101 protein-coding genes and 7 tRNA genes (1 of these 108 running past the window's edge) are annotated in these 111923 nt (G+C 72.1%); 39 read left to right on the top strand and 69 right to left on the bottom strand.

The window, feature by feature from the left end:
* Nucleotides 1–458 precede the first annotated feature (458 nt).
* Genes ACIPJI_RS29525 through pgsA form a run of 3 tightly spaced genes read right to left on the bottom strand, consistent with a single transcriptional unit; the run spans nucleotide 459 to nucleotide 3180 of the window.
* Complete coding sequence (locus tag ACIPJI_RS29525) at nucleotides 459–1622, bottom strand: glycosyltransferase family 4 protein (RefSeq protein WP_356621233.1); 1164 nt, start codon at nucleotides 1620–1622, stop codon at nucleotides 459–461.
* Nucleotides 1619–2515 (bottom strand): phosphatidylinositol mannoside acyltransferase, encoded by an 897-nt coding sequence (locus ACIPJI_RS29530; protein WP_307710293.1) that lies wholly within the window; start codon nucleotides 2513–2515, stop codon nucleotides 1619–1621. The genes ACIPJI_RS29525 and ACIPJI_RS29530 overlap by 4 nt, the downstream gene beginning before the upstream one ends.
* Complete coding sequence (gene pgsA / locus ACIPJI_RS29535) at nucleotides 2515–3180, bottom strand: phosphatidylinositol phosphate synthase (protein ID WP_307705418.1); 666 nt, start codon at nucleotides 3178–3180, stop codon at nucleotides 2515–2517. The genes ACIPJI_RS29530 and pgsA overlap by 1 nt, the downstream gene beginning before the upstream one ends.
* Before the next feature lie 277 nt (nucleotides 3181–3457).
* Between pgsA and ACIPJI_RS29540 the strand changes: the two genes are divergently transcribed.
* Both ACIPJI_RS29540 and ACIPJI_RS29545 read left to right on the top strand, forming a co-directional pair.
* A complete protein-coding gene (locus tag ACIPJI_RS29540) occupies nucleotides 3458–5665 on the top strand; it encodes an elongation factor G-like protein EF-G2 (protein ID WP_356621232.1) in 2208 nt (735 codons plus the stop codon).
* Between the two features lie 202 nt (nucleotides 5666–5867).
* Nucleotides 5868–7523, top strand: a complete 1656-nt coding sequence (locus ACIPJI_RS29545; RefSeq protein ID WP_356621231.1) for a hypothetical protein — start codon at nucleotides 5868–5870, stop codon at nucleotides 7521–7523.
* A gap of 3 nt (nucleotides 7524–7526) precedes the next feature.
* Here ACIPJI_RS29545 and ACIPJI_RS29550 read toward each other — a convergent pair whose 3' ends face one another.
* From ACIPJI_RS29550 to ACIPJI_RS29565, 4 genes are all read right to left on the bottom strand, one after another.
* Entirely contained in the window at nucleotides 7527–8090 is a 564-nt protein-coding gene (locus ACIPJI_RS29550; RefSeq protein WP_307705421.1) for an HIT domain-containing protein, read from the bottom strand.
* Nucleotides 8091–8157: 67 nt separating this feature from the next.
* The gene (gene thrS / locus ACIPJI_RS29555) at nucleotides 8158–10131 is read right to left on the bottom strand and encodes a threonine--tRNA ligase (RefSeq protein ID WP_307705422.1); all 1974 of its coding nucleotides are present in this window, start codon (nucleotides 10129–10131) and stop codon (nucleotides 8158–8160) included.
* A 93-nt stretch (nucleotides 10132–10224) separates the two neighbouring features.
* Nucleotides 10225–11469 (bottom strand): hypothetical protein, encoded by a 1245-nt coding sequence (locus tag ACIPJI_RS29560; protein WP_402249831.1) that lies wholly within the window; start codon nucleotides 11467–11469, stop codon nucleotides 10225–10227.
* A complete protein-coding gene (locus tag ACIPJI_RS29565; RefSeq protein WP_307705424.1) occupies nucleotides 11469–12056 on the bottom strand; it encodes a DUF4365 domain-containing protein in 588 nt (195 codons plus the stop codon). The genes ACIPJI_RS29560 and ACIPJI_RS29565 overlap by 1 nt, the downstream gene beginning before the upstream one ends.
* A gap of 121 nt (nucleotides 12057–12177) precedes the next feature.
* On the opposite strand from ACIPJI_RS29565, the gene ACIPJI_RS29570 reads away from it, so the two are divergent.
* Nucleotides 12178–12903 (top strand): 3'-5' exonuclease, encoded by a 726-nt coding sequence (locus ACIPJI_RS29570; protein WP_402249833.1) that lies wholly within the window; start codon nucleotides 12178–12180, stop codon nucleotides 12901–12903.
* Nucleotides 12904–12953: 50 nt separating this feature from the next.
* Here ACIPJI_RS29570 and ACIPJI_RS29575 read toward each other — a convergent pair.
* A tRNA-Val gene (locus ACIPJI_RS29575) sits at nucleotides 12954–13025 on the bottom strand.
* Between the two features lie 39 nt (nucleotides 13026–13064).
* Nucleotides 13065–13511: an SRPBCC family protein gene (locus ACIPJI_RS29580; RefSeq protein ID WP_402250106.1), complete on the bottom strand. Its 447-nt coding sequence runs from the start codon at nucleotides 13509–13511 to the stop codon at nucleotides 13065–13067.
* Nucleotides 13512–13604: 93 nt separating this feature from the next.
* Between ACIPJI_RS29580 and ACIPJI_RS29585 the strand changes: the two genes are divergently transcribed.
* Nucleotides 13605–16115, top strand: coding sequence for an SCO7613 C-terminal domain-containing membrane protein (locus tag ACIPJI_RS29585; RefSeq protein ID WP_402249835.1), 2511 nt, complete (start codon nucleotides 13605–13607; stop codon nucleotides 16113–16115).
* A gap of 60 nt (nucleotides 16116–16175) precedes the next feature.
* Here ACIPJI_RS29585 and ACIPJI_RS29590 read toward each other — a convergent pair.
* A tRNA-Val gene (locus ACIPJI_RS29590) sits at nucleotides 16176–16247 on the bottom strand.
* 54 nt (nucleotides 16248–16301) lie between these two features.
* The gene (locus ACIPJI_RS29595; protein WP_356621228.1) at nucleotides 16302–16790 is read right to left on the bottom strand and encodes a TIGR02611 family protein; all 489 of its coding nucleotides are present in this window, start codon (nucleotides 16788–16790) and stop codon (nucleotides 16302–16304) included.
* Nucleotides 16791–16980: 190 nt separating this feature from the next.
* Between ACIPJI_RS29595 and ACIPJI_RS29600 the strand changes: the two genes are divergently transcribed.
* Nucleotides 16981–17394 (top strand): SsgA family sporulation/cell division regulator, encoded by a 414-nt coding sequence (locus ACIPJI_RS29600; protein ID WP_003959770.1) that lies wholly within the window; start codon nucleotides 16981–16983, stop codon nucleotides 17392–17394.
* Nucleotides 17395–17596: 202 nt separating this feature from the next.
* Nucleotides 17597–18154 carry a CGNR zinc finger domain-containing protein gene (locus tag ACIPJI_RS29605; protein ID WP_307705426.1) on the top strand — a complete coding sequence of 186 codons (558 nt, stop codon included), beginning with the start codon at nucleotides 17597–17599 and terminating at the stop codon, nucleotides 18152–18154.
* 27 nt (nucleotides 18155–18181) lie between these two features.
* Here the strand turns inward: ACIPJI_RS29605 and ACIPJI_RS29610 are convergent, their stop codons facing one another.
* Nucleotides 18182–18334, bottom strand: coding sequence for a hypothetical protein (locus ACIPJI_RS29610; RefSeq protein WP_005319706.1), 153 nt, complete (start codon nucleotides 18332–18334; stop codon nucleotides 18182–18184).
* Nucleotides 18335–18513: 179 nt separating this feature from the next.
* Entirely contained in the window at nucleotides 18514–18963 is a 450-nt protein-coding gene (locus ACIPJI_RS29615; RefSeq protein WP_356621225.1) for a hypothetical protein, read from the bottom strand.
* A gap of 176 nt (nucleotides 18964–19139) precedes the next feature.
* Here ACIPJI_RS29615 and ACIPJI_RS29620 point away from each other — a divergent pair, with 176 nt between their 5' ends.
* On the top strand, nucleotides 19140–19652 hold the full coding sequence (locus ACIPJI_RS29620; protein ID WP_402249839.1) for a DsbA family protein: 513 nt from the start codon (nucleotides 19140–19142) through the stop codon (nucleotides 19650–19652).
* Nucleotides 19653–19667: 15 nt separating this feature from the next.
* On the opposite strand, the gene ACIPJI_RS29625 is transcribed toward ACIPJI_RS29620, so the two are convergent.
* The 3 genes from ACIPJI_RS29625 to ACIPJI_RS29635 all read right to left on the bottom strand — a co-directional run bounded on the left by ACIPJI_RS29625 (nucleotide 19668) and on the right by ACIPJI_RS29635 (nucleotide 22447).
* Nucleotides 19668–20507: a GNAT family N-acetyltransferase gene (locus ACIPJI_RS29625; RefSeq protein WP_402249841.1), complete on the bottom strand. Its 840-nt coding sequence runs from the start codon at nucleotides 20505–20507 to the stop codon at nucleotides 19668–19670.
* A gap of 63 nt (nucleotides 20508–20570) precedes the next feature.
* Nucleotides 20571–21401: an aminotransferase class IV gene (locus tag ACIPJI_RS29630; protein ID WP_307705430.1), complete on the bottom strand. Its 831-nt coding sequence runs from the start codon at nucleotides 21399–21401 to the stop codon at nucleotides 20571–20573.
* Entirely contained in the window at nucleotides 21398–22447 is a 1050-nt protein-coding gene (locus ACIPJI_RS29635) for a chorismate-binding protein (RefSeq protein ID WP_402249843.1), read from the bottom strand. Before ACIPJI_RS29635 ends, ACIPJI_RS29630 begins: the two co-directional genes overlap by 4 nt.
* A gap of 234 nt (nucleotides 22448–22681) precedes the next feature.
* Between ACIPJI_RS29635 and ACIPJI_RS29640 the strand changes: the two genes are divergently transcribed.
* The 5 genes from ACIPJI_RS29640 (at nucleotide 22682) to ACIPJI_RS29660 (ending at nucleotide 23185) form a co-directional block, all read left to right on the top strand.
* Nucleotides 22682–22754: transfer RNA gene (locus ACIPJI_RS29640), tRNA-Gly, on the top strand.
* Between the two features lie 39 nt (nucleotides 22755–22793).
* A tRNA-Cys gene (locus ACIPJI_RS29645) sits at nucleotides 22794–22867 on the top strand.
* 1 nt (nucleotide 22868) lies between these two features.
* Nucleotides 22869–22940, top strand: a tRNA-Val gene (locus tag ACIPJI_RS29650).
* A gap of 20 nt (nucleotides 22941–22960) precedes the next feature.
* Nucleotides 22961–23032 (top strand) — tRNA-Val (locus ACIPJI_RS29655).
* A gap of 78 nt (nucleotides 23033–23110) precedes the next feature.
* Nucleotides 23111–23185 (top strand) — tRNA-Val (locus ACIPJI_RS29660).
* A 187-nt stretch (nucleotides 23186–23372) separates the two neighbouring features.
* Here the strand turns inward: ACIPJI_RS29660 and ACIPJI_RS29665 are convergent.
* The 4 genes from ACIPJI_RS29665 to ACIPJI_RS29680 all read right to left on the bottom strand — a co-directional run bounded on the left by ACIPJI_RS29665 (nucleotide 23373) and on the right by ACIPJI_RS29680 (nucleotide 25863).
* Nucleotides 23373–23663 (bottom strand): zf-TFIIB domain-containing protein, encoded by a 291-nt coding sequence (locus tag ACIPJI_RS29665; protein ID WP_307705432.1) that lies wholly within the window; start codon nucleotides 23661–23663, stop codon nucleotides 23373–23375.
* Nucleotides 23664–23761: 98 nt separating this feature from the next.
* Nucleotides 23762–24796, bottom strand: coding sequence for a phosphotransferase family protein (locus tag ACIPJI_RS29670; protein ID WP_402249845.1), 1035 nt, complete (start codon nucleotides 24794–24796; stop codon nucleotides 23762–23764).
* 406 nt (nucleotides 24797–25202) lie between these two features.
* Entirely contained in the window at nucleotides 25203–25409 is a 207-nt protein-coding gene (locus tag ACIPJI_RS29675; protein ID WP_307705433.1) for a hypothetical protein, read from the bottom strand.
* A gap of 223 nt (nucleotides 25410–25632) precedes the next feature.
* The gene (locus ACIPJI_RS29680; protein ID WP_307705434.1) at nucleotides 25633–25863 is read right to left on the bottom strand and encodes a hypothetical protein; all 231 of its coding nucleotides are present in this window, start codon (nucleotides 25861–25863) and stop codon (nucleotides 25633–25635) included.
* Nucleotides 25864–26095: 232 nt separating this feature from the next.
* On the opposite strand from ACIPJI_RS29680, the gene ACIPJI_RS29685 reads away from it, so the two are divergent.
* Nucleotides 26096–27265, top strand: a complete 1170-nt coding sequence (locus ACIPJI_RS29685) for a serine/threonine-protein kinase (RefSeq protein WP_307705435.1) — start codon at nucleotides 26096–26098, stop codon at nucleotides 27263–27265.
* Nucleotides 27266–27269: 4 nt separating this feature from the next.
* Here the strand turns inward: ACIPJI_RS29685 and ACIPJI_RS29690 are convergent, their stop codons facing one another.
* The 8 genes from ACIPJI_RS29690 to ACIPJI_RS29725 all read right to left on the bottom strand — a co-directional run bounded on the left by ACIPJI_RS29690 (nucleotide 27270) and on the right by ACIPJI_RS29725 (nucleotide 38541).
* Complete coding sequence (locus ACIPJI_RS29690; RefSeq protein ID WP_402249848.1) at nucleotides 27270–28088, bottom strand: TrmH family RNA methyltransferase; 819 nt, start codon at nucleotides 28086–28088, stop codon at nucleotides 27270–27272.
* Between the two features lie 64 nt (nucleotides 28089–28152).
* Nucleotides 28153–29385, bottom strand: a complete 1233-nt coding sequence (gene cobA, locus ACIPJI_RS29695) for a uroporphyrinogen-III C-methyltransferase (protein WP_307705437.1) — start codon at nucleotides 29383–29385, stop codon at nucleotides 28153–28155.
* 232 nt (nucleotides 29386–29617) lie between these two features.
* Nucleotides 29618–33352: a nicotinate-nucleotide--dimethylbenzimidazole phosphoribosyltransferase gene (gene cobT, locus ACIPJI_RS29700; protein ID WP_402249850.1), complete on the bottom strand. Its 3735-nt coding sequence runs from the start codon at nucleotides 33350–33352 to the stop codon at nucleotides 29618–29620.
* A gap of 308 nt (nucleotides 33353–33660) precedes the next feature.
* Nucleotides 33661–34911, bottom strand: a complete 1251-nt coding sequence (gene cbiE / locus ACIPJI_RS29705; RefSeq protein WP_356621220.1) for a precorrin-6y C5,15-methyltransferase (decarboxylating) subunit CbiE — start codon at nucleotides 34909–34911, stop codon at nucleotides 33661–33663.
* Nucleotides 34912–35034: 123 nt separating this feature from the next.
* On the bottom strand, nucleotides 35035–35742 hold the full coding sequence (locus tag ACIPJI_RS29710) for a GNAT family N-acetyltransferase (RefSeq protein WP_373465258.1): 708 nt from the start codon (nucleotides 35740–35742) through the stop codon (nucleotides 35035–35037).
* A gap of 125 nt (nucleotides 35743–35867) precedes the next feature.
* On the bottom strand, nucleotides 35868–36728 hold the full coding sequence (locus ACIPJI_RS29715; RefSeq protein ID WP_356621219.1) for a MetQ/NlpA family ABC transporter substrate-binding protein: 861 nt from the start codon (nucleotides 36726–36728) through the stop codon (nucleotides 35868–35870).
* A 77-nt stretch (nucleotides 36729–36805) separates the two neighbouring features.
* Nucleotides 36806–37477, bottom strand: a complete 672-nt coding sequence (locus tag ACIPJI_RS29720; RefSeq protein WP_307705442.1) for a methionine ABC transporter permease — start codon at nucleotides 37475–37477, stop codon at nucleotides 36806–36808.
* Nucleotides 37474–38541 (bottom strand): methionine ABC transporter ATP-binding protein, encoded by a 1068-nt coding sequence (locus ACIPJI_RS29725; protein ID WP_402249853.1) that lies wholly within the window; start codon nucleotides 38539–38541, stop codon nucleotides 37474–37476. Before ACIPJI_RS29725 ends, ACIPJI_RS29720 begins: the two co-directional genes overlap by 4 nt.
* Nucleotides 38542–39174: 633 nt before the next feature.
* Here ACIPJI_RS29725 and ACIPJI_RS29730 point away from each other — a divergent pair.
* Both ACIPJI_RS29730 and ACIPJI_RS29735 read left to right on the top strand, forming a co-directional pair.
* A complete protein-coding gene (locus ACIPJI_RS29730) occupies nucleotides 39175–39534 on the top strand; it encodes a hypothetical protein (RefSeq protein WP_307705444.1) in 360 nt (119 codons plus the stop codon).
* A gap of 2 nt (nucleotides 39535–39536) precedes the next feature.
* Nucleotides 39537–39953 (top strand): hypothetical protein, encoded by a 417-nt coding sequence (locus tag ACIPJI_RS29735; protein ID WP_356621217.1) that lies wholly within the window; start codon nucleotides 39537–39539, stop codon nucleotides 39951–39953.
* A 31-nt stretch (nucleotides 39954–39984) separates the two neighbouring features.
* On the opposite strand, the gene ACIPJI_RS29740 is transcribed toward ACIPJI_RS29735, so the two are convergent.
* The 3 genes from ACIPJI_RS29740 to ACIPJI_RS29750 all read right to left on the bottom strand — a co-directional run bounded on the left by ACIPJI_RS29740 (nucleotide 39985) and on the right by ACIPJI_RS29750 (nucleotide 42388).
* Nucleotides 39985–40488 carry a GNAT family N-acetyltransferase gene (locus ACIPJI_RS29740; RefSeq protein ID WP_307705446.1) on the bottom strand — a complete coding sequence of 168 codons (504 nt, stop codon included), beginning with the start codon at nucleotides 40486–40488 and terminating at the stop codon, nucleotides 39985–39987.
* 38 nt (nucleotides 40489–40526) lie between these two features.
* Nucleotides 40527–41066, bottom strand: a complete 540-nt coding sequence (locus tag ACIPJI_RS29745; protein ID WP_356621215.1) for a sigma-70 family RNA polymerase sigma factor — start codon at nucleotides 41064–41066, stop codon at nucleotides 40527–40529.
* Nucleotides 41067–41230: 164 nt separating this feature from the next.
* A complete protein-coding gene (locus ACIPJI_RS29750) occupies nucleotides 41231–42388 on the bottom strand; it encodes a glycerophosphodiester phosphodiesterase (RefSeq protein ID WP_402249856.1) in 1158 nt (385 codons plus the stop codon).
* A gap of 250 nt (nucleotides 42389–42638) precedes the next feature.
* Here ACIPJI_RS29750 and ACIPJI_RS29755 point away from each other — a divergent pair, with 250 nt between their 5' ends.
* On the top strand, nucleotides 42639–43301 hold the full coding sequence (locus ACIPJI_RS29755; RefSeq protein WP_402249858.1) for a lysophospholipid acyltransferase family protein: 663 nt from the start codon (nucleotides 42639–42641) through the stop codon (nucleotides 43299–43301).
* Nucleotides 43302–43405: 104 nt separating this feature from the next.
* Here the strand turns inward: ACIPJI_RS29755 and ACIPJI_RS29760 are convergent, their stop codons facing one another.
* The 3 genes from ACIPJI_RS29760 to ACIPJI_RS29770 are packed head-to-tail and all read right to left on the bottom strand — an operon-like array spanning nucleotide 43406 to nucleotide 46874.
* Nucleotides 43406–44950: an MFS transporter gene (locus tag ACIPJI_RS29760; protein ID WP_307705450.1), complete on the bottom strand. Its 1545-nt coding sequence runs from the start codon at nucleotides 44948–44950 to the stop codon at nucleotides 43406–43408.
* Nucleotides 44947–45498, bottom strand: coding sequence for a TetR/AcrR family transcriptional regulator (locus tag ACIPJI_RS29765; protein ID WP_307705451.1), 552 nt, complete (start codon nucleotides 45496–45498; stop codon nucleotides 44947–44949). Before ACIPJI_RS29765 ends, ACIPJI_RS29760 begins: the two co-directional genes overlap by 4 nt.
* Before the next feature lie 38 nt (nucleotides 45499–45536).
* Nucleotides 45537–46874, bottom strand: a complete 1338-nt coding sequence (locus ACIPJI_RS29770; RefSeq protein WP_402249861.1) for a BTAD domain-containing putative transcriptional regulator — start codon at nucleotides 46872–46874, stop codon at nucleotides 45537–45539.
* 159 nt (nucleotides 46875–47033) lie between these two features.
* Between ACIPJI_RS29770 and ACIPJI_RS29775 the strand changes: the two genes are divergently transcribed.
* The 3 genes from ACIPJI_RS29775 to helR all read left to right on the top strand — a co-directional run bounded on the left by ACIPJI_RS29775 (nucleotide 47034) and on the right by helR (nucleotide 51353).
* Nucleotides 47034–47567: a hypothetical protein gene (locus ACIPJI_RS29775; RefSeq protein WP_402249863.1), complete on the top strand. Its 534-nt coding sequence runs from the start codon at nucleotides 47034–47036 to the stop codon at nucleotides 47565–47567.
* A 199-nt stretch (nucleotides 47568–47766) separates the two neighbouring features.
* Complete coding sequence (locus ACIPJI_RS29780) at nucleotides 47767–49002, top strand: glycosyltransferase (RefSeq protein WP_402249865.1); 1236 nt, start codon at nucleotides 47767–47769, stop codon at nucleotides 49000–49002.
* A 155-nt stretch (nucleotides 49003–49157) separates the two neighbouring features.
* Nucleotides 49158–51353 carry an RNA polymerase recycling motor ATPase HelR gene (helR, locus tag ACIPJI_RS29785; RefSeq protein ID WP_402249866.1) on the top strand — a complete coding sequence of 732 codons (2196 nt, stop codon included), beginning with the start codon at nucleotides 49158–49160 and terminating at the stop codon, nucleotides 51351–51353.
* 95 nt (nucleotides 51354–51448) lie between these two features.
* Here the strand turns inward: helR and argH are convergent, their stop codons facing one another.
* Nucleotides 51449–52876 (bottom strand): argininosuccinate lyase, encoded by a 1428-nt coding sequence (gene argH / locus ACIPJI_RS29790; RefSeq protein ID WP_307705456.1) that lies wholly within the window; start codon nucleotides 52874–52876, stop codon nucleotides 51449–51451.
* 77 nt (nucleotides 52877–52953) lie between these two features.
* Complete coding sequence (locus ACIPJI_RS29795) at nucleotides 52954–54147, bottom strand: argininosuccinate synthase (RefSeq protein ID WP_037775206.1); 1194 nt, start codon at nucleotides 54145–54147, stop codon at nucleotides 52954–52956.
* Between the two features lie 148 nt (nucleotides 54148–54295).
* Between ACIPJI_RS29795 and ACIPJI_RS29800 the strand changes: the two genes are divergently transcribed.
* Both ACIPJI_RS29800 and ACIPJI_RS29805 read left to right on the top strand, forming a co-directional pair.
* A complete protein-coding gene (locus tag ACIPJI_RS29800) occupies nucleotides 54296–55684 on the top strand; it encodes a hypothetical protein (RefSeq protein ID WP_402249868.1) in 1389 nt (462 codons plus the stop codon).
* Between the two features lie 74 nt (nucleotides 55685–55758).
* Nucleotides 55759–56346 carry a pyridoxamine 5'-phosphate oxidase family protein gene (locus ACIPJI_RS29805; protein WP_307705458.1) on the top strand — a complete coding sequence of 196 codons (588 nt, stop codon included), beginning with the start codon at nucleotides 55759–55761 and terminating at the stop codon, nucleotides 56344–56346.
* An 865-nt stretch (nucleotides 56347–57211) separates the two neighbouring features.
* On the opposite strand, the gene ACIPJI_RS29810 is transcribed toward ACIPJI_RS29805, so the two are convergent.
* Genes ACIPJI_RS29810 through argC form a run of 5 tightly spaced genes read right to left on the bottom strand, consistent with a single transcriptional unit; the run spans nucleotide 57212 to nucleotide 62054 of the window.
* On the bottom strand, nucleotides 57212–57748 hold the full coding sequence (locus tag ACIPJI_RS29810) for an arginine repressor (RefSeq protein ID WP_307705459.1): 537 nt from the start codon (nucleotides 57746–57748) through the stop codon (nucleotides 57212–57214).
* Between the two features lie 7 nt (nucleotides 57749–57755).
* Complete coding sequence (locus ACIPJI_RS29815; protein ID WP_402249870.1) at nucleotides 57756–58979, bottom strand: acetylornithine transaminase; 1224 nt, start codon at nucleotides 58977–58979, stop codon at nucleotides 57756–57758.
* The gene (gene argB, locus ACIPJI_RS29820) at nucleotides 58976–59881 is read right to left on the bottom strand and encodes an acetylglutamate kinase (protein ID WP_356621205.1); all 906 of its coding nucleotides are present in this window, start codon (nucleotides 59879–59881) and stop codon (nucleotides 58976–58978) included. The genes ACIPJI_RS29815 and argB overlap by 4 nt, the downstream gene beginning before the upstream one ends.
* On the bottom strand, nucleotides 59878–61029 hold the full coding sequence (gene argJ / locus ACIPJI_RS29825) for a bifunctional glutamate N-acetyltransferase/amino-acid acetyltransferase ArgJ (protein WP_402249872.1): 1152 nt from the start codon (nucleotides 61027–61029) through the stop codon (nucleotides 59878–59880). Before argJ ends, argB begins: the two co-directional genes overlap by 4 nt.
* Complete coding sequence (argC, locus tag ACIPJI_RS29830) at nucleotides 61026–62054, bottom strand: N-acetyl-gamma-glutamyl-phosphate reductase (protein WP_356621203.1); 1029 nt, start codon at nucleotides 62052–62054, stop codon at nucleotides 61026–61028. Before argC ends, argJ begins: the two co-directional genes overlap by 4 nt.
* A gap of 258 nt (nucleotides 62055–62312) precedes the next feature.
* Between argC and ACIPJI_RS29835 the strand changes: the two genes are divergently transcribed.
* From ACIPJI_RS29835 to ACIPJI_RS29845, 3 genes are all read left to right on the top strand, one after another.
* A complete protein-coding gene (locus ACIPJI_RS29835; protein ID WP_402249874.1) occupies nucleotides 62313–63194 on the top strand; it encodes a helix-turn-helix domain-containing protein in 882 nt (293 codons plus the stop codon).
* A gap of 120 nt (nucleotides 63195–63314) precedes the next feature.
* On the top strand, nucleotides 63315–64727 hold the full coding sequence (locus ACIPJI_RS29840) for an alpha/beta fold hydrolase (protein ID WP_402249876.1): 1413 nt from the start codon (nucleotides 63315–63317) through the stop codon (nucleotides 64725–64727).
* A 198-nt stretch (nucleotides 64728–64925) separates the two neighbouring features.
* Nucleotides 64926–65489 carry an SMI1/KNR4 family protein gene (locus ACIPJI_RS29845; protein WP_402249877.1) on the top strand — a complete coding sequence of 188 codons (564 nt, stop codon included), beginning with the start codon at nucleotides 64926–64928 and terminating at the stop codon, nucleotides 65487–65489.
* 87 nt (nucleotides 65490–65576) lie between these two features.
* Here the strand turns inward: ACIPJI_RS29845 and ACIPJI_RS29850 are convergent, their stop codons facing one another.
* Together ACIPJI_RS29850 and ACIPJI_RS29855 are read right to left on the bottom strand one after the other, a co-directional pair.
* A complete protein-coding gene (locus ACIPJI_RS29850; protein WP_402249879.1) occupies nucleotides 65577–66674 on the bottom strand; it encodes a barstar family protein in 1098 nt (365 codons plus the stop codon).
* Nucleotides 66675–66718: 44 nt separating this feature from the next.
* On the bottom strand, nucleotides 66719–67645 hold the full coding sequence (locus ACIPJI_RS29855) for an EamA family transporter (protein ID WP_402249881.1): 927 nt from the start codon (nucleotides 67643–67645) through the stop codon (nucleotides 66719–66721).
* 79 nt (nucleotides 67646–67724) lie between these two features.
* On the opposite strand from ACIPJI_RS29855, the gene ACIPJI_RS29860 reads away from it, so the two are divergent.
* Nucleotides 67725–68612, top strand: a complete 888-nt coding sequence (locus ACIPJI_RS29860) for a LysR family transcriptional regulator (protein ID WP_307705468.1) — start codon at nucleotides 67725–67727, stop codon at nucleotides 68610–68612.
* A 19-nt stretch (nucleotides 68613–68631) separates the two neighbouring features.
* Here the strand turns inward: ACIPJI_RS29860 and ACIPJI_RS29865 are convergent, their stop codons facing one another.
* On the bottom strand, nucleotides 68632–70143 hold the full coding sequence (locus tag ACIPJI_RS29865; RefSeq protein WP_402249883.1) for a hypothetical protein: 1512 nt from the start codon (nucleotides 70141–70143) through the stop codon (nucleotides 68632–68634).
* A gap of 201 nt (nucleotides 70144–70344) precedes the next feature.
* On the bottom strand, nucleotides 70345–70749 hold the full coding sequence (locus tag ACIPJI_RS29870; RefSeq protein ID WP_402249885.1) for a DUF5997 family protein: 405 nt from the start codon (nucleotides 70747–70749) through the stop codon (nucleotides 70345–70347).
* A 59-nt stretch (nucleotides 70750–70808) separates the two neighbouring features.
* Here ACIPJI_RS29870 and ACIPJI_RS29875 point away from each other — a divergent pair, with 59 nt between their 5' ends.
* Together ACIPJI_RS29875 and ACIPJI_RS29880 are read left to right on the top strand one after the other, a co-directional pair.
* Nucleotides 70809–71648 carry a LysR substrate-binding domain-containing protein gene (locus ACIPJI_RS29875; protein WP_402249887.1) on the top strand — a complete coding sequence of 280 codons (840 nt, stop codon included), beginning with the start codon at nucleotides 70809–70811 and terminating at the stop codon, nucleotides 71646–71648.
* A gap of 113 nt (nucleotides 71649–71761) precedes the next feature.
* Complete coding sequence (locus ACIPJI_RS29880; protein WP_356621195.1) at nucleotides 71762–71890, top strand: hypothetical protein; 129 nt, start codon at nucleotides 71762–71764, stop codon at nucleotides 71888–71890.
* A 45-nt stretch (nucleotides 71891–71935) separates the two neighbouring features.
* Here ACIPJI_RS29880 and ACIPJI_RS29885 read toward each other — a convergent pair whose 3' ends face one another.
* A complete protein-coding gene (locus tag ACIPJI_RS29885) occupies nucleotides 71936–72511 on the bottom strand; it encodes a histidine phosphatase family protein (protein WP_402249889.1) in 576 nt (191 codons plus the stop codon).
* A 256-nt stretch (nucleotides 72512–72767) separates the two neighbouring features.
* Nucleotides 72768–74204, bottom strand: coding sequence for a PLP-dependent aminotransferase family protein (locus ACIPJI_RS29890; RefSeq protein WP_402249891.1), 1437 nt, complete (start codon nucleotides 74202–74204; stop codon nucleotides 72768–72770).
* On the opposite strand from ACIPJI_RS29890, the gene ACIPJI_RS29895 reads away from it, so the two are divergent.
* Both ACIPJI_RS29895 and ACIPJI_RS29900 read left to right on the top strand, forming a co-directional pair.
* Nucleotides 74203–75099, top strand: a complete 897-nt coding sequence (locus ACIPJI_RS29895) for a DMT family transporter (protein WP_402249892.1) — start codon at nucleotides 74203–74205, stop codon at nucleotides 75097–75099. The two genes, ACIPJI_RS29890 and ACIPJI_RS29895, sit on opposite strands and share 2 nt — an antisense overlap.
* A gap of 103 nt (nucleotides 75100–75202) precedes the next feature.
* Nucleotides 75203–75394, top strand: coding sequence for a DUF1918 domain-containing protein (locus tag ACIPJI_RS29900; RefSeq protein ID WP_159693722.1), 192 nt, complete (start codon nucleotides 75203–75205; stop codon nucleotides 75392–75394).
* A gap of 14 nt (nucleotides 75395–75408) precedes the next feature.
* On the opposite strand, the gene ACIPJI_RS29905 is transcribed toward ACIPJI_RS29900, so the two are convergent.
* A complete protein-coding gene (locus tag ACIPJI_RS29905) occupies nucleotides 75409–76671 on the bottom strand; it encodes a glycoside hydrolase family 10 protein (RefSeq protein WP_402249894.1) in 1263 nt (420 codons plus the stop codon).
* A gap of 173 nt (nucleotides 76672–76844) precedes the next feature.
* Between ACIPJI_RS29905 and ACIPJI_RS29910 the strand changes: the two genes are divergently transcribed.
* Nucleotides 76845–77702: a 3-hydroxybutyryl-CoA dehydrogenase gene (locus tag ACIPJI_RS29910; RefSeq protein ID WP_307705475.1), complete on the top strand. Its 858-nt coding sequence runs from the start codon at nucleotides 76845–76847 to the stop codon at nucleotides 77700–77702.
* A gap of 25 nt (nucleotides 77703–77727) precedes the next feature.
* Here the strand turns inward: ACIPJI_RS29910 and ACIPJI_RS29915 are convergent, their stop codons facing one another.
* Together ACIPJI_RS29915 and ACIPJI_RS29920 are read right to left on the bottom strand one after the other, a co-directional pair.
* Nucleotides 77728–78258, bottom strand: a complete 531-nt coding sequence (locus tag ACIPJI_RS29915; protein ID WP_307705476.1) for an NUDIX domain-containing protein — start codon at nucleotides 78256–78258, stop codon at nucleotides 77728–77730.
* Between the two features lie 52 nt (nucleotides 78259–78310).
* Nucleotides 78311–79651 carry a transcriptional regulator gene (locus tag ACIPJI_RS29920; protein ID WP_402249896.1) on the bottom strand — a complete coding sequence of 447 codons (1341 nt, stop codon included), beginning with the start codon at nucleotides 79649–79651 and terminating at the stop codon, nucleotides 78311–78313.
* 542 nt (nucleotides 79652–80193) lie between these two features.
* Between ACIPJI_RS29920 and ACIPJI_RS29925 the strand changes: the two genes are divergently transcribed.
* Entirely contained in the window at nucleotides 80194–81000 is an 807-nt protein-coding gene (locus tag ACIPJI_RS29925) for a DUF2182 domain-containing protein (protein WP_402249897.1), read from the top strand.
* 129 nt (nucleotides 81001–81129) lie between these two features.
* Nucleotides 81130–81798 (top strand): DUF1326 domain-containing protein, encoded by a 669-nt coding sequence (locus tag ACIPJI_RS29930; RefSeq protein ID WP_402249899.1) that lies wholly within the window; start codon nucleotides 81130–81132, stop codon nucleotides 81796–81798.
* A 252-nt stretch (nucleotides 81799–82050) separates the two neighbouring features.
* Here the strand turns inward: ACIPJI_RS29930 and pheT are convergent, their stop codons facing one another.
* The 7 genes from pheT to infC all read right to left on the bottom strand — a co-directional run bounded on the left by pheT (nucleotide 82051) and on the right by infC (nucleotide 89553).
* Complete coding sequence (pheT, locus tag ACIPJI_RS29935) at nucleotides 82051–84579, bottom strand: phenylalanine--tRNA ligase subunit beta (RefSeq protein WP_356621188.1); 2529 nt, start codon at nucleotides 84577–84579, stop codon at nucleotides 82051–82053.
* On the bottom strand, nucleotides 84579–85700 hold the full coding sequence (gene pheS / locus ACIPJI_RS29940; protein WP_307705479.1) for a phenylalanine--tRNA ligase subunit alpha: 1122 nt from the start codon (nucleotides 85698–85700) through the stop codon (nucleotides 84579–84581). Before pheS ends, pheT begins: the two co-directional genes overlap by 1 nt.
* 159 nt (nucleotides 85701–85859) lie before the next feature.
* A complete protein-coding gene (locus tag ACIPJI_RS29945) occupies nucleotides 85860–86987 on the bottom strand; it encodes an ATP-binding protein (protein WP_356621187.1) in 1128 nt (375 codons plus the stop codon).
* Nucleotides 86988–87085: 98 nt separating this feature from the next.
* A complete protein-coding gene (locus ACIPJI_RS29950) occupies nucleotides 87086–87937 on the bottom strand; it encodes an RNA methyltransferase (RefSeq protein ID WP_356621186.1) in 852 nt (283 codons plus the stop codon).
* 167 nt (nucleotides 87938–88104) lie between these two features.
* Nucleotides 88105–88488, bottom strand: a complete 384-nt coding sequence (gene rplT, locus ACIPJI_RS29955; RefSeq protein ID WP_005319596.1) for a 50S ribosomal protein L20 — start codon at nucleotides 88486–88488, stop codon at nucleotides 88105–88107.
* A 99-nt stretch (nucleotides 88489–88587) separates the two neighbouring features.
* Nucleotides 88588–88782: a 50S ribosomal protein L35 gene (gene rpmI / locus ACIPJI_RS29960; RefSeq protein WP_005319593.1), complete on the bottom strand. Its 195-nt coding sequence runs from the start codon at nucleotides 88780–88782 to the stop codon at nucleotides 88588–88590.
* A 120-nt stretch (nucleotides 88783–88902) separates the two neighbouring features.
* A complete protein-coding gene (infC, locus tag ACIPJI_RS29965; RefSeq protein WP_005319591.1) occupies nucleotides 88903–89553 on the bottom strand; it encodes a translation initiation factor IF-3 in 651 nt (216 codons plus the stop codon).
* Between the two features lie 352 nt (nucleotides 89554–89905).
* Between infC and ACIPJI_RS29970 the strand changes: the two genes are divergently transcribed.
* Nucleotides 89906–90277 (top strand): DUF1844 domain-containing protein, encoded by a 372-nt coding sequence (locus ACIPJI_RS29970; RefSeq protein WP_005319589.1) that lies wholly within the window; start codon nucleotides 89906–89908, stop codon nucleotides 90275–90277.
* 9 nt (nucleotides 90278–90286) lie between these two features.
* Here the strand turns inward: ACIPJI_RS29970 and ACIPJI_RS29975 are convergent, their stop codons facing one another.
* From ACIPJI_RS29975 to ACIPJI_RS29985, 3 genes are read right to left on the bottom strand one after another with little or no spacing between them, the layout of a single operon-like run.
* The gene (locus tag ACIPJI_RS29975; RefSeq protein ID WP_307705482.1) at nucleotides 90287–91024 is read right to left on the bottom strand and encodes an SseB family protein; all 738 of its coding nucleotides are present in this window, start codon (nucleotides 91022–91024) and stop codon (nucleotides 90287–90289) included.
* A gap of 56 nt (nucleotides 91025–91080) precedes the next feature.
* Nucleotides 91081–92256, bottom strand: coding sequence for a type VII secretion-associated serine protease mycosin (mycP, locus tag ACIPJI_RS29980; protein WP_402249904.1), 1176 nt, complete (start codon nucleotides 92254–92256; stop codon nucleotides 91081–91083).
* Nucleotides 92253–93107 carry a hypothetical protein gene (locus ACIPJI_RS29985; protein ID WP_307710298.1) on the bottom strand — a complete coding sequence of 285 codons (855 nt, stop codon included), beginning with the start codon at nucleotides 93105–93107 and terminating at the stop codon, nucleotides 92253–92255. The genes mycP and ACIPJI_RS29985 overlap by 4 nt, the downstream gene beginning before the upstream one ends.
* Before the next feature lie 917 nt (nucleotides 93108–94024).
* Here ACIPJI_RS29985 and ACIPJI_RS29990 point away from each other — a divergent pair.
* A complete protein-coding gene (locus tag ACIPJI_RS29990; protein ID WP_402249906.1) occupies nucleotides 94025–95227 on the top strand; it encodes an amino acid deaminase/aldolase in 1203 nt (400 codons plus the stop codon).
* A 36-nt stretch (nucleotides 95228–95263) separates the two neighbouring features.
* Here the strand turns inward: ACIPJI_RS29990 and ACIPJI_RS29995 are convergent, their stop codons facing one another.
* The 4 genes from ACIPJI_RS29995 to ACIPJI_RS30010 are packed head-to-tail and all read right to left on the bottom strand — an operon-like array spanning nucleotide 95264 to nucleotide 99820.
* Complete coding sequence (locus tag ACIPJI_RS29995) at nucleotides 95264–96241, bottom strand: DUF2510 domain-containing protein (RefSeq protein WP_402249907.1); 978 nt, start codon at nucleotides 96239–96241, stop codon at nucleotides 95264–95266.
* Between the two features lie 31 nt (nucleotides 96242–96272).
* The gene (locus tag ACIPJI_RS30000; protein ID WP_356621181.1) at nucleotides 96273–97055 is read right to left on the bottom strand and encodes a 3-oxoacyl-ACP reductase; all 783 of its coding nucleotides are present in this window, start codon (nucleotides 97053–97055) and stop codon (nucleotides 96273–96275) included.
* A gap of 6 nt (nucleotides 97056–97061) precedes the next feature.
* Nucleotides 97062–98447: an aldehyde dehydrogenase family protein gene (locus ACIPJI_RS30005; RefSeq protein ID WP_402249909.1), complete on the bottom strand. Its 1386-nt coding sequence runs from the start codon at nucleotides 98445–98447 to the stop codon at nucleotides 97062–97064.
* Nucleotides 98448–98455: 8 nt separating this feature from the next.
* Nucleotides 98456–99820 (bottom strand): glutamine synthetase family protein, encoded by a 1365-nt coding sequence (locus ACIPJI_RS30010; RefSeq protein ID WP_307705488.1) that lies wholly within the window; start codon nucleotides 99818–99820, stop codon nucleotides 98456–98458.
* A gap of 57 nt (nucleotides 99821–99877) precedes the next feature.
* Here ACIPJI_RS30010 and ACIPJI_RS30015 point away from each other — a divergent pair, with 57 nt between their 5' ends.
* From ACIPJI_RS30015 to ACIPJI_RS30025, 3 genes are all read left to right on the top strand, one after another.
* Nucleotides 99878–100639 carry a FadR/GntR family transcriptional regulator gene (locus ACIPJI_RS30015; protein ID WP_373465260.1) on the top strand — a complete coding sequence of 254 codons (762 nt, stop codon included), beginning with the start codon at nucleotides 99878–99880 and terminating at the stop codon, nucleotides 100637–100639.
* A gap of 207 nt (nucleotides 100640–100846) precedes the next feature.
* Nucleotides 100847–102313 (top strand): ethanolamine permease, encoded by a 1467-nt coding sequence (gene eat / locus ACIPJI_RS30020; protein WP_356621179.1) that lies wholly within the window; start codon nucleotides 100847–100849, stop codon nucleotides 102311–102313.
* A 7-nt stretch (nucleotides 102314–102320) separates the two neighbouring features.
* On the top strand, nucleotides 102321–103013 hold the full coding sequence (locus ACIPJI_RS30025) for a gamma-glutamyl-gamma-aminobutyrate hydrolase family protein (RefSeq protein ID WP_402249911.1): 693 nt from the start codon (nucleotides 102321–102323) through the stop codon (nucleotides 103011–103013).
* A gap of 395 nt (nucleotides 103014–103408) precedes the next feature.
* On the opposite strand, the gene ACIPJI_RS30030 is transcribed toward ACIPJI_RS30025, so the two are convergent.
* Nucleotides 103409–104329 (bottom strand): LysR family transcriptional regulator, encoded by a 921-nt coding sequence (locus ACIPJI_RS30030; protein ID WP_356621177.1) that lies wholly within the window; start codon nucleotides 104327–104329, stop codon nucleotides 103409–103411.
* 70 nt (nucleotides 104330–104399) lie between these two features.
* Here ACIPJI_RS30030 and ACIPJI_RS30035 point away from each other — a divergent pair, with 70 nt between their 5' ends.
* Nucleotides 104400–105524, top strand: coding sequence for a TDT family transporter (locus tag ACIPJI_RS30035; protein ID WP_402249913.1), 1125 nt, complete (start codon nucleotides 104400–104402; stop codon nucleotides 105522–105524).
* On the opposite strand, the gene ACIPJI_RS30040 is transcribed toward ACIPJI_RS30035, so the two are convergent.
* From ACIPJI_RS30040 to ACIPJI_RS30055, 4 genes are all read right to left on the bottom strand, one after another.
* Nucleotides 105475–106209 (bottom strand): helical backbone metal receptor, encoded by a 735-nt coding sequence (locus tag ACIPJI_RS30040; protein ID WP_402249915.1) that lies wholly within the window; start codon nucleotides 106207–106209, stop codon nucleotides 105475–105477. The genes ACIPJI_RS30035 and ACIPJI_RS30040 overlap by 50 nt on opposite strands.
* Nucleotides 106210–106218: 9 nt before the next feature.
* Complete coding sequence (locus ACIPJI_RS30045; RefSeq protein ID WP_307705495.1) at nucleotides 106219–106812, bottom strand: helix-turn-helix domain-containing protein; 594 nt, start codon at nucleotides 106810–106812, stop codon at nucleotides 106219–106221.
* Between the two features lie 192 nt (nucleotides 106813–107004).
* Entirely contained in the window at nucleotides 107005–109629 is a 2625-nt protein-coding gene (locus tag ACIPJI_RS30050; RefSeq protein WP_402249917.1) for an ABC transporter permease/substrate binding protein, read from the bottom strand.
* Nucleotides 109622–110779 carry a glycine betaine/L-proline ABC transporter ATP-binding protein gene (locus ACIPJI_RS30055; protein ID WP_307705497.1) on the bottom strand — a complete coding sequence of 386 codons (1158 nt, stop codon included), beginning with the start codon at nucleotides 110777–110779 and terminating at the stop codon, nucleotides 109622–109624. Before ACIPJI_RS30055 ends, ACIPJI_RS30050 begins: the two co-directional genes overlap by 8 nt.
* A 261-nt stretch (nucleotides 110780–111040) precedes the next feature.
* Here ACIPJI_RS30055 and ACIPJI_RS30060 point away from each other — a divergent pair, with 261 nt between their 5' ends.
* Nucleotides 111041–111923 carry the 5' portion of a 5'-3' exonuclease gene (locus ACIPJI_RS30060; RefSeq protein WP_356621283.1) on the top strand. The gene runs 23 nt beyond the window's last position, so only the first 883 of its 906 coding nucleotides appear in the window; its start codon is at nucleotides 111041–111043; its stop codon lies beyond the right edge, outside the window.

Raw genomic sequence — 111923 nt, forward strand, 5'->3', positions numbered from 1 at the left:
GGAGGGGGGTGTCCGGAAGTAAAGCGTCGCAACTCGCGCGAAGCGCGGTGAGGACAGCCATTCCGGACACCCCCCTCCGGAGGCCCCGACACCCGCACCACCCGCAAGCCGGCGGCCCCGCCCCGCAGGGGCAACACGCACCAGGACCAGGCCCGCCCCGCCAGGGGCACAACGCCCCCGGGTCAGCCACCGCCCCGCCAGGGGCGACACGCACGCGACCGGGCCAGCCGCCGCTCCGCCAGGGGCGACCCGCACCCGACCGGGCAGCCGCCGCCCCGCCAGGGGGCGACTCGCACCCGACCGGGCCACGCCCACCGGATCGGCGACACGCGCCCGTACCAGGCCGCGCCCGCAGGGGCGCTCGTACCAGGACCGGGCCACGCCCCGCCAGGGGCGACACGCACCCGAAGGGCCATGCCCGCAGGGGCGACGACACCAGGCCGACGCCCCAGGGTCACTCAGTCACGTGCCGCCAGCCCGAACCGCGCCCGGAGTCCCGTGCGTTCGTCCGCCGCCACCGACGCCGCCCCGTCCGTCACGGTCTCGTACACCGCGAGGATGTCCGCGCCGACCGTCGACCAGTCGAACCGCCGCACGTGCGCGCTGCCCCGCGCACGGAGTTCCGCCCGCCGCTCCGGGTCACGCAGCAGCGAGACCGCCGCGGCCGCCAGCGCGTCCGCGTCCTCGTTGGCGAAGAGCCGGCCGGCGGCGCCCTGGTCGAGTACCTGCGCGAACGCGTCGAGGTCGGCGGCGAGCACCGGCGCGCCCGCCGACATCGCCTCGACGAGGATGATGCCGAAGCTCTCGCCGCCGGTGTTGGGCGCCACATACACGTCGACGCTGCGCAGCAGCCGCGCCTTGTCCTCGTCGCTGACCATGCCGAGGAACTCGACCTGGGAGCGCATGGCGGCCGGCAGGGTCGCGACGGCCTCTTCCTCGTCGCCGCGTCCGGCGACCAACAGCCGGGTGCCGGGGCACTGTTCGAGGATGATGGGGAGGGCCTTCATCAGGACCGGCAGCCCCTTACGGGGTTCGTCGATGCGGCCGATGAAGCCGATCGTGTTCCCCTGCCATTCCTTCTTCGGCTCGGCCTTCTCGAAGAAGCCGACGTCGACGCCGTTCGGGATGACGACGGCGTCGCCGCCGAGGTGCTCGACGAGCGTCCGCCGCGCGTACTCGCTGACGGCGATGCGCGCGCTGATCTTCTCCAGCGCGGGCTGGAGGATCGGGTACGCGGCGATCATGGCGCGGGACCGCGGGTTCGAGGTGTGGAACGTGGCCACGATGGGTCCTTGGGCCGCCCAGCACGAGAGCAGCCCCAGCGAGGGCGACGCCGGCTCGTGGATGTGGATCACGTCGAAGGTGCCGTCGTGCAGCCAGCGCCGTACCCGGGCCGCGGAGAGGAAGCCGAAGTTCAGCCGCGCCACGGAGCCGTTGTACGGGACGGGCACGGCCCGTCCGGCCGAGACGACGTACGGCGGCAGCGGGGTCTCGTCGTCGGCGGGGGCGAGCACGGACACGTCGTGGCCGAGCCGGATCAGATGCTCGGCGAGGTCGCGGATGTGGAACTGAACACCGCCGGGTACGTCCCACGAGTACGGGCAGACGATACCGATCTTCACGCCCGGCGCTCCTCGAGGTCCGCGAGCCACAGCCGTTGCAACATGTGCCAGTCCTCCGGGTGTTCGGCGATGCCGGTGGCGTAGGCGTCGGCCAGCGCCTGTGTCATGGAGGACGTCTTCTCGGCGCGCGTACCTGTCTCCGGTACGTCGACGGGAGCGTGGACCCGCCCGTGCATGAAGGGCTCCTCGCCGTACCAGAGTGTCGCGGGCAGCAGCAGCGCCCCGGTCTGCTGCGCGAGCAGCGCCGGTCCGGCCGGCATGCGTGCCGTCTCGCCGAAGTACTTGACCTCGACGCCGGACGCCGACAGGTCGCGGTCGGCGACCAGGCACACCAGGCCGCCGGCGCGCAGCCGGCGCGCGAGGATGCCGAAGGCGGCGCCGCCCGAATGCGGAAGGACCTCCATGCCGAGGCTCTCGCGGTAGGCGACGAACCGGTCGTACAGCGACTCGGGCCGCAGGCGTTCGGCGACCGTGGTGAAGGGCACGCCGAGGCTCCTGGTCACCCACACTCCGGCGAGGTCCCAGTTGGCCAGGTGCGGCAGCGCCAGGATGACGCCCCGGCCGGAGGCGAGGCCGTCGGTCAGGTGGTGCAGGTCCTGGATCGCGACATTGCGTGCGACGCGTTCCTTGCTCCACGTCGGCAGACGGAACGATTCCATCCAGTAGCGCATGTAGGAGCGCATGCCTGCCTTGGACAGCTCCATGAGCCGCTCGGGGGTGGCGTCGGGCACGACCCTCGCGAGGTTGGCCTCGAGCCGCAGCACGCCCTTGCCGCGCCGCTTCCACGCGGTGTCCGCGATGGTGCGGCCGAGGCGGGCGGCCATCGGTTCCGGCATCTTCTTGACGGCGCTCCAGCCGAGCCCGTAGAGGGCGTCCGTCAGCCTGTCCCGCATCATGACGCCTCCGCCCCGCTTCCCTGCGCCGCCGCCGCGTCGGCCTCTGCCGACTCACGCCGCACGGTCACGACCCGCTGCCCGAGTGTCACGAGGCTGCCCACGGCGACGATCCACAGCGCGATCGGCAGCAGGATGTCGATGCCGGGGACGCCGAAGCCGTGCAGTCCCGCGAGGCCCGCCGCGACCAGCGAGATCACCAGCCGCTCCGCGCGCTCCACGAGCCCGTTGACGGCCACCGGGAGGCCGATCGATTCTCCGCGTGCCTTGGTGTACGAGACCACCTGACCGCTGGCGAGGCAGAAGATGGCCACCGCGCACAGCACGTTGTCGTCGCCGAGGCCGGCGTACCAGAGCGCGAAGCCGCCGAAGATCGCCCCGTCGGCGACCCGGTCCAGCGTCGAGTCGAGGAAGGCGCCCCACCGGCTCGAAATCCCGGCCTGGCGCGCCATGTTGCCGTCGACCAGGTCGGAGAAGACGAACAGTGTGATGACGATCGTGCCCCAGAAGAACTCCCCGCGGGGGAAGAAGACCAGTGCTCCCGCCATCACTCCGGCCGTGCCGATGAGAGTCACCGCGTCGGGGCTGACCCCGCGGCGGAGCAGAAACGCGGCGAACGGTGTGAGGACACGCGTGAAGAATGCACGCGCGTACTTGTTCAGCATGGCCTTCCCGAGGGTTCGGTGGGCCGCGTGGCCCCTACGGCCACCGGCTGGCCCATCGTAGCCACGACCGTACGGGCGCAGCGCCGCGCACCCGTCCCGGGAGGCGGCGTCCGACGTATGGACGCACAGTGACGGGAGTGGAAAGCTCGAAAGACCACCGCGGGCAACGCCGGAGCTGCCCCGGACGCCCTTCGGGACGCCTTCATGGCTCCCCCGCCGCCCGCGGCTTCCTTCCCTCGCCGTGCAATCGAGCGTCAATCGATCGGGAGGCAAGATCATGGGCGACAAGGCGCACGCACACCACCCCGGGGCCGCCGGCAGAGCAGTAACGGCCGACCGCCCCGCATCCGTACGGAATGTGGTGCTGGTCGGCCACAGCGGATCAGGCAAGACGACCCTCGTGGAGGCGCTGGCGCAGACCGCGGGAGCGGTCAACCGGGCCGGCCGGGTCGAGGACGGTACGACCGTCTCCGACCACGACGAGATCGAACACCGTCAGCAACGCTCCGTACAGCTCTCGCTCGTTCCCCTCGAATGGGGCGGGTGCAAGATCAACCTGCTGGACACCCCCGGATACGCCGACTTCGTCGGCGAGCTGCGGGCCGGGCTGCGGGCCGCGGACGCGGCCCTCTTCGTCGTCTCGGCCGCACAGGAGGCGGACGCCGTGGCCGGCGCGACCCGCATGGTCTGGGAGGAGTGCGCCGCGGTCGGCATGCCACGCGCGATCGTCGTGACACACCTGGAGACCGCACGCACGGGCTTCGACGAGCTCACCGCCGTCTGCGCCGGCATCTTCGGCGGCGACGACCCCGACGCCGTACTGCCGCTGTACCTGCCGCAGTACGGACCCCAGCACGCGGACGGGCACGCGCCCGTCACCGGCCTGGTCGGCCTGCTCACCCAGAGGATCTTCGACTACTCGTCCGGTGAGCGGAAGGAGAACCCGCCGGACGCCGAGCAGACACCGTTGATCGAGGAGGCCCGCGGCCGCCTGATCGAGGGGATCATCGCCGAGAGCGAGGACGAGACCCTCATGGACCGCTATCTCGGCGGCGAGGAGATCGACCTCAAGACGCTCATCGACGACCTGGAGAAGGCCGTCGCGCGCGGCACCTTCCATCCGGTCCTCGCCGCCGCACCCGCGGTGAACGGCGCCAAGCAGGGCCTCGGCACCGTCGAACTGCTGGACCTGATCACCGGCGGCTTCCCCACGCCCCTCGAACCCGAGCCGCCGACGGTCACCACCCCCGACGGCGCACCGGGCCCGCAGATCACCTGCGATCCGAACGGCCCGCTCGTCGCCGAGGTCGTCAAGACCGCGTCCGACCCCTACGTGGGACGGATATCGCTCGTCCGCGTCTTCTCCGGCACGCTGCGGCCCGACGACACGGTCCACGTGTCGGGGCACGGACTCGCCGACCGCGGCCATGAGGACCACGACGTCGACGAACGCGTCGGCGCCCTGTCCGCCCCCTTCGGCAAACAACAGCGCCCCCTCCCCCACGCCATCGCCGGGGACATGGCCTGCGTCGCGAAGCTGTCCCGCGCGGAGACGGGCGACACACTCTCCGCCAAGGACCGGCCGCTCCTGATGGAGCCGTGGGCCATGCCCGACCCGCTGCTCCCACTGGCCATCCAGGCCCACAGCAAGGCGGACGAGGACAAACTCTCCCAGGGGCTCTCCCGCCTGGTCGCGGAGGATCCGACGATGCGGCTCGAGCAGAACCAGGACACCCACCAGGTCGTCCTGTGGTGCCTCGGCGAGGCGCACGCCGACGTCGCCCTGGAGCGGCTCCGCAACCGCTACGGCGTGCAGGTCGACACCGTCCCGTACAAGGTGTCGCTCCGGGAGACGTTCAGCGACAGCTCCGCGGGCCGGGGCCGCCACGTCAAGCAGTCGGGCGGACACGGCCAGTACGCGATCTGCGAGATCGACGTCGACCCGCTGCCCCCGGGCTCCGGGATCGAGTTCGTCGACAAGGTCGTCGGCGGCGCGGTGCCGCGCCAGTTCATCCCCTCCGTGGAGAAGGGCGTACGCGCCCAGGCCGCCCGCGGCGTCGCCGCCGGCTACCCCCTGGTCGACGTGCGGATCACCCTGCGCGACGGCAAGGCGCACTCTGTCGACTCCTCCGACGCCGCCTTCCAGACGGCTGGAGCCCTCGCCCTGCGTGAGGCCGCCGCGGACACCCGTATCAACCTGCTCGAACCGGTGGCCGAACTGCAGGTCCTCGTCTCCGACGAATACGTCGGACCGGTCATGAGCGACCTGTCCGGCCGCCGCGGCAGGGTCATCGGCACGGAACAGACCCCCGGCTCCCGCACCCTCGTACGCGCGGAGGTGCCGGAACTCGAGATCGGCAGATACGCCGTGGACCTCCGCTCCATCTCCCACGGCACCGGCCGGTTCAGCCGCCGCTACGCCCGCCACGAACCGATGCCCCAACAGGTCGCCGACAAGGTGCGCGAACAGACGAACGGCGCCTGACGCCCCGCCTCTTCGCCCCGTCCGCCCGCCCACGGCCGGCCTCGGCCGCCGGGGCGGGCGGACGGCCGAACGCCCCCTTAACCGAGGGCCGCACCCTCGATAGGCTGACCGCACCGACTGGGCTGCCCAGCTCAGAAGGTGTGCGGGGCACGGTAGTTGGGAACAGGCCGCAGTGCGGAAGCACGCGGCGATGGGGGCGGTAGTGGCCAACGACGTATTCGATTTCACGCCCGGGGCACAGGTCCCGCTCATGGGGGCGGCCGGACAGACCGCGGCGACGCACGCCCTCGCATCGGCCGCCTACCGGGACACAGAGCTCAAGGAGATCCTCAAAGCCAACAGCGAGTGGCACAAGTCCGAGGTGAAACCAGGAAGGATCTCGCTCTTCGAGCCCAACCTCGGAGAAGCCTTCTCCCGGGCCGTCCAGGTCCGGATGCTCGGCGGCGCCCGCAAGGCCCTCATCCAGTCCTTCGGTACCGAACCCCAGTCCGTCGTCGAACACTGCCTGGCCGCCAACCGGCTGCGCCGCGAACGCGACAGCAGGCTCACCGCCGTGACGGCCGTGTGCGGACTGCTCTTCCTGCCCGGTCTCCTCCTGTGGCTGGGCGTCTTCCAGCTCCGCCGCACCCTCGCCGGCTCACAGAACAAGGGCGCCGGCGCCCTCGGCAGCCTGCTGCTGGCGGCGATCGGCATCCTCGCCGTGATCTTTCTCGTCCGGCTCCCCTTCGGCGGCTTCTGGGCGTACTACATCCGCGCGATGCTCGTCGCACCGGTCCTCGGCTGGTTCCTCGCCAAACGCATCTGCGAGTCCTCCGCCAGGGACATGCGCGCCCGCTGGGACGCCCTCCTCTCCGGCGGCGGCATCGGTGCCAAGGTGCCCGAAGCCGTACCGGGGAACCCCGGCGACGCCGCCCGCGAGCAGCTCCGCCAGGGGCTGGAGAAGCTCACCGCCGAGCAGCAGTCCAACGTGGTCTTCTACGCCGGCCCCAAGGGGATACTCGGCATGGGGACCCGCTGGGGCAGCTGGCAGATGGCGGAGGAGCTCGTCTCCCAGGACCCCGCCAAGGAGATCAACCAGTTCCGCAGCTGGGACGTCATACGGGCCATCCACGACAAGCTCAAGCTCCTGGAGCGCGGCCCGCTGAACTCGGGCGGCTTCCCGCCCCCCTCGGTCAAGCACTGGATCGTCTCCCCCGTCGGCGAGAACGCCGCGGCCGTAGCCCGGCCGGAGGGCCAGGAGGTCGAGACCTTCCAGATCAAGGGCCACGAGATACAGCGCATCTGCAACCACCAGCAGTTCGGCAGCGGCAACCGCCACTACCTGGGCGTGCAGTTCACCCTCTGGGACGGCCAGCTGGTCATCACCATGATGATCACCGTCACCGTGCTCCACGAGACGCTGCGCGTCGAGGTCACCGGCCACGCACTCGGCCCCGTGCACTCGCTGTTCACCACGAAGCCGGAGCCCAAGACGGTCACCGTCAGCAAGACCGTCCGGTTCTGGGAGACCGTCGACCGGGTCCTGCCCCTGGTGGACGCCAAGGAGGTCGTCCGCCTCGCCGTGCGGGCCCCCTTCACCTGGTACCCGCCGCTGCTCGACTTCCTCGGCGGCAAGCTGGTGCTCCCCGAGCCCTTCGGCCTGCGGCACGCCTGGGCCGAGAAGCCGTGGCGCCACCGGTTCATGGCCGACGACGCGATGCGCGCCGCCGCGCCCGTGCTGCGTGTGGCGCACACGGCCGCGCTGAAGGTCCTCGAGGACAACGGCGTCGACACCTCGAAGTTCGGCAACCGCGCCACCGTGGTCAGCGGCTTCGTCCAGGACCCGACACCCGGCAAGGCGGACGTCTACGACGCGTGAGCGTCAGCCCTTCGGCCAGTGCTCGGCGAGCATCCTGCGGGTGTCGCCGAGCAGCTGGGGCAGCACCTTGGTGTTGCCGATGACCGGCATGAAGTTGGTGTCGCCGCCCCAGCGGGGCACGATGTGCTGATGCAGATGGGCGGCGATACCGGCGCCCGCCGCGGAGCCCTGGTTCAGGCCGATGTTGAACCCGTGCGCGCCGGACGCCGCGCGCAGCGCGGCCATCGCCTGCTTGGTCAGCTTGGCGAGCTCGGCGGTCTCGGCGTCGTCCAGGTCCGTGTAGTCGGCGACATGACGGAACGGGACGATCATCAGGTGCCCGCCGTTGTACGGGTAGAGGTTGAGCACGGCGTAGACGCGCTCCCCCCGGGCGATGACCAGGCCGTCCTCGTCGCTCTTGGCGGGGATCGAGCAGAACGGGCAGCCGTCCCCGGAACCGGGACCCGTGGGCTTGTTCTCGCCCTGGATGTACGCCATCCGATGGGGCGTCCACAGTCGCTGGAACGCGTCAGGCGTCCCGACTCCGATCTGCTGCTCCGGCTGCTCTGTCGTCATGCGGGCCAGCATATTCGGCGCTGCTCGCGGCATGCGGCGAGGGGCGGCCCCGTGAAGGGACCGCCCCTCGCCGCCGGACTCAGACCTGGACGCGGCGCTCCACCACGTCGGCGATCTTCGCCAGGGCGTCCTCGCGCGGGATGCCGTTCTCCTGCGAGCCGTCGCGGTAGCGGAAGGAGACCGTGCCGGCGTTCATGTCGTCGTCACCGACGATGATCATGAACGGGACCTTCAGCTTCTGGTGGTTACGGATCTTCTTCTGCATCCGGTCCGAGGATGAGTCCACCTCGACCCGCAGGCCCTTCTTCTTGGCGTCCGCCGCGAACGCCTGCAAGTACTCGACGTGCGCGTCGCCGATCGGGATGCCGACCGCCTGCACCGGGGCCAGCCACGGCGGCATCGCGCCCGCGTAGTGCTCCAGCAGCACGGCGAAGAACCGCTCGATAGAACCGAACAGCGCGCGGTGGATCATCACCGGACGCTGCTTGGTGCCGTCCGGGCCGGTGTACTCCAGGTCGAAGCGCTCCGGCAGGTTGAAGTCGAGCTGCACCGTCGACATCTGCCAGGTGCGACCGATGGCGTCCTTCGCCTGGACGGAGATCTTCGGCCCGTAGAACGCGGCGCCGCCCGGGTCCGGGACCAGCGGGAGGCCCTGCTTCTCGGCCACCTGCCGCAGCGTCTCGGTGGCCTCCTCCCAGATCTCGTCGGAGCCGACGAACTTCTCGGGGTCCTTGGTGGACAGCTCCAGGTAGAAGTCGGTCAGACCGTAGTCGCGCAGCAGGTTCAGCACGAAGGTCAGCGTCGAGTCGAGCTCGTCCGCCATCTGCTCCTTGGTGCAGTAGATGTGCGCGTCGTCCTGCGTGAAACCGCGGGCGCGGGTGAGGCCGTGCACGACGCCCGACTTCTCGTACCGGTACACGGTCCCGAACTCGAAGAGGCGCAGCGGCAGTTCACGGTACGAACGCCCGCGCGCATCGAAGATCAGGTTGTGCATCGGGCAGTTCATGGGCTTGAGGTAGTAGTCCACACCCTCGTCGAGCTGCATGGGCGGGTACATGCCGTCGGCGTACCAGTCCAGGTGGCCCGAGGTCTCGAAGAGCTTCCCCTTGGTGGCGTGGGGGGTGTAGACGAACTCGTAGCCCTCCTCCTCGTGCCGCTTGCGGCTGTAGTCCTCCATGACCCGGCGGATGATGCCGCCCTTGGGGTGGAAGACCGCGAGACCGGAACCGATCTGCTCCGGGATGGAGAAGAGGTCGAGCTCGTTGCCCAGCTTGCGGTGGTCGCGCTTCTCCGCCTCCGCGAGGAACTCGAGGTGCGCCTTGAGCTCTTCCTTCGACGGCCAGGCGGTGCCGTAGATGCGCTGGAGCATCGGGTTCTTCTCGCTGCCGCGCCAGTACGCGGCGGCGTTGCGCATCAGCTTGAACGCCGGGATGTTCCGGGTCGTGGGCAGGTGCGGACCGCGGCAGAGGTCCTTCCAGCACAGCTCGCCGGTCTTGGCGTCCAGGTTGTCGTAGATGGTCAGCTCGCCCGCGCCGACCTCCACGTCCGCGCCGTCGTCCGAGGACGCCGAGCCCTTGAGGCCGATGAGCTCCAGCTTGTACGGCTCGTCGGCGAGCTCCTCGCGTGCCGCCTCGTCGGTGACGACGCGGCGCGAGAAGCGCTGGCCGCGCTTCTGGATCTCCTGCATCTTCTTCTCGATGGCCTTGAGGTCATCGGGGTGGAAGGGCTTCTCGACGTCGAAGTCGTAGTAGAAGCCGTCCTTGACCGGCGGGCCGATGCCGAGCTTCGCCTCGGGGAAGAGCTCCTGCACGGCCTGGGCCATGACGTGCGCGGTGGAGTGGCGCAGAATGTTGAGGCCGTCCTCCGAGGAGATCTCGACGGGCTCGACCTCCTCGCCGTCCTGCGGCTCGTACGCGAGGTCCTTCAGCTCCCCGCCCACGCGGGCGGCGACGACGGTGCGCTCGGGAAAGAGGTCGGCGGCCGTAGTGCCCGTCGTCACCACGCGCTCTTCCCGCTCGGAATCGCGTTGGATGATCACACGGACGTCTGACACCGGTCTCTCCTGACTGAAGGCGGGCGCGTACCCGATTCGTGGTGCGTACGCACTCGGAATCGTACCGAGCCGGAGGGACCACTCGCGAAACGGTTACGGCGGCGTCCCCTCACCCTCCTGCTCGCCCGCCTCCTCGAAGAAGTCCGGCTTCTCCTGGAGCGACTTCATCAGCCGGTCGCGCTCCGCATCGTCGACCGGCACGGGCGCCACCCCGGACGCGTCGCTCAGCCGGCGGAAACCGCCCCGGCTCTCCAGCCGTCCCGCCACCCGGATCGGCAGGCCCACCAGGTGGGCCTCGCCGGCTGTGCGGTAGGCGTCCTCGTCGAGCGCCACGCGCACGTGCGGGACGTCGGCGCCCGACAGCACCCGCAGTCGCACGGTGCCTGCGCCACGCGGTCCCGATCGCCGCATCCGCACCACCGTGCCGGTGATCCGTACCGGCACGGACGGCTCGTCCTGGAGGTAGCGGGCACCGGCCGCGCGCAGCACGGGCAGGTCGCCCGGGGAGAACTCGACCGGTTCCATCCGGGCGGCGCAGCCCTGAGGCACCCCGGCGGCCGGTGACCATTCGACGGCGACGCGGGCCCCTTCGGAGCCGCGCACGAGCGAGATGACCGCATCGGTGAGCTCGCGGCTCACCCCGGCCCTGACCGCCGCGTCGAACGCCTCGGTGCCGCCCGTCGCCCGCTGGTAGTCGATGGCCTCCCTGGTGGCCTGCAGCGCGTGGCTGAGCCGTACGGCCAGTGCCCGTCCGGAGTCGACGGGCACGAAGGCGGTCAGGGAACGGCCGCCCGGCGCCGGTCCGACGAGGACGCCGTCGAGAAGTGCCTGCGCCTGCCTGCGGTGGCGCCCGCCGTAGTAGCCGGCGCGTTCGCGGGCGGCGAGCGCGCCGGCGAGCAGCATCTGCCGGGCGGCGGAGCGGAGCTGTTCCTGGACGGTCCATGAGGCGGTGCCCGAGGGGCCGCCCGCGGGGGTGTCGCGCCACCAGCGGATCTCGTCGCTGGGGACGGTGAGTCCGACGAGGACGTCCTTGGCGGACGGCGCGGCGCTGCGGACGAGCGCGGTGATGGCCTCGCCGAGCAGGTCCTCGCAGTCGGGGAAGGCCTTGCTCTCCGGCACGAGCAGGCTGGTGCCGCCGGTCAGGTGTCCGGGCGGGGTCCAGCGGGTGTAGCGGCCCGCGGCGCCGCCGCGGCGGCGCCAGCCGTGCCGGTCCAGGAGCGCGCCGAGGACAACGGGGTCGACCTCCGCCGGATCGGGTTCCGCCGCCCCGCGCCAGGGGCCCGGGGGCTCCGCGGCGCTCGGGTGCGCACGCACATGGTCGTCGAAAGGCCGGTGCATCAGGGTCTCCCTCCCGCCCCGACGCGCGTCATGATCTCGCAGAGCGCCCGGTCGTCGAAGATCCGCGAGGTCGGGATGCGCACGGTGGTCCGGTGCCTGCCGGTCACCGCTTGGCCGGCCAGGTTGGTCCAGTAGCAGCAGTGCCTCAGGTCGAGCCGGTCGTGGCTGGCCCGCAGCCATTCGTCCTGGGTCCTCGGGACGAGCATCACGACCAGGATCTTGTGCACCGAGACGGGGGTGCGGGCCAGCTTCACCAGGTGGTCGTTGTCGAGGGTGAAGGAGAACGCGGGCCCCGGCGGGTGCGGTGGGATCTGGTAGGTGCATTTGAGCTGCACCTTGATGGTCACTTCGTCGTCGACCGTGTGCCCGGCCGAGCTGTGGCTGAGGTGCCAGTCGATTCCGTTGTCAGGGAACGGCTGGGAGAGCGAGCACCCCGCCGCGGCCGCGACGGCGTGCAGATAGCCCACCTGGAGCGTCTCCATGCAGGCGGTGGTGGCGAGTGCTCCGCGCAGCGGGGGCGTCCGCTGCTGGGGGCACCTCCCGCTTGCGGGGGACAGCCCTCCCGGCTCGGGCTGGGCGAGCGCCATGGCAATTTCCTTCCCCGTCACCTGTGTTGTCACCGGCCTGAGTACGGTGCAAACAGCCCGGGTATCACCGATTCGGGCAGGGGTTGTCGCCATCTGCCGGGTACGTGCGAGGAGTTCGCGGATGACGCACTGGTATGACGGCCCCCTGGCCGCATTTGACACAGAGACAACCGGAGTGGACGTCGAGGAGGACCGCATCGTGTCCGCGGCGGTCGTGGTCCAGGATTCGCCCGGCGGGCGGCCGAGGATCACGCGCTGGCTGGTGAATCCGGGGGTGCCCGTGCCGCCGGGTGCCATCGAGGTGCACGGGCTCACCGACGACCACCTTCAGCGCAACGGCCGTTGGCCCGCGCCGGTGATGGAGGAGATAGCCAGGTCGCTGGCCGAGCAGTGCGCGGCGGGCCGGCCGCTGGTGGTGATGAACGCGCCGTTCGATCTGACGCTGCTGGACCGGGAGTTGAGGCGGCACCGGGCGTCGTCGCTGAGCCGCTACCTGGACCGTTCACCGCTGTGCGTGCTGGACCCGCGGGTGCTGGACAAACATCTGGACCGCTACCGCAAGGGGCGGCGGACGCTCACGGACCTGTGCGCGCAGTACGAGGTGGTGCTCGACGGGGCGCACGACGCGGCGGCCGACGCGCTGGCGGCGCTGGAGGTCGTACGGGCGGTGGGGCGGCGTTTCAACGCCCGGCTGGAGCGGCTGTCGCCGGCGGAACTGCACACGCTCCAGGCGGTGTGGCACGCGGGTCAGGCACGCGGGCTCCAGGCGTGGTTCGCCCGCAGCGGTACGCCGGAGACGGTCGATCCCGCGTGGCCACTGCGGCCTGGACTGGCGGCCGCGGCCTGACGGTGGGACAAGTGAGGCCGGTCCGTCGACGACGGACCGGCCTCTCCCGGTGGGCGATACTGGGTTCGAACCAGTGACCTCTTCGGTGTGAACGAAGCGCTCTCCCACTGAGCTAATCGCCCGGGAACGGACTGAACAATACAGGGCACCGCGGGCTGGGTTCAAACTCCTTCCAGGTAGGCCGCAAGGCCCCGCCTCCCGCTGCGCATCATGAACGCGTGATTGGCCCGGAACACCGGGCGGCACGGGATGGAGAGCCGTCTCATCAGGGGCCTTCGCACGACGACCTCCTGCTCGTACAGCGCGCGGGTGCCCCTGCCGCCGGGGCGCACGGTCCATCGCGACCAGCCGTCGAGGTCTCCCGCCATCCGCACCTCCAGCACCCCGTCCACCGGATCGCTGCGCTGTGTGCGGCCGGTGACGCGCAGGTCGTACGGAAGGAACGAGCGGAACCGGGCGGTGCCGACCCCTTCCTCGACCTCCGTCACCTCACGCACCTGTGGCCACCACCGGGGATAGTCCTCCACCCGTGACAGCGCCTCGTAGACGTCGCCGGGCGCGGCGGGCAGGTCCCAGAGGCTGCGGAAGCGGTAGCGGCACCAGTCCATGGGCCCAGTCTGCGCCACCTGCCGGTCGGTACTCACCGGAAATTGAGTATCCGCGCCCATGCCGCCGGCTGTGGCCGGGGCCACACTTCGGCCATGGAGAACGTGCCACCACCGGCCGAGGAACTGGCGACACTCGACCGTGAGCTGCGCCAACTGGAGGCGCGTCGCGCGCAGTTGCTGGCCCGCAGGGCCTGGCTGCTCGCCGCGCTGCGGCCCGTCGCCCCCGCCGCCCCGCCGCCCGCCGGTTTCGGCCGGTCCTTCGCCGCGCCCGCTGCGGCCGAGACGTCGCCGCCCGGCGTGCAGAACCTGCTGCTGACACTCGGCGGACTGCTGCTGGCGATCGCGGCGATCGCGTTCACCCTCGTCAGCTGGGGCGAGATGGGCATCGGCGGCCGTTCCGCGGTGCTCGGCGCCGTGACGGTCGCCGCCCTCGGCACACCGGTGGTCCTGCTGCGCAGGGGTCTCTTCGCGACCGCCGAGTCCGTGGCCGTGCTCGGACTGGTGCTGACGGTCCTCGACGCGTACGCGCTGCACCGGGTGGGGCTGCCGGACACGGACGGGCTCGGATACTCGGCCCTGGCGTCCGCGGCGCTCGCCGCACTGTGGTCCTCGTACGGCGTCGCGCTGCCCCGGCTGCGGACCCCGTTGCCGGCCGCCGTCGTGGCCGCACAGCTCCCGCTGCCGCTCTGGGCGCTGACCGCGGACGCTGCCGCGCCGCCGATCGAGTGGGCGCTGCTGCTGACCGCCGCACTGGACGTCGCCGTCGTGCTGTGGACGCGGCCGGCCGCCGTGAAGGTGGTCGCCTGGACGGCGGCCGCGACGACCGGCGGCGGGGCGCTGCTGACCGGCGTGCTCAGGTCGCTGACGGCGGACGACGCCGCGACCGCCGCCGGCCCGGCGGTGCTGCTGACCGTGGCGGCGGCCGTCGCCCTGTCCGCCGCGTGGCGCACCTCCGCCGCCTGGGTCTCCGCCGTCGCGGGCCTGGCCGTGGTGGCGGGCGTCGGCGGCGTGATCCGCGCCGCGGTCCCGGGCGGCTGGGCGGTGCTCGGGTACCTGTTGTGCGCGGTGGTTCTGGTGGGCGCCGTACGGACCCCGCTGCCGCGGCGGCTGCTTCCCGGCCTCGCCGGCGCGGCGGCGGCCGTGCACGCGGGGGCGCTCCTCGCGGTGCTTCCGCTGACGGCGCTGGCGCTGGCGGGTCCGGCGACGACGCTGACCGACATCTGGTCCGGTGGGTCCGGCCTGCCGGACCTGGACGCCACGACGACGTCCTTGCTCCCGGCCCCGCTGACGCTCCTGACCGTCGCGGCGGTCCTGGCGGCCGTGGCCCGCTACCGGGACGACACCCCGGACCAGGTCCCGGACGAGGCCGACCAGGACACCCCCGTCCCGCCCGCTGCCGCCGACCCCGGCACGCCTCCCGGCGCCGCGGCCTGGCTGCCCAGGGCTCCGTGGTCTCCGGCTGCGGTCCGGCGCGCGCATCGCGACCGGATACGGGCGGCCGCCCGGTGCGGCGCGGTCGCGGCAACCTGGGCCGCCGCCGTCACGGTGCCGGTCGTGTTCGGCTTCGGTCACTCCGCGGCCGTCGCCTGGCAGCTGGTCCTCACCCTCGGGATCCTCGCCCTCGCCACCGCCGTGCGGCTCCGGGACGTCTCGATCACCGCGCTGGTGTGCGGGCTCGGCGGTTCGGTGAGCGTGGCGCTGCTGTCGCTCGCGACGCGGCCTGCGACCTTCGTCGTCCTCGGCGTGCTCGTCGGGGCCCTCGCCCTCGCGGCCCTGCGGACCAAGGGCCCGGTACAGGCGCTGCTCGCCTGCACCTCCACGGTCCACGCCGCCGTCCTCGCCGGAGCGGGCGCCGCGGCGCTCGACCTCCCGGCACACCACGCCGCTCTGGTACTGCTGGCCGTGCCGACGCTCACAGCGGTGCTCGGCGCCGTGCTGCGCCGCCACCCCGCCGCACTGCCCGTGGAGATCACGGGCGCCGCTGCCGGCCTGGTCGCCCTGCCGCTCGCGGCGGGCGACGCGCCGACGCTGGCCCTGGTCCTGGCGCTGTGCGGCGTCCTCGCCGCCGGTACGGCCGTCCGGGAGGAGCGACGCCCGGTGGCGGGCCACCTGGCGGCGGTGTGCTTCGTGGCGGCCACCTGGGTCCGGCTGGCGGCCTCCGACGTGACGTCCCCGGAGGCCTACACCCTGCCCGTCACCGCCGCTGCGCTGACCCTCGGGGTGCTCCGCCGCCGGAAGGACCCGCAGGCCTCTTCCTGGACGGCGTACGGTCCCGGCTTGGCCGCGACCCTGGTGCCGAGCCTCGTCGCCGCCTGGGGCGACGAGCACTGGCTGCGCCCGCTGCTGCTGGGGCTCGCGGCCCTTGCGGTGACCCTGGCCGGCGCCCGGCTGAAGCTGCAGGCGCTGCTCGTCCTCGGCGGCGCGGTGCTGGCCCTGGACGCGCTGCACGAGCTCGCCCCGTACGTGGCGCAGGTCGTCGGAGCGCTGCCCCGCTGGCTGCCGCCCGCGCTCGTGGGCCTGCTGCTGCTCGGGGTGGGCGCGACGTACGAGCAGCGGCTCCGGGACGCCCGCAGGCTGCGGGAGAGCCTGGGCCGCATGCGGTGACGGCAGGGGAAACGACGGATGCCCCGGAGACCGTCAAGTCTCCGGGGCATCCGTTCCCGGTGGGCGATACTGGGTTCGAACCAGTGACCTCTTCGGTGTGAACGAAGCGCTCTCCCACTGAGCTAATCGCCCGGGCGCAGGGCAAACATTACCCCATGTCAGCCGGTGCCCCGGACCACTTGGCGGTCACTCGTCGATGTTCCACGGCAGGGCGAGCCCGAACTTCCAGAGGTAGACACCGCAGAGCGCCGCGACGATCACGAGACCGATCGTCGTGAGAATGATGTTGCGCCGCCGGACCTTCGGGTCGAGCGCCCGCTGGGCCGCTTCCGTGACCTTGCGCTTGGTCCAGCGCAGCACGAGCTGGGCCCAGACGAACTCGGTCGCCCAGATCGCCATGCCACCGAAGATCACGACCCAGCCGGGTCCGGGCAGCACCAGCATGGACACACCGGCACCGACGACGGCCAGGCCGACGATGAAGACGCCGACCTGCCAGCTCACATGCAGTGGTCTGGATCGCTTGATGAAGTGTGGCGCCCTCGAGCCGAGCGCCGGTTCCTCCTTCGCAGCCTCCGGGAGCGGCTGTGCCGCACCGCCCGTCACGTCCCCCGTGGCGGGGTCGGCGGTCGTCGCCACGACGGCCTCGTCCCGCTCGTCACTCTGCGCGTTCATGAATCCAAACCTACCGGATCGAACTCCGTCACCGGAATGGCCGTATAACGCAAAGTAATGCACCGCCGTACGAGCGACCTGAAGGATCCCAAAACGGTCAGAGGGGTTTACAACGGCACCGTAGGTGGCATGTCGATTTCGCCGACGTGCGAATCCCCGAGCGCACACTGAGCGAAAGGCCCTGGCGCTTATGAACACCACGGTCAGCTGCGAGCTGCACCTGCGCCTCGTTGTATCGAGCGAGTCCTCACTGCCTGTACCCGCGGGCCTGCGGTATGACACGGCCGATCCTTATGCCGTGCACGCCACCTTCCACACCGGAGCCGAAGAGACGGTCGAATGGGTCTTCGCCCGCGACCTTCTCGCCGAGGGCCTGCACCGGCCCACCGGCACGGGCGACGTACGGGTCTGGCCCTCACGCAGCCATGGCCAGGGCGTCGTCTGCATCGCGCTGAGCTCCCCGGAGGGCGAAGCCCTGCTGGAGGCCCCGGCGCGGGCCCTGGAATCGTTCCTCAAGCGGACGGACGCAGCGGTGCCGCCAGGCACCGAGCACCGGCACTTCGATCTCGACACGGAGCTGTCGCACATTCTGGCCGAGAGCTGAGCCCAGTCCGGCCGGCGGAAAACCGCACGGCGCCGTCCGTCTCGGGGAGACGGCGCCGCGCGGACAACCTCATACGGAACAACACCGGCGCCGTCGTCGCGGAATCCACCGCGGCGACGGCGCCGGTGCGCTCTCGGCACGAACCGCTAGAGTCAGCGCAATTCGGCGGGCACCGGCCCGCATCCGGCCAGGGAGCGAATTCGTGCTGATCCCCCACGACACCCGTATCGCCCTCGACACCGTCGTCGATCTGGTGAACACAGCACCGGAGAGCGGGCAGGACGACAGGCTGACGGACGTCGCGGCGCTGTACGACTTCGTACGCAGCCACAAGGTCAGCGGGGTGGGGGAGCTGACCCAGCGGGACATCAAGGCCGTGCAGGCGATCCGGACGCTGTTCGCCCAGGTGTTCGCCGCGCCGGACAGCAGGACCGCCGCGGAGGTCATCAACCGTCTGGTGGCGGCGGCGGGCACGACTCCGCAGCTGACGGACCACGACGGCTACGACTGGCATGTGCACTACTTCGCACCGGGCGCGTCGGTCGCCGACCATCTCGCGGCCGACTGCGGGATGGCGCTGGCGTTCATCGTCGTCGCGGGCGAGCAGGAACGGCTGCGGCGCTGTGAGGCGCCGGACTGCGGGCGCGCGTTCGTGGACCTGTCACGCAACCGGTCGCGCCGCTACTGCGACAGCCGCACATGCGGCAACCGACTGCATGTCGCCGCCTACCGGGCGCGCCGCAAGGAGGCAGCGGGCTGAGCGGACCATGGTGTCCCACCGCGTCCCTCACAGCCAGAAGAGGTCGTGCACGGCCGCCATCAGCAGCAGGACGCCGATCACCCCGAGGAAGATCATCAGGGGCGGCTGGGAGAGCGCGAAAAGGCATCCGCGCGGCTCCTGGGTCGGTACGGGGGCCTGGCCCCGCGAGGTATCGAGCATCTCGGGGTGATCATGGCGTAGCCCGGGCGGGGATGATCGACCAACACGCCCTGCGGCAACGGTGGTTCATCACATCCCGTGGCCCGGCCCCGTCACCCGCGGAAGGCACCGGCCGCGGCGGCGTCGGCCACGGAGCGATGGGGTGGTGGCCCCGCCCGGCGGGCCGGCCTCGGGGACGGTCAGATGCCGTGCTTCTTCAGGATCGCCTCGATGTCGCTGAAGTCGTCGTCCGCGCGGGACGCCTTCGGTTCGGCCTGCGCGGCCTGGTCGGCCGCCGGGGCGGACCGGCCGAGCGAGGGCCGGGAGGCGGCCGGTTCGGCGGCCTCGCGGCGGGCGGCCGCGGCGGCTGCCTTGCGCTCCTTGCGGGTGCCGCCCGTCCGGCGCTCCACCGCCCTGGTTGTCAGGAAGAGCAGCCAGGCGGCGCCGAGGAGGCCGAAGCCGACCCAGGCGGTCAGGCTGAACGCCGTGCCGACCGCCCATTCGACCGCCCCGGTGAGGACGAGGCCGAGCGGCAGCAGCGAGTAGGCCGCGATACGCGCCGCGGACAGGAAACGCCTGCGGTACGCCGTGATCGCGGCGATGCCCAGGCCCGCCGCGGACACCGCGGAACAAATGGTCTCGGCAAGCATCCGGTCCTCCAGGCGTTGGCGGCTTGAGCGGTTGCGTCCCCTCCATCCTGCACCGCTCCGGCCGCTCCGGGCCACGGTGCGAGGCGGGCGTGCGCATATCTGGGGGAGATCTCCGGGACGCTCTCCTCCCCAGGTCCCGGTTGGGGCGAGCGACGCCGGGCTGGAAGACTGGCCGCATGAGTGACTCCCCGACCGGCTCCCCCGCCGTCCTCGACGTGTGGTGCGAGCTCCAGTGCACCGACTGCCGCACCGCGCTGGAGGACCTGCGGGCCCTTCGCGACCGCTACGGTGACCGGCTCGAGCTGCGGCTGCGGCACTTCCCCCTCGACAAGCACAAGCACGCGTTCGCCGCCGCGCAGGCCGCCGAGGAGGCCGCGGCACAGGGCAAGGCCTGGCCGTACGCGGAGGCCGTGCTGGCGCGCGCCGAGGAGCTGGCGGCCAAGGGCGAGCCGTTCCTCCTGGAGGTCGCCGGCGAACTGGGCCTGGAGGTGGAGGAGTTCGACACCGCGCTCATCGACGGCCGGCACATCCTGATCGTCGACGCCGACCAGGCCGAGGGCAAGGCGATCGGGGTGACCGGCACGCCCACGTACGTCATCGGCGGCGAGCGGCTCGACGGCGGCAAGAGCCAGGACGGGCTGCGGGCTCGTATCGAGGAGATCGCCGACCGGCTCCTGGCCGGGCAGTGACCCGGCCGGGCCCGGTCACAGGAGCCGCTTGACGAAGTTGCGGTGGGTCGTGCGGTAGCCGAGGGACTCGTAGAGCGCGAGCGCGGGGCGGTTGCCCTCGAAGACGTGCAGGGCGATCAGCGGCCGGCCGGCCTCGCCCGCGATGCGCTCCGCGAGCAGCATCAGGGCCCTTCCGTGGCCCCTGCCCCGGTAGGCCTTGGCCACCTCGACGTCGAAGACGTATGCCCCGTCCTCGCCGGGGCGTACCTCGCACTCCGAGACCCAGACGTGCCCCACGGCGGCGCCCTCGGCGAGCAGGCAGTGGACGTGGACGCCGGGGGTCGCGCGACCCTCGGGGAGCAGACGGGCGTGGACGGCCTCGGAACGGGCGAGTGCCTCGTCCTTCGGCACGCCGCGCGAGACCCAGTCCTGGGCGAAGTGACGTACGGCGTGCGACAGCCAGCGGCCGAACTCGTCCTCGTCCATCGGGCGGCTCTCGACGCCTTCGGGAAGCGCCGGCAGCGGCCGGGACGTCTCCTTGATCATGTTGCGGCCGCGTTCGGTGTAGCCGAGCGCCGTGACCAGGCGCAGGGCGGGGCCGGCATCGGCCGGGACGGCCACGCGGACCTCGGTGCAGTTCCAGCCGCGCAGCACCTCCTCCGCGGCGAGGGCCGCGACGGTGCCGCGGCCCCGTCTGCGGTCGGCCTCGTCGATGTGCAGCGACCTTATGGAGCCGACCGGACGGCCGCCGCCGGTGTCCGTGGCGAGCTCGACCGTCCCGACGGGCCGGCCGTTCACGCAGACGTCGTAGCCGCGGGAGGCGGCGCCGTCGGCGTCGTACTGGATCGGCCCCGTGGGCCGCAGGGTTGTGGTCATCGAGGAGTTTCTACCTGCCCCGCGACCCTCCGACACCAGGTTTTCCCCCGGCTCCGGGGCCGGTTACTCGGACTTCGGGTCGGGATCGGCCGCCGCGCGCTCCTCGAAGACGCGCATCGCCTTCGTCGTCACGGGTCCCGGGGCGGCGCTGACGTCGCGGCCGTCGACGCGTGCGACCGACTGGACGTCGCGGAGGGTGGAGGTCAGGAAGATCTCCTCCGCGGAGTCGAGGACGTCCATGGGCAGGTCCGTCTCCTTGGCGCCCGTCCACTCGACGGTCAGGGCGCGGGTGATGCCCGCGAGGCAGCCGGAGGAGACGGGCGGGGTGTGCAGTTCACCGTCGAGGACCACGAAGACGTTCGATCCGGTGCCCTCGCAGAGCCGCCCGACGGTGTTCGCGAACAGGGCCTCGGAGGCGCCCTGCTGGTGCGCCCTGGCGAGCGCGATGACGTTCTCGGCGTACGAGGTGGTCTTCAGCCCGGTCAGCGCGCCGCGTTCGTTGCGGGTCCAGGGGACGGTGATCACCGATGTGGTGTCGGGGCGACGGGTGGTCGAGCCGAGCGCGACGACCAGCGTCGGACCGTCGGTCCCCCGGTCGGAGCCGAGCGGGGAGAGTCCGCCGGTGTAGGTGATGCGCAGCCGGCCGAGCGGCATGGGATTCGCGGCCAGTACGGCGGTGCAGGCGTGCCGGACCTCGTCGAGATCGGGTTCCGGCAGTCCGAGGCCGTCGGCGGAGCGGGCCAGCCGTTCCAGGTGGCGGGTGAGCGCGAAGGGCTGACCGTGGACCGCCTTGACGGTCTCGAAGACGCCGTCGCCGACGGTCATTCCGTGGTCGAGCACGGACACCCGGGCGTCCTCGATCTCCGAGAGCGCGCCGTTGACCCAAACCTTCATCGAGCTGTCCTTCCGATTGCCGCGTACGCGCCCGACGCTACCGCCAGCAGTCGCGATGCCTTCAGTTCCGTCTCCGCCCATTCACGTTCCGGGTCGGAGCCCCAGGTGATGCCGGCGCCGGTGCCGAACCGCAGGACGTTCGCCTCGCGGTCGATCCAGAAGGTCCGTATGCCGACGGCGAGCTGCGCGGTGCGCCGGTCGGCGTCGACCCAGCCGACACCGCCGCAGTACGGGCCGCGCGGCACGGTCTCCAGCGCGTCGATGATCTTCAGCGCGCTGGACTTGGGGGCGCCGGTGACCGAGCCCGGCGGGAAGGTCGCCGCGAGCAGATCGCCCCAGCCCGCTTCGGGGGCGAGCTCACCGCGGACGGTGGAGACCAGGTGCACGAGGCCGGGGTGAGGCTCGACCGCGCAGAGCTCGGGCACGGTGACGCTGCCGGTGGTGCAGACCCGGCCCAGGTCGTTGCGGACCAGGTCCACGATCATGACGTTCTCCGCGTGGTCCTTCTCGAGAAGATCGTCCGCCGTCCTGCCCGTGCCCTTGATGGGGCCGGACTCGACGGTGCGTCCGTCGCGGCTCAGGTACAGCTCGGGGGACGCGGTCGCGATCTCCACGCCGTGCGCGGGCAGGCGGATCGTTCCTGCGTACGGAGCCGGGTTGCCCCGCGCCAGCAGCGCGGTCAGCTCGTCGACATCGGCCGCGGCCGGGTCGGGCAACGGCGCCGACAGCACCCGGCACAGATTGGCCTGGTAGACCTCGCCGGCCGCGATGTGCTCGCGGACGCGCCGCACGCCGGCGGTGTAGGCGGCCCGGTCCAAGGAGGACGTCCACTCCTCCGCGGCCGGCCCCCGCCAGCGGCCCGGGACGGGCTCGGGAACCGGTTCACTGCGGACATCGCCGAAGCGGGCGCAGGTCAGACCGCCCTCGAAGTCGGCGGCGACGGCCCAGAAGCCGGTGGAGTCCAGGGCCGCGGGGTCGCTTGTGACGTCCCGGAGGTCGGTGGCGACGAGGGGGCCGAAGCGGGCCAGAGGAGCGAGGTCGTGCACGTCTGTGAGTGTATGACCGGCGAGGACGGGGTGCGGATGGCCCGGGCCGGGGGCCGCTCACGAGCCGCCGATCAGCTGCCGCTGAGCCGGCGGCGAGCTGCCGTTGAGTCGCCGTTGAGCTGCTGCGACGTGAACACACGGCGGCAAGCTGCACAAACGCGTTTTTGTACTGGCCCGGGAATCCGCTAGAGTTCAACACGTCGCCGGGACGCGCAAGCGGAACGGAAACGACAAGCGGACGTGGCTCAGTTGGTAGAGCATCACCTTGCCAAGGTGAGGGTCGCGAGTTCGAATCTCGTCGTCCGCTCGAGAAAGTGGGGGATCTTCCCGAACCCCCTGCACTCCGGGTGGAGTGGCCGAGAGGCGAGGCAACGGCCTGCAAAGCCGTCTACACGGGTTCAAATCCCGTCTCCACCTCCAAGGACGATTAGCTCAGCGGGAGAGCGCTTCCCTGACACGGAAGAGGTCACTGGTTCAATCCCAGTATCGTCCACTGGATCCGCGAGGATCCGAGCGCGATTAGCTCAGCGGGAGAGCGCTTCCCTGACACGGAAGAGGTCACTGGTTCAATCCCAGTATCGCGCACGCAGTACGCAGTGATCATGCAGCTCTCAGTGAGGGATGCTGATCGGCAGTACGCAGTGCAGTAACGCAGGTCACCCCGCGCGATTAGCTCAGCGGGAGAGCGCTTCCCTGACACGGAAGAGGTCACTGGTTCAATCCCAGTATCGCGCACCATCACCGGAGCCCCTGGCCGTCTCGACGGCCGGGGGCTTCGTCGTGCGCCGGCGGGCGCACGACGGGACCGGCAGCGGCCGGCCGGGCCAGTGGCCCGGCCGACGCATCCGCGGGCACTCAATGAGTGACGCCCGGGCGCTCAGGTGCTCAGGTGCTCAGGCGCTCAGGCGCTCAGGCGCTCAGGCGCTCAGGAGGAGAACAGCATCCGGCCGAAGCTCCGCTGACGGTGATGCCCCTGGTGACCACCATGGTGCGGCGCGCCCCACGCCGGAGCCGGAGGCGCGGCCGGGTAGGCCTGCGGTGCATGCGGGGCCGGCGGCGCGGGCGGGACCTGCTGGGTCCACTGCGACTCCAGTCGGGTCAGCGACTCCAGCTCGCCGTAGTCGAGAAATATGCCCCGGCAGCCGCTGCACTGCTCGATCTGAACACCATTGCGGTTGTACGTGTGCATCGCTGCATGGCACTTGGGACACTGCATCGTCTGGTCAGCTCCTCGCCGTTCGGTCGACGTCGCCCGGATGCATGCCCGGCGACGAGGACTTCACCCTACGACGGAGCATCGAACTCCAACTCGGGTCACACTGTCCCGATTCGGGTACAGGCGTCCAGCACCGCCCGCTCGACGTCGTCCGGTTGACGCCCCTCCACAGCCGACTTCGCCAGCGCGGTCGCCGCGGTCTGCACCGTCAGCGCCCGCGCGGGCACATCGAGTTGAGGCCACGGATCACCGGCGGAAGGAACGGCGCCGCCCTCCGCGGCGGTGTACGCGCCGAGGAACCGCTGCCAGATCTCCGGCGCCAGCAGGCCCGTCGCGAACCAGGCAGCGGGACGGGCCAGGTCCCAGGCCGGGTCGCCCAGCCCCATGTCGTCCACGTCGATCAGCAACCACGGGCCGTCCGGGGCGGGGTGGCGCACGAGCTGGCCGAGGTGCAGGTCGCCGTGGCACACAGCGTCCCGGCGCGGGGACGGCGCCTCGCCCCGCGCCCAGGCCGGCAGGCGCTCCCAGGCGCGTCGGACGTCCGGCGCGGCCGGGTGGTCCGGTGCCGCCGCCTCCATGCGGGCCACGGCGGCGCGGGCCTTGGCGGGGCCGCGCATGGGTGGGAGCGGGGCTGCGCCGGTGGCGGTGACTGGGTCCGCTCCTGTGGCTGGGTCGGCTGCTGTGGCCCTGGCCGTGTGTGTGCCCGACAGCTCGGCCGGCGGGACGCGGTGCAGTCGCGCCAGCAGGACCGCGGCCTCCTCCCAGGGCGCGGCGTCCGGGTCCGCGGGGTCCACGGGGACGCCGTAGGGCCACGTCGTGACGGGGCGGGGGTCGTTCGGCAGCGGGGCTGCTCCCGTGCGGGGGCCGGCCGGGAGGGGAGGCAGCAGGATCCCCGCCAGCGCGGGGTGGGCCGCGAGGGCGACACGTACGTCGTGCGCCGCCCGGTCGGTGTCGGGAGCGTGGGCCTTCGCGACGGCCGCGCCGTGGCGCACGACGATGCCGTCAGGACGGTCGGCGAGCGTCTGCGTCCCGGCGTCGTGGGCGCCGCAGGCGCGGCAGGAGCCGCGTGGTGTGGCCAGGTGAGCGGCGTCGCGGGCGACGGTGGCGAGGGCGCGTACGACTGAGGCGGTCACGCGTGGAGCGTATCGGGGGGCGTGGTCTCGGGCGCTGGCCGGTGCGGTGCCGCCCCAGGGCCGGGCCCGGTCCCGGTGCGTGTCACCCCTGCGGGGCGTGGCCCTGGGCCGGGTGGGTGGTGCGGGTGGGTGGTGCGGGTGTCGGGAACCCCTCCCGCCCGTAGGGCCCGTTCCGGGCCGTGGGTCAGTCCCCCGGTCGGCAATCGCTCTCCGCCGGGTGGGGGTACCAGTGAGTGCGCGGCAAGGACGCAGGGTCCGGTGCGCGCTATCAGGTGCGGGCATGCGCGATGGCCGGTCAGCTCCCCAGCTGACCGGCCATCGCTGCCGTCCGCCGCACCCCCGTCCCCACGGGGTTGTTGGCCGGATGTCCCCGGCCCGGACCGCTCTTCCGGGCCCGGGGCGCCGTTCAGCGCCCCAGCATCACGCCTACGGACGACGCCTGTGTGACCACTGCGTCCCAGCCGCCGAAGACGACCACCAGCAGTGCCGCGAGGGGAAGGACCATGGCCGTCGCCACCAATGGGTGGCGCGTGCCGGACTGGCGGCCGCCGAACGCGGCGGATGCCTTGCGTCCCTGCGTGCGGATCAGTGTCCGCGTTACCGTGTCCGCCATCGTCCTTCTCCTGTCGTGGGTTGGCAGCGGCGGGTGTCTGACCTCGGGGGACGAGTGCTGCACCCGCCGCTTGACATCAACATTAGGGAAACCGAGGGCCCCGGACGTCATGCCCTCGTACCGATTGCCGGGCCTCCCGGAGGATGAGCCGTCACCCCCCGGCGTACTCCCCTGGGTGGAGACGAGGGGTGAGGAGTTGGGGTCTTCCCGGAGGGGTCGTGCGTCACTCCGCGGAGTCGGCCCGCGGGACGGGCTGCTCCACCAGGGCAAGCACCCGAGTGGCCATGAATCGGGCCGTCCGGACGACGGACCCGGAACGGGTGACTTCGCTCACTTCGACCACCCCCCTGCGCACCGCCGTCTCAACCCTGCGGCCCGCCCGGCTTGCCACCACTTCATACGTACGGGTCGTGTCTCCCGCGTCCACCACTATCTCCACGCGGTCACCCTTCATCGATCCAATCCCCCTTCTGCGACTGACCGTTGAGATCACGCACGGGTCAGGGGAGATGGATCCGCCCTCCGCTGACCACTGGTCAATTCTCCCACCTGGCACTGACAAACGATCCGGACGGGAGGGCGCGGCCTATGAGCACACCGGCGCGGGGGTACGTAAGCTGTGCCACGTCAAAAGCGGACGACCGGGCAGCGGGGTGGGGCCTCCCCACCGTAGGTAGGGGACGGACATGGCGATGATGCGGCTCCGGCGCGAGGACCCGCGTGTCGTCGGCTCGTTCAGGCTGCACCGGCGGCTGGGCGCGGGCGGTATGGGCGTCGTCTATCTGGGGTCCGACCGCAGAGGGCAGCGCGTCGCGCTGAAGGTGATCAGGCCGGATCTCGCCGAGGACCAGGAGTTCCGTTCGCGTTTCGCGCGCGAGGTGTCGGCGGCGCGGCGTATCCGCGGGGGCTGCACGGCCCGGCTGGTCGCGGCGGACCTGGAGGCGGACCGGCCGTGGTTCGCCACCCAGTACGTGCCGGGGCCGTCGCTGCACGACAAGGTGGTCGAGGAGGGGCCGCTGCGGGCCGCCGACGTGGCCGCGGTGGGCGCCGCGCTCTCCGAGGGCCTGGTGGCGGTCCACGAGGCCGGTGTGGTGCACCGTGACCTGAAGCCGTCCAACATTCTGCTGTCGCCCAAGGGGCCGCGGATCATCGACTTCGGTATCGCCTGGGCCACCGGCGCGAGCACCCTGACGCACGTGGGCACGGCCGTGGGGTCGCCCGGTTTCCTCGCGCCCGAGCAGGTGCGCGGTGCGGCGGTGACGCCCGCGACCGACGTGTTCGCGCTCGGGGCGACCCTCGCGTACGCGGCGATGGGCGACTCACCCTTCGGGCACGGCAGTTCCGAGGTGATGCTGTACCGGGTGGTGCACGAGGAGCCGCAGCTGCACGGGGTGCACGACGCGCTGGCGCCGCTGGTCTCCGCGTGCCTCGCCAAGGACCCGGAGGAGCGGCCGAGCACGCTGCAACTGTCCATGCGGCTCAAGGAGATCGCGGCCAGGGAGGCCCAGGGGCTGCACGACGCCCGGCCGCCCGTGCAGCGGGAGCGGGTCGAGCTCAACCGGCCGACGGCGCGTTATCCGGAGCGCACGGACCGTACCGAGCGCATGGAGCGGCGTACGGGTGGGTCGTCGGTGCCCAGGCCGCAGACGCCGTCCCGTACCGGTGGCGGGTCCCGGCCCCAGCAGTCGCGCGGCACCGCCCGTACGAACGGCCGGCCGGGCACCAGGCCCGGGGTGCGGACCACCTCGACGGGCCGACGGCCGGCCAATCCGCGGCTGCTGCGTCAGCGGATCACCGTCTTCTTCGTGGTGACGCTGATCGTGGCGCTGGGCATCGCGGCCGCCCAGAAGCTGTGACGGGTCAGGTTCCGGGACGGCCTGTGGCGACCGCGTAGAAGGCGACCGCGGCCGCCGCGCCCACGTTGAGCGAGTCGACACCGCGGGACATGGGGATACGCACCCACTCGTCGGCTGACATGAGGGCCTTGGTGGACAGTCCGTCCCCTTCGGCGCCCAGCATCAGCGCCACCCGCTCCAGGCGGTGCGGGGCCGCCTCGTCGATCGAGGTGGCTTTCTCGTCCGGGGTGAGGGCGAGCAGCCGGAAGCCCGCTTCGCGGACCGCCTCGAGGCCCTTCGGCCAGGCGTCGAGGCGTGCGTAGGGCACGGAGAAGACCGCTCCCATGGAGACCTTCACGGAACGGCGGTACAGCGGGTCGGCGCAGTCCGGTGAGAGCAGCACGGCGTCCATGCCGAGGGCGGCCGCACTGCGGAAGATGGCGCCGATGTTGGTGTGGTCGTTGACGGACTCCATGACGACCACCCGGCGGGCCGTGCCGAGCAGTTCGGCCGCGTCCGGCAGCGGCTTGCGCTGCATGGAGGCGAGCGCGCCGCGGTGGACGTGGTAGCCGGTGACGCGTTCGGCGAGGGCCGGGTCGACCGCGTAGACGGGCGCGGGGACCTCGTCGATGACGTCGCGCATCACGTCGATCCACTTGGCGGAGAGCAGCATGGAGCGCATCTCGTAGCCGGTCTGTCCGGCGCGGCGGATGACCTTCTCGCCCTCCGCGATGAACAGGCCCTCTTCCGGTTCGCGTCGGCGGCGCAGTTCGACGTCGGTCAGGCCCGTGTAGTCCCGCAGGCGGGGGTCGTCGGGGTCGTCGATGGTGATGAGATCGGCCACAGGGTGATACTGCCTTCTTGGATGTGCGGTGCCAACGGTTTCCGCAAGGTCGGGTTACCGGTGGTTACTTGCGCGGGCCGACGGCGACGACGTCCCCGATGACGATGACGGCCGGCGGGCGCACGTCCTCGGCCCTGACGGTCTCGGCGACGGTGGCGAGGGTGGCGTCCACCCGGCGCTGCGCAGCGGTCGTGCCCTCCTGGACGAGGGCGAGCGGCGTCTCGGGGGCCTTGCCGTGCGCGATGAGGGCCTCGGCGATGGCGCCGATCTTGTCGACGCCCATGAGGATCACCAGCGTGCCGCGCAGGCGGGCGAGGGACTTCCAGTCGACGAGCGAACGCGGGTCGTCGGGCGCCACATGGCCGCTGACGACGGTGAACTCGTGGGCGACCCCCCGGTGGGTCACCGGGATGCCGGCGGCGGAGGGAACGGAGATGGAGCTGGAGATGCCGGGCACGACCGTGTACGGGATGCCGGCCTCAGCGAGCGCCTGCGCCTCCTCCATGCCGCGGCCGAAGACGTACGGGTCGCCGCCCTTGAGCCGGACGACGGCCTTGCCGGCCTTCGCGTGCTCGATGAGCGCGTTGTTGATGGCCTCCTGGGCCATGAACCGCCCGTACGGGATCTTGGCGGCGTCGATGACCTCCACGTGCGGCGGGAGTTCGTCGAGGAGGTCGCGCGGGCCGAGCCGGTCGGCGATGACGACGTCCGCCTCCGCGAGCAGCCGGCGGCCGCGGACGGTGATCAGGTCCGGGTCGCCGGGGCCGCCGCCGACGAGGGCGACGAACGGGGCGCGGCTGCGGTGGTGGGGTGCGGCGAGGGTGCCGTCGCGCAGGCCCTCGACGATCGCGTCGCGTACCGCGGCCGAGCGTCGCGGGTCGCGGCCGGTGAGGACGGCGACGGTCACACCGTCGCTGCGGCCCGTCGCCGGGGTCCAGGCGGTGGCCGCGTCGGCGTCGTCGCTGCGGACGCACCACGTCTTGGTGCGCTCGGCCTCCGCGGAGGCGCGGGCGTTGGCGTCGGCGTCGCTGGTGGCCACCAGGGCGTACCAGGCGTCGGCGATGTCGCCGTCCTCGTAGCGGCGGCGGGTCCAGGTGATCTCGCCGGACTCGGCCATGGCCTCGACCGACGGCGTCGCGGAAGGGGAGATCAGGGTGACGTCGGCACCGGCCGCGACCAGGGCGGGGAGCCTTCGCTGGGCGACCTGCCCACCGCCGATGACGACGACGCGGCGCCCGGCGAGTCGGAGGCCGACGGGGTAGGCGGGGTGCTCGGCGTGCGGGACGTGCTCGGCCATGGCGGTGCGGCTCCTCGGGCGATGCGGTGCGGGAGTGAGGCCGCTGCGACGGTGAAGCGGCTGGTGGGAACGGGTGAGGGTCCTGGCGAACACGATACGGCCCCGGTGCGGGGAGCGGCCCGGACCGTTGCGGAACGGTTGCCTCCGGCGCCTGCGCCCCCGCGCATCCGGTCCGCTGCGGACCGGACGCGCGGGGCCCGGACGCGCGGGGCCCGGACGCGCGGGGCCCGGACTACTTCTCCGTGACGCCTGCCGAGTCGAAGGTCGCCACCTCGTGCATCGCGCGGGCGGCGCTCTGGACCACCGGGAGCGCCAGCAGGGCGCCGGTGCCCTCGCCGAGGCGGAGGTCCAGGTCGACCAGGGGGCGCAGACCCAGCTTGTTGAGGGCCGCCACATGGCCGGGCTCCGCACTGCGGTGGCCGGCGATGCAGGCGGCCAGCGCCTCCGGCGCGACGGCGCGGGCGACCAGGGCCGCCGCGCCCGTGCTGACGCCGTCGAGGATGACCGGGGTCCGCAGGGAGGCGCCGCCGAGGATCAGCCCGACGAGCGCGCAGTGCTCGAGGCCACCGACGGCCGCCAGGACGCCGATCGGGTCCGCCGGGTCGGGCTGGTGGAGCTCGAGGGCACGGCGGACGACGTCGACCTTGCGGGCGTGCATCTCGTCGTTGATGCCGGTGCCGCGCCCGGTGATCTCCGACGGGTCGGCGCCCGTGTAGACGGAGATGAGGGCCGCGGACGTGGTGGTGTTGGCGATGCCCATCTCCCCGGTCAGCAGCGCCTTGTTGCCGGCGGCCACCAGGTCGCGGGCGGTCTCGATGCCGACCTCGATCGCGGAGAGGACCTCCTCGCGGGTCAGGGCGGGACCGGTGGTGAAGTCGGCGGTGCCGGGCCGCACCTTGCGGGGCAGCAGACCGGGGGTGGCCGGCAGGTCGGAGGCCACGCCGACGTCGATGACGCAGACCTCGGCGCCGACCTGGTTCGCGAAGGCGTTGCAGACCGCCCCGCCGCCGAGGAAGTTGGCCACCATCTGGCCCGTGACCTCCTGCGGCCAGGCGGTGACGCCCTGGGCGTGCACCCCGTGGTCGCCGGCGAAGATGGCGACGGCCGCGGGCTCGGGGATCGGCGGCGGGCACATCCGGGAGAGGCCGGAGAGCTGCGCGGAGATGATCTCCAGCATGCCGAGGGCACCGGAGGGCTTGGTCATCCGCTTCTGGCGTTCCCAGGCCTCGCCGAGCGCCTTGGCGTCGAGCGGGCGGATGTTGGTGACGGTCTCCTGCAGCAGGTCGTGCGGCTCCTCCCCGGGCAGCGCACGGCGTCCGTAGGTCTCCTCGTGCACGACCCAGGACAGGGGGCGGCGCTTGGACCAGCCCGCCTGCATCAGCTCGGGCTCCTCCGGGAACTCGTCGACGTACCCCACGCAGAGGTAGGCGACGACCTCGAGGTGCTCGGGCAGGCCGAGCGTGCGCACCATCTCACGCTCGTCGAAGAAGGAGACCCAGCCGACGCCGAGGCCCTCGGCCCGGGCCGCGAGCCACAGGTTCTCCACGGCCAGGGCGGACGAGTAGGGCGCCATCTGCGGCTGGGTGTGCCGGCCGAGGGTGTGGCGGCCGCCGCGGGTGGGGTCGGCGGTGACGACGATGTTCACCGGGGTGTCGAGGATGGCCTCGATCTTCAGTTCCTTGAACTGCTTGGCCCGGCCCTTGGGCAGTGACTTGGCGTACGCCTCACGCTGACGCTGCGCCAGTTCGTGCATGGTGCGGCGGGTCTCCGCGGAGCGGATGACGACGAAGTCCCAGGGCTGGGAGTGGCCGACGCTTGGGGCGGTGTGCGCCGCTTCGAGGACCCGGAGGAGGACCTCGTGCGGGATGGGGTCGCTGCGGAAGCCGTTGCGGATGTCGCGGCGTTCGCGCATCACGCGCAGCACGGCCTCGCGCTCGGCGTCGTCGTAGCCGGGTGCGGGGGCCGTCGCGGCGGGCTGCGGCTCGGGCGACTCGCCCTCCTCGGGAGCGTCCGCGCCGGCCGGGGCGGCGTCGTCCGCGACGGACTGCGCCGACGGGGTGGCCTCCGCCGGGGCGGGGGCCTGGCTCATGTCGTCCTGCGGCGCTTCCTCCTGCGGAGCTTCGGCCTCAGGGGCTTCGGCCGGCGGAGCTTGCTCCTGCGGGACTTCGGTCTGAAGGGCTTCCGCCTGAGGGGCTTCGGCGGCCGGTGCGGTGGCGGCTTCCTCGGACGGGACGGCCGGGGCCGACCCCTCGCCGGCCTCCGGTGCCTCCACGGGCGCCGTTGCGGCCTCCGCCGACGGCTCACCCGTCTGCACGGGCGCTGCCTGCACGGCGGCTTCGGCGGCCTCGCCTGCGTCGGGCGCGACGGCCACCGGCTCGGGCTCGGACACGACTGCGGGAGCCGGGGCCTGCGGGGCCTCCGGCGCGTCGCCCGCCGCCTCCGGAGCCACGGCCTGTGCCTGCGGGGCGACCGCGGGCTCGACGGCAGGCTCCTCGGCGACCGGTTCGGTCACGGCTTCCTGCACGGCTGCCTCGGGCGCGGCGGGCTCGGGCACGGCTACCTCGGGCGCGGCGGGCTCGGGGACGGCTACCTCGGGCGCGGCGGGCTCGACGGTTTCGGGTGCGGGCTCCTGCACGACGACCTGGTTCGGGGCGTCGGCCTCGGCGTGCTGCTGCGGCGCGGCGGGCTCGGGCGCCACGGTCGGCTCCGCCTCCGCGGCGGGCTGCTGCTCGAAGTCACCGGTCCGGGGCGCGGGCACGGTGGCTTCCGCGTTCGCCGGTTCGGCCGGCGCGTCCGACGGGACGACCGTTTCTGCGGGCGCCGCCGGCGCTGCGACGGGAGCCTGGTTCTGCTGCGGTTGCGGGTCCCACGGGGCCCCGGCCTGCGGAGGGATGTCACCGAGCTGCGGTCCGGGCAGCTCGGCGGCGGGCTCCTCACGCGGCACGTCCAGGTACTCCACGCCGGTGGCGGCGGACTGCGCCGCAGCCGAGCGGACGACCATCGGGTGCGGCGGCGTACCGGCCGGGCCGCGGTCGGCCAGCGAACGGACCACGCCGCTCGAGGTGTCCGGCACGGGCGGACCCATGTGGAGCGGCCGGCGCGCGGGCGTCGGCATGGCGGAGGTGGCGGCGGCCGGAGTCCGTACGGCGCTGAGGTCGACGGCCCCGGAATCACGGCCGCCCGCCTCGTGGGCACCGCTCTCCTGCGCCGCGGGGGTCTGTTCCTGCTGTGCCGGCGCCTCCTGCGCGACCGGGGCCGCGTGGGCGGCGGCGGGGACCGCCTCGGCCGCGACGGCCTCCGGACCTGCCGGAGCCACGCCGGGGACGACGGACATGGTGCCCTGCACCTGCGCCAACGGCTCCTGCGCGGCAGCTTCCTGCGCCTGGGCCTCGGCCTGTGCCTGGGCCGGCTGGGGGGCGTGCGGCTGGAAGCCCTGTTCCTGCGGCTCCGCTGAGCGGACCTCGTGGAACTGCGGCTCCTGCGGCGGGGTGGCGTCGGCCGCCTGGGCCGCCGGGGTGACTTCGACGAGCGCCGGCGCGGGCGCCGCGGCGTTCTGCGCCGCCTGCTGCTCCGCGTACGCCGTGTCGGCCGGGGCGGGCGCGGCCTGCTCGACTCCGTGCACGGCCGGGGCGGCCGCGTAGTCCTGTGCCGGGTAACCGGCGGCGGCGTAGTCCACCTGGTACTCGCCGCTGTGGTGCTGCGTCGCCGCGTCCTGGTGCGCCGTCGCCGGTGCGGGCGCGGCCGCGTACTGGTCGGCGACCGGCGCCGCCTGGGCGGCGGGCGCGTGCTGGTGGGAATCGCTCCACGCACCCTGTGCGCCGGGCATCAGCAGGAGGTCGTCCTCTTCCGGGCTGTTCTCGGAGGGTTCGAGGAAGGTGTACGTGCCGGGAGCGGGGACGCCCGGCTGCTCCACCATGCCTGCGTCCTCCGGCAGCCCCTCGCCCGGGATCTGGCCGGTGTCAGTCATGCGCGTACCCCTCGCCCATCGGTTGCTCCTTCGCCCTTCGCCCGGGGCGTCCGACAGCGGCACACCTGACGCCCTTGAACAAGAACGAGCGTGTGCGCCGCGCGGCACGATCGACCCACGGACCAAAGCATTGTCGCGGTCGTTCGCCACTACGGCAGCAAGATCCGCCGCGGTTCGCTGTGGGCTGCGCCACGTCGCGCGACCCCCCGGTATCGACGTACCACATACGGGAACCAAAGCGGCTCCCTTTTCCGGACATTGACGAACGAAGCGACGAACGCCCGGCTGCGGTACAACAATCGGCCAGCCTACCCCGGACCGTCCGTCGAGGGGGGCCGGGGGCGAGGGTCGGGCTGTCTTCCGCACAGCAGGAAGACCACACAGCGTTCCCGCTCCGACCAGTCGGACGTGTCCAGCTCGACGGACTGGAGGAGGGCGCATTCGACGCTGTATCCGCCGGCGGCGAGCGCCGCGCCGATGGCTTCGGCCTCGTCCCGCGTGGAGGCGTGGGTGACGATGCGCTGCGGCCTGCGGTCGGCGACGGCGGTGACGACCGGCACTCCCCCGCCGCCGATCCGTACGACATCGGGCTCGGGCAGCCGTTCGAGAACGTGCGGGGCCCGCCCGTGCACCACCTGGAGCTGGACGCCGAGGCGCCGGGCCGCCGCCTCGGTGCGACGGCAGGCATCCGGGTCGTTGTCGACGGCGATCACCGCGGCGCCGAACCGCCCCGCCTCAGCGGCGAGTGCGCCGCTGCCGGAGCCGATGTCCCATACGAGGTCACCGATGCGGGGTCCGAGCCGGGCCAGCTGGGCGGCCCGCAGTCCGGCGAACTCGCCCTCGCCGCGTGTGGGCGCCTCGGCGGGCGGCAGGGCCCAGCCGCGTACGGCCGGGGGGTAGCCGGGATCCCGTCCGGCGATCCAGCCGCCGGTGGCGGTGAGGGGAGCGGGGCCGGCGGTGCCGCCGATGACGATGACGACATTGGGGTCGCGCCACATGTGGTCGGCGACCTTGTCGGAGGTGAGGACGGTGACCTGTTCGCGGTCGGTGCCCAGTTCCTCGCAGATGACGAAGGTGCGATGGATGCCCTCGAGCAGCAGGGCGAGTTCGGCGGGGCCGGCGCCCGGGGATGTGAGGACGGCGACCTTGCTGTGCGCGCGGCACACATTGACGGCCTGGCGCAGCGTGCGGCGGTGTGCGACGACGATCTGGGCGTCGTCCCACGGCATGCCCGCCCTGGCGAAGGCGGCCGCCACGGAGGACACGGCGGGGACGACTTCCACCTCCAGGCCGTACTCGGGCGCGCGCAGGGTGCGTACGACGCCGAAGAGGCCGGGGTCGCCGTCGGCGAGGACGACGGCGCTGCCACGGTGTCCGGCGATGCGCCGGGCGGCGAGGCCGACGCTGCCGAGGCGGATGCGCTCGGCCCCGGGCGGGACTTCGGGCAGCGCCAGATGATGGGCGGCGCCGGCGACCAGGGTGGCCGCGGAGAGGGCGGACCTGGCCGCTCGGGTGAGTGGCGAACCGTCCCAGCCGATCACCGTGACCCGGTCGGCCATCGTCGTCAGTCTCCTGGGGTTGTCGCAGGTCGGAGCAGTTCCGCGGGTACGCGTCGCACGTGAGGGTACCTGGCGGACCTGTCGGGCGGCCCTCGGGAGGGGCGTCGTTCCCGCCCGGGAGGGTCAGTTCCAGTCGGTGTAGGAGGCGTAGCCCGCCTCCGCGAGGCGGTCGGCCTCGAGGTCCTCCGGGAGGAGGCTCCAGACGATGAGGTCGGTGCGGATGTCCACCCAGGCGCCGGAGCCGTCGTCGGGCCGGGTGCGGGCTATCCACGCGTTGCGCAGGACGCCTTCGCTGATGCAGCCGATCTTCTGCGCCACCTGCTGTGAGGCGGTGTTGTCGGCGGCGGTGCGCAGTTCCATGCGCTCGAACTTCTGGTTGCGGAACAGCCACCGGGCCACGGCGAGCACGGACTCGGTCGCGTAGCCCTCGCCGCGCGCCCAGGGGGCCGTGACGTAGGAGACCTCGGTGGAGAGGGTGCGCCAGTTGGTGTTCTGCAGGTGCACGACGCCGACGAGCCGCTGGGTGAGGAACTCGGTGACGGCGAGCACGATGCCGCGGCCTTCCGTGCGCTCCGCAGGAGCGATCCTGCGCACCCAGTCCTCGGAGTCGGCCGCCGTGTAGGGGTGGGGCACGGAGGTCCAGGCGGTGACCATCTCGTCGTTCATCATCTCGGTGTGGGCCGCGATGTCGGCTTCCTCGTAGGGGCGCAGCACCAACCGCTCCGTGCTGATGGACACGTCCGGGAAGGTGGTAGTCATGCGCAGCTCCATGCCGAAGACTGTCGTGTACGGGTCGAACCTGACGGCGTATTGGCCGTAAAGGCACAGCATGCAACATCGGGTGCGGGCCGTGCAGGGCCGGGTGTCGGTACGAGGCGGCCCCGCGCACCTTGGTAGGTACACGGGGCCGGAGTCAAGTGGCTTCTCTCGAGCGTCACTTGACGGTGCGCGGGATTTCAGCCCGCGGCGCCGAAGGCGGCGACGACGGAACCGTCGTACTTGTCCTCGATGTACTTCTTCACCTCGGGCGAGCCCAGGAGCTTCGCGAGCTTCTGCACGCGCGCGTCGTCCTCGTTGCCCTCCTTGACGGCGAGGAAGTTGGCGTACGGGTTGCCTTCGGCCTTCTCGAGGGCCAGCGAGTCCTGGGCGGGCTTGAGGTCGGCCTCGATGGCGTAGTTGCCGTTGATGACGGCGGCGTCGACGTCGTTCAGGGCGCGGGGCAGCGTCGCCGCCTCGAGCTCCTTGAACTTCAGGCCCTTGGCGTCGGCGATGTCGGACAGCTTGGCGTCGGTGCCGGCGCCGTCCTTGAGGGTGATCAGGCCGTTGTCGGCGAGCAGCGCCAGCGCGCGGCCTTCGTTGGTGGTGTCGTTGGGGACGGCGATCGTCTGGCCGGCCTTGATGTCCTTGAGGTCCTTGGCCTTCTTGGAGTAGAGGCCGAGGGGCTCGAGGTGGACGTCGACGACCGGGACGATGGTCGTCTTGTTCTTCTTGTTGAAGTCGTCCAGGTACGGCTTGTGCTGGAAGAAGTTGGCGTCGACCTGGCCCTGCTGGGTGGCGGTGTTGGGCAGGACGTAGTCCGTGAACTCCTTGACCTCGAGGGTGAGGCCTTCCTTCTTCGCCAGGTTGTCCTTGACGTAGTTCAGGATGTCGGCGTGCGGCGTCGGGGACGCGGCGACGACGAGCGCCTTGGACTCGTCGGCCTTGCCGCCGTTGTCCGCCTTGGCTCCCGGGTCGGAGGCGGTGCCGCAGGCGGTGAGACCGAGGGCGAGCGCGGCGGTGGCGGCGGCGGCCGCGGTGAGCTTGATGTTCTTACGCACGAAAAGTGCCTCTTTCTGGTGGTGGAACAACGCCCGGACAAGGAGTGCGGGCTGTATGGGGAGAAGGTTCAGGGGGTTCAGCTCGCGGCGCGGCCCCGGCGGGCCAGCAGCCGTACGGCTCCGTCGCCGATGAGCTGGACGACGGTGACGATGGCGATGAGGATCACGACCGTGATGAGCATGAACTGCGTCTCGAAGCGCTGGAATCCGTAGGTGACGGCCTTGGATCCGAGGCCTTCGCCGCCGACCGCGCCGGCCATCGCGGAGTATCCGACGAGGACGATCACGGTGGTGGTGACGGCGGAGACGAGCGAGGGCAGGGCCTGCGGGAGCAGCACCTTGCGCACGATGGTGGGGATGGAGCCGCCCATGGACTGGACCGCCTCGACGAGCCCGTGGTCGACCTCGCGGATCGCCGTCTCCACGAGGCGCGCGAAGAAGGGGATGGCGCCGACGGCGAGCGGCACGATCATCGCGGTGGGGCCGATGAAGGTGCCGACGACGAGGGTGGTGAAGGGGATCAGCGCGATCAGCAGGATGATGAACGGCAGCGAGCGGCCGATGTTCACGATCACGCCGACGACCTTGTTCACCGGGGTGTTCTGCAGCAGTCCGCCCTTGTCGGTGAGGACGAGGAGCACGCCGAGCGGCAGGCCGCCGGCGACGGTGACGAGGGTGGACCAGAGCACCATGTAGAGGGTGTCGAAGGTGCCCTGGCTGAGCAGGGGCTGCATCTCGGACCAGGTCACTTCGCGACCTCCTTCACCGGCTCGGGGGCGTGCTGCGCGGGGACGCGCGCCGCGGATCCGGGGCCGACGACCTCGACCTGGAGCCCCTGCTCGCGCAGGAAGCCGACGGGGACGACGTTCTCCTCGTAGCGGCCGGGGAGTTCGATGCGCATGCGGCCGATCTGCCTGCCGCCGACGGTGTCCATCGCGGCGCCGAGGATCGAGATGTCGATGTTGTACGTGCGCGAGAGCTGGGAGATGACCGGCTGGGTGGCGGCCTCGCCGTGGAACGTGACGTCGATGACGGTGCGGCCGGGGCCGGAGGCGTCACCGCCCACCGGGAAGAGCTCGCGGGCGAGCTCGGAGCCTGGGGTGGCGAGCAGTTCGCTCACCGTTCCGGATTCGATGATCTTCCCCTTCTTCATCAGGGCGGCCGAGTCGCAGATCGTCTTGACGACGTCCATCTCGTGCGTGATCAGCAGCACGGTGAGGCCGAGCTGCCGGTTGAGGTCACGCAGCAGCTGGAGGATCGAGCGCGTGGTCTCGGGGTCGAGGGCGCTGGTCGCCTCGTCGGAGAGCAGCACCTTGGGGTCGCCGGCGAGGGCGCGGGCGATGCCGACGCGCTGCTTCTGACCGCCCGAGAGCTGGCCCGGGTAGGCCTTGGCCTTGTCGGCGAGACCCACCAGGTCGAGAAGTTCCAGAGCCTTGCGGGAGCGCTGGGCGCCGGGGACGCCGAGGATCTCCAGGGGCAGTTCGACGTTGTCCTTGACGGTGCGGGAGGACAGCAGGTTGAAGTGCTGGAAGACCATGCCGATGCGGCAGCGTGCCTCGCGCAGTTCCTTGGAGGCGCGGCGGCCGCGGCCGGCGAGGGCGGTGAGATCCGTTCCGGCGACCGTCACGGTGCCGGACGTGGGGCGCTCGAGGAGATTGACGCAGCGGATCAGCGAGGACTTGCCGGCGCCGCTCTGGCCGATGACGCCGAAGACCTCGCCTTCACGGACGTGCAGGTCGACGCCGTCCAGAGCGGTGACCTCGCGGCCACCTCGCGACTGGTAGACCTTGGTAAGGCCCGTAGTGGTGATCACAGGGGTATCCGTCACTGTCGAGTGCACGGCGAGGTGTCCGCCGGGCACGGGGCATTTCGGTTCCGACGCGGCACGGCTGGTTCGGCTGGTGGCCGGGGCAACACGTGCGCGGGGCAGGCTCGGTCCGAGGCGTTCCAGATCTCCGGGGACGTTCGGACGCGGCGCGGCTGTCGGTCTCGCTTCGGGGCGCGAGGCTCAGGCAGGGGCCCTCAGATGGCGCACATTCGACACATGCGGCGAGCACCGGGCGTCGTGTTCGCCTCGGTCGCAAGGGTGCGGCTGCTCGTCGTGGTCATGGCTGCAAGTAAAACAGACGGGTGGGCGACCGGACCGGGGCTGTCCGTATAGCGGACAGCTTGGTTGCACTATGTGGACTGTTCGGTTCGGCCTCGTGATCTCGGCGTCCGGTCCCGGCGCGGTCGCCTTCCCTGGTCGTGACCTGCGCAGATACGGCGCCCGTGCCCCGGGCCCGCACGTCGGCCGGGGGCCCGTAGCGGGCGGCGGCTGTGGTCAAGACCACGGTCGGGGCGCCGACCGCAGGCCCGTGAGCGGTGCCACCACCGGCGGCGCCCTTCCGGACGCCGCCCGGGGCCGGGCGCATCGCGGCCTTCGGCCCGTAATACCCTCGAGCCCATGCTTGACGCCCTGACGGTCGCGGTCGGTGTGACCGCGCTCGCCCTCGCCGCCTGGTGCGGTTTCGCCGCCTACAAGGACCAGCCCACCAAGGACTGGCACTTCATCGGCATGGCCGTGGTGACGGTGCTGGCGCTCGCACAGCTGGTGGTGGGAATCGTGCGGCTGGCGCAGGGCGATGAGGCCTCGGAGGGCACCGCGATCTTCTTGTCGTACCTGATCGGTTCGGCCCTCGCGGTACCGGCGGCCGGTTTCCTCTCCCTGGCGGAGCGGACCCGCTGGGGCTCCGCGACGGTGGCGGCCGGCGCGGTGGTGCTGGCCGTGCTCGAGGTCCGGCTTCACGACATCTGGGGAGGCTGACGATGGCCGGACCCACCACGGACGCGAAGAGTCCCGCGAAGCTGGTCGCGGGCCCCGGGCTGCTGCTGGTCTGGCTCTACGGCGTGATGTCCGTCGGCGCCGTGTCCCGCTCCGTCTACCAGATCCTCACCGACTTCGGCAGCGCACCGCTCGCTCATGTGCTCTCGGCCGTCGCCGCCGTGGTGTACGCGTTCATCACCTACACGCTGGTGCGGGGCGGCGAGACGGCCCGCAAGGCGGCGCTGGTGTGCTGCGCCGCCGAGCTGGCGGGCGTCCTGATCGTCGGGACGTGGACGGTCCTCGACCCGTCGGCGTTCCCCGACTCGACCGTGTGGTCCGAGTACGGGATGGGCTACGTCTTCATCCCGGTACTGCTTCCGGTCACCGGGATGCTCTGGCTGCGCCGCGCGCGCGGCTGACGCCGAGCGGTACGCAGCGGCCCGAAAGCCGTCAGGCGCTGGCGACGTACGCGCCGGCGGAGGTCTCCTTCTCCAGGGTGACCAGCGTCAGCCGCGGGCCGACCTCCTCGCGGGAGACCGGGAGGTATCCCCTGCTGCGGTACAGCCGCAGATTGCTCTCGCTGCGGTGGCCGGTGAACAGCTGGAACCGCTTGGCGGCCGGGTCCCCGGCGAAGCGCGCTTCGATCGCGTCGAGCAGCCTGCCGCCCAGTCCGTGGCGCTGCATCCGCGGGTGGACGATGAGCTTGGCGATACGGGCCGTGCCGGTGGCGTCGATGCTGGCGCGCACGGAGGCGACCACCTCGTCACCCAGCCTGGCGACGAGCGCCGGTCCCTGGGTGATCTCGGCGCGGAGGTCGGCGAGCGACTGGGTCAGGGGCTCGATGCCGTAGTCGCCGTAGAGCTCGGCCTCGGTCTGATAGCACAGATACTGCAGCTTGAGGATGTGCTCCGCGTCGGTCTCCGCCGCCGCCGAGATGGTCACGCTCATGCCCATGTGCGCACGCCTCCCGCTCACCTGTCACCGCCGGTTGTCTACCGCTCCTTTCCCCGATGTTCAGGAGCTGCAACCTCTGCCGCCAGCATTCTGCGCAGACATCCCAGGCAACGGGAACGCATCGGCCCCAGACTTCCTTGTGAGATACCCAACGTCCCTGCGATTTCCCGGTAGGTGGGGTCGTGCGGCGACAACATCGCAGTCAGCAGACGGGGGCAGTTCCCCGGGGTGCGGGCAACGGCGGCGCGCAGCACCCGACGCAGCTCGCCCAGCAGCGCGGCGCGCTCGGGACCGCCCGCGGGGTCGGCGGAGGGCTCGTGGCGGTAAGGGAGTTCGCGTGCGGCCGTCCGGCGGGCGCGGCGGGCCTCCGCGCGTACGGCCGCCCTGACCCAGCGGGCGGCGTCGGGCGGCGGGCCACCGTCGCCGAGGCGCTCCAGGAGCCGCACCCACACGGCCTGTTCGAGGTCGCCGGCTTCCATGGCGGCGCCGGGCGCTTCCGCCGTCGCCTCCGCGCTCACCAGCGCCTTGAGCGCGCCGACGACCTGTCCGGAGCCGGGGGTCTCTTCGAGAACGGTCATGCCGGGCGGGACGGCCCGGGGCCCGGTGGTGGTTGCCCGGCCGGGGCGCGATCACCCGTACGGGGCGCCGTCGGCACCCCTTTCCCAGGCTCCGCCCGTGACAGGGCGTCAACCTCCCGGGCATGCTCGGGACGCGGGAGGTTGACGTCTCAGGACGGCCGGTGTCAGGCGGTGAAGTCGGCCGCGGCCAGCAGGCCGGTGTCCGGGTTGTCCGTGAAGATACCGTCGATGCCCGTCGCGAAGTACGCCTTGTACGCCCCGAAGACGTCGCCGTAGGCGTTCGGGTCGGTGCCGCGCCGGAAGTCGGCGGGCAGGAAGGTGTTCTCGTTGCGCATCGTGTACGGGTGCAGGACCAGGCCCCGCGCGTGGGCGTCCCGCACCAGCGTCGTGGGCTCGGTGAGCCGGCCGTTCGCGTCCTTGGGGATGACGAGGTCCAGCAGCGGGCCGATTCCCTGGGCGAAGCCCGCGATCCAGTCCAGGCCGTCCGGCTCGACCAGATCGGCCACCGTCCGCGGGTCGCCCGACTCGCGGAAGTCCCACGGGCGGTCGTCCGGGGTCCACAGCAGGACGACACGCGGAGTGCCGACCAGGCGGGCCATGCGCTCCATGCTCGTCGGCTCGAAGGACTGGAGGAACGTCGGGGAGTTCGCGCGGTGCCGCCCGTACCGGCGCAGCAGCTTCGCCAGCCGCTCCTCCAGGCCGAGACCGATGCTCCGGAAATAGGTGGGGTGCTTGGTCTCGACGTAGAGCCACACCGGGCGGCCGCGGCGGCGGCCCTCCTTCTCGGCCCACTGCAGCACCTCCTCGAAGGTGGGCACGGTCCAGCGTCCGTCGTAGAGGGTGTTCTCCTGGCGGGTGCCCGGGATCCGCTCCTTGGCGCGCAGCGTCTTCAGCTCGGCCAGCGTGAAGTCCTCGGTGAACCAGCCGGTGAGGCTGACGCCGTCGACCGACTTGGTGGTCCGGCGAGAGGCGAACTCGGGGTGCGCGGCGACATCGGTCGTGCCCGTGATGTCGTTCTCGTGACGGCATACAAGGTGCCCGTCCTTCGTGGGCACCAGGTCCTGCTCGATGACGTGCGCACCCATGTCGAGGGCGAACTGGTACGCGCCGAGGGTGTGCTCGGGCCGGTATCCGCTGGCGCCTCGGTGGGCGATCACCGTGGGAACGGGCAGGCCGCCCCGGTCCCTCCCGGACGGGCGGACACCGCCGGCGCGCTCACCCGCCTGCGCCGCGCCCGCGCCGACCCCGAGTGCCGCGGTGGTGAGGACCGCGGCTCCCAGCACGCTGCGACGCGCCGGACTGCTGCTCGCACCCTGTGTCATGAAACGTTCCTCCATGTGATGTACCGCGTGTGATGTCCCGCACCTGCCAAAGGACGCCCGATGGTAGGCAGTTACCTCTTACCTGCGGCAGACCCTGCACGAACACGGTGGAAACACACGTCAACACTGCGTATCTCCTCGGTGAACCCGATGTGCGATCGAGGGTGACCCGCGAGTATCGTCCTCACCTGCAAAGACTTCACCGGCCATAACCGCCCGTCCCATGACACCGGAGGACCCGTTGTCCCGCTTGACGCTCATCAAGGCAGTGCTCGGGCCGATCCTGCGCCTGATGTTCCGCCCGCGTGTGGAAGGGGCGGAGAACATCCCCGGGACGGGTGCCGTGATTCTCGCCGGGAACCATCTCACCTTCATCGACTCCATGATCCTGCCGCTGGTCTGCGACCGCCCGGTGTACTTCATCGGCAAGGACGAGTACGTCACGGGCAAGGGCCTCAAGGGCCGCGCCATGGCCTGGTTCTTCACCGGCTGCGGCATGATCCCGGTCGACCGGGACGGCGCCAACGGCGGTGTGGCCGCGCTGATGACCGGCCGCCGGGTGCTGGAGGAGGGCAAGATCTTCGGCATCTACCCCGAGGGCACCCGCTCCCCCGACGGCCGCCTCTACCGCGGCCGTACCGGCATCGCGCGCCTCACCCTGATGACCGGCGCGCCGGTGGTCCCCTTCGCCGTCATCGGCACCGACAAGCTCCAGCCCGGCGGCGCGGGCCTGCCCCGGCCGGGCCGGGTCACGCTCCGCTTCGGCAAGCCGATGGAGTTCTCGCGCTACGAGGGGATGGACCGTGACCGCTATGTGCTGCGGGCGGTGACGGACTCGGTGATGTCGGAGGTCATGCGGCTGTCGGGCCAGGAGTACGTCGACATGTACGCGACCAAGGCGAAGGCGGCGTAAGCCGCTGCGCGGGTGTTTCGAGGGCTACGCCCCGTACCCCCACACCTCGAACGCAGGCGGGGCCGGAGTTGCCAGGCAACTTTGGCCCCGCCTGCGTTGCCCCCTCAGTGCTCGACGTCCTCCGCCAGCTTCTGACCGCGCAGCAGGAACCACGCCACCACGGCGGTGGTCAGGAGCACGACCGCTCCCACGCCGGCCGCCATCCGCAGGCCCTCGGTGAACGCCTCCTGCGCCGCCGTGACCAGGGCTTCCGCGCGGGCCGGCGGGAGGGAGGCCGAGGCCTCCACCGCGCCGCCGAGCGACTCGTGGGCGGCCGCGGCCACGTCCGTCGGCGTACCGTCCGGCGCGGTGAATCCGCGGTAGACGCCGGTGACGATCGAGCCCAGCAGCGCGATGCCGAGCGCCGCGCCCAGCTCGTACGCCGTCTCCGACACCGCGGAGGCGGCTCCGGCCTGTTCCTTGGGAACGCTGGAGAGGATCACGTCCGCGGTGACCGTGAACGAGAAGCCCGCTCCCGCGCCGACGATCAGCAGCGCCGCGCCGAGCAGCGGGTAGCCGGTCGACCCGGTGAGCATCGTCAGCACGGCGAGGGAGAGCCCGACGGCGGCCAGGCCGCCGGCGACGACGGACCGTACCGAGAACCGGCGGGCCACCTTGCCCGCGACCAGCCCGGTCGCCACCGCACCGATCGCGGCGGGCAGTTCGGCGAGTCCCGCCTCGAACGGTGCGCGACCCTGGACCAGTTGCAGGAACTGGGACAGGAAGAACACGAGACCCGACAGGCCGAGGATGGTCAGCAGGTCGGCGAGCACCGCGCCCGAGAACCCGCGGTGCCGGAACAGCCGCATGTCGAGCAGGGGCGCGCTCAGCGTGAGCTGCCGGCGGTAGAAGCCGTACAGGCCGGCGGCGCCGACGAGCGCTGCCACGCCCGCTTCCCAGCTCGCCCCGTGGGTGGCGGCCTCCTTGACGGCGTAGACGACAGCGACCATGCCGACGAGGGACAACGCCACGCTGAGCAGGTCCCAGGGGCCGGTGACCGGGTTCTTCGACTCCGGCAGGAGCTTGACGCCGACGACGACGAGAACCGCCATCACGGGCAGGTTGATCAGGAAGACGGAGCCCCACCAGAAGTGCTCCAGCAGCAGGCCGCCGACGACGGGGCCCACTGCCGCACCCGCGGACGCGGTGGCGCCCCAGATGCCGATGGCGAAGCTTCGTTCCCTGGGGTCGTGGAAGATGTTGCGGATCAGCGCCAGCGTGGAGGGCATCAGGGTCGCGCCGGCCACGCCGAGCAGCGCCCGCGCGAGGATCATCATCTCCGGGCTGGTGGCGTACGCGTTGAGCACCGAGACGGCGCCGAAGGCGACGGCTCCGCTCAGCAGCAGCTTCTTGCGGCCGATGCGGTCGCCGAGGCTGCCCATCGAGACGAGCAGGCCGGCGATGACGAACGAGTAGACGTCGCCGATCCACAGCAGCTGGGTGCCGGTCGGCGCCAGGTCCTCGCTGAGGAACGGGGTGGCGAGGCCGAGGACGGTGGCGTCGACGGCCACCAGGAGGACGGCGAGGACCAGGACCGCGAGGGCCAGCCAGCGGCCGGGGCGGTACACGGTCTCGTCCGTCCCGGTCGTGGGCTGGACGGTGCTGCTCATTGATCCACTCTCCGTAGTGCTCCGCCGAGCAGCAGCTCGGCGGTCATGTGCTGGAAGTCCTTCTTGGCGACGCGGCCGTCCATGACGGCCCAGGCGCAGGAGCCGATGAGGGCATAGAGCGCCTCGGTCAGCCAGGCCGGTGTCAGATCGATGCGGAACTCGCCCTCGTTCTGGCCGCGCCGGAACAGGTCGGAGACGCGGGCGTCGAGGCGGGCCCAGCCCTCGTTGATCTCGTCGCCCTCGAAGAGCTGGTTCTCGGTGTAGAGGAAGGCCAGCAGGTCCGCGGCCGGCTGCAGCTCGCTGATCAGCCGGCGCAGGGCCTCGCCGGCGCCGTCCTGGTCGAGTCGGGCCCGGTCGATCGCCGCCTCGAACTCCTGGATGCCGAGCTGTTCCAGGGCCCTGACGAGCGCGTCCCGGCCGGCGAAGTGACGGTGCAGGGTCGCGCGGCCGATGCCCGCGGCCCGGGCGACCTCGTCCATCGTGGCGGTCGATTTCCGGGCGAGGAGGGCGGCGGCGGCGCGCAGCACGTGGTCTCGATCCATGGCCATGGGACAACCATAGACCATGTGAGACATCAATGTCTCATTCAGTACGCCAGCGTCTCTTTTCCGCAGGTCCCGAGGCTGCACCATCTGCGCCGGCCGCTCTCGTCCCTGAACAGCCAGCCGCGGTCGGGGCCCGGACAGGCACGGAGGGTGAATCTCCCCGGGTCCGCCAGAAGCTCGGCGGCGCTGCGGGCCACGGCGAGCACGGGCAGCCGTAGACCGGCGGACGGGGACAGCCGCCAGCGGCCGAGACCGTCCTCGCCGCGGACGAACGCCGACGCCTTCGCGGCGTCCTCGGCGACTCCCGCCACCGCCCTGAACGCCCTCACGTCGTCGGGACCGGTCAGAGCGGCGTACAGCTGTGTACGCAACTCCCGCGCCTCCTCGAGAACGGCCGCGGCCTCCTCGGGCCGCTGCCGCGCCCGCTCGATCAGCCCGGTCACCAGCCGGTCCTCGGCGAGGTCCAGGTGCCCGGCCCAGACGGCGAGCGTGCGGTACGTGCGCAGCCATTCCGATCCCGGCAGGCCCGGCCCGCCCCAGCCGGCGTAGGTGTTGCAGAACTCGAGCGCGGGATGGCCGCTGGTGGTCCAGGGCAGCCACTCCTCGTCGACCCGTACCGCGTAAAGGGGTACGGGCGGGCGGTGCAGCCGGGGATCGCCGTGCAGCATCCGGTCGTGCAGGGTCTTCAGCCCGGCGCCGGGCTCGATGCCCAAGCCGGTCACCAGCGCCTTGCGGGTGGCGCGGTACAGCTCGAGCGCGTCGGCCTGCCGGCCGCTCCGGTACAGGGCGGTCATCTGCGCGGCGACGAGCCGTTCCCTGCCGGGATGCTCACGGGCGAGCGGCGTCAGGTCGATGACGACCCTGTCGTGCGTACCGAGCTCCAACTGGGCCTCCGCCCGCTGCTCCAGCGCGGACATCCGGAGTTCGGCGAGCGACCCGCCGAGCCGCTCACGCAGTCCGTCGTCCGCGACGTCGGCGAGGAGGGGTCCCCGCCACAGCGCGAGGGCCCGGTCGTACAGGCGCACCCGCTGAGCCGGCTCGGCGACGACCCCGGCGCGGCGGGCGAGGGCCGTGAACTCGTGGGCGTCGACCGCGTGGACGCCCGGGTCGAGGACGTAACCGTCGTGACGGGTCTCGACGCGCACCCCGTACGGGCCCAGCCGGGCGCGCAGCCGGCCGATGTACGTGTGGACGGTGCCCCGCGCGGACGCGGGCGCGTCGCCGTCCCACAGCAGCTCGATGAGGCGGCCGGTGGTCACGACCCGGCCCGCGTCCAGCAGAAGGATCGACAGCAGGCAGCGCTCCTGGCGGCGGCTGCCCACCAGGACCCGGTCTCCCTCGTGACGGGCCTCGAACGGACCCAGCAGCTGGAATTCCATGGCAGCCGCGAGCCTAATCGGCGGGCGCGGCGGTGCACAGCGGTGGTGAGTGCGTGGTCAGACGGCGGGGCCAGGCTGGGGCGGACAGCGGGACGGCTTCCCGGTCCGATCCTTCTCGGCCCGTCATGTCCCGGCCGACCTCTTCTTCAGGGAGTCACCATGCGACGAACCGCCATTGCTCTGGCGGCAGTTGCCGCGACCACGCTCATGGGCACCGCCCCCGCGTCCGCCGCCGGGCCCGCCACGCGGCCAGTCGACGTCAATGCCGGCTGGGAGCCGGCGCCGTCCGCGCCGTGGGACGTCGCGGCGGGCCTGCGCTGCGACTTCCCCGTCCACGGCGAGCCCGTCGTGGACGAGGTGGTCCGGCGGGTGCTGGACACCCACCCCGACGGAAGGCCGAAACTGGTCGCCTACAAAGGCGACCTGATCGTGCGGGTCACCAACAAGGAGACGGGTGACTCCTACGACGCGGACGTCAGCGGCGCAGCCCTCGTCGACCACCGCGCCGACGGCTCCCAGTTCTGGTCGGTGCTCGGCCCGGTGCTGGTGGGGGTCGGCGAGGGCGCCGGCAATCTCGACCGGGGCCTGTACGTCGTGGACGGCGTCTACACCATGGACATCAGCTCGTCCGGCTACAAGAAGGTCACCATGGCCCACGGATCGACGACGAACATCTGCGAGCGGATCGACTGACCGGCTCCGGCGACGGATCCCCCGCGACCGGATCTGCGCCGTAGGGCGGTCCGTCCGGAGGTACGAAAAAGGGCAAGGGGGCTGTGCCCACTCCTTGCCACTCTCAAGGTATAGCGCACTGGGGGGCTTGCGGCAAGGCCCCCGTCGTGCCGCAGAATCTCCGGCCTGAGCCGGAATCTGCGGAAGCGAGAGTCACGAAATGCGAGTGTTGTTGTCGACGTACGGGTCGCGCGGTGACGTCGAACCGCTGGTGGGACTCGCGGTGCGGCTACGGGAACACGGCGCGGAGGTGCGCGTGTGCGCGCCGCCGGACGAGGACTTCGCGCAGCGGCTGGCCGATGTGGGTGTGCCGCTGGTGCCGGTCGGCCCGTCGGCCCGCGCGCTGACGAAGGCCGCGCCGCCGCCCTCGTCCCTGCCCCAGCGCGCGGCCGCGGTGATCGCCGGCCAGTTCGACGCGATTCCCGCGGCTGCCGAGGGATGTGACGTGTTGGTGGCGACGGGCCCGATGCCGGCGGCGGCCGGCGCGCTGTCGGTGGCCGAGAAACTGGGCATCCGCTCCGTGTCCGTGACCTTCCAGCAGCTCACCCTGCCCTCGCCGCACCACTCGCCGCCGGCGTACGCGGGCAGGCCGTTCCCGCCGGACGTGACCGACAACCAGGTGCTGTGGGACATGGACGCGCAGAGCATCGACGTGCTGTTCGGTGAGGCGCTCAACACCAAGCGGGCGTCGATCGGTCTGCCGCCGGTGGACCACGTCCGCGACTACGTCATCGGCGACCGCCCGTGGCTGGCGACGGACCCGGTCCTGGACCCGTGGCTGGAGCCGTCGGACCTCGACGTGGTGCAGACCGGCGCGTGGTTCCTGCCCGACGAACGCCCGCTCCCGGACCCGTTGGCGGCGTTCCTCGACGCGGGCGAACCGCCGGTGTACGTGGGCTTCGGCAGCATGCCCCTGCACGGCTCGCCGGACGCCGCCCGCGTGGCCGTCGAGGCGGTCCGCGCGCAGGGCCGCCGCGTACTCGTCTCCGGCGGCTGGGCCGACCTGGCACTGATCGACGACCAGGACGACTGCTTCGCCGTGGGCGAGGTCAACCACCAGGCCCTGTTCGGCCGGGTGGCCGCCGTCGTCCACCACGGTGGCGCGGGCACCACGACGACGGCCACCCGTTCCGGCGCACCCCAGGTGGTGGTGCCTCAGGCGGTGGACCAGCCGTACTGGGCGGGCCGGGTGGCCGAACTCGGCATCGGCGCGGCGCACGACGGTCCGACCCCGACCTTCGAGTCCCTGTCGGCCGCGCTCAGGACAGCCCTGGCGCCCGGGACCCGCGACCGGGCGAGGGCCGTGGCCGGCATGGTCCGCACCGACGGGGCGACGGTGGCCGCGAAGCTGCTGCTCGATACGGCCGGCCAGGAAAGGCCGCCCATGTCCGCGTGAACATCACGCGATCGCCGAGCCAGGAACCGGAACACGAACACCTGGGAACGTGGCCCTCATGGCCGTCGCCGCCATGGCCACCAGGTTCGTCACGCCGGTCCGGACGCCTTTCTGCGCGCAATGACTGCACGCGGCCTCACATCGGAGCCAATGACGTGAACCCCCTGACCATCAGCGCCTTCGACCTTCCCGACCGTCTCTCCCCCAAGGCCGACCCGACGCTGATCGCGGGCGACGAGCAGCACTTCGCGGCCGTCGCGAAGTGCCTGGAGGAGTCGATCGCCGAACTGACCGACCGCCTCGACGCCGAGCGCAGGGCGCCCGGCGGCACCGGCCGGCAGGCGATGGACCGTGACATGGAGATCCACCGGCTGACCGCTCGCCTGCGCGCACTGCGCCGCTTCGGGCTGGACCTGTGCCTCGGGCGCATGGTCGGCGCGGACGACTCCGAGCCCGTGTACGTCGGACGACTCGGCCTCAAGGACAGCGCGGGCCGCCGGCTGCTGCTCGACTGGCGCTCCCCCGCGGCCGAGCCGTTCTTCGGAGCCACCCACGCCGACCCGATGGGTCTGGCGAGCCGCCGCAGATACCGCTGGACCCGCGGCCGGATCAGCGACTACTGGGACGAGGTGTTCACGGCTGACGGGTTCGCCGGGCACGCCGCGCTCGACGACCAGTCCGCCTTCATCGCCAGCCTGGGCAGCAACCGGTCGCCGCGGATGCGGGACGTGCTCGGCACCATCCAGGCGGACCAGGACGCCGTCATCCGCGCGGGGTCCCGCGGCGCTCTCGTCGTCGACGGCGGCCCGGGTACGGGGAAGACCGTCGTCGCTCTGCACCGCTCCGCCTACCTGCTGTACTCCGACCCTCGCCTCGGTCACCGCCGGGGCGGCGTGCTGTTCGTCGGTCCGAGCCGGCCATACCTGAGCTACGTCGCCGACGTCCTCCCCAGCCTCGGAGAGGAGGGAGTGCAGACCTGCACCCTGCGTGACCTCGTCGCCGAAGGGGCCGTGGCGAAGGTCGAGGCCGACCCGGAGGTGGCCCGCCTGAAGTCGTCCGCGGACCTGGTGCACGCGATCGAGAAGGCCGTCGCCTTCTACGAGGAGCCGCCCGCCAAGGGCATGACGGTCACGACGCACTGGTCCGACATCCGGCTGAGCGCCCACGACTGGGCCGCGGCGTTCGAAGCGGCGGAGCCGGGTACGCCGCACAACGAGGCACGCGACCAGGTGCTGGAGGAGCTGCTGACGATCCTGGTGGACAAGCACGGCGAGGACGACGCGGACGACGTCCCGCCCGAACTGCTCCGCAAGTCGCTGCGGGGGAACAGGGAGCTGATCACGGCCTTCGACCGCGCGTGGCCGCTGCTCGAAGCGGCCGACCTCGTCGGAGACCTGTGGTCGGTGCCCGCCTACCTGCGGATGTGCGCGCCCTGGCTCGGCCGCGACGACGTCCACAAGCTGCAGCGCGAGGAACCCCATGCCTGGACGGTGTCCGACCTGCCGCTCCTGGACGCCGCACGGCAGCGGCTCGGCGACCCGGAGGAGTCGCGGCGCAGGCGTCGGCACGAGGCCGTCCTCGCCGCCCAGCGTGAGCGCACGGAGCAGGTCGTCGACAACCTGATCCAGGCCGCGGCCGACTCCGGCGCCGACGGTGACGACGGCGAAGGCCTGGTGACGATGCTGCGCGGCGAGGACGCCAAGGTCAGCCTGGTCGACGAGTCCGAACTGCCCACCGTCGAACCGGACCTGCTCGCCGGTCCGTTCGCGCACGTCGTCGTGGACGAGGCCCAGGAACTCACCGACGCCGAGTGGCAGATGCTGCTGCTGCGGTGCCCGTCCCGGAGCTTCACCATCGTCGGGGACCGTGCCCAGGCCAGGCACGGGTTCACGGAGTCGTGGCAGGAACGGCTCGAGCGGGTCGGGCTGGACCGGATCACCCTGGCGTCGCTGAACGTCAACTACCGGACGCCGGAAGAGATCATGGCGGAAGCCGAGCCGGTGATCCGGGCCGCGCTCCCCGACGCCAACGTGCCGACGTCCATCCGCGGCAGCGGCGTCCCCGTCGTCCACGGATCCGCCTCGGAGCTGGAGGCGGTCCTCGACCACTGGCTCGCCGAGCATGCCGAGGGGATCGCCTGCGTCATCGGCGCCGGAGACGTCGAAGAGGGCTCGCTCCCTTCGACGTCCCGCGTTCGATCGCTGACCCCGGAGCTGTCGAAGGGGCTCGAGTTCGACCTGGTCGTCCTCGTCGACCCGGAGGAGTTCGGCGAGGGCATCGAAGGAGCGGTCGACCGCTATGTCGCGATGACCCGGGCGACCCGGCAGCTCGTCGTCCTCACGAGCTCCTGACGCCGGCCGGACGAAAGCGCATCGACGCCGGACCGGGGCGACCGGTCCGGCGTCGATGCGCCGGCAGGGGGCGGCGGCGCCGTGGCGGCGGCGCGCTACTGCTTGGCCGTGGCCCAGGCGTGCTGTATCACCAGGTCGGCCTTCACCTCGTTGAGCTGGGTGGCGACCGCCGAAGGGGCAGTGCCACCGCGGCTGTTGCGGGAGGCCAGCGCGCCGGGCACGTTCAGCACGGTACGGACCTCGGGCGTGAGGTGCTCGGAGATCTTGGCGAACTGCTCGTCCGTCAGCTGGTCCAGCTCGATGCCCAGCTGCTCGCACTCCTTGACGCACTCGCCCGCGACCTCGTGCGCGACGCGGAACGGCACGCCCTGCTTGACCAGCCACTCGGCGATGTCCGTGGCGAGCGAGAAGCCGGCCGGGGCGAGCTCCTCCATCCGCTCGCGGTTGACGGTGAGCGTGGCCATCATGCCCGTGAAGGCGGGAAGCAGGACCTCGAGCGTGTCGCAGGAGTCGAAGACGGGCTCCTTGTCCTCCTGGAGGTCGCGGTTGTACGCGAGGGGGAGGGCCTTGAGCGTGGCGAGCAGCCCGGTCAGGTTGCCGATGAGCCGGCCGGACTTGCCGCGCGCCAGCTCCGCGATGTCCGGGTTCTTCTTCTGCGGCATGATCGACGAGCCGGTGGAGAAGGCGTCGTGCAGCGTCACGAAGGAGAACTCCTTCGTGTTCCAGATGATGATCTCTTCGGCGATGCGCGAGAGGTTCACGCCGATCATCGCGGTGATGAAGGCGAACTCGGCGACGAAGTCCCGCGACGCGGTGCCGTCGATGGAGTTGCCGGCCGAGCCGCGCTCGAAGCCGAGGTCGGCGGCGACCGCCTCCGGGTCGAGTCCGAGGGAGGAACCGGCCAGAGCACCGGAGCCGTACGGGGAGACGGCCGTCCGGGTGTCCCACTGGCGCAGCCGCTCGGCGTCCCGGGACAGCGACTGGACGTGCGCCAGGACGTGGTGGGCGAAGAGGACCGGCTGCGCGTGCTGGAGGTGCGTACGGCCGGGCATGGCCACGTCCGGGTGGGCCTCGGCCAGGCCGACGAGGGCGTCCTGGAGGTCGGCGATCAGGCCGCCGATGATCCGGGCGTGATCGCGCAGGTACATCCGGAAGAGCGTGGCGACCTGGTCGTTGCGGGACCGGCCGGCGCGGAGCTTGCCGCCGAGATCGGGGCCGAGACGCTCGAGCAGGCCGCGCTCGAGGGCGGTGTGGACGTCCTCGTCGGCGATGGTGCCGGTGAAGTCGCCGGACGCCACGTCGGCCTCGAGCCGGTCGAGTCCGTCGAGCATCCGCGTCAGCTCGTCGTCGGTGAGCAGACCCGCCTTCTTCAGGACGCGGGCGTGGGCACGGGAGCCGGCGATGTCGTACGGCGCGAGCCGCCAGTCGAAGTGCACGGACGCGGACAGCTTCGCCAGCGCCTCTGCCGGACCGTCGGCGAAGCGGCCGCCCCAGAGCCGGACGTCACCGTTGTTGCTGCTCACAGCTCGAGCTCCTTGGATGAGGGTGTGAAGACGCCTCCCCGCCGCGACGAGGAGGCGCACTGTTCGACGCAGGCGCCTTACGCCAGGTCCCGCTTGGCGGCGATCTTCTGCGACAGGCCGAAGATCTCGATGAAGCCCTGCGCCTTCGACTGGTCGAACGTGTCGCCCGAGTCGTAGGTGGCGAGGTTGAAGTCGTACAGCGACTCGTCGGACTTCCGGCCGGTGACGACGGCCCGGCCGCCGTGCAGGGTCATCCGGATGTCGCCGGTGACGTGCTGGTTGGCCTCGTTGATGAAGCCGTCCAGGGCGCGCTTGAGCGGGGAGAACCACAGGCCGTCGTAGACCAGCTCGCCCCAGCGCTGCTCGACCTGCCGCTTGTACCGGGCGAGCTCGCGCTCGACGGTGACGTTCTCCAGCTCCTGGTGCGCGGTGATCAGCGCGATGGCACCGGGGGCCTCGTACACCTCGCGGGACTTGATGCCGACGAGTCGGTCCTCGACCATGTCGATCCGGCCGATGCCCTGGGCGCCGGCCCGCTCGTTGAGCTGCTGGATGGCCTGGAGGACGGTGACGGGCTTGCCGTCGATGGCGACCGGGACGCCGGCCTTGAAGGAGATGACGACCTCGTCGGCCTCGCGCTGCTCGGCCGGGTTCGAGGTGTACTCGTAGATGTCCTCGATCGGCGCGTTCCAGATGTCCTCCAGGAAGCCGGTCTCGACGGCCCGCCCGAAGACGTTCTGGTCGATGGAGTACGGAGACTTCTTGGTGGTGGCGATCGGGAGCTGCTTCTCCTCGCAGAAGGCGATCGCCTTGTCCCGGGTCATCGCGTAGTCACGGACCGGGGCGATGCACTTCAGCTCGGGCGCGAGGGCGACGATGCCGGCCTCGAACCGCACCTGGTCGTTGCCCTTGCCGGTGCAGCCGTGGGCGACGGTGGTGGCGCCGTGCTTCTTGGCGGCGGCGACGAGGTGCTTGACGATCGTCGGCCGGGAGAGGGCGGAGACCAGCGGGTAGCGGTCCATGTAGAGGGCGTTGGCCTTGATCGCGGGGAGGCAGTACTCCTCGGCGAACTCGTCCTTGGCGTCGGCCACCTCGGCCTCCACCGCACCGCAGGCGAGCGCGCGCTTGCGGATGACGTCCAGGTCCTCGCCGCCCTGGCCGACGTCCACGGCAACGGCGATGACCTCGGCGCCCGTCTCCTCGGCGATCCAGCCGATGGCGACGGAGGTGTCCAGGCCGCCCGAGTAGGCGAGTACGACGCGCTCGGTCACGGGTTTCTCCTTACGGTGCATACGCTGATGGGTATAACTATGCAGTCCTCCGTATGGTTTGTCAATCGACACGGAAACCCGCTGGTCGGCGCCTTTCCTCCGCTCCTAGGGTGGGCCGCGTCCACAAGGCGCGGGAGGGGTGCGGGGCATGGGCAAGCGGTGGAACGACGCGGCGGCCAGGGATGCCGTGAGGCTTCTGCTGGAGGGGCGCACGGCGAGCCAGGTGCTGGACTTCGACGACCCGGCCTGCTGGACGGCCCTGGACCAGGCGACCCGGACCTTCGGACGGTACGGGTGGGAGGAGTACGACCCGCGGAAGCGGCCGGAGACCGCCCTGTGCCACCCGGACGGCCGGGTCCGTGAGGACGCGCTCGTCACCGGACCCCGCACGCCCGCCTTCTGGCATCTCGTCGTCGTGCGCTGCACCGACTGGGCGGAGCCGGTGCGGCTGCGCGCCCGCGCACTGCTCACGGAGCGGCTGCGGAGCGGACCGGAGCAGACCCTGCGCGCACTCACACCGCTGGTGCTGCGTCTGGGCCGCCGCGAGGAGGGCGCCTGGGCGCACGACCTCTTCGACAAGGCGCTGCGCGCCGTTCCGAAGCTGGCGCCGAGTCTCCTTCGGGACACGCGGGACAGCGCGACGCGGCGCCTCGCCGCACGGATCATGCTCGACCACGGGCTACTGGACGTGCGGGCCATGGCGCGCCACGCCGCCGACGATCCGGATCCGGTCCTGGCGCGGCTGTGGTCGGACGCGGTGCTCGCCGCGATGGCGGCCGACGGATCCGACGACCGCGCCGTCGACCGCCTGCTCGGCGGGCGCATGCCGTTCGTACGGTCGGCCGGGGCCACGGCGCTGCGGCGGGCGGGGCGGGCGCAGGAAGCGGTGAACCACCTCGCCGACCGGTCGGGACTGGTACGCGCCTGCGCCCGGTGGGTCATCAGCCAGGACGGCGGAGATCCGCACGCCAGTTACCTCGAGCTGTGCGGAACTCTCGGCACCGTTGCGCCTTACGCCGTCACCGGACTCGCGGAGTGCGGCCGTCGGGAGGACGCCGCACTGCTCCGTCCGCTGCTGACGCATCCCGCCGACGGCGTGCGGGCACAGGCCGTGGCGGGACTGCGACTGCTCGAATCGGCGTCCGTCGAGACCGTGCTCCCGCTGGTGGACGACCCGGCGGCGGCCGTCGCCCGCGAGGCGGCACGGGCGCTGCTCCCGTACGCACGCCGGCTCTGCGCGGACCGGCTCACCGAGCGGCTGTCGCCACGGTGGCCCACCCCCACACGCCGGGCCGCGTTCCGGCTGCTGCGGGAACAAGGCGGCCTCGTCCAACTCCGCGCCTCCGTGGCCCTGTTGGCGGATGCCGACCCCAAGTTGCGGCGCACTGCGGAGTCCTCGGTGCGGCAGCGGACCTGGATGTACGAGATCCCGCCGGGTGACGCGGAGGTGGACCGGCTGCTCCGGCGGTGCGCGCACCTGTTCAGCGACGAGGTCATGGCGGTGACGCGCACGCGGACCGGCCTCACGCGCGCCTGACGACTCCGGCGCGGAGCCCGGCCGAGGGCCGGTTGTGGCGGGATCACGGAGTCGCGGGGTCGATAATCCCTCTCATGGGGAAAACGTATGAACGCATCGAGGGCCGGCTCCGGGACTTCATCGAACAGCAGCCGGTCTTCTTCACGGCGACCGCGCCGCTGGCCGGTGACGGGCACGTCAATCTGTCGCCCAAGGGGCGCAGCGGCACGCTCGTCGTCCTCGACGAAATGACGCTCGCGTACCTCGACTTCGGCGGCAGCGGCGCCGAGACGATCGCGCATGTGCGGGAGGAGGGGAACGGGCGGATCACCCTGATGTGGTGCGCGTTCTCCGGGCCGCCGCAGGTGGTGCGGGTGCACGGCCAGGGCGAGGCGGTCTTCCGTGACGATCCGCGCTGGGCCGGACTGATCGGCCACTTCAAGGACGCCGACGGCCCGGCCGCCCGCGCGATCATCGTCGTCCACGCCCGCCGCATCAGCCAGGTCTGCGGCTTCGCCGTGCCGTTCATGGACTACCGGGAGGAACGGACGCAGCACGCCGAGTACTTCGGGCGGAAGTCGGACGAGGAGTTCGCGGCGTACTGCGAGAAGAAGGAACACATCGGCGTGAGCCTGGACGGCCTCCCGGCCCTGCCGCTGCCACTGCCGGCCCGCACGGACTGAGCGGGGGGCGTCGGCTGCGGGTGCGTGTGCGTGGCGCCTGCGGCGGGCCGCTCCCCTGCCCCGCCCCTCCGCTGCACCGATGCGGCTCCGCCGCGTGGCGGGGCAAGCCCCGGACCCCGTACCGCGCTTCGCGCGGTGCCCTCCAACGCCGGATGGGCCGAAATGCCCTGCGCGGCACTTCAGCCCGTCGGCGAAGGCACTCCGGCTTGCCGGGCAACTTCAGCCCTGCCGGCGGCTCCAGCCCTGCCGGCGGCTCCGGCCTACGCCACCGGGGGCATTCCCAGCCCCCGCTGGAGGTCCCTCCCACGCCCGCCAGGGCGTAGGGGGAGTTCGAGGCGCGGGGGTCCGGGGGCGGAGCCCCCGTGACCACCGCGCGCAGCACGGTGCCGGGCCCGGGCCGAGCGCGGTGAGATGACCCTCCCACGCCCGCCAGGGGCGCAGAGGGGTGAGGCACGGGGGGCTGGGGCGGAGCCCACCGCGCGCAGCGCGGTGCCGGGCCCGGGCGGAGCCCGGTGTGGGGCCCGGGCGGAGCCCGGTGTGGGGCCCGGGCGGAGCCCGGTGTGGGGCCCGGGCGGAGCCCGGTGTGGGGCCCCTCCCACGCCCGCCAGGGGCGCAGAGGGGTGAGGCACGGGGGGCTGGGCCGAGCCCCCGTAACCACCGCGCGCAGCACGGTGCCGGGCCCGGGCCGAGCGCGGTGTGGGGCCCCTCCCACGCCCGCCAGGGGCGCAGAGGGGTGAGGCACGGGGGGCTGGGCCGAGCCCCCGTGACCACCGCGCGCAGCGCGGTGCCGGGCCGGGCGGAGCCCGGTGTGGGGCCCCCACGGCCGCCAGGCCGTAGGGGGCTGGGGAAACGACCCCGCAGGGGCCTAGCGGTCGTTCTGCGCCAACCGCAGCATGTGGTCCGCCAGCGCCTGCCCACCCGCCGGATCGCGGCTGATCAGCATCAGCGTGTCGTCCCCCGCGATCGTGCCGAGCACATCGTGCAGTTCCGCCTGGTCGATGGCCGACGCGAGGAACTGCGCCGCGCCCGGCGGTGTGCGCAGGACCACGAGGTTCGCCGACGCCTCCGCCGAGATCAGCAGTTCGCCGGAGAGGCGCCGCATGCGCTCCTCCTTCGCGGACTCGCCCAGCGGGGCCTGCGGGGTGCGGAAGCCGCCCTCGCTGGGCACCGCGTAGATGAGCTCGCCGCCGGTGTTGCGGATCTTCACCGCGCCCAGTTCGTCGAGGTCGCGGGAGAGCGTCGCCTGCGTGACGTGCAGTCCGTTGTCCGCGAGGAGTTTCGCCAACTGGCTCTGGGAGCGCACCGGCTGCCGGTTGAGGATGTCCACGATCCGGCGGTGGCGGGCCGTGCGGGTCTGCGGTACGGCGGGCCCGCCGTGCTCGGTGCCGTTCGCGTCGGTCATCGTCGTCTCATTCTCCGGATCGTCCTTCCCCGTTGCCCGCCGTGGCCGGCGTGCTGGCGTCGAGGATGCCGGGCAGCGCATGGAGGAACGCGTCGACCTCCGCGTCGGCGATGGTCAGTGCCGGCATGAGCCGTACGACATCGGGCGCGGGGGCGTTCACCAGGAACCCTGCATCCTGGGCCGCCTGCTGCACCTTCGGTGCGAGGGGCCCGGTGAGCACGATACCCAGCAGCAGGCCGCTGCCGCGGACGTGGGAGACCAGCGGATGACCGAGACCCTCGATTTCCTCGCGCAGCTTCTCGCCCAGCCGCTTGACGGTGTCGAGCGCTCCGTCGGCGGCCAGCGTGTCGAGGACGGCGAGTCCGGCCGCGCACGCGACGGGGTTCCCGCCGAACGTGGTGCCGTGGTGGCCGGGCTTCAGCAGCTCCGCCGCCTCACCGAAGACGACGGTCGCGCCGATGGGCAGCCCGCCGCCGAGGCCCTTGGCCAGGGTGACGATGTCGGGCTCGACGCCTTGGTGGGCCTGGTGTTCGAACCAGTGGCCGGTGCGTCCGATGCCGGTCTGTACCTCGTCGAGGACGAGCAGTGTGCCGGTGGCGCGGGTGATCTCGCGTGCGGCTTCGAGGTAGCCCTTGGGCGGCACGACCACGCCGTTCTCGCCCTGGATCGGCTCGATGATCACGAAGGCGGTGTCCTCGGTGACCGCGGCGCGCAGCGCTTCCACGTCGCCGTACGGGACGTGCGTGACGTCCGACGGCAGGGGCAGGAACGGCTCCTGCTTCGCGGGCTGCCCGGTGAGCGCGAGGGCGCCCATCGTGCGTCCGTGGAACCCTCCGGTGGTGGCCACCATGTGTGTGCGGCCCGTCAGCCGGCCGATCTTGAAAGCGGCTTCGTTCGCCTCGGAGCCCGAGTTGGCGAAGTAGACCCTGCCCGGCCGGCCGAAGAGCTGGAGCAGCCGCTCGGCGAGGGCGACGGGCGGCTCCGCGACGTACAGGTTGGAGACGTGTCCGAGCCGGGAGATCTGGCGGGTGACGGCCTCGACGACGGCGGGATGCGCGTGGCCGAGCGCGTTGACGGCGATGCCGCCGACGAAGTCGGTGTACTCGGTGCCGTCCGCGTCCCAGACCTTGGAGCCCTCGCCGCGGACCAGCGACAGCTTCGGCGTGCCGTAGTTGTCGGACATGACGCCCTGCCACCGCTGGGCGAGCTGCTCGTTCCCGTTGCCGCTCATGCTTCCCCCTGTACGTCGTCGGGCACGACCATGGTGCCGATACCTTCGTCCGTGAAGATCTCCAGCAGGATCGAGTGCTGGACACGGCCGTCGATCACACGGGCGGTGTTGACCCCGTTGCGCACGGCGTGCAGGCAGCCCTCCATCTTGGGGACCATGCCGCTGGACAGCTCGGGCAGCAGCTTCTCCAGCTCGGTGGCGGTGAGCCGGCTGATGACCTCGTCGCTGTGGGGCCAGTCCTCGTAGAGGCCCTCGACGTCGGTGAGGACCATCAGGGTCTCTGCGCCCAGCGCCGCAGCGAGTGCCGCAGCCGCCGTATCAGCATTGACGTTGTAGACATGTCCGTCGTCCTGTGAGCGCGCGATCGAGGAGATGACCGGGATCCGGCCATCGGCGAGGAGCGCCGTGATGGCGCCGGTGTCGATCTCGGTGATCTCGCCGACCCGGCCGATGTCGACGAGCTCGCCGTCGATCTGCGGCTGGTGCTTGGTTGCGGTGATGGTGTGGGCGTCCTCGCCGGTGAGGCCGACGGCGAACGGGCCGTGCTGGTTGAGCAGGCCGACCAGTTCGCGCTGGACCTGCCCGGCGAGCACCATCCGTACGACGTCCATCGCCTCCGGGGTGGTGACCCGCAGTCCGGCCTTGAACTCGCTGACCAGGCCGTGCCGGTCGAGCGCCGCGGAGATCTGCGGGCCGCCGCCGTGCACGACGACCGGCTTGAGGCCGGCGTGGCGCAGGAAGACGACGTCCTGGGCGAATGCCGCCTTCAGGTCCTCGTCGATCATGGCGTTGCCGCCGAACTTGATGACGACGGTCTTGCCGTTGTGGCGGGTGAGCCACGGCAGGGCCTCGATGAGGATCTGCGCCTTGGGCAGCGCGGTGTGCTTCCTGGTCGTGCTCATGAGCTGTACGCGCTGTTCTCGTGGACGTAGTCGGCGGTGAGGTCGTTGGTCCAGATGACCGCGGACTCGGTGCCGGCGGCGAGGTCGGCGGTGATCCGGACCTCGCGGTAGCGCATGTCGACGAGGTCACGGTCCTCGCCGACCGCGCCGTTCCTGCAGACCCAGACGTCGTTGATGGCGACGCCCAGCCGGTCCGGCTCGAACGCGGCACGGGTGGTGCCGATGGCGGACAGCACCCGGCCCCAGTTGGGGTCCTCGCCGTGGATGGCGCACTTGAGGAGGTTGTTGCGGGCGATGGAGCGGCCGACCTCCACGGCGTCGTCCTCGGTGGCCGCGTTGATCACCTCGATCTTGATGTCCTTGCTCGCGCCCTCCGCGTCGCCGATCAACTGCCGGCCGAGGTCGTCGCAGACGGCCCGTACGGCCTCGGCGAACTCCTCGTAGCGGGGGGTGACCGTGCTCGCGCCGGAGGCGAGGAGCAGCACGGTGTCGTTGGTGGACATGCAGCCGTCGGAGTCGACCCGGTCGAAGGTCTGCCGGGTGGCGTTGCGCAGTGCCTTGTCCAGAGTGGCGGGCTCCAGGTCGGCGTCGGTCGTGAGGACGACGAGCATCGTGGCGAGGCCCGGTGCCAGCATGCCTGCGCCCTTGGCCATGCCGCCGACGGTCCAGCCGTCGCCCTGGGCGACCGCGGTCTTGTGGACGGTGTCCGTGGTCTTGATGGCGATGGCGGCCTTCTCGCCGCCGTGCTCGGAGAGCTGGGCGGCGGCCTGTTCGATGCCGGGGAGCAGCTTGTCCATGGGAAGCAGGACGCCGATCAGGCCGGTGGACGCGACGGCGACCTCGCCGGCGCTGTGCCCGAGCACCTCGGCAACCTTCTCCGCGGTGGCGTGGGTGTCCTGGAAGCCCTTCGGGCCCGTACAGGCGTTGGCGCCACCGGAGTTGAGGACCACCGCGCTGACCTCACCGCCGGTGAGGACCTGCTCGGACCACAGGACGGGCGCGGCCTTGACACGGTTGGAGGTGAAGACACCGGCGGCGGCGCGGCGGGGCCCGGTGTTGACCACGAGGGCCAGGTCCGGGTTGCCGTTCGCCTTGATCCCGGCGGCGATGCCCGCTGCCGTGAATCCCTTCGCTGCGGTCACGCTCACGGCGCAACTCCAATCGTGGAAAGACCGGTGCTCTCGGGGAGTCCGAGGGCGATGTTCATGCTCTGCACCGCGCCGCCGGCGGTGCCCTTGGTGAGGTTGTCGATGGCGCTGATGGCGATGACGCGGCCGGCGCTCTCGTCGTACGCGACCTGGATCTGCACCGCGTTCGACCCGTACACCGACGCGGTGGCGGGCCACTGCCCCTCGGGCAGCAGGTGTACGAACTCCTCGTCCGCCAGCGCCTTCTCGTACGCGGCCCGCACGTCGTGCGCCGTCGTGCCCGGCTTCGCCTTCACGGAGCAGGTGGCGAGGATGCCGCGGGCCATGGGCGCGAGGGTCGGCGTGAACGACACGGTGACCCGCTCCCCCGCGACCGCGCTCAGGTTCTGGATCATCTCGGGGGTGTGGCGGTGGCCGCCGCCGACGCCGTAGGGGCTCATGGACCCCATGACCTCGGAGCCGAGCAGATGCGGCTTGAGCGCCTTGCCGGCGCCGGAGGTCCCCGTGGCGGCGGTGATCACCGCTTCCGGCTCGGCGATTCCCGCCTGGTACGCGGGGAACAGCGCGAGCGAGACGGCGGTGGGATAGCAGCCGGGCACCGCGACACGCCTGGACCCCTCCAGCGCGGCGCGGGCGCCCGGCAGTTCCGGCAGGCCGTAGGGCCAGGTGCCGGCGTGCTCGGAGCCGTAGAACTGCTCCCAGTCGGCGGCGTCCTTCAGCCGGAAGTCGGCCCCCATGTCGATGACCAGCACGTCGTCGCCGAGTTGCTCGGCGACGGCGGCGGACTCCCCGTGCGGGAGTGCGAGGAACACGACGTCGTGCCCGGAGAGCACCTCTGCGGTGGTCGGCATGAGCACGCGGTCGGCCAGCGGCAGCAGATGCGGCTGCATGGTGCCGAGGGGCCGGCCGGCGTTCGAGTTGCCGGTGAGGGCGCCGATCTCGACGTCGGGGTGCGCCAGGAGCAGCCGGAGCAGCTCTCCGCCCGCGTACCCGCTCGCCCCTGCCACTGCTGCTCGTACGGTCATCGAAAATCCTCCTCATCGATGGCATGACTATACGCAGCAATGCAGGTTTATGCAATCAGGTGGAGTACGCCGGGCCGGGTGATGTGGCTGAGCGCTTCAGCGGAGGTCGCGGGCCGCGGTGTGTCGGTGCACAGGCCCCGGCGGCGAAGGCGGCTGCCACCCCTTGGCTCCGGTTGCTCGCGCACCACGGCCGGCCTCGGGCCCTCGGGTGTGAACGACCTCCCGGCGGGGGATCCGACCCCCGACGGGGGGAAACATATGAGCGAAGAGAGCCGCAGCACCCGGGAGTTACTGCACGACGAGGTTGTACGGGAGCGGCGCGGGGCACTGCGCGGGCGGATCAGGACCGCCGGGATCACCGTCCAGGACATCCTGTGCTGCGAGGACCGCGCCGGATTCGTCGGGCCCGGACACGCCGACGGGTACACCGTGGTCCTCTCCCGGTCCGGCGGCTACCTCCGCCGGATCGCCGGCGAGGAGTTCTTCGTGGACGCGAGCGGCGGCTACCTCACCCGGCCGGGCGACGAACACCGGGTCGCCCACCCGATCGGCCCCGGCGACCGGTCCACCGAGATCCGGGTCGGCGCGGAACTTTTCGCCGACCGATTCGACGGCCCGCCGCTCTCCCGGCGCTTCACGATCACCGGCGCCACCGACGTGCACCACCGCGCCCTGCTGGCCGCCGGCCGCCGCGGGGCCGACGACTTCGAACTGGCCGACCGGCTCCACCGCCTGCTCGACGGCGTGGCCGCCTCCGCCGGGCACTGGCGCACGGACACCGGCGCCCGCCCCGCCGCCGCCCGCGCCCACGGTCGGCTGGTCCGCGACGCCTGCGCCGTCCTGGCCGCCGGCACCCCGGGGCTCCGCCTCTCCCTGGAGGAGCTGGCCCGCACCGTAGGGGCCTCTCCGCACCATCTCAGCCGCGTCTTCCGCGCCGTCACCGGCACGACCCTCACGCACTACCGCAACGAACTGCGGATCCGCGGCGTCCTCCACGCGCTGGAGGAGGGCGAAGGCAGCCTGCGCGCCCTCTCGTACGCCTACGGATTCGCCGACCAGGCCCATCTGACCCGTGTGTGCCGCAGCCATACCGGCCACGTCCCCAGCGCCTTGCGGAGCCTCCTCGCGGATCGCGCATGAATGTCCAACGCCCCGGCGGAGGGCGGGCCACAGGATGGCGGCGGCCGGAAAGCCGGCCGGTGCCGTGCCGTCCCTCGCGGCGCGACGCGGCGCCCGTCTTCCGAGTGGGGGAACGCGACGATGACCTTCCTGACCAGAGCCGGTACGACCATGGCGGCCGCCCTGACGGCCGTCGCATGCGTGGGCTCCGCACCGGGCGCCGCATCCGCCCCGTACCCCTCCACCCCGTCCGCCGCGGCGGCACGCCCGTCAGTGGCACGGGAGCTCACCGATCCGCGCCCCTGCCCCGGGCAGACCGACGTGACCTGCGCCGACCTGACGGTGCCGCTCGACCGCACCGGAACCGTGCCGGGCACTCTGAAGCTCCGGATCGCCGTCTTCGGCAAGGCCGACGCACCCAGGGGAACCCTCCTCTTCCTCACCGGCGGCCCCGGCCAGCCGGGCGTCCCCTACGTCCAGCGGATCCGCGACCGGCTCCCCGAGGCACTCGCCCAGTACCGGCTCGTGATGATCGACCAGCGCGGCACCGGCGGCGCGGCAGTCGACTGCCCCGAACTCCAGAAGGAGGTGGGCAGCAGCGACACCGTCGCCCCCACCCCCGGCGCCGTCACCGCCTGCGCCGAAAGCCTCGGAGCGAAGCGGAACTTCTTCACCACCGCCGACACGGTGGCCGACCTGGAAGACCTGCGACGCGCCCTCGGCGTCAGGTCCTGGACGCTCGACGGAGTCTCCTACGGCACGTTCACCGCCGGCCGGTACGCCCTCACCCATCCGCATCGGGTCCGCAAGCTCGTCCTCGACTCCGTCGTCCCGCTCGACGGGGCGGGCGTGCTGTACGAGGACGCCCTCGGCCACTCCGCGCGGGTGCTGCGCACCGCCTGCCGGGAGCAGCAGTGCGGCTTCGACCCGGCACGCGACCTCGCGACGGTCGTCCGCCGCGACGGCAACGGCGTCGGCGTCTTCAACCTCCTCGTCATCGCGAGCATCATCGACCCGAAACTCGACAATCCCCGATTCGGCATCCTGAACGCGATCCACGCCTCCGCCGCCGGCGACCGGACCCGCCTCGACGGTCTCGTCGCCGGGTTCTCCGCGCCGTCCGAAGAACCCCCTTCGGAGTTCAGCTCCGGACTGCACGCCGCGACGCTCTGCGCCGACTCACGATGGCCCTGGGGCGACGCCTCCGCTCCCGTCGAGGGACGGGAACAGGCCCTGAAGCGGGCCGTCCAGCGGATCAGGCCGGCGAAGGTGTGGCCCTTCGGGCGGGAGACGGCGGGCGCGCAGGGCATCCCGCAGACCTGCCTGCCCTGGCCGGCCTCGCGCCCCAACCCCGCGGCGCCCCGCCGCACCCTGACCATGCCGGTGCTGCTCCTGGCCGGCGACCGGGACCTGTCGACGCCGGTGCAGTGGGCACGCGACCTCGCCGCCGTGACCCCGAGGGCCCAACTCGTCGTCGTCGAGGGGGCGGGCCACTCCACGCAGAGCCGCAGCGACGGGGGCGCCGAGGAGGCCGAGAAGTTCCTGCTGCGCTGAGGCGTGTCGGGAGACTCGGGGAGCCGGTGTCTGAGGCATGCGAGGGCGAGGCGAGGCTGACCATGGCTCGGCAGTGCGTGGTGAGTCGGTCCTGGCGGGGCCAAGGATGCCCGCGTTCCTGCTCGTGACGCCGCTGCGCACTCTTGCCCGCTCATCCCGCCCACGGGCACCGGCTGGGGGTCCCGTAGCGTCGGTTCCGTGATCGCACTCGATGCCCTGGTACGTCTCTGCCCGCCGCCCGCCGATCCGCCGCCCGCTGTGGACTGGGCGCAGGCCGAGCGCGCCCTCGGCGCGGCTCTGCCCGCCGACTACAAGCGACTGGTCGAGACGTACGGCGACGGCATCTTCGACGACACGATCTGGCTGCTCGTCCCCGACTCCGCCTACGACGACTGCGACCTGCAGGCGCAGACGGCGGAACGGGACGAGATCCTGGCCGACCTGTGGGCGTTCGAGGCGAAGCCCGCCGGCCTGCTGGAGGCGGGGGCGAGGATCCTGCCGTGGGCATTCGAGGAGGGCACGGGGGCCTTCCTGTACTGGCTGGCGCGACCCGGTCAGCAGCCCGATGAGTGGACCGTGCTCTACAACGAGGGGCGCGGCCCACTGTGGGAGCACCACGACATGGGGTGCGTCGCCTTCCTGCTGGCGGTACTCACAGGAACGGCGGAAACGGAGTACTTCGGCCACCTCTACGAAGTGCTGAAGCCGGCGGAGCACTGCTTCGCGGCGGCCGACCAGACCCTCGGAACGTCGCGTCGATGACGCCGTCGGCCGCCCTCGACCACCTGGTTCGCCGCTGGCGCTCGGTCACAGGTGAAGGGGTGACCGCGCACCTCGTTCGGCAGCGGTTCAGGCCGGCGTGACGTGCATGCCGCCCTCGGCCAGAACATCCAGGACCTCGGCGAGGAGGTCGTAGGGCTCGCCGTCCGGTGTCAGGGCCTGGGACAGGTGCTCGCGTGCCGTCGCCGCGTCCCGCCACAGCAGGGTGGCGGGGGCGGTGTAACCGAAGGTGCCGCGCAGGCAGTCGTCGAGAGCGGCGAGGCAGCCGCCGAAGTAGCCGCCCGGCCCGTTGACCGCCTCGCCAAGCGCCAGGTAAAGCCCCGGTTCGTCGGTGACGTGCCGGCCGTCGAGTTCGTAGGCGTGACCAGCTGGTCGGTCAGGGTCGGCCCGCCGGCAGCCCCGTTCCCGGACCAGATCGTGCCAGGCCCCGCGGCGCCGGGTGTCGAGACCGGCCCATGCGCCCAAGGTGTCCGGCGGCCCGGCGAGCCACCGCTCCCAGATGGGCCGGGCGTACTCGGGAACGGGCGTGAAGTGCTCTCCGTCGAGCTCCAGGTCGATCAGATCCCTCCCGTAGGAGGACGGGCGCCAGGCGCTGACTCTGGCCTGGAGCAGTCGGTCGGTCAGTGGCTCGCCCCGGTCGTCCTGTATCTCCAGGGCGGCCTCGTCCAGGAGCAGCGCCCTTCGGGTGCCCTTGGCCAGTGCCGCCCGCAGCTGGTCACTCCGGGCGAGGCCCCTCAGGACGAGCGGGGGCGCCACCGGCTCGGGCGCCAGGACGCGGGCGAATTCGCGGCAGGAGCCGAGCCACCGGCGGCCGTCGTGCACGCGCACGCGACCCCTGTGCCCCTCGGGCGGGCCTTCGTAGTCGTCCAGGCCGGTCAGCACCAGGCTGTCCGCCCCGGAAAGCCGCCCCAGGCTCTCCGCGTCCTCGAGCAACCAGGGGTCGAGTGCCCCGTCCTCCGGCACCAGCCACACCCGGCTGCCGACCCAGCCGCGCAGCTCGGCGCCTTCCGGGACCCAGCCGAACAGTTCGTACGTCCCGCGCCGGGGCTCCCCGAAGAGTCCCTCCACTGCGGCGCAGACACCCCAGACGTGACCGTGCTCCGTCTCCGTCAGCCGGTACCGTCCGCGCCCGCCCTGGGCCAAGTTCGCATGCACGGTCGGAATCATGCCCGGACCGGCTTTTCACGACGAAGCTCTTTTCTACGGGTGCCTCAGGGCTGCCCGGTCGGGCGGGCGGGGGCGGGAAGCTGTCCCGCGACGATCGCGGCGAGCGAGAGGCCGAACCCCACGAGTTGGACCGGCCCGAACGTCTCGCCGAGCAGGACGGCGCCGAGGACCGCGGCGACCAGCGGCGAGAGCAGGACGAGCACCGCGACGGAGGTGACGGGCAGCGTCGTGATGCCGCGGAACCACAGGACATAGGCGGCCAGACCGCCGACCAGACCGAGCCAGAGGTAGCCGAGGGCGGCGGTCAGGTCGATGTGAGGAGGTGCCCCCTCGGCGAGGAAGGTGACGGGCACCAGGAACAGGCCGCCCGCGGTGAGCTGCCAGCCGGCGAAGGCGGTGGGACCGGCCTCGGCAGGGCGTCCCCAGCGCTTGGTGAGCGTCACCCCGAGCGCCATCGTGGCCGCGCTCGCCAGGCCCGCCACGACCCCGACGGTGTCGAACGCCGCGTTCGGCCCGATCACCACCAGGCCGACGCCGGCGACCCCGGTCGCACCCCACAAGAGGCGCCACGCGGACAGTCCCTCGCGGAGGACCGGCACGGCAAGGACGGCGACGACGAGCGGCTGAGCCGCCGCCAAGGTGGCGGCGACGCCTCCCGGCAGGCGTTCGGCCGCGATGAACAGAAGCGGGAAGAACAATCCGATGTTCAGCACGCCGAGCACCGCGGCCTTCCACCACCACGCTCCACGCGGCAGCGTCCGGGTGATCGCCAGCGCGATCAGCCCGGCGGGCAACGCACGCAGGAGTCCCGCGAACAGAGGGTGTCCCGGCGGGAGAAGCTCGGTGGTGACGACGTAGGTCGTGCCCCAGGCCAAAGGAGCGAGCGCCGTCAGGACGGCGCGCGGCAGCCGACCGGAGGAGACACCGCTACCGGCTCGGTCGAGAACCGTCTGTGCTCCTGGACTTGTCATGCCCGCAGTCTCGCCCCGGCGCGATCAATGAGTCCAACACATGCTTGTCACCTCACCGATCTCGATCCACGATGGATCGATGGAGCTCCAGCAGATGCGCTACGTCATCGCCGTCGCCGAGACGAACAGCTTCACCCGCGCCGCCGAACGGTGTCACGTGGTCCAGTCCGCCCTCAGCCATCAGATCGCGCGCCTGGAACAGGAACTCGGCGCGAGGCTCTTCGAGCGCACCAGCCGCCGGGTGCGGCTGACACCGGCCGGCGCGGCGTTCCTCCCCGCCGCCCGTCAGTGCCTGGACGCCGCCGAGCGCGCGGCCGCCGAAGTGGCCGCAGCTGTCGGCGAGGTACGCGGACGGCTCGCCGTGGGCCTGATCCCCACCGTCGCCGCGGTCGATGTCCCCGCCGCGCTGCACGACTTCCGGCGGCAGTACCCACACGTACGCATCGCGCTTCGCGTGGGCGCGAGCGAGGACCTGGCCAAGCAGGTCGAGCAAGGGGTCATCGACGTGGCTTTCCTCGGGCTGCCGACCACAGCACGGCCGCAGGGCGTCGCCGCCCACGAACTCGCCCGTGACCGGCTCGTCGCCGTGGTCGCGCCGGATCATCCACTCGCCGACGAACCGACGGTCGACCTTCGCAGGCTCTCTTCCGAGGTGTTCGTGGACCTTCCGGCCGGGACAGCCGGGCGGATCCAGTCCGACCAGGCCTTCGCGGCCGCCGGTCTCAGCCGCGACGTCGCCTTCGAAGTGACCACCGCGGACTTCATGGCCCGACTGGTCGGGCAGGGCCTCGGCATCGCCATGCTCCCCGCCGCCTACGTGCCCCAGCTCACCGGCGTGACCACCATCGAGGTCACCGACGCGCCGGCCCGCGTCGAATACGTCGTCTGGAACCGCGTCGGCCGCACGCCCGCGGCGACCGCCTTCCTCACCGTCCTCGACCTCCCGGCCGCGCCCGGCACCCAATGAAGAACCGGCGCACGTACCGCTAGGGCACCAGATCCGACATCACGGCGAGCGGCAGCGACGGGTTGGCCGCCGCCGCTTCAGCCACCTGCCAGTCGTCGTCGGCGAGCAGCTCCACGATGACCTGCGGCGGGAGTGCCGGATGCCCGGCGGCCACAGGCCTCGCGCGTTCGTCGGCCATGCAGGCGAGCAACGCCGCAGCCGTCGCGTTGCGATGTCGCGCGACCTCGCGGAAGACCTTCCGCACCGGTGGTTCGTGCCGGGCCAGGTCCTCCAGCAGTGCGGGAGGCGCCTCCGGGTTGGCAGCCGCCTCGGCGACCACCTGGGCTCCGTGCCGTTCGACCATGGCGCGCAACTGCGTTTCGGAGAGGCCTGGATGCGCGGCGACGGACCTGACCACCTTCGCGTCCGGGTCGGTGGCGAGCGCGTCACGAATCCCGGCCGGCAGATCCCGTCGTCGGGCCACGAGCATCCGCGCGGCAGGGTTCGGGGACTGGGCCAGTTCTTCGACCTCGCCGGGTGAGGCGGCGGCGATGCGCGGCAGCACAGTGGCGCCGATCTTGGCAGTGCCGACAAGGCGGGTGAGTACGTAGAGAGGCACGCGAGGGTTGTGTGCGAGCCTGCGTCGGACATCGGGGTCACGGTCGCCCGCCAGCACGCGGATCAGGGCTTCGCCGATCGCGGGATTCTCGGCGAGATCGGCCCGGACACCGGCAACGGGGTCCACGGCAAGCCGTTCGCACGCCTCCAGAGGCAGATCGGGGCGGGCAGCGAGTGCCCAGCGCAGCAGCATCGAGGGATGGTCCGCGAAGCCGACGACGGCTTCGGTGGGTGTGGCCGGGTTCCGGAGTGCCGCCTGCCGGATGTTGTGCGTGGTGGACTCGTGGGAGCCGTCGCAGGAGGCGCCCGGCAGCAGATCGCAGTCGGGGCGCGGGCATTGCGGGTCGTGCACGAACGGCGTCTCTTCACGGTCGCAGACCAGGCACCGCTGCGCGGGAGGCAACCCCTCACCCGTGATCAATGCCGCCAGTACGGCCGGGTGCGTGGCCTCGTTGGCCGCCACGGCGCGGCGGACCTCGGCATGGGGATGCGTCGCAAGCCTGGCGGCCACGTCCGGCGTGGTCCACGACGCGAGTTCCACGACGACTCGTACGTCCGGGTCCGCGGCGAGCGTCTCCACCACATCGGACGGGAGGCCGGGGCAGGTTGCCAGTTTCTCCCGGCGCTCGGCGTCCTGGTCCGTTGCAAAGAGGCGCGCCCACTCCGGGCTATGGACCACCTCGTCGAGCAGGGCGAGAGCGGCCTGCGGCTGTGCCACCGGATCGATGTCGGCGGCGGTCAGCCGGCCCGCGTGAACAAGCCCCACCGCGCTGTCCTCGTCGCGCGAGGCCAAAGCCACCGCCTGCGCAGGGCTGAGATCCGCGCGGCGCGCGAGGTCTGCGGCAATGTCCGCGTCCGCGACCGCGATCAGCCGGTCGAGCAGTTCGGACGGCAGGGCCGCGTTGGCAGCGAGCCCGCACAGGACATGGTTCACGGAAGGCATCCTGCACGGACCGCTACCGAATGGCTCGCGGATTTCGACGTCGGCCAGTGGCCGGCTGCACCAGGCGCGCCCCTCCGGCTCGGCCTCGGCGACGGACACCCCGCCGGGATCGGCGACCGGCGCAGAGCCCTCCGTCCTGATGGAACCGCCGATGCGGCAGTAAGTGGTATCCCCGCCGCTCAGGGCGAAAGGTCAGGAACGTGCCTCGCCGGGCTTCTCGCCTCGGGCCGCGTTCTTCTCCTTGATGCGGGCGGCTTCCTTGCGGACCTCGGCCTGGGTGGCGCGCTCCTGCCGGAGCCAGTCCGGAAGCTCCCGCTTCAGCTCGTCGATCTGCTCCGTGGTCAGGGCCTCGGTGACTCCGCCGCGCGCGAGACCGGCGATGGAGACGCCCAGCTTCGCGGCGACCACCGGCCGGGGGTGCGGTCCGTCGCGGCGCAGGTCCAGCAGCCACTGGGGCGGGTCGGCCTGCAGAGCATTGAGCTCGTTGCGCGAGACGACACCCTCCTGGAACTCGGTGGGTGTGGCCGGGAGGTACACACCCAGCTTCTTCGCCGCGGTTGCGGGCTTCATCGTCTGGGTGGTCTGGTGCGACGTCATGGTGCCAAGGGTATCGAGAGGTGTTCGATGCCTCTGACCACGACCGGTAACCTGGCGGAGTGACAGGCTCCGACACATCCCCTTCGTTCCGGCTCGCGTACGTCCCCGGCGTGACGCCGACCAAGTGGGTACGGATCTGGCACGAGCGGCTCCCGGACGTCCCGCTGACCCTCGTCGCGGTCTCCGCGGCCGAAGCTCCCGGGATGCTGCGAAGCGGCGACGCCGACGCCGGTTTCGTACGGTCACCGATCGACCGGTCCGATCTCAGCGCGATCCCCCTCTACACCGAGACCACGGTGGTGCTGGTCCCGAAGGACCACGCCGTGGCCGCCGTCGACGAGGTGACCGCCGAGGACCTCGCCGACGACATCGTCCTGCACCCTCTCGACGACACCCTCGAATGGGAGCAGCGGCCGGGGCTGCCCGCGATCGAGCGTCCCGCTTCGACGGCGGACGCCGTCGAACTGGTGGCGGCGGGAGTGGGAGTGCTCGTCGTGCCGCAGTCGCTGGCACGGCTGCACCACCGCAAGGACCTCACCTACCGGCCGGTCTCCGACGCCCCGGTGTCGGACGTCGCTCTGTCCTGGCCGCAGGACGCGACCACCGATCTCGTGGAGCAGTTCATCGGCATCGTCCGTGGCCGGACCGTCAACAGCACACGCGGGCGCCAGGCCCAGGAACAGCCGAAGGGTAAGCGTCCCGAAGCGGGTGACGGACGGCGGAAGGCGACCGGCGCGAAGACGTCGGGCGGAAAGACGTCCGGTAAGTCGTCGGGCGGAAAGTCCTCGGGCGGCCGGGCGGCGGGCAAGGCCGCGGGCAGTGCTGCCGGGAAGCGGCCGCGGAGCGGCTCCGCCGGCGCGAAGGGCAGCAGGCGCGGCAAGCCTCGCCGCAGCTCGTAGCGAACCGGCAAGCCGGCGGTCGGCCGGACCGCCGGCGCAGTGTGAGCCTCTACGGCCGGCCCGACAGCCGCCCCCATGGTGCCCCGCCGTCCGCGACGGCCCGGAGCGCCGCCGTGGACCAGTTCGGACTGAGGAGCGCCCTCAAGAACGGCTACCGGACCGTGCCCGACCGCGAGGGCTTCGTGCCGCTCGACCGGCCGGCCTCCGCCCCGAAACCGTGGAAGCCGCAGAGGCCGCGGTAGACGCAGGGAACGCGGCGTCCGGCCCCGGCGGGTCGCGCCGTACCTTCAGGCAACCGTCTCCAGGCGCAGGTTCCAGCGGCCGGGCACACCGGTCAGGGTCACCGTCGACAGCGGTCGGACGTCCACGTTCCAGTACATCGAGGGGTGGGCCCGCAGCGCGTACACGAACGCGGCCCGTACGACTGCGGGCTCCGCGACGGCGACGATCGAGCCTCCGTCGTCCGCCGGGCGGGTGTCCAGCCAGCCCCCTATGCGGGAGATGAACGCGAGCAGCGGCTCCCCGCCGTGCGGCGCGCTGCGCGGGTCGCAGAGCCACGCGTCGACGGCGGCGGGTTCCCTGGCGGTGACCTCCGCGAGGGTGTAGCCGCGCCAACGGCCCATGTCGCAGTCGCGCAGCGCGGGCTGTGCCAGCGGCGCGAAGCCCAGGGCCTCCCCGGTCGCGCGGCTGCGCGGCGTCGGCGAGCAGTAGCGCAGCTCCGCGGCGCTGAGCGGCACGAGTGCGTGGGCGGCGAGCTGCACTTCGTGCCAGCCCGCCTGGTCGAGCGGCCGGTCGTCGTCGAAGCGCTCGGTGAGCAGCGACGACGTGCGCGCGGCGGCGATCAGTGTGACCCGGACACTCATGGCGTGATGGTGCTGGCCGGAGCCTCGCAGGTCAAGGGTTTCCCGTAGGCGGGCACAGCGGGGCGAGCACCGGACGTTCCCCGGTCACCCTCCGCGTCTGTCGCGCGTGTCAGCGCCGGGGGCAGCCGAGGGGTCGGGCGGCCGGACCGTGAAGATCGTCCGGCTCACGGCCGGCACGGCCGCCCACGGAGAGGGACTCGCACGCCGATGGAGGAACGCCCCGCGAGTGGAGGACGTCCCCGGCCGTACGACGGGCTCAGCGCAGCACTTCGTCGCACGCGGTACGCAGTCTGCGCACGCCCTCGGCGACCTCGGCCGCCCCGGCGACGCCCGCGAAGCTCACCCGGACGTGTCCGCCGGGGGGTTCGGCGGAGAAGTAGGGACGACCCGGTGCCACGGCGACGCCCGCGCGGAGGGCGGCGGCGACGAAGGCGGACTCCTCGCTGCCCTCCGGCAGCCGCAGCCACAAGTGGTAGCCGCCGGAGGGGATGTGAGGAAGAGCCAGTTCGGGCACCTGGAGCCGCAGCGCGGCGGTCATGGTGTCCCGGCGGCTCTTCAGTGCGGCGGCCACGCCGCGCAGATGCCGGCTCCACGCGGGCGCGCCCACCAGCTCCAGGGCCGCTTCCTGGAGGGGGCGGGGGACGAAGAAGCTGTCGACGACATGGATGGCGCGGAGCCGTTCGAGGACCGGGCCACGGGCGGCGAGCAACCCCACCCGCAGGCTGGGCGAGGTCGCCTTGGTCAGCGAGCTCACATGGACGACGACTCCGTCCTGGTCGTCGGCGACCAGCGGAGGCGGCAGTGGTCCCGCGTCCTCATGCACGAGCCGGCGGGCGAAGTCGTCCTCGACGACGAAGGCCCCGGCCTCCCGCGCGATACGCAGGACGGCGCTGCGCCGCTCGGGCGCCAGTACCGCGCCGGTCGGGTTCTGGAAGAGCGGCTGGCAGACGAAGACCCGCGCGCCGGTGGCGCGGAAGGCGGCGGTGAGCAGCTCGGGCCGGACACCTTCGGTGTCCAGCGGGACGGGGACGGGCCGCAGGCCGGCGGCACGGGCGATGGCGAGCATGCCCGGGTAGGTGGGCGACTCGACGAGGACGGGCGCGCCGGGCGGTGCGAGCGCCCGCAACGCGGTCGTCAGCGCGGACTGGCCGCCCGCGGTGACCAGTACGTCGGCGGCGGTGACGGAGCCTCCGAGACCGCGGGCGAACCATTCCCGCAGTTCGGGGAGCCCGTCGGTGGGCGGACGGCCCCATGCTCCGGGACGCCGGCCGGCCCGGGCCAGCGCGGCGGCCATGGCGCTCTCCGGCTGGAGGCCCGGGTGCAGGTAGCCGCCGTTGAACTCGACGACGCCCGGCGGCGGGGCGGCGAGCGTGACGAGCACGCCGGAGGCGTCGACGGCGCGCGGCACGATCTCGGCCGCGGAGTCGGCGCTGAGGGCCACCTCCTGCCAGGAGGTGTCGCCCGCGGGACGCGCTTCGGACCGCGGCTCGGCCCGGTACGCACCGGCGCCGGGCCGGGTGACGACGAGGCCTTCCGCGGCGAGCTGCGCGAGAGCGCGGGAGACGGTCACCGGGGACACCCGGAAACGCTCGACGAGGGCACGGCTCGACGGCAGCTTTCCACCCATCGGGTAGCGGTCGAGCTCCGCTTTCAGAGACTGCGCCAGTTCGGCCACACTGCTACGCTCTTGCATGACAGCACAGGATAGCGCTACTGACACCACCTCGATAGCGGTCAGCAGCGGCACACTTCTCGCCGCGCTGGGCGTGGTCGCCTTCTCCCTGACGTTTCCGTCCACGGTCTGGGGGCTCGAGAGCTTCGGGCCCTGGTCGCTGGTGGCCGTGCGCAGCGCTCTCGCCGCGACCATCGCGGGCACGTTCCTGCTGGCGCTCCGCGTCCCACTGCCCGCCCGCGGCCACTGGGCCTCTCTGGCGACGGTCGCCGCCGGCGTGGTCGTGGGATTCCCGCTGCTGACGACGCTCGCGCTGCAGACGTCGACCTCCTCGCACGCCGCCGTGGTGGTCGGTCTGCTGCCCCTGACCACGGCCGCGTTCGCCGCCCTGCGTACGGGCCGCCGGCCGTCCCGTACGTTCTGGGCCGCGGCGCTCGCGGGCGCCGCGGTCGTGATCGCGTTCACGGTGCAGCAGAGCGGCGGCGCCCTGCACACCGGCGACCTGTATCTCTTCGGCGCGCTGCTGGTCTGCGCGGCGGGCTACACGGAGGGCGGCCGGCTCGCACGGCAGATGCCGGGCTGGCAGGTGATCGGCTGGGCCCTGATCCTCTGTCTGCCGTTCGCCGTCGCCGGTTCCGCCGTGGCCCTGGCGTTCGAGCCGGTCCACCTCGGTGTGCGCGGTGTGATCGGGCTGGTCTGGGTGGCCGCCGGATCCACGTTCTTCGGGCTGTACGTCTGGTACCGGGGCATGGCCGGCATCGGCATCGCCAGGGCCAGTCAGCTCCAGCTGGCCCAGCCGCTGCTGACGCTCGTCTGGTCGGTGCTGCTGCTCGGTGAGGAGCTCTCCCCCGCGGCGCCGCTCGCCGCCGTGGCCGTGCTGGTGTGCATCGCCGTGACACAGCGCTCCCGTACCTGAGGCGATCCTGAGGCGCATCTGAGGCGCGGCGGACTCCCCCGGCCGTAGACTCGATGAAACGGACAAATCCATAGATCGAGCCGCTCCGAGGAGGTCAGTCGCGATGCAAGCGAACGTGGGCGACACGCTGCTGGTGCACGGCAGGACCGTGGGACAGCACGACAAGGTCGCCGAAGTCGTCGAGGTGCTGGGGTCCGAAGGCAATCCGCCGTTCCGCGTCCGCTTCGAGGACGGGCACGAAGCGCTGATGTCCCCCGGACCTGACACCGTCGTCAGGCACCACGAGAAGACCTGACGCCGTCCCGCGCGTCAGGCCGGCGGCCGGACCCTGGTCGGGTAGTGGTCGGCCACCACCCTGGTCATCGCCCCGATCGGGTCCGCCACGACCTCCATCGCCGAGAAGTAACAGTGACCGCCGACCGCCGGGTACCTCTTCGCGTAGGTCAGATGCCGCGAGAGCTCGGTCGGGTCGTGCCAGGCTTCCGGCTGCCCCGCCACACCCACCTTGTACAGGGCCTCCCCGATGAAGAGGTCGACGCCGGTGCCGTCCGCGACCTCCGCCCACCAGGGCACGAGCGCCTCGTAGTCCGCGGGCGGGAAGCCCATGTTCCAGTAGACCTGGGGGACGACGTAGTCGATCCAGCCCTCCTTGACCCAGCGGCGGGTGTCCGCGTGCAGGTCGTCGTAGGTCTGCACGCCGGCTGCCGTACGGGAACCCAACGGGTCCGTGGTGGCGTTGCGCCACACGCCGAAGGGGCTGATCCCGAAGCGGACGTGCTTCTTCGCGGCCTTGATCCGGGCCGCCATCTCCAGCACCAGCCGGTTGATGTTGTCGCGCCGCCAGGCGGCCTTGTCGGGGAAGCCGTCGCCGTACCGGGCGAAGGTCGCGTCGTCGTCGAAGACCTGGTCGGGGACCGGATACGGGTAGAAGTAGTCGTCGAAGTGGACGGCGTCGATGTCGTAACGGACCACCGCGTCCATCATCGCGTCCTCGACGAAGCGCCGGACCTCCGGGATGCCCGGGTCGTAGTAGAGCTTCCCGCCGTACGCGATGATCCAGTCCGGGTGCAGCCGGGCGGGATGGGTCTCGACGAGCCGGGAGGGGTCGGTGTGAGTGGCCACCCGGTACGGATTGAACCAGGCGTGCAGCTCCAGCCCCCGCCGATGGGCCTCCCGCACGGCCGTGCGGAGCGGGTCCCAGCCCGGGTCCTGGCCCTGGACCCCGGTCAGGTACTGGCTCCAGGGCTCGTGCGGCGACGGCCACAGCGCGTCCGCCGTGGGCCGCACCTGGAGGACCACGGCGTTCAGCCGGCGCTCCACGGCGGTGTCGAAGTAGGCGAGGAGCTCCGCGCGCTGCCGGTCGGCCGTGAGTCCGGGGCGGGAGGGCCAGTCGCGGTTGCCCACGGTGGCGAGCCACATCCCACGGAACTCGCGCCCGGTCCGGCGGCCGCGTCCCCGTCCACGGGACGCCTCCTCGGACGGGACGCGGGCCGCCGCGTCACCGGCCGTCGCCAACGCGGCGAGCGCGCCCGCCGCCGTCACCACGAACCCTCTTCTGCCGATTCGCCCCATATTTACACCCCTGTCGGGCTCGGTGTCCGCCGTCGTATCCGCAGAGCATGCCCGCCCCGGGCGCTCGGCCACCCACGCATTCGGAGTAACGTCGGGGCGTCGGGCGGGCGCCGGAACCATACGGGGGACCTGCCGGCCGAAAGATCAGCGAAAGGCACGAGGTGACGGACTCAATGGCCGACATTGCACGCGTCGGAGTGGTGGGTTGCGGCCAGATGGGCGCGGGCATCGCGGAGGTGTGCGCCCGCAGCGGCCTCGAGGTGAAGGTGGCCGAGACCACGGGCGAGGCCCTGGAGATCGGTCGCACCCGGTTGTTCAACTCCCTGTCCAAGGCCGCCGAACGCGGCAAGATCACGGACGAGGAGCGGGACGCCACCCTGGAGAGGCTGAGCTTCACGACCGACCTCGGGGAGTTCGCCGACCGCGACCTCGTCATCGAGGCCGTGGTGGAGAACGAGCAGGTCAAGACGGAGATCTTCCAGGTGCTGGACCAGGTGGTGACGCGTCAGGACGCGATCCTCGCCTCCAACACCTCCTCGATCCCGCTGGTGAAGCTGGCCGTCGCGACCTCGCGTCCGGACCAGGTCATCGGCATCCACTTCTTCAATCCGGCCCCGGTGCAGAGGCTCGTCGAGCTGATCCCGGCGCTGACCACCTCCGAGGAGACCATCAAGCGCTCTGAGGCCGTGGTGCAGCAGGTGCTGGACAAGCACCCGATCCGCGCCCAGGACCGCTCGGGCTTCGTGGTCAACGCGCTGCTCATCCCGTACCTCCTCTCGGCGATCCGGATGTTCGAGTCGGGCATCGCGTCGCGCGAGGACATCGACAACGGTATGGAGATGGGCTGCGCCCACCCCATGGGCCCGCTGAAGCTGTCCGACCTGATCGGCCTGGACACCGTGGCCTCGGTCGCCGACAGCATGTACGCGGAGTACAAGGAGCCGCTGTACGCCGCTCCCCCGCTGCTCCAGCGGATGGTGGACGCGGGCCGGCTCGGCCGCAAGACGGGCTCGGGTTTCTACACCTACTGAGCCCCGCCGCCGAGCCGGCCCGGCCTCAGCCGAGCCGCAGGTGGTGCAGCATCAGCAGCCCGGCCGCCATCGCGGCGGCCGGGACCTCGCCCCGGGCGATCATGTCGGGCACCAGCTTCAGCGGTATCCACTCGCGGCGCGAGGACTCGAAGTCGTCCTCCGGGTACCCCGTGTAGGCGGCGTCCTCGGCCCAGTAGAGGTGGTGGCGGGCGTCGGTGAGGCCGTTGGACGGCTCCACGGTCATCAGGTGCTGGAGGGGCCCGGGCCGCCAGCCGGTCTCCTCCTCCATTTCCCTGGCCGCCGCTGCCGCCACGTCCTCGCCGTCCTCGACGACGCCCGCTGCGAGCTCCCAGCCCCAGCTGTCGGTGATGAAACGGTGCCGCCACAGCATCAGCACCTCGTTGGCGTCGTTGACCACGGTCGCGACGGCGACAGGGCGGAGACGGATGAGGAAATGGTCCAGGTGCCGGCCGTCGGGCAGCTCGACATCCGCGAGGTTGACCCTGAACCACCGGTTCTCGTACACAGTTTGTTCGCTCAAGTTCGTCCACTGCACGTTTCTGCCACCTTCCGACAAGTAGATGGCCAACATGGCAGCAGGAGCTCGGTCAGAGGGGAACGCGGAGCGCACCATCGATGAGTTCGGCGGCCTCCTCCGCACCGGCGCAGCCGCTCGCCGCCAGATGCTCCCGCACCGCCCGCATCCGGTCCCTCAGCCGCTGCGACTCCATCCCCCGGGCGCGTTCCACCATCTCCGCCGCCGTCCGCGCCGCGCGGTCCACCTCGCCCTGACGCAGCTCGATCTGACTGAGCATCGCGAGCCGGTGCACCCGGCCGCGGTCGTGCGCCGGCGTGCCGACGGCGGCAGCCGCGTGCTCCCTCGCCGCCGCCAGCTCACCGAGACCGAGCAGCGCCTCCGCCACCTGGACGTTGACCAGACCCGGCTGGACGTAACCGGTCTCGTCCGGCTCATGACCGGGACGGATCCGCTCGGCCTCCGACTCGGCACGCCCGATACAGCGCCGCGCGCTCGGGCCGTCCCCCAAGTGCGCGTACGCCTTGGCCTGCATCGCGTACAGGTCGGCCGCCAGCGCCGGGGTGATCTGCCGCCCCGCCGTCCGCAGCGCCGCCTCCGCGAAGGCGACCGCCTGCCGGTGCTCCGACATGAACAGCGACTGGTTGACCAGTAGCGCGATAACGTACGCGCCGAGCCCCCGGTCACCGCTCGCCTTGGCCAGCCGCAGCGCTTGATGGAAATAGCGCTGGGCCGGGCCCTGTGCGTCGGAGTCGTAGGCGCAGATGCCGGCCACCGCCACCAAGCCACCTGCGGCGCGGTGCAGTTGCCGGCCGAGAGCGTCGCTGTACGAGCCGCGCAGAAGCGGCGCCGTCTCCGCGTGGAGGAAGCCGACGACACGCGAGCGGGTCGCGATGCCGCCGGCCCGCCGGTACATCAACTCGTAGTGCGCACGGGCGGATCTGAGCATCTGTATGTCGGCCATGTCGACGCGGGTATGCCCCTCGCGTGAGACGTCCGAGTCCTCCGGCGGGTTCTCCCACTCCCACACCGGCATCACCGCGGGAGTGCCGGTGACCGCGGGCGCACCGGCGTCCTGGGGCCGCTGCTGGGCGTCGAAGCGCCACAGGGCGGTGGCCCGCTCCACGAACCCGGACAGCGACGAACCCCGGGGCGAGGCGGGCCCGTCCGGTACGCCGAGCCCGACGTCGTCGAGCGTGACCGTGCGCCGCAGCCGCTCCGCGAGCACCTCGCAGATCAGATCAGGAACCCGGCCGCGGGGCCGCTGGCCCTTCAACCACCGTGCCACCGCGGTGTGTTCGTAGCGCAGCGACAGCCCCATGGCCGAGCCTGCCCGGTTGACACGGGCGGCGAGGCCCGCGTGGGAGAAGCCCGCCTCTTCGAGCAGGGCGTCGAGAAGGGTGTTCGGCTGCACGGCCACCTCCGGTGACTTGCGTCCGCTCAGGGTAGTGGAGACCGTTTCGCACGGGGTGTGAAACAAGTGCGCTTTTCCACGGCTTGCGTGCGCTCCCGGTGTGCGGCCGGAGCCGGTTGACTGAACTGCCTCTCAAAGAGGCGGCCGGGCCGCCGGCTCCCCCTCGTACAGTGCGGCGGCCCCGATTGCGTCGTCCGTCCTGCTGATCTGCCCGACACTCCGCGGCAGGGCGGGCGACGCCAGGCCGCGGGCGGCCCGGCCGGTCCATCGGACCCTTCCGGCCCGCCCCTCGCACGGCGCGGACCGGCTTCCCCCTCCGGCCCGCGCCGTTTCGCGTGGCGGGGCGGGTAGGGGGTGGCAGGGTGGAGGCGGTCATCCGGATCCGGCCCGGCTTCTCCGGCGCATGTTTCTGTGCTGTGCTGGAGGAGTCGTGCCGGCGCGTCATCTCGCGGCCGACAGCTGTCGATGCGGCAGTCCGGAGCCCGTGGCGAAATCGCCGGGCGGTCGCAGCGGGGCGGCGGACGGCCCCTGGGAGGATTTCCATGCTGCACAACCGCATTGCAGGTCCCTCGCTGGCACAGTCGGGCAACCTCCTGCCGCGGCGTGATCTCGCTGCCGCCTGGATCCTCATGGTCCTGCTCGCCGGGTCGGCATGGGTACTCACTGTCGCCCAGTCCCACGACATGGCCATGGAGCCGGGAACCATGGGTCTGGCGCTGCCGCTCTTCCTGCTGCTGTGGGTGATCATGATGGTCGCCATGATGTTCCCGTCCATGGCGCCGGTGGCGATCACCTGGGCGCGGGCGATCGGCCGGCAGTCGGCCGGCGCCGCCCGCGCCGCTCGGATTGCCCAGTTCGCCGGGGGCTATCTGATCGCCTGGACGGCATTCGGGCTGGTCGCGTACGGGGCATTGGCAGCGACTGCGAGGCTGGTGGACGGCAGTCCCGAGGCAGGTCGCTGGCTGGGCGCCGCCGCGTTCCTGCTCGCGGGGCTGTACCAGTTCGGGCCGCTGAAGCGCGTATGTCTGCTGCATTGCCGCAATCCGCTGTCGCACCTCGTCCGGTACGCGCGCTTCCGGCCGTGGGCCCGCGATCTGCGCGTGGGGGCACATCACGGGCTCTACTGTGTGGGCTGCTGCTGGGGCCTGATGATTGTCCTCCTCCCGCTCGGCGTGATGAACGTGGCGGCCATGGCCGCCCTGGCGGCGGTGATTTTCCTGGAGAAGCTGTGGCGGTGGGGCCCATGGCTCACCTGGGCGGTCGGCATCACCTTCCTGGTCCTGGCCGCACTCGCACCCTTCCAGGAATGGCTGCTGCCCGGCCTCCGGATGTCCGAGCCCGCGATGTAGCCGTTTCCTTCTGGGCCGGTAAGGCGCACTCTGGAAGGGAGGCCGCTTCCCGATCCTGAGAGCGGGCTCGGGACACCCGGTCTCGCCACTCCCAGTGAGTTCGTACGGGCTCGTCAGGAGGGAAGCGAGATGACTGAGCAGGCCACCACCGGTACACGCTGGCACCTGACCGGCGACTGGTTCGACGTGTGCAAGTGCGCCATTCCGTGCCCCTGCACATTCGCCCAGCCCCCCACCTACGGCGACTGCGAGGGCGTGCTGGCCTGGCACATCCGGGAAGGCACCTTCGGCAACGTGCGGCTGGACGATCTCAACGTGCTGATGCTCGGCTCCTTCGTCGGCAACGCATGGGCCCGCGAGCACACCGACGCGTACGCCGCGGTGTTCTTCGACGAGCGCGCCGACGAACGGCAGCGCTCCGCCCTTCAGAACATCTTCGGCGGTGAGGCGGGCGGATGGCCCGCGGAGTTCGGTGAGATGTTCGGACCCGAGATGCGGGGCATGGAGTTCGCTCCCATCCGGATCGAGATCGACGAGGGCCTGGGCGCCTGGCGCGCGGAGATCCCCGGGCGGGTATCGGCGCGTGCCGAGGCGCTGACCGGGCCGACCACTCCGGAGGGCGCACGCGTACAGGTGCACAACGCACCCGGCGCCGAGGTAGGGCCCGGCCAGGTCGCGACCTGGGGACGGGCCACCACCGACCGCGCCGACGCCTACGGCTTCACCTGGGAGCGCTCGGGGAAGTCGAGCAAGCACTTCCCCTTCGACTGGAGCGGCCCGGACGAACAGTCCGGCTGAACGACGCGATCGTCGGTCTCCGCGAGACCCCACCGCCGCCCGCCCTGTCCGGGGCGCTGCACGGCCGGGTGTGCTCTCACCCCTGCCGGCGCGGTCCGCCGGAGGCCACACGCACCGCGTCCCCGGCCACGCGATCGACGTCAACGGCCGGCCGAGCGGGAAGCCGGCAGGGCCCGCCGCAGGCCCCCCCGCCACGCGGAAGGGCCCGCCCGGATCGCTCCGGGCGGGCCCTTCCACAACACGCGGTACAGCTCACGCGCCCCGCAACACCGCTCCCGTGCGCTCCGTCGCCAGCGACACCGCCGCGTCCCGTGCGGCCGACGCCTCGTCGACGGTCAGCGTGCGGTCCGCCGCGCGGAAGCGCAGCGCGTACGCGAGCGACTTGCGGCCCTCGCCGATCTGCTCGCCCGTGAAGACGTCGAACAGCCGGATGGACTCCAGCAGTTGGCCCGCCCCCTCGCGCAGCGCGGATTCGACGTCGGCCGTGGGAACGTCGTTCGCGACGACGAGCGCGACGTCCTGCGTGGCCACCGGGAAGGTGGAGATCCGCGGGGCCTGGACGACGCCGGTCGACGCCTGCTCCAGCACGTCGAGCTCCAGCTCCATCGCGCAGGTGCGGTCCGGCAGGTGCAGTGCCTTGACGACGCGCGGGTGCAGTTCGCCCGCGTGGCCGACGAGGGTCTCCTCGCCGTCCACCGTCACGTACAGCGCGGCGCAGCGGCCGGGGTGCCACGGCGCGTGCTGGTCGGCGCGGATCGTCAGCTCGACGCCCGCCTCGCGGGCGACGAGCCGGCCGGCCTCGATCGCGTCGGCCCAGTCGGCCGGGCGGCCCTTGCCCCACCAGCCGTCCTGCTCGCGGGCGCCCGCGAGGACGACGGCGACACGGCGCGGCTGGCGCGGCAGCGCCGCGTTCAGCGAGGCGATCTCCTCGTCGGTGGGCCTGCGGTTCACCGGCGGTGTCACCGCCGACCGCTCCTCGCCGGTCGGGCGGAAGACGAGACCGGTCTCGAAGAGTGCCAGGTCGTGGCTGCCGCGCCCGTCGTTGCGCCGCAGGGCGCCGAGGAGACCGGGCAGCAGCGTGGTGCGCAGCGCCGGCTCCTCGTCGGAGAGCGGGTTGACGAGCCTCACGACCCGGCGGCGGGCGTCGTCGGCCTCCAGGCCGAGCTGGTCGAGAACCGGTTCGCCGATGAAGGGGTAGTTCGGCGCCTCGACGTAGCCGGCGCCGGCGAGCGCGCGGCCGACCCGGCGGTGCAGCCGCTGGCGTGCGGTGAGACCGCGGCCGGACGGCGGCGTGGGCAGGGTCGAGGGGAGGTTCTCGTAGCCCTCGAGCCGGATGACCTCTTCGGCGAGGTCGTTCGGCTCGGCGAGGTCGGGCCGCCACGAGGGGACGGTGACGACGAGGTCGTCCTGCCCGTAGACGTCGCAGCCGACCTCCTGGAGGCGGCGCACCACGGTCTCGCGGCCGTAGGTGACGCCCGCGACGCGGTCGGGATGGTCCGCCGGCATGGCGATGGTGCGCGGGGCGCTGGGGGCGACGACCTGGGTCACGCCGCCCTCCGCCGTACCGCCGGCGAGGAGCACCAGCAGGTCGACGGTGCGCTGCGCGGCCGCGGCGGCGGCCTGCGGGTCGACGCCGCGCTCGAAGCGCTTGGACGCCTCGGAGGACAGCTTGTGCCGGCGCGCGGTGCGGGCGATGGCGACCGGGTCGAAGTGCGCGGCCTCGATGACGACGTCGGTGGTGCCGTTGATCCGGCCGGTCTCCGGGTCGGGGGCCGCGTCGGCGATCTCGGTGTTCGCGCCGCCCATGACGCCCGCGAGGCCGATGGGCCCGCGGTTGTCGGTGATGACGAGGTCCTCGGCGTCGAGGACGCGGGTGGTGCCGTCGAGGGTGGTGAGCTTCTCGCCGGGCTCCGCGCGGCGCACCCCGATCGGCCCGTCGAGGCGGGACCGGTCGTAGGCGTGCAGCGGCTGGCCGAGCTCGAGCATCACGTAGTTGGTGATGTCGACGGCGAGCGAGATCGGGCGCATCCCGGCCTTCTGCAGCCGGCGCTGCAGCCAGATCGGGGAGCGGGCCTCCGGCTCGAGGCCGACGACGGTGCGCGCGGTGAAGCTGTCGCAGCCGACCGGGTCGGCCACCTTGACGCCGTAGCCGTACGAGTTGGGTCCGGGCACGTCGAGCAGCGCCGGGTCGCGCAGCGGCAGGCCGTAGGCGGTGGCCGTCTCGCGGGCGACGCCGCGCATCGACAGGGCGTAGCCGCGGTCGGGAGTGACGGCGATGTCGAGGACCTCGTCGACGAGCTCGAGGAGCTTGATCGCGTCGGTGCCGACCTCGTGCTCGGGCGGGAGCACGATGATGCCGCCGCTGCCGTCGTCGCCCATGCCGAGCTCGTCGCCGGAGCAGATCATGCCGTGGGACGTCCGGCCGTACGTCTTGCGTGCGGCGATGGCGAAGTCGCCGGGCAGCACGGCGCCGGGGAGGACCACGACGACCTTGTCGCCGACGGAGAAGTTACGGGCGCCGCAGACGATCTCCTGCGGCTCGCCGGTGCCGTTGGCCTGGCCGACGTCGACGGTGCAGAAGCGGATGGGCTTCTTGAACTCCGTCAGTTCCTCGATGGTCAGCACCTGGCCGACGACGAGCGGGCCCTTGAGCCCGGCGCCGAGCTGCTCGACGGTCTCGACCTCGAGCCCGGCGGCGATGAGCTTGGCCTGCACGTCACGGCCGGTCTCCGTCGCCGGCAGGTCGACGTACTCCCGCAGCCAAGAAAGCGGGACCCGCATCAGATCTCCATCCCGAACGGCCGGGTGAACCGGACGTCACCCTCGACCATGTCTCGCATGTCTTCGACGTTGTGGCGGAACATCAGCATCCGCTCGATGCCGAACCCGAAGGCGAACCCGCTGTACCTGGCGGGGTCGACGCCGCAGGCGGTGAGCACCTTGGGGTTGACCATTCCGCAGCCGCCGAGCTCGATCCAGCCCTCGCTGGAGCAGGTGCGGCAGGGCCGGTCGGGGTTGCCGACGGACTCGCCGCGGCACACGTAGCAGACCATGTCCATCTCGGCGGACGGCTCGGTGAAGGGGAAGAAGTTCGGCCGCAGCCGGGTCTTCATGCCCTCGCCGAACAGCGCCTGGACCATGTGGTCGAGGGTGCCCTTGAGGTCGGCCATGGTCAGGCCCTCGTCGACGGCGAGCAGCTCGACCTGGTGGAAGACGGGGGTGTGCGTGGCGTCCAGCTCGTCGGTGCGGTACACGCGGCCGGGGCAGATCACGTAGACCGGCGGCTCACGGTCGATCAGGGAGCGGATCTGCACGGGCGAGGTGTGGGTGCGCAGCACGACGCCGGAGTCGGCGCCGCCCTTGGCGTCCTGCACGAAGAAGGTGTCGTGCTCACCGCGGGCCGGGTGGTCGGGGCCGATGTTGAGCGCGTCGAAGTTGAACCACTCGGCCTCGACCTGGGGGCCCTCGGCGACCTCGTAGCCCATGGCCACGAAGACGTCCTCGATGCGCTCGGAGAGCGTGGTGAGGGGGTGGCGGGCACCGGCGGGGACGCGGTCGTGGGGCAGCGTGACGTCGACGGCCTCCTCGACCAGCACCCGGGCGTCACGCTCGGCCTCGAGCTCCGCCTGGCGGGTGGCGAGCGCGCGGCCGACGGCGGCGCGGGCCTGGCCCACGCGCTTGCCGGCCTCGGCCTTGGCCTGCGGCGGCAGGGCCCCGATCTCACGGTTGGCGAGGGAGAGCGGCGAGGTGCCGGAGGTGTGCGCGGACTTCGCGTGGGCGAGCGCCTCGAGGGAGTCTGCGGCGGCGAAGGCGGCGAGCGCCTCGTCCCGCATGCGCTCGATCTCTTCCGGTTTCAGTGCCTCGACCTCAACAGGGTCGTACGACTTATTGGGTGCGGACATCTCTTCCCGTACTTCCGATGGGCTGGCTGGGGACCCCGCACGTCGACCAGGGACGACCGAGGACGCAAAGGTGCCAAAGGTCGAGTCTAACGGGGTGTGGAACGGTGAATGAGCCCGCGGGCTGCTCGGACGCTCTCGCCGGCCGATCCGGGAGGATCGCTACTGGAGATGCGCCGGGGTGCCCACGGGCAGGATAAATCGGAACTGGGCGCCGCCGCCGGGGCCACGGCCGACCGTGATCGTCCCGCCGTGGGCCTCGACGATGCCCTTGACGATGTAGAGACCGAGGCCGGTGCCACCGCGCTTGCTCCCCCGCCAGAAGCGGGTGAAGACCCGTGCCATCGACTCCTCCGGAATGCCTGGACCCTCGTCGCTCACGGTGACGGCGGTGCCGGTCCCGCTCTGCTCGCCGGCAGACGGCGAGGGTGCTATGTCGATCGTGACAGTTCCCTCGCCGTGCCGCACCGCGTTTTCCAGCAGGTTGCCGAGCACCTGGTCGACCTTGTCGGGGTCGGCCCACAGGTCGGGCAGCGGCCCGGTGACGTCGACACGGAACCGGTCCGGGGTCTGGCCGGCGGCCACGTGCGCGTCGACGTGGCGGCGCACGGCGGCGGCGAGGTCGACGGGCTGGCGGCGCACCTCGAGCCGTCCGGAGTCGATACGGGAGATGTCGAGGAGCTCCGCGATGAGGCGGGTGACGCGGTTGGCGTCGGCGTCGACGGTCTCCAGCATCAGCCGCTTCTGGTCGTCGGTGAAGCGTTCCCACTTGGCGAGCAGGGTCGCCGTGAAGCCTTTGACGGAGGTCAGCGGGGAGCGCAGCTCATGGGCGACGGTGGCGATCAGTTCGGCGTGGCTGCGTTCGCTGCGGCGCCGGGCCTCCGTGCCGCGCAGGCTGACGACGAGCTTGCGCACCGGCCCGGTGGGGACGTCACGCACATAGCGGGCGGAGACGAGCACCTCGCGACCCCCGGGCAGCAGCAGGTTCCGCTCGGGCTGGCCGACGCGGGTGGCGAGTCCGCCGTAGGGGTCGGTGAGGGTCCACCAGCGGCGCCCCTTGAGGTCCTCCAGCGGCAGCACCCGCTCCAGCGGCCGTCCGATCGCGTCGGCCCTTGCCACGGCGGTGATGCGGACGGCGGCCCGGTTGAAGCAGACGACCCGGCCCGTCTCGTCGGCCACGACGAGGCCGTCCGGGAGGTCGTCGGGGTCGATCCCGGGGGCCTCGGGGCAGCCGGAGGGGCCCAGGTGGAAATCCTGTGGCTGTGTCGGCCTGCTGGTCCCGACCGTCATGTCCCCGTACCCCACCTCTCCGCCGGCGCAGTGGGCCCCCGAGTGCGTCACCCTACTAGCTGAAAGTGACGTCGCCGACCCCCTGAGCGAGTGGTCCGTCAGCTCGCGGGGGCACCCTTGGCCCCGGCGCGCTGGGCGCGCGCCGACGCGTAGAGACATACGGCGGCGGCCGTCGCCAGGTTCAGGCTCTCGGCCTTTCCGTGGATCGGGACGCGGACGACGGCGTCGGCGAGGGCGCGGGTCTCCTCCGGCAGACCCCAGGCCTCGTTGCCGAAGATCCATGCGGTGGGACCGCCCATGGTGCCGGCATCGAGTTCGTCGTCGAGGTCCTGCTCACCGGCGCCGTCCGCCGCGAGGACGCGTACGCCGGCGTCGCGCAGTCCTTGGACGGCCTGCTCGACGGGTACGCCGACGGCGACCGGCAGGTGGAAGTGGGAGCCGACCGAAGCCCGCACCGACTTGGGGTTGTACAGGTCGACGGACGCGTCGGTGAGGATCACCGCGTCCGCCCCGGCCGCGTCGGCGCAGCGCAGCACGGTGCCGGCGTTGCCGGGGTCGCGTACGTGCGCGAGCACGGCGACGAGCTTGGGCCGGGCGGCCAGGATGTCCTCGAACGGCGAGTCGAGGAACCGGCAGACGCCGACGAGTCCCTGCGGTGTGACGGTCTGCGACACCTCGGCGAGCACGGTGTCCGCGGCGTGGTGGACGCGGGCTCCAGCGGCGTGGGCGGCGTCGACGATGTCGGCGTAACGCCCGGCGGCCTCGACGGTGGTGAACAGCTCGACCAGGGTCGCCTCGCCGTCGGGTCCGCGGTGGGCGACCGCCTCCCGGACGGCCTGCGGCCCCTCGGCGATGAACAGACGGTCCTTGCCCCGGAAGTTGCGCTTGGCGAGCCGCCGCGCGGCGGTGACGCGCGGGGAGCGGGGGGAGATCAGCTCGGGGGTCGGCATGCGGCTCGGCGGCTCTCTCTCACAGGACTGCGTACGAAAAGTCGAAAGGTCGAAAAGGGTCCGGCAGGGGCGCTCCGCCGCGCCCGGAAGGGACAGGGCTCCGGGGGAGGCAAACGCACCGGACCCGCAGGCCAAGGCCTGCGGGTCCGGTCGGCTCGATGCGGGTGTCAGGCAGCCTTGGGGGCGTTGACGTCGCTCGGCAGGGCCTTCTGCGCAACCTCGACGAGCGCGGCGAACGCGCCCGCGTCGTTCACGGCGAGCTCGGCCAGGATCTTGCGGTCCACCTCGATGTTGGCGGCCTTCAGACCCTGGATGAGGCGGTTGTACGTCATGCCGTTCTGGCGTGCAGCGGCGTTGATGCGCTGGATCCACAGCTGACGGAAGTCGCCCTTGCGCTTCTTGCGGTCGTTGTAGTTGTAGACCAGGGAGTGGGTGACCTGCTCCTTGGCCTTGCGGTACAGGCGCGAACGCTGACCGCGGTAACCGCTGGCCTGCTCGAGGATCGCCCGGCGCTTCTTGTGGGCGTTGACTGCCCGCTTGACGCGTGCCACTTGTTAACTCCTTGTAGCGGGGCCGTGGTTGTGCTCACACGGCCCGGAAACGAATTGGTCCCGGTCTCGGCGCGTGTCCCCGGCGAAGGGACACGGACGTCACTTGCCGAGAAGCTTCTTGATGGTCTTCGAGTCGCCCGGGGCCATCTCGGCGTTGCCGGTCAGGCGGCGCGTCAGCTTGGACGGCTTGTGCTCGAGCAGGTGGCGCTTGCCGGCGCGCTCACGGAGCACCTTGCCGGAGCCGGTGATCTTGAAGCGCTTCTTGGCACCGCTGTGCGTCTTGTTCTTCGGCATCGCGCCGTTATCTCCTCGTCAGTGGCGCTCCCCCGGTGCGGGCACCGGACTACGGGAGCGTCAGATCTTGGTTGTGGTTTCCGGGCAGGACCCGGGGCTGCCACGGGGGCAGCCCCTCGGTCACGCCTCGGAAGGTGTGTCGGTCGGGGCGTCGACGCCCTCGCCCTCCGGCGAGCCCTGGCGCTCCGCCTTGCGTGCGGCCTGGGCCTCACGCGCCTCGGCCATCGCCTCGGTCTTCTTCTTGTGGGGGCCGAGAACCATGATCATGTTCCGGCCGTCCTGCTTCGGGTTCGACTCGATGAAGCCGAGATCCTCTACGTCCGCGGCGAGGCGCTGCAGCAGACGGAAGCCAAGTTCGGGGCGGGACTGCTCACGACCACGGAACATGATCGTGATCTTGACCTTGTCGCCCTGCTTGAGGAACCGGACGACGTGACCCTTTTTGGTGTCGTAGTCGTGCGGATCGATCTTCGGCCGGAGCTTCATTTCCTTGATGACCGTGTGCGCCTGGTTCTTGCGCGCCTCACGGGCCTTCATGGCCGACTCGTACTTGAACTTCCCGTAGTCCATGAGCTTGCAGACGGGCGGACGGGCGTTCGCCGCCACCTCGACGAGGTCGAGGTCGTACTCCTGAGCAAGCTCAAGGGCCTTGGCAAGCGGAACAATCCCGACCTGCTCGCCGCTGGGACCGACAAGTCGCACCTCGGGAACGCGAATCCGGTCGTTGATGCGGGGCTCGGCGCTGATGGATCCTCCTAAGTAGCACCACACGGGTGTCTGGCAGACAGCCGCGTAACGTCTGTTTCGTCTGACCAACCGCACCGGAACGTCAAAAATGCCCCGGACGGGACACAGGCGGCAGCTCCTTGAATACCGGAGCACCGCCGCGGTGTACCGCGGGGCGCGCATCGGGCGACTCCATCGTCCGTACGGAACGATGGTGGCCGCCTGACCGGTGACCCGCCGTCCCGAAGGACGGCCAGGTGGGAGATCGGAGCCTCCACTTGTGGGCCGGACACGGACGTGTCCAGCCGGTCGTCACACAAGGTTAGCAGCTCCCGCGGGAGGGGGCTAACCGGTGGCCGGGGCCGGGTCGCGAGGGACGGGGCATATCGTGTGCGTCATGAGTGACGCGACCTCCCCGAACGAAACACCCGAATCACCCGACTTCGACGCCATGGCGCGCGACATCGCCGAGGTCCCGGCCGTCGAGGTGATCGTCACGGTCGCGGTGAACCTGATGAGCGCGGCAGCCGTCAAGCTCGGCCTGACCGACGACGGCGAGGACCACAAGGACCTGGACGAGGCACGCAAGCTGGTGCACGCCCTGGCCGGGCTGCTCGACGCGAGCACCACGGAGATCAGCTCCTTCCACGCGGCGCCGCTGCGGGACGGCCTGAAGTCCCTGCAGCTCGCCTTCCGTGAGGCGTCGCTGGTGCCGGACGAGCCGGGCCAGGGCCCTGGCGAGAAGTACACCGGGCCGGTGTACGGCTGACCGGCCGGCCTATTCCTTCACGTAGAAGGGCTCGCCCGGAGGGGTGGCCCCGGCCGGCAACAGCGCCAGGTCGAGGCCCCGCACCAGGCGGGCCCTCAGTACGTCGTCCGCCGCGAGCGCCCGCGCGACGCGGCCGCCCGCCTGGGCCGGCTCGGCGTCCGCGGCCAGCACCAGGGCGAGCGTGCCGTCCGAGTCCCGGCCGGGAGCGAGGTGGGCCCGCAGCACCGCCGGTTCGGCGGCGACCGCCGTGCGTACCGCCCCGGTGACCGCCGGGTCGGCGAGCGGGTCGGTGCTGGTGCGGCCCTCCGCGAGGGCGAGCAGGGCGGGACCGGTGAGCTGGTACGGGACGGGCCCGGCCAGGTCGAGCACGACGGTGTCCGCCTTCTCGTGGGCCGCTGCCTGGAGCGCCTGGTGCAGCGGCACGGCGACGGGACGGGCTTTCGGGTCCCACCGGGCGAGCGAGGCGATCGACGTGAACGCGGGCAGTGCCCGGCGGGAGCCGGCGGTGAGCGTCGGCACGGCCATGTCGCTGGTCTTCTCACGGCGCAGACCGGTCTGCGGGTCCTCCTCGACCTCACCGAGCACGGCGACGATCGGGACCAGGAGCCGGGCGCCCCGGAGCGCCTCGAGGACCGGCTGTTCGGCACTACGGTCCTCGGACCAGGCGGCGAGCGCCGCCTCCAGGGCCGGGTCGGCGGTGCCGTCGTCGTCGGAGAAACCGGGGTCGGGAATGTTCTTGAGCGCCACGCACCGAGCCTAACGCCCTGCTCGCGGGCGCCCGTCGGCGGCTGCCGGGCGCCGGGTCAGGGCTGGCGTGTGCGGCCGCCGCGCCAGAGGACCACGGCCATGGCCAGGAGCAGCGCGCCGGCGCCGCCGGCGGCCACGGCGAGCCAGCCGCCGGGGCCGCTCTCCGCGCCCTCGGGCCGGGGGCCGGGGCCGAAGTACTCCTCGCGGTAGCCCGCGGTGGCCGCCTTCGGGTCACCGGGGCGCAGCCGGGCGCCCTCGCTGATCGCCGCGGCGGGGTCGACCGTGCCGTAGCCCTTGGAGTCGTCACGGCCGCCCTTGGGGGCGTCGCGCGCGGTGTCGATGAGGAGCTTCTTGATCTGCGCGGGCGTGAGGTCAGGGTGCGCCGAGCGCACCAGGGCGACGGCGCCGGACACGAAGGCCGCCGCCGCGCTGGTCCCCCAGCCCTCGTAGTAGCGGCGGTCGGGGTCGGCGATGACGATGTTCACGCCCGGCGCGCTGACGGTGGCGTACCAGCGGCGGGTGGAGAACGACGCGTGGGTGCCCCAGCGGTCGACGGCCGTCACCGCGATGACGCCCGGGTAGGCGGCGGGGTAGGAGATACGGTCGCCCTTCTCGCCCCCGTTGCCGGCGGAGGCGACGACGACCGAGCCCTTGGAGAGCGCGTACTGGACGGCCGCGTCCTCGCCCGCCTCGGGGTGCGCGGACTCGCTGTCGTCGCCGAGGGAGAGGTTGATGACGTCGGCGCCCTGGTCGGCGGCCCAGCGGATGCCCTGGGCAAGGGCCGTGCCGCGGGTCTTGCGGGCCCTGTCGCGGGCCTTGTCGCTGCCCTCGAGGATGACGCGGACCGGGAGGATCTTCGCCTCGGGGGCGATGCCGAGGACGCCCGACTCCCGGCCGGGGCCGTGGCCGTGGGCGGCGACGATGCCGGCCATCGCCGTGCCGTGCCGGGCCCAGGCGCGGTCGCCGCGTTCGGCGCCGAAACCGATGAAGTCCTTGCCCGGCAGCACGGAGCCGGCCAGGTCGGGGTGCTGGTCGTCCACACCGGTGTCGAGCACGGCGACGGTGATGCCCTCGCCCTTGGTGGTCCGCCACGCCTGCTCGGTGTTCATGGCGTCGAGACTCCACTGCTGGGTCCGGATGCCGTCCGCGTGCGCGGGCGTCGCCGGCAGCACGACGAACGAGGTGGCGGCGAGGGCGGCGACGATGCGCAGGCGGTGGCGGTGGCGTCTCATCGGGGCTCCTCCGTGCCCTTGCCCACGGCGCCGCGCAGGCCCTTCTCGATGCGTTCCGCGATCCCGGTGGCCTCGTGGCCGAGCCCTGCCTGGGCGGGCGCGTTCGTGGCGCCCTCGGCCTGGGCCTCGTCGGCCGGCTGGGGGTCGGCCACGGCACGGCCGTCGGCGAAGCCGGAGACGGCGTAGACCACGACCGGGGCCTCGGTGACGACCTCCACCGTCCAGCTGGCGCGCTGCTCGTCGCCGAATCCGGCGGAGACGGTCCCCTTGGCCGGGAACGTACGGGGCATCAGGTCGGTGCGCTCGCCGAGCGACTCGGTCGTGAACCGGTTGTGCAGGGCGAGCATCGCCTTCTCGTCCGCCTCGGTGAAGACCAGGCCGACGGTGGTGACGCTGCTGGCCGTCGCGTCGGTGTACGTGGCGCGCAGGACGCGGGTGCAGCCGACGGGCTCCAGCGCCTTGGTGAGCAGCGGGTCGAGCGCGGTGGCGCAGTCGCTGTCGGGTGCGACGGCGATCCGCGTCCAGACGCGGTCCGCCCCGCCGGGGCCGGCTCCGTCGCCGTCGAGCTTCCGGGGGAAGAGGGTGTCCACGGGGACGCTGTGCCAGGCGGTGCGCACCTCCGCATAGACGTTCTCTTCGGCCGTGTCGGCGCTCGAGTCACCGGTCAGCCAGGTGCCGGTCACGGCTCCGCCGATCAGACCGAGACCGAGCACCACGGCGGCGACGGCCCCGACGGTCCGAGCGGGGTGCCGGGTGCGCACGGGACGCAGCCGGGTCGTCATCTCGGCCGGCGTCTCGGGCGGGATCCACATCTGCGCGGGAGGGCGCGGCGCATCGGGCCGCGGGGTCATGTCGACGCTGCCGACCGGTCGCGGCGGCCGCGCGGGGCGGGCCGGGGCCTGCGGCCGGGGCCCGTCGGTGACGGGCCGGAGCCGCGTGGTGGTCTCGACCTCGGGGATCGACCCGTCGGCGGGTCCGTCCGCCTGGCCGGGCCGGGGCTGCGGCACGCCTCCGGGCGGGGCGGTGGGCGGCGCGGAGGGCCGGCCTGTGCCTGTGGCGGGGCGGGACGGCGGAACGGCGGAAGGACGCTCGACATCCGTGGCAGGGCACGACGGCGGCACCGCTCCGGGCGGGGCCGTGGGCGGCGCGGAGGGGCGACCCGTGCCCGTGGCGGGGCGCGACGGCGGAACCGCGTGGGGACGCGGCGGCGACAGCGGCCGGGCGGGCGCAGCAGGTCCCGGCGCGGCCTGGGTGGGCCCGGCGGGCGGTGGAGGGGAAACAGGGCGGTCGGGGGCGGCGCCGGTGCCCGGGCGCGCCGGTGGCACGCCGGCCCCGGGCCGGGCAGGCGGTCCCGCGGCGCCCGACCGGGCGGCCGGAGTGCCCGGAGCCGTCGTGGCGGGCGTACCGGGAGCCGTCGTGGCAGAGCCGGGAGCGGGCGTAGCGGAAGGAGTCGTGGGAGAACCCGGCGCGGCCGGAGGCGTCACGGGCGGGCCGGAGGCATCGTCGTCCGGAGGCAGCAGGGCCTCCGAGATGCGGGAGCGGGGCGGGGGCTGCGGGCCGGAAGGGCGCTGCGCCTCCGTGCTCATTCCACCCCCCGTTGCTCAATCACGTACCGCCGGCTGATCACCCTTCCGGGCAGGCGCTGCGTCACCTCGTGCCGTCACTCTAACGGGCACGATCGACGGCGTCGGCCACCCGCCTGCGGTCCGTGGGGATCTGCCCAAAACATCCCCTACCCCGAGGTAATCCTGTCTGGCAAGCTCGGGCCATGACTCCCCGTTCCGCTGACCGGGCCCGTTACGACAAGGCCACCGCCCACCTCGACGCGCCCGTCGCGATCGTCGATCTCGAGGCCTTCGACGCCAACGCCGGCGATCTGGTGCGCAGGGCCGCCGGCAAGCCCGTGCGGGTCGCCAGCAAGTCGGTGCGCTGCCGGGCGCTGCTCGAACGGGTGCTGGCCATGGACGGGTTCGCCGGAATCATGTCGTTCACGCTGGACGAGTCGATCTGGCTGGCGCGGTCCGGCTTCGACGACGTGCTGCTCGCCTATCCCTCCGCGGACCGCGCCGGTTTCGCCGAGCTCGCCGGCGATCCCAAGCTCGCCGCCGCCGTGACGGTGATGGTCGACGATCCGGAGCAGCTGGAACTCATCGACGCCTCGCGCGCCGGTGGTACGGAGGAGATCCGGCTCTGTCTCGAACTGGACACGGCACTCCACCTGTTGGGCGGCCGGGTGAGGGTCGGCGCACGGCGCTCGCCGCTGCGTGAGCCGGCCCGGCTCGCGGAGATGGCCAGGTCGATCGCGCGCCGCCCGGGATTCCGCCTGGTGGGGCTGATGGCGTACGAGGGCCATGTCGCCGGTGTGGGCGACTCGGTCGCCGGTTCGCCGGTGCGTTCGCGTGCCGTGCGGCTGATGCAGCGCGCGGCCCGTAAGGAGTTGGCGGCCCGCCGGGCGGCCGTGGTGCGGGCGGTGCGGGCGGTGGAGCCCGGTCTGGAGTTCGTCAACGGCGGCGGCACCGGCAGTGTGCAGCACACCGCGGCCGAGGACGCGGTCACGGAGATCGCGGCCGGTTCCGGCCTGTACGCGCCGCGCCTGTTCGACAACTACACGTCGTTCACCGCCCGTCCCGCCGCGTTGTTCGCGCAGCCGGTGGTGCGCCGGCCCGGCGTCGGAGCGGTCACGGTGCTCGGCGGCGGCTATCCCGCCTCCGGTGCCGCGGGCCGGGACCGGCTGCCCGTGCCGTGGCTGCCCGAGGGGCTGCGCTACGACCCCCAGGAGGGGGCCGGCGAGGTGCAGACGCCGCTGCTGGGTCCGCCCGCCGACGATCTGCTGATCGGCGACAAGGTGTGGTTCCGGCACGCCAAGGCCGGTGAGCTGTGCGAGCGTTTCGACGCTCTGCACCTCGTCGACGGCGACCGTGTGACGGGCACCGCGCCGACGTACCGGGGCGAGGGCCGCACCTTCCTCTGAGGCCGGTGACGGCGTGCCGCGGCGGTGAACGGACCGTCAGCCGGGGCCGATGCTGCTGCCGACGCCGCCGCCCGTGGTGTCGCCGACGGGGCGGATGCTCGCGGCCACTTCGTCCATCACCTCGAGCCCGGGTGCGGACGGGGCGGCGTCGAAGGCGAAGCGGACGACCATCAGCGCCCCGGTGCCGGCGGGTGAGGGGAAAGCGATCGTCTGCACGTAGCCGCCGGGTCCCGCGCCGGTGACGACCTGCCAGCGCACCAGATAGCCGGCCTTCCCCGCGACGGCGAAGTTCTGCGACTTGAGGACCTTGTGGGACTCGATACCGCCGTGGGGGCGGTTGCCGAGGGTGTCCTCGCCGTACACCTTTTCCGCGTAACGGGAGATGTCCTCCTTGGCCAGGGCCTCCGCCGTGGCGGCGTCACTGCTCGCCGCGACGGAGGAGACCCGGCCGTGGCGGCAGAGGGAGGACCCGCCCCCGGGGCAGTCGTACGTCTCGTCCGTGTAGATCGTGGCGCCCTCTTCGAGGGAGCTGGTGGCCCGCACCCAGCCGTCCGGGATGGCGAGGGTGATGCCGTTGAGCTGGTCCTCGAGCACCGTGGCGTCCTCCGCCGCGGTGGGCGACGCGGCGGCGCTGTTCTTCGGGTCGGCCGTCGCCGGGTCGGGTATCGGGCTGCTGCTCGGCGCGCTCCTCGGGGCGGACCCGTTGTCGTCCCCGCCGAGGAGTACGGCCCCGGTCGCGACAGCCGCGACGAGCACGACCCCGGCGGCGGCGAGCGCCATGAGCCGCTTGTTGCCGCCGCTGCCGCCCGGGCCGGTGCCGGCGGGACGCATCGGCACGGTGTGCGGCTGCGGGGGCCCGAACGTCCCGCCCTGTCCCTGCGGCGGATGTCCCGGCACGCCGCCAGTGGCCTGGGCCGCGCGCGAGTGCGCGGTCCAGGCCGTACCGTCCCACCAGCGTTCGGTGTGGGGCGCCTGGGGATCCGGATACCAGCCGGGAGGGGTCGTCATGCTCATCCCGCCACCATATGGGCGGCGCGGGGCCTGGCTACAGAGGGGTCACGTATGCCCCGGAGATCCCGCCGTCGACCAGGAAGTCCGTCGCGTTGACGAACGACGAGTCGTCGCTGGCGAGGAAGGCGACGGCGGCGGCGATCTCGTCGGCCTCCGCGAAGCGCCCGGCCGGGATGTGCACCAGGCGCCGTGCGGCCCGCTCCGGGTCCTTGGCGAACAATTCCTGGAGCAGTGGGGTGTTGACCGGTCCCGGGCACAGGGCGTTGACCCGGATGCCCTCGCGGGCGAACTGCACGCCCAGTTCCCGTGACATGGCGAGCACGCCGCCCTTGGAGGCGGTGTACGAGATCTGGGAGGTGGCGGCACCCATGATCGCCACGAAGGAGGCGGTGTTGATGATGGAGCCCCTGCCCTGGCGCTGCATGTAGGGGATGGCCGCCTTGCAGCACAGGTAGACGGAGGTGAGGTTGACCTCCTGGACGCGCCGCCACGCGTCGATGCCGGTGGTGAGGATCGAGTCGTCGTCGGGGGGCGAGATGCCGGCGTTGTTGAAGGCGACGTCGACGCTGCCGTAGGTGTCGTACGCGGCCTTGAACAGCGCCTCGACCTGTTCGGCGTCGGTGACGTCGACGCGTACGAAGGTGCCGCCGACCTCGTCGGCCGCGGCCTTGCCCGCCGTCTCGTCGATGTCGCCGCAGACGACGTCGGCGCCTTCGGAGGCGAGCCGGCGCGCGGCTGCCAGGCCGATGCCGCTGCCGGCGCCGGTGATCACTGCGGTGCGGCCTTCGAGGCGGCGGCAGAGCGGGGTCTCGGTCATGGTGTCTCAGGCCTCCGTGCTGATGAAGACGTTCTTGGTCTCGGTGAAAGCGGTGAGCGCGTCGGGGCCGAGTTCACGGCCGAGCCCGGACTGCTTGTAGCCGCCGAACGGGGTCCAGTAGCGGACGCTGGAGTGGGAGTTGACGGAGAGGTTGCCGGCGCGGACGGCGCGGGAGACGCGCAGGGCACGGGCCACGTCGCGGGTCCAGAGGGAGCCGGAGAGACCGTATTCGGTGGCGTTGGCGAGCCGTACGGCGTCCTGTTCGTCCTCGAAGGGGATCACGGCGGCGACCGGTCCGAAGATCTCCTCGCACGCGGCGGGCGCGTCCGGCGCGATGTCGGTGAGCACCGTCGGCGGGAACCAGAAGCCCGGTCCGTCGGGGGCGGTGCCCCGGATCGCCTTGGCGCCCTCGGGGACGTAGCCGCGCACCCGTTCCAGCTGGGTGCGCGAGATCAGCGGGCCCATCTGCGTCTTCTCGTCGGACGGATCACCGACGACGACCGATTCGACGGCCGGGGCGAGCAGGTCGAGGAAGCGGTCGTACACCGATGCCTGCACAAGGATGCGGGTGCGGGCGCAGCAGTCCTGTCCGCTGTTGTCGAGGAAGGACATGGGGGTGGCGGCCGCGGCGGCTTCCAGGTCGGCGTCGGCGAAGACGATGTTGGGGCTCTTGCCGCCGAGTTCGAGGGTCACCCGCTTCACGCGGTCGGCGCACTTGGCCATGATGCTCTTGCCGACCCTGGTGGAGCCGGTGAAGACGATCTTCGCGACGCCGGGGTGCTCGACGAGCGCGTTGCCGGTCACGTCACCGGCGCCGGGCAGCACCTGGAAGAGATGCTCGGGCAGGCCGGCCACCAGGGCGAGTTCCGCGAGGCGCAGGGCCGTCAGGGGGGTGGTCTCGGCCGGCTTCAGCAGGACGGCGTTGCCGGCGGCGAGTGCGGGGGCCGTGCCCCAGGCGGCGATCGGCATGGGGAAGTTCCAGGGCGCGATCACGCCGACGACACCGAGCGGTTCGAGGATCGTGAAGTTCATGCCGCCCGGGACGGGGATCTGCCGGCCGTTCAGTCGCTCCACTCCCCCGGCGGCGTAGTCGAGCAGGTCGCGGACGTTGCCCGCTTCCCACCGGGCGTTGCCGATGGTGTGGCCCGCCTCGAGGACCTCGAGGCGGGCCAGTTCCTCGAGGTGGTCGTCGACGACGGCGGCGAAGCGGCGCAGCAGCCGGGCCCGGTCGGCGGGGGCGGCGGCCGCCCACTGCTCCTGGGCCCTCGCGGCGCGGGCGACGGCGGCGTCGACCTCCGCCACGGTCGTCGCGGGGACGGTCCGCACGACTTCTTCGGTGGCCGGGTCGAGTACGTCGTGGTGCGTGTCAGCGTCGTGGTGCGTGTCAGCCAAGGGATGCCTCACATGCGTTCGAAGGAGCGGCGGAGCTCCCAGTCGGTCACCGCGGAGTCGAAGGCCTCGAGTTCGACGCGCGCCATGTTCCGGTAGTGGGCGACGACCGCGTCGCCGAAGGCGGCCTTGGCGATGGGGCTGTTCTCCCAGAGCTCGGCGGCGTCGCGCAGGGTGGTGGGGACGTGTTCGTAGTCGCCGGAGTAGGCGTTGCCCGTGCAGGGGTCCGGGAGTTCGAGCCGCTGCTCGATGCCGTGCAGGCCTGCGGCGACGAGGCCGGCGACGGCGAGATACGGGTTGACGTCACCGCCGGGCAGCCTGTTCTCGAAGCGCGTCGAGGGGCCGTGGCCGACGACCCGAAGGGCGCAGGTGCGGTTGTCGTGGCCCCAGGCGACGGCGGTCGGGGCGAAGGAGCCGGGGCGGAAGCGCTTGTAGGAGTTGACGGTCGGCGCGTACAGCAGGGAGAAGTCGCGCAGTGCGGCGAGCTGGCCGGCGAGGAAGTGCCGCATGAGCGGCGACATGCCGTCGGGGCCGTCCCCGGCCATGACGCCCCGGCCGTCCGCGTCCCGCAGGGACAGGTGGATGTGGCAGGAGTTGCCCTCGCGCTCGTTGTACTTCGCCATGAAGGTGAGCGAGACGCCTTCCTGGGCGGCGATCTCCTTCGCGCCGGTCTTGTAGACGGCGTGCTGGTCACAGGTGACGAGGGCCTCGTCGTACTTGAAGACGATCTCGTGCTGGCCCGGGTTGCACTCGCCCTTGGCGGACTCGACGGTCAGGCCGGCGCCGGTCATCTCGTTGCGGATGCGGCGCAGCAGGGGCTCGATACGGCCGGTGCCGAGGACGGAGTAGTCGATGTTGTACTGGTTGGCCGGGGTGAGGCCCTGGTAGCCGTTGTCCCAGGCCTGTTCGTAGGTGTCCTTGAAGACGATGAACTCGAGTTCCGTGCCGACGTGGGCCGTGAGTCCGTGCTCGGCGAGGCGCTCGAGCTGTGCCCGCAGGATCTGGCGGGGGGCGGCGACGACAGGCCGGCCCTCGTCCCACGCAAGGTCGGCGATGACGAGTGCGGTGCCCTCGTGCCAGGGGATCCTGCGCAGCGTGGTGAGATCCGGGTGCATGGCGAAGTCGCCGTAGCCGCGCTCCCAGGACGACATCTCGTATCCGTCGACCGTGTTCATGTCGGTGTCGACGGCGAGGAGGTAGTTGCAGCCCTCGGTGCCGTGCTCGACGACCTCGTCGAGGAAGAAGGGAGCGGCGAACCGCTTGCCCTGCAGTCGTCCCTGCATGTCGGGGAAGGCCAGGACGACGGTGTCGATCTCGCCGCTCGCGACGAGCGCTCGCAGCTCGTCGAGGGCGAGCGGGGGTTTGCGGTCTGCCACGGGACGGTGCCTCCTTGGGTCAGCCGGGAGCCATAAGGTATTACTGAAGACCATTGCTTGGGAAGGGGAAACGGCGAGGTGGCGAAGACAGGTGGGGCCGCGGGCACGCCGACGGACCGGCTGACACCGGTACTGCGCCCCGTGCGGGCCGGCAACGGCTTCGAGGAGGCGCTCGAGCAGATCCTTCAGCTGCTGCGCCTCGGACTCGTTCCGGGCGGGGAGCGACTGCCGGCCGAGCGGGAACTGGCGGAGCGCATGGGCATCAGCCGGGTCACCCTGCGCGAGGTGCTCAAGGTGCTCACCGACCAGGGACTGGTGGAGAGCCGCCGCGGCCGTTACGGCGGAACGTTCGTGCTGCACCGCCCCGACAGCCACGGCGAGGAGGAACTGCGCCGCCGGGTCGCCGGCGTCGACGTCGAGGACACCCTGCGTTTCCGTGAGGTGCTGGAGGTGGGGGCGGCCGGTCTGTGCGCGGCCCACGGTCTCACCGACGACGGCGCGCTGCGGCTGCGCACGGCCCTGACCGCGACGCACGACGCGCCGCTCACCGAGTACCGCAGGCAGGACACGCTGCTCCACCTGACCCTGGCCGAGCTGTCCGGTTCCGCCTCGCTCACCGCGCAGTACGCGGCGGTCCGGGCCACCCTGAACGACCTGCTCGACTGCATCCCGCTGCTCGTACGGAACCTGGAGCACTCGCAGCACCAGCACACGGCACTGGTCGAGGCCGTGCTCGACGGCGACCCGGACGGGGCGCGCGAGGTGATGCGCGAGCACTGCGAGGGGACGGCGGCGCTGCTGCGGGGCTTCTTGGCGTGAGGGGCCGGGACGCGGCGCCGAGCCCGAGCGGCACGAAGGGGGCGGCAGGGGTGCGACAGGGCCGGCACCGGGACGGTCCGGCGGACGACCCCGCACAAGGAGACGGCGGGCGAATCCGTAACGCCGGGTTTACGCACAGGGCTTGCGCTGCCGCCGGAGTGCCGCAAAGGTGTCCGCACAAACCTTTGACCTGAGCCAGGAGCGACCATGGCTGAAGGCACCACATCGCGCCCACCGTCCGCCGCCCCACCCGGATCCGACCCGGAGTCGGACGCCTATCTGAACCGGCGCACCCTGCGCAGAGGCAGCGCCGGATGGCTGCTGCTGACCGGACTCGGCGTCGCGTATGTCGTCTCCGGTGACTTCTCCGGCTGGAACATCGGACTCTCGAAGGGCGGCTTCGGCGGCCTCGCCGTCGCCACCCTCCTGATGGGCGCGATGTACGCCTGTCTCGTCTTCGCACTCGCGGAACTGTCCGCGATCCTGCCCACCGCGGGCGGCGGCTACGGATTCGCCCGGCGCGCGCTCGGGACCTGGGGCGGCTTCCTCACCGGCACCGCGATCCTCATCGAGTACATCCTCGCTCCGGCCGCGATCTCCATCTTCATCGGCGACTACGTCGAATCGCTGGGCCTGTTCGGCCTGGAATCCGGCTGGCCCGTCTATCTGGCCTGCTTCGCGATCTTCATCGGCATCCACCTCTGGGGCGTCGGCGAGGCCCTGCGCTTCAGCCTCGTCGTGACCGCCATCGCCGTCGCGGCGCTGCTGATCTTCGCGGTGGGAGCGTTCACCGAGTTCAGCGCCGGCGGGCTCGACGACATCCCCGTCGACACGGAAGCGTTCGGTGCGAACTCCTGGCTGCCGTTCGGCCTGCTGGGCATCTGGGCCGCCTTCCCGTTCGGCATGTGGTTCTTCCTCGGCGTGGAGGGCGTGCCGCTGGCGGCCGAGGAGGCGAAGGACCCCGTGCGCTCCATGCCCAGGGCGCTGGCGATCTCCATGGGCATCCTGGTGCTGCTCGCGCTGCTGACCTTCTTCGCGGCGAGCGGCGCCCGCGGCTCCGCCGCCATCCAGGAGGCCGGCAACCCGCTGGTGGTCGCCCTCCAGGGCGACGGCGACCCGACCGCGCTGAGCCGCTTCGTCAACTACGCGGGCCTCGCCGGACTCGTGGCCTCGTTCTTCTCGCTGATCTACGCGGGCTCCCGGCAGCTCTTCGCCCTCTCCCGGGCCGGCTACCTGCCCCGCTTCCTGTCACTGACCAGCCGCCGCAAGTCCCCCTACCTCGGCCTGCTGATCCCCGGCGCGATCGGCTTCGCCCTGGCGGCGGGCACCGGCAACGGCGCGCGGATGCTGAACATCGCCGTCTTCGGCGCGACGATCAGCTACGCGCTGATGGCGCTCTCGCACATCGTGCTGCGCCGGCGCGAACCGGAACTGCCGCGCCCCTACCGGACGCCGGGCGGCGTCGCCACCTCCTCCGTCGCCTTCGTCCTCGCACTGTCCGCGCTGGTGGCGACGTTCCTGGTGGACAAGGACGCCGCGTTCATGGCACTCGGCGTGTACGCCGTGGCGCTCGCCTACTTCGCCTTCTACAGCCGCCACCATCTGGTGGCACGGGCCCCGGAGGAGGAGTTCGCGGCCCTGGCGGCCGCGGAGGCCGAACTGGAACGGAAGTGACAACCTGATGCATGTGTCCAAGCCGCTGATCGGCATCAGCACCTACTGGGAGACGTCCGCCCGGTGGGGCGTGTGGGACCTGCCCGCCGCGCTGCTGCCCGCCGGCTATCCGCGTCTCGTGCAGTCGGCGGGCGGCATCGCCGCGATGCTCCCGCCGGACGAGCCGGCGCTCGCGGAGGCCACGGTGGCCCGCGTCGACGGACTGGTCATCGCCGGCGGCGCCGACGTCGACCCCGAGCGCTACGGCGCGCCGCGCGAGCCCCGCACCGGCCCTCCGGCCCCCGAACGCGACGCCTGGGAACTGGCGCTGATCCGCGCGGCGCTGGCGTCGGGCACACCGCTGCTGGGCATCTGCCGCGGCATGCAGCTGCTGAACGTCGCGCTCGGCGGGACGCTGGTCCAGCACCTGGACGGGCACGTGACGTCGGTCGGGGTCTTCGGCCGGCACCCCGTGAAGCCGGTGCCCGGAACGCTCTACGGTTCGATCGCCCCCGAGGCGACCTCCGTTCCGACCTACCACCACCAGTCGGTCGACCGCCTCGGCGAAGGCCTCGTACCGAGCGCGTACGCGGAGGACGACGGCACGGTGGAGGCGATCGAACCGGCGGGGGGCGGCGGTTGGGTGCTGGGGGTGCAGTGGCATCCGGAGATGGGATCGGACATGCGGGTGATGACGGCGCTGGTGAACGCGGCGCGCTGATGCCCTGCGGGGGCGCTGCTCCCCGCCCCTCGGCCTGGCGGCCGTGGGGGACCCCCACTTCCCGAACGGGGCAAGCCCCGGGCCCCGGACGGCCTTAGGCCGTGCCCTCAATCGCCGGGCGGGCTGGAAATGCCGCTGCGCGACATCGGCCTCGCTGGGGGGCGCCTCCCACGGCCGCCAGGCCGTAGGGGGAAATTGAGGCGCAGGGTCCGGTGGGGGGTCCCCCCACGCCGCCAGGCGTAGGAGGGAGGAGCCCCCGAAACACCGCGCGGAGCCAGGTGGGGTCCGCGCGGAGCCCGGTGGGGTCCGGGGCTTGCCCCACACAGCGGAGCCGCATCGGTCCAGCGGGAAGGGGCGGGGAGGGATACGGCCCCGCGCAGCGGCCCACGCTGCCCCTACCCCCGCGTCAAACCCAACAACTCCCGCGCCGGCCCCACCGGCCGCTGCGCGTGCGGCCAGACCGCGCGCAGGTCGCGTTCGAGCGCCACCCCCTCCACGGGCACCCGCGTCAGGCGGCGCGAGGACAGTTCCTCCGTCACCGCCAGCTCGCTGAGGACCGCCGGACCCGCCCCGCTGACGGCCGCCGCCTTCACCGCGGTGGTGGAGGCCAGTTCCATCAGCGGCGCGGAGAGCCCGCCGTGGCGGGAGAGCGCCGAGTCGAGCACCTGCCGTGTGCCGGAGCCCCGTTCGCGCAGGACGAGCGGTGTCCTGGCCAGTTCCTCGGGGGTCAGCGGTGCCCTGCGCCGCCGCGCCCACGCGTGGCCCGGGGCCACGACCACGAACAGCCGGTCGTGGCCGATGACGGTGCCGTCGAGCCCTTCCGGTACGGCGAGGCCCTCTACGAAGCCGAGATCCGCCTCGCCGGAGAGCAGCCGCTGCGCGACGGCCGACGAGTTGCCCGCGATCAGCGAGACCGCGGTGTCGGGGCGCTGTGCGCGCAGCGCGATGAGCCAGCCGGGCAGCAGGTACTCGGCGATCGTCATGCTCGCCGCGACCCGCAGCCGTGAGTCCCGGCGGCCCCGCAGCGCCTGGGCGCCGGCGTCGAACGACTCCGCCGCCTCCACGATCCGCCGGGCCCAGTCGGTGACGAGCGCGCCCGCCTCGGTCAGCCGCGAGCCGCGTGGGGAGCGGTCGACGAGGGCGACGCCCAGCTGGCGTTCCATGGAGCGGATGCGGCTGCTCGCCGCGGGCTGGGTGATGCCGACTTCGCGGGCCGCGCGCCCGAGGCTCCCGTGGCGGGCGACGGCGAGCAGCAGTTCCAGCGCCCCCAGGTCGGGCACCCGGTGTGCCAGCGGCACACGTTGCTCTTCGCTCATAAGACCAGCTTATGAGGTGATAGGGAGAAGGTCCCTGGTGGGGGCGGCGGGCGTCGGCGAACGTGGCGTCATGGTCACCGCTGTGCAGTCGCTCCCCCGCCCGCCGGAACCGGTCCGGATCGCCGTCGCGCCCCGGCCCCCGGCCCTGCGGCATCTCGGTCCCAACTGGTACGCGGCTGTCATGGGCACGGCTGTCGTCGCGAGCGCCGGCGCCGCGCTGCCCCTGGACGTCCCGAGGACGGTGCTCACCGGATTCTGGGCGCTGTCCGCGGTGCTGCTCGCCGCGGTCCTGGCGGGCCGTACGGGGCACTGGGCCCGCCACCGGGACCAGGCGCGCGCCCATCTCCTGGATCCCGCCGTGGCCCCGTTCTACGGCTGTCTGTCGATGGCCCTGCTCGCCGTCGGCACGGGCACGCTCACGGTCGGCGGGGACGTGGTGGGCGAGGGTCCCGCGGTGGGTGCCGCGTTCGCGCTGTTCGGGGCGGGAACGCTCGTCGGCCTCGTGGGCGCCGTCGCGGTGCCGTATCTCATGGTGGTGCGGCACAGGGTCGAGGCCGGCAGCGCGTCGCCCGTCTGGCTGCTGCCCGTCGTCGCGCCCATGGTGTCCGCGGCGTCGGGTCCGCTCCTGGTGCCGTACCTGCCGCCGGGTCAGTGGCGGGAGGCGGCGCTGTTCGCCTGCTACGCGATGTTCGGGCTGAGTCTGCTGGCGACGCTGCTGATCCTGCCGATGGTCTTCGCTCGGCTCGTGCACCACGGCCCGCTGCCGCTCGCGACGACCCCGGCGCTGTTTCTGGTGCTCGGCCCGCTGGGCCAGTCGACCACCGCTGTGAACAAGCTGGCCGACGCCGCGCCCGGGGTGCTCGACGCGCCGTACGCGGCGGGCATGGGCCTGTTCGCCGTCGTCTACGGCGTGCCCGTCATGGGCTTCGCTCTGCTGTGGCTGGCCCTCGCGGCGGCGATGGTGGTGCGGGCCACCCGGCACGGTATGCCGTTCACGCTGGGCTGGTGGGCCTTCACCTTCCCGGTGGGCACGTGTGTGACCGGCGCGCAGGGCCTCGCGGACCGTACGGGCCTTGTGGCGTACCAGTGGTCCGCGACGGCGCTCTACGGGTGCCTGGTGGTGGCCTGGGCGGTCGCCGGAACGCTCACCCTGCGCGGTCTGCTGCGCGGCGAGCTGCTGCGAGCGCCGCGCTGAGCTCCGCGGGGGCACGGCGGAGGGAGGGCCCGTACCAGGTCAGGTACCGCCCGTCGACGAGCGCGGCGGGCAGGCCTGGAAAGGCCTCCGGACCGTCGTCGGCGGTGAAGCGGTACGGCTCGTCGGGCAGTACGACGGCCTGTGCGCCGCTTGCCCTCAGCTCCTCGAGCGGGATGCGCGGGTAGCGCTCACAGTGCTGCGCGTACACGTTGACGACGCCGAGCCTGGCGAGCAGGTCCCCGGCGAAGGTGTCGCGGCCCAGCACCATCCACGGACGGCGCCAGATCGGCACCACGGCGCGCAGCTCCGGCAGTGGCTCCGCCGCCGCCCATGCCTGGCGCGCCTCGTCCAGCCAGCGCGGCCGGTCGAGGGAGCAGCCGGTGACCAGGACCCGTTCGAGCTCCGAGAAGGCCTGGTCGAGGTCCCGTACCTCGGTCACCATGACTTCGACGCCGGCCTCGCGCAGGGCGGCCAGATCGCTTTCCCGGTTCTCCTCCTCGTTGGCGATCACGAGATCGGGCCGCAGCCCCAGCACGGCCGGCACATCCGGGTTCTTGGTGCCGCCGACGCGGGCCGCGTCGAGGCCGGGCGGGTGGGTGCACCAGTCGGTGACTCCGACGAGGAGACCCGGCGCGGTGGCCGCGACGGCCTCGGTCAGCGAGGGCACCAGGGAGACGACGCGCACCGGGCCGCCTCAGCGACGCGGGTCGGTGGTCGTGGCGATGTGGTCGGAGACGGAGACGACGAGGATGCGGGTGTCCGGGGTGGTGGCGCGCCAGCGGTGGCGGACACCGCCGGAGAGGAACAGCGCGTCGCCGGGGCCGAGCCGGTAGGCCCGGCCCTCGGCCTCGACCTCCACCGCCCCGTCCGCGACGTACAGCAGTTCGTCGTTGCGGTGCTCGAACTCCCGGCCCGTCTCCTTCTCGCCGCTGAATTCCAGCGCGTGGAGCTGGTGCTGCCCGCGCACCAGGGCCCGGACTCCGTCGGACGGCGCGGAGGTCCTGGCGTCGTCGTCCGCGCGGACGACGTCCACCGTGCGAGCGGCGTCGGAAGCCGCGAGCAGCCGTTCCGCCGAGGTGTCGAGGGCGTCGGAGACCCGCTGGAGCGAGCGCATGCTCGGGTGGGCCCGCTCGTTCTCGATCTGGCTGAGGAAGGGCACGGAAAGGCCGCTGCGGGCGGCGACGGCGGCCAGCGTGAGACCGAGGGCCCGCCGGCGTTTGCGCACTGCAGCGCCCACCCGGAGAGGCTCTTCCCTCTCCTTGATGTCTTTCGCGTCCTTCGCGTCCATGGGCCGGGCTCCCCTCCCCTGGGTCCTGTCTCACCATACGCACCATCCGTCCACCCGTACTCGACAAGCGCACGAGCGAAGGCCTGGGAGCGGGCCGGAGCCGGGTGAAACAGGTACCGAAAGGGGTGGGTCCCGCCGGTTCGGCGGGACCCACCCCTTCGGTGGAGCGTCCGGGCGGAGGTGTCCGGAGGGCTACCGCGGTGCGATCTCGTCCGCGATGCCCGGATTCTTCTCCATCCAGGCCTTCACGGCCTCCTCCTCGTGCCCCGCGCCGCGCTTCTGGATCTCGTTCTCCAGGCCGGCGAGCTGCTTCTCGCTGAGCTTGAAGTCCTTGAACCACTTCGTGAGCTGCGGGTACTGCTTCGGGAAGTCCTTGGAGGCGACGGTGTGGATCTCGTCGCCCTCGCCGAAGGACTTCTTCGGGTCCGCGAGCTTGGTGAGGTCGTACTCGCTGTAGGCCCAGTGCGGGGTCCACAGCATGACCGCGATCGGCTCCTTCTTGGCGTACGCGCGCTTCAGCTCGGCGAGCATGCCCGGGGTGGAGCTGTCCACGACCTCGAACTCGTCCTTCAGACCGTAGTCCGGCAGGACCTTGTTCTTGAGGATGTTCATGGTCTCGGTGCCCGGCTCGATGCCGACGATCCGGCCCTTGAAGTCGCCGCCGCGCCCCTTGAGGTCGTCGAGGGAGTCGACCCCGTCGACGTACGAGGGGACGGCGAGCTCCAGTGAGGTAGGTCCGTACCAGGAACCGAGGTCGGTGAGTTTGTCGCCGTACCTGTCCCAGTACTTCTTCTGTGTGGTCGGCAGCCAGCCGTCGAACTGCACATCGATCTGGCCGCGGGAGAGAGCCGTGTACATCGGGCCGACCTCGAACTGCTTGAGGTTCATCGTGTAGCCGCGCTCCTCGAGGACCGCCTTCCACAGGTAGGTGGCGGCGATGTCCTCCTCCCACGGGAACCAGGCGACGTTCAGGGTGCGGTCACGCTCGTCCTTGCCACCCTTCGCCGCCTTGCCGGCCTTGCCGGCGGGGGCCCACGTGTCGGCCAGATCCGGATTGTCCTCGAGCCAGGCGCGAACGGCTTCCTGCTCCTTGCCCTTGCCCGTCTCCTGGATCCTCGCCTCGAGACCGGTGAGCTGCTCCTCGGTCATCTTGAAGTTCTTCAGCCAGGTGCCGACCTCGGGGTACTCGGCGGAGAAGCCCTTGCGCGCGAGGGTGTGCACGCCGTCGCCCTTGCCCCAGGACCCCTTGGGGTCCTCGAGCTTCTTCAGGTCGTAGGTGCTGTACGCCCAGTGCGGCGACCACAGGGTGGTGACGATGGGCTCCTTCTTGTCGTAGGCGCGCTTCAGCTCGGCCAGCATGCCCGGGGTGGAGCCGTCGACGACCTTGTACTCGCCCTCGAGGCCGTAGTCCTTCAGGACCTTGTCCTTGAGGATGCCCATCATCCCGGCGCTCGGCTCGATGCCGACGATCCGGCCCTTGAACTCGGCCGACCGGCCCTTGAGGTCCTCGAGGGAATCCACGCCCTTCATGTACGAGGGCACGGACAGCTCCAGCGAGGTGGGGCCGTACCAGGAGCCCAGGTCCTCGAGCTTGTCGCCGTACTTGTCCATGTAGGAGGCGTGGGTGACCGGCAGCCAGGCGTCGGTCTGGAAGTCGATCTGGCCGCCGGCGAGACCGGTGTAGAGCGAACCGGCCTCCAGCTGCTTGGTGTCGACCTCGAAGCCGCGCTGCTCCAGCAGCTCCTTCCAGAGGAAGGTGGAGGCGATGCCCTCGTCCCACGGGATGTAGCCGATGGAGACCTTCTTGCCGTCGCCGATCTCCGACGCCCCGGCGGCGGTGTCCGACCTGGCCCCGCCGAACATGCCCATGCCGCCGGCGACCAGGGCGAGGACGACGATGCCGACGACCGCGACGGCGGGCTGCGGGCGGTGGTCCCAGATCTTCAGCCCGCCGGCCGTGGCGCGCGCCTTGGCGAGCGCGCGGCGGCCCAGCGGCGAGACCTGGCTGCCCAGCGCACCGGTCATCCGGTCCAGGTACATGGCCAGGATGACGATGGACACGCCGGCCTCGAAGCCGAGGCCGATGTCGACGTTGCCGATGGCGCGGTAGACGGCGCCGCCGAGGCCGCCGCCGCCGACCATGCCCGCGATGACGACCATGGACAGGCCCAGCATGATGACCTGGTTGATGCCGGCCATGATCGTCGGCAGGGCGAGCGGGAGCTGCACCCCGACCAGGGTGTTGCGCGGGGTGGTACCGAAGGCCTCCGCGGCCTCGACGAGCTCCTCGTCGACCTGACGGATGCCGAGCTCGGTCATCCGCACGCCGGGCGGCAGGGCGAAGATGATCGTGGCGATGATGCCGGGGACCACGCCCACGCCGAAGAAGATGATGCCGGGGATCAGGTAGACCATCGCGGGCATGGTCTGCATGAAGTCGAGCACCGGCCGGACGATCGTGCTGACCGTCTTCGACCGCGAGGCCCAGATGCCGAGCGGGACGGCGATCACCAGCGTCACGAGGGTGGCGACGAGCACCAGCGACAGGGTCGACATGGCGTCTTCCCACAATTCGATGGAGTCGATCAGCACGAAGCCCGCGAAGGCGAGGACACCGGCGAGCAGGCCGCGCAGCCACCAGGCGACGACCGCGAGGACGCCGGCGAAGAGCAGCGGCGCGGGCGCCGAGAGCGCCGCGTCGATGCCGTCGTACATCCCGGTGACGAGCGAGCTGATCGCGTCGAACAGCCAGGACAGATGGCGCTGGAGCCAGTCGACACCGCTGTCGACCCAGTCGCCGAGGTGGATCCTAGGCACTGGCCACCGCCTTGCCCGCCGGGGCGGCGGGCTTCGCGAGGGCGGGTGCGGGCTGCGCCGGCACGGCGGGCGGCGCGGTGGGCGTCATCGGCTCGCCGAGGACGGCGAGGAGACGGGCCCTCGGTACGACGCCGATGAGCTCGCCCTCGTCGTCGGTGACGGCGACGGCCGTACCGCTGGTCGAGCAGGGCGTGAACAGCTCGATGATCGGCGTGCCGGCGGGGACCGTGGCAGGCGCGGCGGCCAGCACGTCCTTGGCGTTGCGCATGACCTTGCCGCTGTCCGTCCTCGTGCCGTACGCCGTCTCCGGGTCGGCCATGATCGCGCCCGCGGTGAGCACACGGGAGCGGTCGACGTCCTGGGTGAAGGAGGCGACGTAGTCGTTGGCGGGGGTGACGAGGATGTCCTCGGCGGTGCCGAGCTGGACGATCCTCCCGTCGCGCATGACCGCGATCGAGTCGCCGAGCCGCATGGCCTCGTTGAGGTCGTGGGTGATGAAGACGATGGTCTTCTTCAGACGCTTCTGGAGCTCGAGGAGCTGGTCCTGCATGTCGCGGCGGATCAGCGGGTCGAGGGCGCTGAAGGACTCGTCCATCAGCAGCAGGTCGGCGTCGGTGGCGAGCGCGCGGGCGAGGCCGACGCGCTGCTGCATACCGCCGGAGAGCTCGTCGGGCCAGGAGTTCTCCCAGCCGCCGAGGCCGGCCAGCTCGAGGGCCTCCGCGGCACGCTTGTCGCGTTCGGCGCGGGGGACGCCCTGCACCTCGAGGCCGTAGCCGGCGTTCTCGAGGACGCTGCGGTGCGGGAAGAGGGCGAAGTGCTGGAACACCATGCTGATCTTGGTGGAGCGCACGGTACGCAGGTCGCGGGGGCTCAGGGCCGTCAGGTCCTCGCCGTCGAAGAGGACGCGTCCGGCGGTCGGCTCCAGGAGCCCGTTGAGCATGCGCAGCAGGGTGGACTTGCCGGACCCCGACAGACCCATGACGACGAATATCTGGCCCGGCTCGACGGTGAAGGAGGCGTCGATGACCGCTGCGGTCGTTCCGTCGGCGCGCAGCTCGTCGCGGTCCGCGCCGCCTTCGAGCCTGGTCACCGCTTCATCGGGTCGTCTGCCGAACACCTTGTACAAGTGCTCGGCCTGCAGCCTGGACACATACACCTCACGGGTCGAACCGGAAACGGCCCGCCACCCCCGCCGGCAAGCCGCAGAGCGCGACGGGGTCTGCCCGCTTGCCCGATGCAATTGTTGAAACCGTAACCGGGTTCGCTCCGGCTCCGCGCCTCCCCGGGCGTTCAGAAGTCAAACGGAAGTGTGACCCGGTTCACTTTCCCGTCACCTCTGGGGGCGCCGGCTCCGGCTGCGGGCCGCCTGTCGGTGGGGTGCGGCATCATCGTCCCTGTGACCCGACGCCTGATGCTCCTCGACACCGCTTCCCTCTACTTCCGGGCCTATCACGGAGTCCCCGACTCGGTCCGGGCACCCGACGGCACACCGGTCAACGCGGTGCGCGGACTCATCGACTTCATCGCACGGCTGGTCCAGGACCACCGCCCGGACGATCTGGTCGCCTGCTGGGACAACGACTGGCGGCCCCAGTGGCGCGTCGACCTGATCCCCTCGTACAAGGCGCACCGGGTCGCGACCGAACACGACCAGGGCCCGGACGAGGAAGTGGTTCCGGACACGCTCACTCCCCAGATCCCGGTGATCGAAGCCGTACTGGCCGCGGTCGGCATCGCCCGCGTCGGCGCCGACGGCTACGAGGCGGACGACATCATCGGCACGCTCACGGCGCGTGCCACCGGCCCGGTCGACATCGTCACCGGCGACCGCGACCTGTTCCAGCTGGTCGACGACGCGCGCGAACGCCGGGTGCTGTATCCGCTCAAGGGGGTCGGCACGCTCCAGACGACGGACGAGGCCTGGCTGCGCGAGCGGTACGGCGTCGACGGGCCCGGGTACGTGGAGCTTGCGCTGCTCAGGGGCGACCCGAGCGACGGACTGCCCGGCGTGCCGGGCATCGGCGAGAAGACCGCCGCCAAGCTTCTCGACGCCTACGGGGACCTGGACGGGATCATGGCGGCCGTCGGCGACCGCGGCTCCAAGCTCACCCCCGCGCAGCGCCGGCGGCTGGACGAGGCCAGGGCCTACGTCACCGTCGCCCCGAAGGTCGTCAGGGTCGCCTCCGACGTGGCGCTGCCCGAGTTCGACGCCGCACTGCCGAGCGCGCCCCGCGACCCGGTGGCCCTCGACCGGCTGACGGAGCAGTGGGGTCTGGGCGGCGCGGTGGTCCGGC

Source organism: Streptomyces sp. NPDC086835 (assembly GCF_044745705.1).
Lineage (GTDB): Bacteria > Actinomycetota > Actinomycetes > Streptomycetales > Streptomycetaceae > Streptomyces.

Coding starts and splice junctions, on each gene's coding strand:
- ACIPJI_RS29530 (WP_307710293.1), bottom strand. CDS start 2,515: ATGCGGGACAGGCTGACGGACGCCCTCTACGGGCTCGGCTGGAGCGCC.
- pgsA (WP_307705418.1), bottom strand. CDS start 3,180: ATGCTGAACAAGTACGCGCGTGCATTCTTCACGCGTGTCCTCACACCG.
- ACIPJI_RS29540 (WP_356621232.1), top strand. CDS start 3,458: ATGGGCGACAAGGCGCACGCACACCACCCCGGGGCCGCCGGCAGAGCA.
- ACIPJI_RS29550 (WP_307705421.1), bottom strand. CDS start 8,090: ATGCTGGCCCGCATGACGACAGAGCAGCCGGAGCAGCAGATCGGAGTC.
- ACIPJI_RS29560 (WP_402249831.1), bottom strand. CDS start 11,469: ATGCACCGGCCTTTCGACGACCATGTGCGTGCGCACCCGAGCGCCGCG.
- ACIPJI_RS29565 (WP_307705424.1), bottom strand. CDS start 12,056: ATGGCGCTCGCCCAGCCCGAGCCGGGAGGGCTGTCCCCCGCAAGCGGG.
- ACIPJI_RS29570 (WP_402249833.1), top strand. CDS start 12,178: ATGACGCACTGGTATGACGGCCCCCTGGCCGCATTTGACACAGAGACA.
- ACIPJI_RS29580 (WP_402250106.1), bottom strand. CDS start 13,511: ATGGACTGGTGCCGCTACCGCTTCCGCAGCCTCTGGGACCTGCCCGCC.
- ACIPJI_RS29585 (WP_402249835.1), top strand. CDS start 13,605: ATGGAGAACGTGCCACCACCGGCCGAGGAACTGGCGACACTCGACCGT.
- ACIPJI_RS29595 (WP_356621228.1), bottom strand. CDS start 16,790: ATGAACGCGCAGAGTGACGAGCGGGACGAGGCCGTCGTGGCGACGACC.
- ACIPJI_RS29600 (WP_003959770.1), top strand. CDS start 16,981: ATGAACACCACGGTCAGCTGCGAGCTGCACCTGCGCCTCGTTGTATCG.
- ACIPJI_RS29610 (WP_005319706.1), bottom strand. CDS start 18,334: ATGCTCGATACCTCGCGGGGCCAGGCCCCCGTACCGACCCAGGAGCCG.
- ACIPJI_RS29615 (WP_356621225.1), bottom strand. CDS start 18,963: ATGCTTGCCGAGACCATTTGTTCCGCGGTGTCCGCGGCGGGCCTGGGC.
- ACIPJI_RS29620 (WP_402249839.1), top strand. CDS start 19,140: ATGAGTGACTCCCCGACCGGCTCCCCCGCCGTCCTCGACGTGTGGTGC.
- ACIPJI_RS29625 (WP_402249841.1), bottom strand. CDS start 20,507: ATGACCACAACCCTGCGGCCCACGGGGCCGATCCAGTACGACGCCGAC.
- ACIPJI_RS29630 (WP_307705430.1), bottom strand. CDS start 21,401: ATGAAGGTTTGGGTCAACGGCGCGCTCTCGGAGATCGAGGACGCCCGG.
- ACIPJI_RS29665 (WP_307705432.1), bottom strand. CDS start 23,663: ATGCAGTGTCCCAAGTGCCATGCAGCGATGCACACGTACAACCGCAAT.
- ACIPJI_RS29675 (WP_307705433.1), bottom strand. CDS start 25,409: ATGGCGGACACGGTAACGCGGACACTGATCCGCACGCAGGGACGCAAG.
- ACIPJI_RS29680 (WP_307705434.1), bottom strand. CDS start 25,863: ATGAAGGGTGACCGCGTGGAGATAGTGGTGGACGCGGGAGACACGACC.
- ACIPJI_RS29685 (WP_307705435.1), top strand. CDS start 26,096: ATGGCGATGATGCGGCTCCGGCGCGAGGACCCGCGTGTCGTCGGCTCG.
- cobA (WP_307705437.1), bottom strand. CDS start 29,385: ATGGCCGAGCACGTCCCGCACGCCGAGCACCCCGCCTACCCCGTCGGC.
- cobT (WP_402249850.1), bottom strand. CDS start 33,352: ATGACTGACACCGGCCAGATCCCGGGCGAGGGGCTGCCGGAGGACGCA.
- cbiE (WP_356621220.1), bottom strand. CDS start 34,911: ATGGCCGACCGGGTCACGGTGATCGGCTGGGACGGTTCGCCACTCACC.
- ACIPJI_RS29710 (WP_373465258.1), bottom strand. CDS start 35,742: ATGCTGTGCCTTTACGGCCAATACGCCGTCAGGTTCGACCCGTACACG.
- ACIPJI_RS29730 (WP_307705444.1), top strand. CDS start 39,175: ATGCTTGACGCCCTGACGGTCGCGGTCGGTGTGACCGCGCTCGCCCTC.
- ACIPJI_RS29735 (WP_356621217.1), top strand. CDS start 39,537: ATGGCCGGACCCACCACGGACGCGAAGAGTCCCGCGAAGCTGGTCGCG.
- ACIPJI_RS29740 (WP_307705446.1), bottom strand. CDS start 40,488: ATGGGCATGAGCGTGACCATCTCGGCGGCGGCGGAGACCGACGCGGAG.
- ACIPJI_RS29745 (WP_356621215.1), bottom strand. CDS start 41,066: ATGACCGTTCTCGAAGAGACCCCCGGCTCCGGACAGGTCGTCGGCGCG.
- ACIPJI_RS29750 (WP_402249856.1), bottom strand. CDS start 42,388: ATGACACAGGGTGCGAGCAGCAGTCCGGCGCGTCGCAGCGTGCTGGGA.
- ACIPJI_RS29760 (WP_307705450.1), bottom strand. CDS start 44,950: ATGAGCAGCACCGTCCAGCCCACGACCGGGACGGACGAGACCGTGTAC.
- ACIPJI_RS29765 (WP_307705451.1), bottom strand. CDS start 45,498: ATGGCCATGGATCGAGACCACGTGCTGCGCGCCGCCGCCGCCCTCCTC.
- ACIPJI_RS29770 (WP_402249861.1), bottom strand. CDS start 46,874: ATGGAATTCCAGCTGCTGGGTCCGTTCGAGGCCCGTCACGAGGGAGAC.
- ACIPJI_RS29775 (WP_402249863.1), top strand. CDS start 47,034: ATGCGACGAACCGCCATTGCTCTGGCGGCAGTTGCCGCGACCACGCTC.
- ACIPJI_RS29780 (WP_402249865.1), top strand. CDS start 47,767: ATGCGAGTGTTGTTGTCGACGTACGGGTCGCGCGGTGACGTCGAACCG.
- ACIPJI_RS29800 (WP_402249868.1), top strand. CDS start 54,296: ATGGGCAAGCGGTGGAACGACGCGGCGGCCAGGGATGCCGTGAGGCTT.
- ACIPJI_RS29805 (WP_307705458.1), top strand. CDS start 55,759: ATGGGGAAAACGTATGAACGCATCGAGGGCCGGCTCCGGGACTTCATC.
- ACIPJI_RS29810 (WP_307705459.1), bottom strand. CDS start 57,748: ATGACCGACGCGAACGGCACCGAGCACGGCGGGCCCGCCGTACCGCAG.
- ACIPJI_RS29815 (WP_402249870.1), bottom strand. CDS start 58,979: ATGAGCGGCAACGGGAACGAGCAGCTCGCCCAGCGGTGGCAGGGCGTC.
- argB (WP_356621205.1), bottom strand. CDS start 59,881: ATGAGCACGACCAGGAAGCACACCGCGCTGCCCAAGGCGCAGATCCTC.
- argC (WP_356621203.1), bottom strand. CDS start 62,054: ATGACCGTACGAGCAGCAGTGGCAGGGGCGAGCGGGTACGCGGGCGGA.
- ACIPJI_RS29835 (WP_402249874.1), top strand. CDS start 62,313: ATGAGCGAAGAGAGCCGCAGCACCCGGGAGTTACTGCACGACGAGGTT.
- ACIPJI_RS29840 (WP_402249876.1), top strand. CDS start 63,315: ATGACCTTCCTGACCAGAGCCGGTACGACCATGGCGGCCGCCCTGACG.
- ACIPJI_RS29850 (WP_402249879.1), bottom strand. CDS start 66,674: ATGATTCCGACCGTGCATGCGAACTTGGCCCAGGGCGGGCGCGGACGG.
- ACIPJI_RS29855 (WP_402249881.1), bottom strand. CDS start 67,645: ATGACAAGTCCAGGAGCACAGACGGTTCTCGACCGAGCCGGTAGCGGT.
- ACIPJI_RS29860 (WP_307705468.1), top strand. CDS start 67,725: ATGGAGCTCCAGCAGATGCGCTACGTCATCGCCGTCGCCGAGACGAAC.
- ACIPJI_RS29870 (WP_402249885.1), bottom strand. CDS start 70,749: ATGACGTCGCACCAGACCACCCAGACGATGAAGCCCGCAACCGCGGCG.
- ACIPJI_RS29885 (WP_402249889.1), bottom strand. CDS start 72,511: ATGAGTGTCCGGGTCACACTGATCGCCGCCGCGCGCACGTCGTCGCTG.
- ACIPJI_RS29895 (WP_402249892.1), top strand. CDS start 74,203: ATGACAGCACAGGATAGCGCTACTGACACCACCTCGATAGCGGTCAGC.
- ACIPJI_RS29890 (WP_402249891.1), bottom strand. CDS start 74,204: ATGCAAGAGCGTAGCAGTGTGGCCGAACTGGCGCAGTCTCTGAAAGCG.
- ACIPJI_RS29900 (WP_159693722.1), top strand. CDS start 75,203: ATGCAAGCGAACGTGGGCGACACGCTGCTGGTGCACGGCAGGACCGTG.
- ACIPJI_RS29905 (WP_402249894.1), bottom strand. CDS start 76,671: ATGGGGCGAATCGGCAGAAGAGGGTTCGTGGTGACGGCGGCGGGCGCG.
- ACIPJI_RS29910 (WP_307705475.1), top strand. CDS start 76,845: ATGGCCGACATTGCACGCGTCGGAGTGGTGGGTTGCGGCCAGATGGGC.
- ACIPJI_RS29925 (WP_402249897.1), top strand. CDS start 80,194: ATGCTGCACAACCGCATTGCAGGTCCCTCGCTGGCACAGTCGGGCAAC.
- ACIPJI_RS29930 (WP_402249899.1), top strand. CDS start 81,130: ATGACTGAGCAGGCCACCACCGGTACACGCTGGCACCTGACCGGCGAC.
- pheT (WP_356621188.1), bottom strand. CDS start 84,579: ATGCGGGTCCCGCTTTCTTGGCTGCGGGAGTACGTCGACCTGCCGGCG.
- pheS (WP_307705479.1), bottom strand. CDS start 85,700: ATGTCCGCACCCAATAAGTCGTACGACCCTGTTGAGGTCGAGGCACTG.
- ACIPJI_RS29945 (WP_356621187.1), bottom strand. CDS start 86,987: ATGACGGTCGGGACCAGCAGGCCGACACAGCCACAGGATTTCCACCTG.
- ACIPJI_RS29950 (WP_356621186.1), bottom strand. CDS start 87,937: ATGCCGACCCCCGAGCTGATCTCCCCCCGCTCCCCGCGCGTCACCGCC.
- rpmI (WP_005319593.1), bottom strand. CDS start 88,782: ATGCCGAAGAACAAGACGCACAGCGGTGCCAAGAAGCGCTTCAAGATC.
- ACIPJI_RS29970 (WP_005319589.1), top strand. CDS start 89,906: ATGAGTGACGCGACCTCCCCGAACGAAACACCCGAATCACCCGACTTC.
- mycP (WP_402249904.1), bottom strand. CDS start 92,256: ATGAGACGCCACCGCCACCGCCTGCGCATCGTCGCCGCCCTCGCCGCC.
- ACIPJI_RS29985 (WP_307710298.1), bottom strand. CDS start 93,107: ATGACCCCGCGGCCCGATGCGCCGCGCCCTCCCGCGCAGATGTGGATC.
- ACIPJI_RS29990 (WP_402249906.1), top strand. CDS start 94,025: ATGACTCCCCGTTCCGCTGACCGGGCCCGTTACGACAAGGCCACCGCC.
- ACIPJI_RS29995 (WP_402249907.1), bottom strand. CDS start 96,241: ATGAGCATGACGACCCCTCCCGGCTGGTATCCGGATCCCCAGGCGCCC.
- ACIPJI_RS30000 (WP_356621181.1), bottom strand. CDS start 97,055: ATGACCGAGACCCCGCTCTGCCGCCGCCTCGAAGGCCGCACCGCAGTG.
- eat (WP_356621179.1), top strand. CDS start 100,847: ATGGCTGAAGGCACCACATCGCGCCCACCGTCCGCCGCCCCACCCGGA.
- ACIPJI_RS30025 (WP_402249911.1), top strand. CDS start 102,321: ATGCATGTGTCCAAGCCGCTGATCGGCATCAGCACCTACTGGGAGACG.
- ACIPJI_RS30030 (WP_356621177.1), bottom strand. CDS start 104,329: ATGAGCGAAGAGCAACGTGTGCCGCTGGCACACCGGGTGCCCGACCTG.
- ACIPJI_RS30035 (WP_402249913.1), top strand. CDS start 104,400: ATGGTCACCGCTGTGCAGTCGCTCCCCCGCCCGCCGGAACCGGTCCGG.
- ACIPJI_RS30045 (WP_307705495.1), bottom strand. CDS start 106,812: ATGGACGCGAAGGACGCGAAAGACATCAAGGAGAGGGAAGAGCCTCTC.